115 protein-coding genes (2 of these 115 only partly in view) are annotated in these 113,621 nt (G+C 58.0%); 51 read left to right on the top strand and 64 right to left on the bottom strand.

Annotation, left to right across the window (positions count from 1 at the left end; all coding sequences use genetic code 11):
* The 4 genes in view from CGERO_RS04370 to CGERO_RS04355 are tightly spaced (at most 36 nt apart) and all read right to left on the bottom strand, a layout consistent with a single transcriptional unit that may run on beyond the window.
* On the bottom strand, nt 1-506 hold the beginning of the coding sequence (locus CGERO_RS04370; protein ID WP_123933650.1) for an AAA family ATPase. 2,089 nt of this gene lie to the left of the window's left edge; 506 of the gene's 2,595 nt are visible here — the first part of the coding sequence; its start codon is at nt 504-506; the stop codon falls past the left edge of the window.
* A 2-nt stretch (nt 507-508) separates the two neighbouring features.
* Nucleotides 509-1,639 carry a metallophosphoesterase family protein gene (locus tag CGERO_RS04365; protein WP_123933649.1) on the bottom strand — a complete coding sequence of 377 codons (1,131 nt, stop codon included), beginning with the start codon at nt 1,637-1,639 and terminating at the stop codon, nt 509-511.
* A 36-nt stretch (nt 1,640-1,675) separates the two neighbouring features.
* Nucleotides 1,676-2,461, bottom strand: a complete 786-nt coding sequence (locus CGERO_RS04360) for a hypothetical protein (RefSeq protein ID WP_123933648.1) — start codon at nt 2,459-2,461, stop codon at nt 1,676-1,678.
* The gene (locus tag CGERO_RS04355) at nt 2,445-5,540 is read right to left on the bottom strand and encodes a DEAD/DEAH box helicase (RefSeq protein WP_123933647.1); all 3,096 of its coding nucleotides are present in this window, start codon (nt 5,538-5,540) and stop codon (nt 2,445-2,447) included. The genes CGERO_RS04360 and CGERO_RS04355 overlap by 17 nt, the downstream gene beginning before the upstream one ends.
* Nucleotides 5,541-5,689: 149 nt before the next feature.
* On the opposite strand from CGERO_RS04355, the gene putP reads away from it, so the two are divergent.
* From putP to CGERO_RS04340, 3 genes are read left to right on the top strand one after another with little or no spacing between them, the layout of a single operon-like run.
* A complete protein-coding gene (gene putP, locus CGERO_RS04350; protein ID WP_123933646.1) occupies nt 5,690-7,267 on the top strand; it encodes a sodium/proline symporter PutP in 1,578 nt (525 codons plus the stop codon).
* Nucleotides 7,268-7,307: 40 nt separating this feature from the next.
* Entirely contained in the window at nt 7,308-7,916 is a 609-nt protein-coding gene (locus CGERO_RS04345) for an HNH endonuclease family protein (protein ID WP_123933645.1), read from the top strand.
* A 49-nt stretch (nt 7,917-7,965) separates the two neighbouring features.
* Entirely contained in the window at nt 7,966-8,433 is a 468-nt protein-coding gene (locus tag CGERO_RS04340) for a DUF2269 domain-containing protein (protein ID WP_123935932.1), read from the top strand.
* A 48-nt stretch (nt 8,434-8,481) separates the two neighbouring features.
* Here CGERO_RS04340 and CGERO_RS04335 read toward each other — a convergent pair whose 3' ends face one another.
* The 3 genes from CGERO_RS04335 to CGERO_RS04325 form a co-directional block, all read right to left on the bottom strand.
* Nucleotides 8,482-9,540 (bottom strand): HNH endonuclease signature motif containing protein, encoded by a 1,059-nt coding sequence (locus tag CGERO_RS04335; RefSeq protein WP_123933644.1) that lies wholly within the window; start codon nt 9,538-9,540, stop codon nt 8,482-8,484.
* 79 nt (nt 9,541-9,619) lie between these two features.
* Nucleotides 9,620-10,075: a hypothetical protein gene (locus CGERO_RS04330; RefSeq protein ID WP_123933643.1), complete on the bottom strand. Its 456-nt coding sequence runs from the start codon at nt 10,073-10,075 to the stop codon at nt 9,620-9,622.
* Nucleotides 10,076-10,186: 111 nt separating this feature from the next.
* Nucleotides 10,187-12,151, bottom strand: a complete 1,965-nt coding sequence (locus CGERO_RS04325; RefSeq protein ID WP_123933642.1) for a DEAD/DEAH box helicase — start codon at nt 12,149-12,151, stop codon at nt 10,187-10,189.
* Between the two features lie 204 nt (nt 12,152-12,355).
* On the opposite strand from CGERO_RS04325, the gene CGERO_RS10845 reads away from it, so the two are divergent.
* Nucleotides 12,356-12,502, top strand: a complete 147-nt coding sequence (locus CGERO_RS10845) for a hypothetical protein (RefSeq protein ID WP_342768149.1) — start codon at nt 12,356-12,358, stop codon at nt 12,500-12,502.
* Nucleotides 12,503-12,669: 167 nt separating this feature from the next.
* Nucleotides 12,670-12,939, top strand: coding sequence for a DedA family protein (locus tag CGERO_RS10840; RefSeq protein WP_342768148.1), 270 nt, complete (start codon nt 12,670-12,672; stop codon nt 12,937-12,939).
* Here CGERO_RS10840 and galK read toward each other — a convergent pair.
* From galK to CGERO_RS04295, 5 genes are read right to left on the bottom strand one after another with little or no spacing between them, the layout of a single operon-like run.
* Nucleotides 12,936-14,150, bottom strand: coding sequence for a galactokinase (galK, locus tag CGERO_RS04315; protein WP_377017756.1), 1,215 nt, complete (start codon nt 14,148-14,150; stop codon nt 12,936-12,938). The genes CGERO_RS10840 and galK overlap by 4 nt on opposite strands.
* Nucleotides 14,151-14,152: 2 nt before the next feature.
* Nucleotides 14,153-15,262: a galactose-1-phosphate uridylyltransferase gene (galT, locus tag CGERO_RS04310; protein WP_123933641.1), complete on the bottom strand. Its 1,110-nt coding sequence runs from the start codon at nt 15,260-15,262 to the stop codon at nt 14,153-14,155.
* Nucleotides 15,262-15,537 carry a hypothetical protein gene (locus tag CGERO_RS04305; protein ID WP_123933640.1) on the bottom strand — a complete coding sequence of 92 codons (276 nt, stop codon included), beginning with the start codon at nt 15,535-15,537 and terminating at the stop codon, nt 15,262-15,264. Before CGERO_RS04305 ends, galT begins: the two co-directional genes overlap by 1 nt.
* A gap of 13 nt (nt 15,538-15,550) precedes the next feature.
* Nucleotides 15,551-17,200, bottom strand: coding sequence for a sodium:solute symporter family protein (locus CGERO_RS04300; RefSeq protein WP_123933639.1), 1,650 nt, complete (start codon nt 17,198-17,200; stop codon nt 15,551-15,553).
* 58 nt (nt 17,201-17,258) lie between these two features.
* Nucleotides 17,259-18,158 (bottom strand): aldose epimerase family protein, encoded by a 900-nt coding sequence (locus CGERO_RS04295; protein WP_123933638.1) that lies wholly within the window; start codon nt 18,156-18,158, stop codon nt 17,259-17,261.
* A gap of 211 nt (nt 18,159-18,369) precedes the next feature.
* On the opposite strand from CGERO_RS04295, the gene CGERO_RS04290 reads away from it, so the two are divergent.
* Nucleotides 18,370-18,774 carry a (deoxy)nucleoside triphosphate pyrophosphohydrolase gene (locus tag CGERO_RS04290; RefSeq protein ID WP_123933637.1) on the top strand — a complete coding sequence of 135 codons (405 nt, stop codon included), beginning with the start codon at nt 18,370-18,372 and terminating at the stop codon, nt 18,772-18,774.
* Nucleotides 18,775-18,778: 4 nt separating this feature from the next.
* Nucleotides 18,779-21,649: a DUF3427 domain-containing protein gene (locus CGERO_RS04285; protein WP_245998885.1), complete on the top strand. Its 2,871-nt coding sequence runs from the start codon at nt 18,779-18,781 to the stop codon at nt 21,647-21,649.
* 19 nt (nt 21,650-21,668) lie between these two features.
* Here CGERO_RS04285 and CGERO_RS04280 read toward each other — a convergent pair whose 3' ends face one another.
* On the bottom strand, nt 21,669-22,859 hold the full coding sequence (locus tag CGERO_RS04280) for an MFS transporter (protein WP_123933636.1): 1,191 nt from the start codon (nt 22,857-22,859) through the stop codon (nt 21,669-21,671).
* A 107-nt stretch (nt 22,860-22,966) separates the two neighbouring features.
* Here CGERO_RS04280 and CGERO_RS04275 point away from each other — a divergent pair, with 107 nt between their 5' ends.
* Nucleotides 22,967-23,461, top strand: coding sequence for a hypothetical protein (locus CGERO_RS04275; protein ID WP_123933635.1), 495 nt, complete (start codon nt 22,967-22,969; stop codon nt 23,459-23,461).
* Nucleotides 23,462-23,476: 15 nt separating this feature from the next.
* Here the strand turns inward: CGERO_RS04275 and CGERO_RS04270 are convergent, their stop codons facing one another.
* From CGERO_RS04270 to CGERO_RS04260, 3 genes are all read right to left on the bottom strand, one after another.
* The gene (locus CGERO_RS04270; RefSeq protein ID WP_123933634.1) at nt 23,477-24,235 is read right to left on the bottom strand and encodes a hypothetical protein; all 759 of its coding nucleotides are present in this window, start codon (nt 24,233-24,235) and stop codon (nt 23,477-23,479) included.
* A gap of 95 nt (nt 24,236-24,330) precedes the next feature.
* The gene (locus CGERO_RS04265) at nt 24,331-25,104 is read right to left on the bottom strand and encodes a (2Fe-2S)-binding protein (RefSeq protein WP_123933633.1); all 774 of its coding nucleotides are present in this window, start codon (nt 25,102-25,104) and stop codon (nt 24,331-24,333) included.
* On the bottom strand, nt 25,101-26,744 hold the full coding sequence (locus CGERO_RS04260; RefSeq protein WP_123933632.1) for a carboxylesterase/lipase family protein: 1,644 nt from the start codon (nt 26,742-26,744) through the stop codon (nt 25,101-25,103). Before CGERO_RS04260 ends, CGERO_RS04265 begins: the two co-directional genes overlap by 4 nt.
* Here CGERO_RS04260 and CGERO_RS04255 point away from each other — a divergent pair.
* The 4 genes from CGERO_RS04255 to CGERO_RS04240 all read left to right on the top strand — a co-directional run bounded on the left by CGERO_RS04255 (nt 26,743) and on the right by CGERO_RS04240 (nt 36,240).
* Nucleotides 26,743-27,552, top strand: a complete 810-nt coding sequence (locus CGERO_RS04255) for a shikimate 5-dehydrogenase (RefSeq protein WP_123933631.1) — start codon at nt 26,743-26,745, stop codon at nt 27,550-27,552. The two genes, CGERO_RS04260 and CGERO_RS04255, sit on opposite strands and share 2 nt — an antisense overlap.
* Nucleotides 27,553-27,678: 126 nt before the next feature.
* Entirely contained in the window at nt 27,679-28,488 is an 810-nt protein-coding gene (locus CGERO_RS04250; RefSeq protein WP_123933630.1) for a hypothetical protein, read from the top strand.
* A 97-nt stretch (nt 28,489-28,585) separates the two neighbouring features.
* Nucleotides 28,586-32,353 carry an ABC transporter ATP-binding protein gene (locus tag CGERO_RS04245; RefSeq protein ID WP_377017768.1) on the top strand — a complete coding sequence of 1,256 codons (3,768 nt, stop codon included), beginning with the start codon at nt 28,586-28,588 and terminating at the stop codon, nt 32,351-32,353.
* Nucleotides 32,354-32,490: 137 nt separating this feature from the next.
* Nucleotides 32,491-36,240 carry a multifunctional oxoglutarate decarboxylase/oxoglutarate dehydrogenase thiamine pyrophosphate-binding subunit/dihydrolipoyllysine-residue succinyltransferase subunit gene (locus CGERO_RS04240; protein WP_425455489.1) on the top strand — a complete coding sequence of 1,250 codons (3,750 nt, stop codon included), beginning with the start codon at nt 32,491-32,493 and terminating at the stop codon, nt 36,238-36,240.
* Between the two features lie 52 nt (nt 36,241-36,292).
* Here CGERO_RS04240 and CGERO_RS04235 read toward each other — a convergent pair whose 3' ends face one another.
* Together CGERO_RS04235 and CGERO_RS04230 are read right to left on the bottom strand one after the other, a co-directional pair.
* Nucleotides 36,293-36,967 (bottom strand): hypothetical protein, encoded by a 675-nt coding sequence (locus tag CGERO_RS04235; protein ID WP_123933628.1) that lies wholly within the window; start codon nt 36,965-36,967, stop codon nt 36,293-36,295.
* A gap of 38 nt (nt 36,968-37,005) precedes the next feature.
* On the bottom strand, nt 37,006-37,497 hold the full coding sequence (locus tag CGERO_RS04230) for a YflT domain-containing protein (protein ID WP_123933627.1): 492 nt from the start codon (nt 37,495-37,497) through the stop codon (nt 37,006-37,008).
* Nucleotides 37,498-37,636: 139 nt separating this feature from the next.
* Here CGERO_RS04230 and CGERO_RS04225 point away from each other — a divergent pair, with 139 nt between their 5' ends.
* From CGERO_RS04225 to CGERO_RS04215, 3 genes are read left to right on the top strand one after another with little or no spacing between them, the layout of a single operon-like run.
* On the top strand, nt 37,637-38,926 hold the full coding sequence (locus CGERO_RS04225) for a magnesium transporter MgtE N-terminal domain-containing protein (protein WP_123933626.1): 1,290 nt from the start codon (nt 37,637-37,639) through the stop codon (nt 38,924-38,926).
* Nucleotides 38,927-38,929: 3 nt separating this feature from the next.
* Nucleotides 38,930-39,523, top strand: coding sequence for a DUF1003 domain-containing protein (locus CGERO_RS04220; RefSeq protein WP_123933625.1), 594 nt, complete (start codon nt 38,930-38,932; stop codon nt 39,521-39,523).
* A 21-nt stretch (nt 39,524-39,544) separates the two neighbouring features.
* The gene (locus CGERO_RS04215; RefSeq protein WP_123933624.1) at nt 39,545-40,678 is read left to right on the top strand and encodes an Mrp/NBP35 family ATP-binding protein; all 1,134 of its coding nucleotides are present in this window, start codon (nt 39,545-39,547) and stop codon (nt 40,676-40,678) included.
* Nucleotides 40,679-40,684: 6 nt separating this feature from the next.
* Here CGERO_RS04215 and CGERO_RS04210 read toward each other — a convergent pair whose 3' ends face one another.
* The 3 genes from CGERO_RS04210 to sigE are packed head-to-tail and all read right to left on the bottom strand — an operon-like array spanning nt 40,685 to nt 42,214.
* Nucleotides 40,685-41,122 carry a twin-arginine translocase TatA/TatE family subunit gene (locus tag CGERO_RS04210; RefSeq protein ID WP_123933623.1) on the bottom strand — a complete coding sequence of 146 codons (438 nt, stop codon included), beginning with the start codon at nt 41,120-41,122 and terminating at the stop codon, nt 40,685-40,687.
* Nucleotides 41,123-41,170: 48 nt separating this feature from the next.
* Nucleotides 41,171-41,536, bottom strand: a complete 366-nt coding sequence (locus tag CGERO_RS04205; protein WP_123933622.1) for an anti-sigma factor family protein — start codon at nt 41,534-41,536, stop codon at nt 41,171-41,173.
* 57 nt (nt 41,537-41,593) lie between these two features.
* Nucleotides 41,594-42,214: an RNA polymerase sigma factor SigE gene (sigE, locus tag CGERO_RS04200; RefSeq protein ID WP_245998884.1), complete on the bottom strand. Its 621-nt coding sequence runs from the start codon at nt 42,212-42,214 to the stop codon at nt 41,594-41,596.
* A gap of 181 nt (nt 42,215-42,395) precedes the next feature.
* On the opposite strand from sigE, the gene CGERO_RS04195 reads away from it, so the two are divergent.
* Nucleotides 42,396-43,019 (top strand): O-methyltransferase, encoded by a 624-nt coding sequence (locus CGERO_RS04195; protein WP_123935924.1) that lies wholly within the window; start codon nt 42,396-42,398, stop codon nt 43,017-43,019.
* Nucleotides 43,020-43,301: 282 nt separating this feature from the next.
* On the opposite strand, the gene CGERO_RS04190 is transcribed toward CGERO_RS04195, so the two are convergent.
* Nucleotides 43,302-43,580 (bottom strand): hypothetical protein, encoded by a 279-nt coding sequence (locus CGERO_RS04190; protein WP_123933620.1) that lies wholly within the window; start codon nt 43,578-43,580, stop codon nt 43,302-43,304.
* 1,081 nt (nt 43,581-44,661) lie between these two features.
* Nucleotides 44,662-45,879, bottom strand: a complete 1,218-nt coding sequence (gene glgC / locus CGERO_RS04185) for a glucose-1-phosphate adenylyltransferase (protein WP_377017776.1) — start codon at nt 45,877-45,879, stop codon at nt 44,662-44,664.
* 112 nt (nt 45,880-45,991) lie between these two features.
* Between glgC and glgA the strand changes: the two genes are divergently transcribed.
* From glgA to CGERO_RS04170, 3 genes are read left to right on the top strand one after another with little or no spacing between them, the layout of a single operon-like run.
* Nucleotides 45,992-47,164, top strand: a complete 1,173-nt coding sequence (gene glgA / locus CGERO_RS04180; RefSeq protein ID WP_123933618.1) for a glycogen synthase — start codon at nt 45,992-45,994, stop codon at nt 47,162-47,164.
* A gap of 40 nt (nt 47,165-47,204) precedes the next feature.
* A complete protein-coding gene (gene budA / locus CGERO_RS04175; protein WP_123933617.1) occupies nt 47,205-47,945 on the top strand; it encodes an acetolactate decarboxylase in 741 nt (246 codons plus the stop codon).
* A 12-nt stretch (nt 47,946-47,957) separates the two neighbouring features.
* Complete coding sequence (locus CGERO_RS04170) at nt 47,958-49,355, top strand: GH32 C-terminal domain-containing protein (RefSeq protein ID WP_123933616.1); 1,398 nt, start codon at nt 47,958-47,960, stop codon at nt 49,353-49,355.
* Between the two features lie 33 nt (nt 49,356-49,388).
* Here the strand turns inward: CGERO_RS04170 and CGERO_RS04165 are convergent, their stop codons facing one another.
* The 7 genes from CGERO_RS04165 to dapE are packed head-to-tail and all read right to left on the bottom strand — an operon-like array spanning nt 49,389 to nt 54,255.
* Nucleotides 49,389-50,258, bottom strand: a complete 870-nt coding sequence (locus CGERO_RS04165) for a methyltransferase domain-containing protein (RefSeq protein ID WP_123933615.1) — start codon at nt 50,256-50,258, stop codon at nt 49,389-49,391.
* Between the two features lie 11 nt (nt 50,259-50,269).
* Nucleotides 50,270-50,440, bottom strand: coding sequence for a DUF3117 domain-containing protein (locus CGERO_RS04160; RefSeq protein ID WP_123933614.1), 171 nt, complete (start codon nt 50,438-50,440; stop codon nt 50,270-50,272).
* A gap of 7 nt (nt 50,441-50,447) precedes the next feature.
* A complete protein-coding gene (locus CGERO_RS04155; protein WP_123933613.1) occupies nt 50,448-50,789 on the bottom strand; it encodes a hypothetical protein in 342 nt (113 codons plus the stop codon).
* 10 nt (nt 50,790-50,799) lie between these two features.
* Complete coding sequence (locus CGERO_RS04150; RefSeq protein ID WP_123933612.1) at nt 50,800-51,519, bottom strand: glucosyl-3-phosphoglycerate synthase; 720 nt, start codon at nt 51,517-51,519, stop codon at nt 50,800-50,802.
* Entirely contained in the window at nt 51,516-52,328 is an 813-nt protein-coding gene (folP, locus tag CGERO_RS04145; protein ID WP_123935922.1) for a dihydropteroate synthase, read from the bottom strand. Before folP ends, CGERO_RS04150 begins: the two co-directional genes overlap by 4 nt.
* Nucleotides 52,329-52,369: 41 nt before the next feature.
* Nucleotides 52,370-53,143, bottom strand: coding sequence for an LOG family protein (locus CGERO_RS04140; RefSeq protein WP_123933611.1), 774 nt, complete (start codon nt 53,141-53,143; stop codon nt 52,370-52,372).
* A gap of 26 nt (nt 53,144-53,169) precedes the next feature.
* On the bottom strand, nt 53,170-54,255 hold the full coding sequence (gene dapE / locus CGERO_RS04135; RefSeq protein ID WP_123933610.1) for a succinyl-diaminopimelate desuccinylase: 1,086 nt from the start codon (nt 54,253-54,255) through the stop codon (nt 53,170-53,172).
* An 81-nt stretch (nt 54,256-54,336) separates the two neighbouring features.
* Here dapE and CGERO_RS04130 point away from each other — a divergent pair, with 81 nt between their 5' ends.
* From CGERO_RS04130 to dapD, 3 genes are all read left to right on the top strand, one after another.
* The gene (locus CGERO_RS04130; RefSeq protein ID WP_123933609.1) at nt 54,337-55,251 is read left to right on the top strand and encodes a DapH/DapD/GlmU-related protein; all 915 of its coding nucleotides are present in this window, start codon (nt 54,337-54,339) and stop codon (nt 55,249-55,251) included.
* A 128-nt stretch (nt 55,252-55,379) separates the two neighbouring features.
* A complete protein-coding gene (locus CGERO_RS04125) occupies nt 55,380-56,744 on the top strand; it encodes an amino acid permease (RefSeq protein WP_123933608.1) in 1,365 nt (454 codons plus the stop codon).
* Between the two features lie 30 nt (nt 56,745-56,774).
* On the top strand, nt 56,775-57,752 hold the full coding sequence (dapD, locus tag CGERO_RS04120) for a 2,3,4,5-tetrahydropyridine-2,6-dicarboxylate N-succinyltransferase (RefSeq protein ID WP_123933607.1): 978 nt from the start codon (nt 56,775-56,777) through the stop codon (nt 57,750-57,752).
* Nucleotides 57,753-57,804: 52 nt separating this feature from the next.
* Here dapD and CGERO_RS04115 read toward each other — a convergent pair whose 3' ends face one another.
* The 7 genes from CGERO_RS04115 to typA all read right to left on the bottom strand — a co-directional run bounded on the left by CGERO_RS04115 (nt 57,805) and on the right by typA (nt 64,652).
* A complete protein-coding gene (locus CGERO_RS04115) occupies nt 57,805-58,359 on the bottom strand; it encodes a GtrA family protein (protein WP_123933606.1) in 555 nt (184 codons plus the stop codon).
* A 79-nt stretch (nt 58,360-58,438) separates the two neighbouring features.
* A complete protein-coding gene (gene dapC, locus CGERO_RS04110; protein WP_123933605.1) occupies nt 58,439-59,521 on the bottom strand; it encodes a succinyldiaminopimelate transaminase in 1,083 nt (360 codons plus the stop codon).
* 18 nt (nt 59,522-59,539) lie between these two features.
* Entirely contained in the window at nt 59,540-59,857 is a 318-nt protein-coding gene (fdxA, locus tag CGERO_RS04105) for a ferredoxin (protein WP_123933604.1), read from the bottom strand.
* A 57-nt stretch (nt 59,858-59,914) separates the two neighbouring features.
* Nucleotides 59,915-60,298 (bottom strand): hypothetical protein, encoded by a 384-nt coding sequence (locus CGERO_RS04100; RefSeq protein ID WP_123933603.1) that lies wholly within the window; start codon nt 60,296-60,298, stop codon nt 59,915-59,917.
* 4 nt (nt 60,299-60,302) lie between these two features.
* On the bottom strand, nt 60,303-61,181 hold the full coding sequence (gene mshB, locus CGERO_RS04095) for an N-acetyl-1-D-myo-inositol-2-amino-2-deoxy-alpha-D-glucopyranoside deacetylase (protein WP_123933602.1): 879 nt from the start codon (nt 61,179-61,181) through the stop codon (nt 60,303-60,305).
* Nucleotides 61,182-61,190: 9 nt separating this feature from the next.
* Nucleotides 61,191-62,714, bottom strand: coding sequence for an ABC transporter family substrate-binding protein (locus CGERO_RS04090; protein WP_123933601.1), 1,524 nt, complete (start codon nt 62,712-62,714; stop codon nt 61,191-61,193).
* A 27-nt stretch (nt 62,715-62,741) separates the two neighbouring features.
* Nucleotides 62,742-64,652: a translational GTPase TypA gene (gene typA / locus CGERO_RS04085; protein WP_206423928.1), complete on the bottom strand. Its 1,911-nt coding sequence runs from the start codon at nt 64,650-64,652 to the stop codon at nt 62,742-62,744.
* A 578-nt stretch (nt 64,653-65,230) separates the two neighbouring features.
* On the opposite strand from typA, the gene CGERO_RS04080 reads away from it, so the two are divergent.
* A complete protein-coding gene (locus CGERO_RS04080; protein WP_123933600.1) occupies nt 65,231-65,899 on the top strand; it encodes an Rv1157c family protein in 669 nt (222 codons plus the stop codon).
* On the top strand, nt 65,900-66,433 hold the full coding sequence (locus CGERO_RS04075) for a ribonuclease FAU-1 family protein (protein ID WP_123933599.1): 534 nt from the start codon (nt 65,900-65,902) through the stop codon (nt 66,431-66,433). It abuts the gene before it with no gap.
* A gap of 60 nt (nt 66,434-66,493) precedes the next feature.
* Here the strand turns inward: CGERO_RS04075 and CGERO_RS04070 are convergent, their stop codons facing one another.
* From CGERO_RS04070 to CGERO_RS04040, 7 genes are all read right to left on the bottom strand, one after another.
* Complete coding sequence (locus CGERO_RS04070; RefSeq protein ID WP_123933598.1) at nt 66,494-68,158, bottom strand: dipeptide ABC transporter ATP-binding protein; 1,665 nt, start codon at nt 68,156-68,158, stop codon at nt 66,494-66,496.
* Nucleotides 68,159-69,166, bottom strand: coding sequence for an ABC transporter permease (locus CGERO_RS04065; protein WP_123933597.1), 1,008 nt, complete (start codon nt 69,164-69,166; stop codon nt 68,159-68,161). It lies immediately after the preceding gene.
* Complete coding sequence (locus tag CGERO_RS04060; RefSeq protein ID WP_123933596.1) at nt 69,159-70,085, bottom strand: ABC transporter permease; 927 nt, start codon at nt 70,083-70,085, stop codon at nt 69,159-69,161. The genes CGERO_RS04065 and CGERO_RS04060 overlap by 8 nt, the downstream gene beginning before the upstream one ends.
* A gap of 95 nt (nt 70,086-70,180) precedes the next feature.
* The gene (locus CGERO_RS04055; RefSeq protein WP_123933595.1) at nt 70,181-71,755 is read right to left on the bottom strand and encodes a peptide ABC transporter substrate-binding protein; all 1,575 of its coding nucleotides are present in this window, start codon (nt 71,753-71,755) and stop codon (nt 70,181-70,183) included.
* A 118-nt stretch (nt 71,756-71,873) separates the two neighbouring features.
* Nucleotides 71,874-72,353 carry a nucleoside/nucleotide kinase family protein gene (locus CGERO_RS04050; RefSeq protein ID WP_123933594.1) on the bottom strand — a complete coding sequence of 160 codons (480 nt, stop codon included), beginning with the start codon at nt 72,351-72,353 and terminating at the stop codon, nt 71,874-71,876.
* Nucleotides 72,350-73,102: an energy-coupling factor transporter transmembrane component T family protein gene (locus CGERO_RS04045; protein WP_123933593.1), complete on the bottom strand. Its 753-nt coding sequence runs from the start codon at nt 73,100-73,102 to the stop codon at nt 72,350-72,352. Before CGERO_RS04045 ends, CGERO_RS04050 begins: the two co-directional genes overlap by 4 nt.
* On the bottom strand, nt 73,099-74,466 hold the full coding sequence (locus CGERO_RS04040) for an ABC transporter ATP-binding protein (RefSeq protein WP_123933592.1): 1,368 nt from the start codon (nt 74,464-74,466) through the stop codon (nt 73,099-73,101). Before CGERO_RS04040 ends, CGERO_RS04045 begins: the two co-directional genes overlap by 4 nt.
* Before the next feature lie 47 nt (nt 74,467-74,513).
* Here CGERO_RS04040 and CGERO_RS04035 point away from each other — a divergent pair, with 47 nt between their 5' ends.
* Nucleotides 74,514-75,605 carry a chloride channel protein gene (locus CGERO_RS04035; protein ID WP_164470265.1) on the top strand — a complete coding sequence of 364 codons (1,092 nt, stop codon included), beginning with the start codon at nt 74,514-74,516 and terminating at the stop codon, nt 75,603-75,605.
* Here CGERO_RS04035 and CGERO_RS04030 read toward each other — a convergent pair.
* Both CGERO_RS04030 and zupT read right to left on the bottom strand, forming a co-directional pair.
* Entirely contained in the window at nt 75,550-76,143 is a 594-nt protein-coding gene (locus CGERO_RS04030; protein ID WP_123933590.1) for an ECF transporter S component, read from the bottom strand. The genes CGERO_RS04035 and CGERO_RS04030 overlap by 56 nt on opposite strands.
* 157 nt (nt 76,144-76,300) lie before the next feature.
* Complete coding sequence (gene zupT, locus CGERO_RS04025; protein ID WP_123933589.1) at nt 76,301-77,089, bottom strand: zinc transporter ZupT; 789 nt, start codon at nt 77,087-77,089, stop codon at nt 76,301-76,303.
* 101 nt (nt 77,090-77,190) lie between these two features.
* Between zupT and CGERO_RS04020 the strand changes: the two genes are divergently transcribed.
* The 3 genes from CGERO_RS04020 (at nt 77,191) to CGERO_RS04010 (ending at nt 79,925) form a co-directional block, all read left to right on the top strand.
* Nucleotides 77,191-78,102 carry a DUF808 domain-containing protein gene (locus CGERO_RS04020; protein ID WP_123933588.1) on the top strand — a complete coding sequence of 304 codons (912 nt, stop codon included), beginning with the start codon at nt 77,191-77,193 and terminating at the stop codon, nt 78,100-78,102.
* Between the two features lie 10 nt (nt 78,103-78,112).
* Nucleotides 78,113-78,655, top strand: a complete 543-nt coding sequence (locus tag CGERO_RS04015) for a hypothetical protein (protein WP_123933587.1) — start codon at nt 78,113-78,115, stop codon at nt 78,653-78,655.
* A 400-nt stretch (nt 78,656-79,055) separates the two neighbouring features.
* Complete coding sequence (locus CGERO_RS04010) at nt 79,056-79,925, top strand: patatin-like phospholipase family protein (protein WP_123933586.1); 870 nt, start codon at nt 79,056-79,058, stop codon at nt 79,923-79,925.
* 16 nt (nt 79,926-79,941) lie between these two features.
* Here CGERO_RS04010 and CGERO_RS04005 read toward each other — a convergent pair whose 3' ends face one another.
* Complete coding sequence (locus CGERO_RS04005) at nt 79,942-80,463, bottom strand: type 1 glutamine amidotransferase domain-containing protein (protein ID WP_123935917.1); 522 nt, start codon at nt 80,461-80,463, stop codon at nt 79,942-79,944.
* A 101-nt stretch (nt 80,464-80,564) separates the two neighbouring features.
* A complete protein-coding gene (ychF, locus tag CGERO_RS04000; RefSeq protein WP_123933585.1) occupies nt 80,565-81,650 on the bottom strand; it encodes a redox-regulated ATPase YchF in 1,086 nt (361 codons plus the stop codon).
* 259 nt (nt 81,651-81,909) lie between these two features.
* On the opposite strand from ychF, the gene CGERO_RS03995 reads away from it, so the two are divergent.
* From CGERO_RS03995 to CGERO_RS03980, 4 genes are all read left to right on the top strand, one after another.
* Nucleotides 81,910-83,535 (top strand): sodium-dependent transporter, encoded by a 1,626-nt coding sequence (locus tag CGERO_RS03995; protein WP_123933584.1) that lies wholly within the window; start codon nt 81,910-81,912, stop codon nt 83,533-83,535.
* Between the two features lie 3 nt (nt 83,536-83,538).
* Nucleotides 83,539-83,706, top strand: a complete 168-nt coding sequence (gene metS / locus CGERO_RS03990; RefSeq protein WP_123933583.1) for a methionine/alanine import NSS transporter subunit MetS — start codon at nt 83,539-83,541, stop codon at nt 83,704-83,706.
* Between the two features lie 148 nt (nt 83,707-83,854).
* A complete protein-coding gene (locus CGERO_RS03985) occupies nt 83,855-85,264 on the top strand; it encodes an AI-2E family transporter (protein ID WP_377017802.1) in 1,410 nt (469 codons plus the stop codon).
* 43 nt (nt 85,265-85,307) lie between these two features.
* Nucleotides 85,308-86,456 (top strand): DUF6542 domain-containing protein, encoded by a 1,149-nt coding sequence (locus CGERO_RS03980; RefSeq protein WP_342768159.1) that lies wholly within the window; start codon nt 85,308-85,310, stop codon nt 86,454-86,456.
* Nucleotides 86,457-86,508: 52 nt separating this feature from the next.
* Here the strand turns inward: CGERO_RS03980 and CGERO_RS03975 are convergent, their stop codons facing one another.
* Nucleotides 86,509-87,474 carry a 4-hydroxy-3-methylbut-2-enyl diphosphate reductase gene (locus CGERO_RS03975; RefSeq protein ID WP_206423919.1) on the bottom strand — a complete coding sequence of 322 codons (966 nt, stop codon included), beginning with the start codon at nt 87,472-87,474 and terminating at the stop codon, nt 86,509-86,511.
* Nucleotides 87,475-87,548: 74 nt separating this feature from the next.
* On the opposite strand from CGERO_RS03975, the gene xseA reads away from it, so the two are divergent.
* Together xseA and CGERO_RS03965 are read left to right on the top strand one after the other, a co-directional pair.
* A complete protein-coding gene (gene xseA / locus CGERO_RS03970; protein ID WP_123935915.1) occupies nt 87,549-88,757 on the top strand; it encodes an exodeoxyribonuclease VII large subunit in 1,209 nt (402 codons plus the stop codon).
* A gap of 13 nt (nt 88,758-88,770) precedes the next feature.
* Entirely contained in the window at nt 88,771-89,031 is a 261-nt protein-coding gene (locus CGERO_RS03965; protein WP_123933579.1) for an exodeoxyribonuclease VII small subunit, read from the top strand.
* Here the strand turns inward: CGERO_RS03965 and CGERO_RS03960 are convergent.
* Nucleotides 89,028-89,597: a DUF4245 domain-containing protein gene (locus tag CGERO_RS03960; RefSeq protein WP_123933578.1), complete on the bottom strand. Its 570-nt coding sequence runs from the start codon at nt 89,595-89,597 to the stop codon at nt 89,028-89,030. The two genes, CGERO_RS03965 and CGERO_RS03960, sit on opposite strands and share 4 nt — an antisense overlap.
* A 211-nt stretch (nt 89,598-89,808) precedes the next feature.
* Between CGERO_RS03960 and glpX the strand changes: the two genes are divergently transcribed.
* The 3 genes from glpX (at nt 89,809) to CGERO_RS03945 (ending at nt 93,015) form a co-directional block, all read left to right on the top strand.
* Nucleotides 89,809-90,816: a class II fructose-bisphosphatase gene (gene glpX, locus CGERO_RS03955; protein ID WP_123933577.1), complete on the top strand. Its 1,008-nt coding sequence runs from the start codon at nt 89,809-89,811 to the stop codon at nt 90,814-90,816.
* Nucleotides 90,817-91,003: 187 nt separating this feature from the next.
* On the top strand, nt 91,004-92,407 hold the full coding sequence (locus tag CGERO_RS03950) for a class II fumarate hydratase (protein ID WP_123933576.1): 1,404 nt from the start codon (nt 91,004-91,006) through the stop codon (nt 92,405-92,407).
* 98 nt (nt 92,408-92,505) lie between these two features.
* A complete protein-coding gene (locus CGERO_RS03945; RefSeq protein ID WP_123933575.1) occupies nt 92,506-93,015 on the top strand; it encodes a GNAT family N-acetyltransferase in 510 nt (169 codons plus the stop codon).
* A 48-nt stretch (nt 93,016-93,063) separates the two neighbouring features.
* Here CGERO_RS03945 and CGERO_RS03940 read toward each other — a convergent pair whose 3' ends face one another.
* The 3 genes from CGERO_RS03940 to CGERO_RS03930 all read right to left on the bottom strand — a co-directional run bounded on the left by CGERO_RS03940 (nt 93,064) and on the right by CGERO_RS03930 (nt 95,058).
* Entirely contained in the window at nt 93,064-93,621 is a 558-nt protein-coding gene (locus tag CGERO_RS03940) for a GNAT family N-acetyltransferase (RefSeq protein ID WP_123933574.1), read from the bottom strand.
* Nucleotides 93,622-93,674: 53 nt separating this feature from the next.
* A complete protein-coding gene (locus tag CGERO_RS03935; protein WP_164470263.1) occupies nt 93,675-94,262 on the bottom strand; it encodes an LGFP repeat-containing protein in 588 nt (195 codons plus the stop codon).
* A gap of 130 nt (nt 94,263-94,392) precedes the next feature.
* A complete protein-coding gene (locus tag CGERO_RS03930) occupies nt 94,393-95,058 on the bottom strand; it encodes a LysR family transcriptional regulator substrate-binding protein (protein WP_123933572.1) in 666 nt (221 codons plus the stop codon).
* A gap of 62 nt (nt 95,059-95,120) precedes the next feature.
* Between CGERO_RS03930 and CGERO_RS03925 the strand changes: the two genes are divergently transcribed.
* Nucleotides 95,121-95,459 carry a DUF5997 family protein gene (locus CGERO_RS03925; protein WP_123935914.1) on the top strand — a complete coding sequence of 113 codons (339 nt, stop codon included), beginning with the start codon at nt 95,121-95,123 and terminating at the stop codon, nt 95,457-95,459.
* On the opposite strand, the gene CGERO_RS03920 is transcribed toward CGERO_RS03925, so the two are convergent.
* Together CGERO_RS03920 and CGERO_RS03915 are read right to left on the bottom strand one after the other, a co-directional pair.
* Nucleotides 95,456-95,806, bottom strand: coding sequence for a transcriptional regulator (locus CGERO_RS03920; RefSeq protein ID WP_123933571.1), 351 nt, complete (start codon nt 95,804-95,806; stop codon nt 95,456-95,458). The genes CGERO_RS03925 and CGERO_RS03920 overlap by 4 nt on opposite strands.
* On the bottom strand, nt 95,799-96,233 hold the full coding sequence (locus CGERO_RS03915) for a hypothetical protein (RefSeq protein ID WP_123933570.1): 435 nt from the start codon (nt 96,231-96,233) through the stop codon (nt 95,799-95,801). The genes CGERO_RS03920 and CGERO_RS03915 overlap by 8 nt, the downstream gene beginning before the upstream one ends.
* A gap of 162 nt (nt 96,234-96,395) precedes the next feature.
* Between CGERO_RS03915 and CGERO_RS03910 the strand changes: the two genes are divergently transcribed.
* Nucleotides 96,396-97,070 (top strand): TetR family transcriptional regulator, encoded by a 675-nt coding sequence (locus tag CGERO_RS03910; protein ID WP_123933569.1) that lies wholly within the window; start codon nt 96,396-96,398, stop codon nt 97,068-97,070.
* A gap of 19 nt (nt 97,071-97,089) precedes the next feature.
* Nucleotides 97,090-98,712, top strand: coding sequence for an MDR family MFS transporter (locus tag CGERO_RS03905; protein ID WP_245998882.1), 1,623 nt, complete (start codon nt 97,090-97,092; stop codon nt 98,710-98,712).
* A gap of 76 nt (nt 98,713-98,788) precedes the next feature.
* Here CGERO_RS03905 and glyA read toward each other — a convergent pair whose 3' ends face one another.
* The gene (gene glyA, locus CGERO_RS03900; RefSeq protein ID WP_123933568.1) at nt 98,789-100,078 is read right to left on the bottom strand and encodes a serine hydroxymethyltransferase; all 1,290 of its coding nucleotides are present in this window, start codon (nt 100,076-100,078) and stop codon (nt 98,789-98,791) included.
* 175 nt (nt 100,079-100,253) lie between these two features.
* On the opposite strand from glyA, the gene coaA reads away from it, so the two are divergent.
* Nucleotides 100,254-101,180: a type I pantothenate kinase gene (coaA, locus tag CGERO_RS03895; protein ID WP_123933567.1), complete on the top strand. Its 927-nt coding sequence runs from the start codon at nt 100,254-100,256 to the stop codon at nt 101,178-101,180.
* Here the strand turns inward: coaA and CGERO_RS03890 are convergent.
* The 4 genes from CGERO_RS03890 to mca form a co-directional block, all read right to left on the bottom strand.
* Nucleotides 101,177-101,668 (bottom strand): flavodoxin domain-containing protein, encoded by a 492-nt coding sequence (locus tag CGERO_RS03890; protein WP_245998881.1) that lies wholly within the window; start codon nt 101,666-101,668, stop codon nt 101,177-101,179. The genes coaA and CGERO_RS03890 overlap by 4 nt on opposite strands.
* A complete protein-coding gene (locus CGERO_RS03885) occupies nt 101,668-102,480 on the bottom strand; it encodes an isoprenyl transferase (RefSeq protein WP_123933566.1) in 813 nt (270 codons plus the stop codon). Before CGERO_RS03885 ends, CGERO_RS03890 begins: the two co-directional genes overlap by 1 nt.
* A complete protein-coding gene (locus tag CGERO_RS03880) occupies nt 102,480-102,752 on the bottom strand; it encodes a hypothetical protein (RefSeq protein ID WP_123933565.1) in 273 nt (90 codons plus the stop codon). The genes CGERO_RS03885 and CGERO_RS03880 overlap by 1 nt, the downstream gene beginning before the upstream one ends.
* A gap of 100 nt (nt 102,753-102,852) precedes the next feature.
* Entirely contained in the window at nt 102,853-103,719 is an 867-nt protein-coding gene (mca, locus tag CGERO_RS03875) for a mycothiol conjugate amidase Mca (protein ID WP_123933564.1), read from the bottom strand.
* 181 nt (nt 103,720-103,900) lie between these two features.
* On the opposite strand from mca, the gene CGERO_RS03870 reads away from it, so the two are divergent.
* From CGERO_RS03870 to CGERO_RS03860, 3 genes are all read left to right on the top strand, one after another.
* A complete protein-coding gene (locus tag CGERO_RS03870) occupies nt 103,901-104,338 on the top strand; it encodes a DUF4307 domain-containing protein (RefSeq protein ID WP_123933563.1) in 438 nt (145 codons plus the stop codon).
* A gap of 109 nt (nt 104,339-104,447) precedes the next feature.
* Nucleotides 104,448-104,969 carry a transcription elongation factor GreA gene (gene greA, locus CGERO_RS03865; protein WP_123933562.1) on the top strand — a complete coding sequence of 174 codons (522 nt, stop codon included), beginning with the start codon at nt 104,448-104,450 and terminating at the stop codon, nt 104,967-104,969.
* Nucleotides 104,970-104,990: 21 nt separating this feature from the next.
* Nucleotides 104,991-105,425, top strand: coding sequence for a hypothetical protein (locus CGERO_RS03860; RefSeq protein ID WP_123933561.1), 435 nt, complete (start codon nt 104,991-104,993; stop codon nt 105,423-105,425).
* Between the two features lie 59 nt (nt 105,426-105,484).
* Here CGERO_RS03860 and CGERO_RS03855 read toward each other — a convergent pair whose 3' ends face one another.
* From CGERO_RS03855 to CGERO_RS03840, 4 genes are all read right to left on the bottom strand, one after another.
* On the bottom strand, nt 105,485-106,327 hold the full coding sequence (locus tag CGERO_RS03855) for a Bax inhibitor-1/YccA family protein (RefSeq protein ID WP_123933560.1): 843 nt from the start codon (nt 106,325-106,327) through the stop codon (nt 105,485-105,487).
* 137 nt (nt 106,328-106,464) lie between these two features.
* Nucleotides 106,465-107,442: a helix-turn-helix domain-containing protein gene (locus CGERO_RS03850; RefSeq protein ID WP_123933559.1), complete on the bottom strand. Its 978-nt coding sequence runs from the start codon at nt 107,440-107,442 to the stop codon at nt 106,465-106,467.
* A gap of 547 nt (nt 107,443-107,989) precedes the next feature.
* Nucleotides 107,990-109,021: a tyrosine-type recombinase/integrase gene (locus CGERO_RS03845; RefSeq protein WP_164470262.1), complete on the bottom strand. Its 1,032-nt coding sequence runs from the start codon at nt 109,019-109,021 to the stop codon at nt 107,990-107,992.
* Nucleotides 109,022-109,127: 106 nt separating this feature from the next.
* Nucleotides 109,128-109,655, bottom strand: a complete 528-nt coding sequence (locus CGERO_RS03840; protein ID WP_123933557.1) for a helix-turn-helix domain-containing protein — start codon at nt 109,653-109,655, stop codon at nt 109,128-109,130.
* 137 nt (nt 109,656-109,792) lie between these two features.
* On the opposite strand from CGERO_RS03840, the gene CGERO_RS03835 reads away from it, so the two are divergent.
* From CGERO_RS03835 to CGERO_RS03810, 7 genes are all read left to right on the top strand, one after another.
* A complete protein-coding gene (locus CGERO_RS03835) occupies nt 109,793-109,993 on the top strand; it encodes a helix-turn-helix domain-containing protein (RefSeq protein WP_123933556.1) in 201 nt (66 codons plus the stop codon).
* Nucleotides 109,990-110,442 (top strand): hypothetical protein, encoded by a 453-nt coding sequence (locus tag CGERO_RS03830; RefSeq protein ID WP_123933555.1) that lies wholly within the window; start codon nt 109,990-109,992, stop codon nt 110,440-110,442. Before CGERO_RS03835 ends, CGERO_RS03830 begins: the two co-directional genes overlap by 4 nt.
* 102 nt (nt 110,443-110,544) lie before the next feature.
* A complete protein-coding gene (locus tag CGERO_RS03825; protein ID WP_123933554.1) occupies nt 110,545-110,850 on the top strand; it encodes a hypothetical protein in 306 nt (101 codons plus the stop codon).
* Nucleotides 110,851-110,913: 63 nt separating this feature from the next.
* Nucleotides 110,914-111,075 (top strand): hypothetical protein, encoded by a 162-nt coding sequence (locus tag CGERO_RS10665; RefSeq protein WP_164470261.1) that lies wholly within the window; start codon nt 110,914-110,916, stop codon nt 111,073-111,075.
* A 6-nt stretch (nt 111,076-111,081) separates the two neighbouring features.
* Nucleotides 111,082-112,296 (top strand): DUF3631 domain-containing protein, encoded by a 1,215-nt coding sequence (locus CGERO_RS03820; protein ID WP_123933553.1) that lies wholly within the window; start codon nt 111,082-111,084, stop codon nt 112,294-112,296.
* Between the two features lie 293 nt (nt 112,297-112,589).
* Complete coding sequence (locus CGERO_RS03815; RefSeq protein ID WP_206423918.1) at nt 112,590-112,934, top strand: hypothetical protein; 345 nt, start codon at nt 112,590-112,592, stop codon at nt 112,932-112,934.
* A gap of 110 nt (nt 112,935-113,044) precedes the next feature.
* Nucleotides 113,045-113,621: the 5' end (the start) of a terminase TerL endonuclease subunit gene (locus CGERO_RS03810; protein ID WP_123933552.1), read on the top strand. 896 nt of this gene lie beyond the right edge of the window; 577 of the gene's 1,473 nt are visible here — the first part of the coding sequence; the start codon lies at nt 113,045-113,047; its stop codon lies beyond the right edge, outside the window.

The raw sequence follows: 113,621 nt of genomic DNA, 5'->3' as shown, positions 1-113,621 counted from the left end.
TCGAGAGCCTCACTATCACCCTGCCCCAGGATGCTGTTGAGCGAAGGGATGCCCGCGGCCTCAAGCTCTGGGCTGAGTTCATTTTGCCGAACAAAAAGGGCATCGAGCAGATCTGCATCATGTGATTCGCCCGAAAGCAATTCTTTCAGCATCGAGTCCGCTTCCTCACCGGTCCACGCCCTCCCCGCCAAAGGTCCCGCAATGGCCTTGAGCTCATGTTTCTTGCCGCGTAGCCATACCTTATTCATGTGGAGGCGGTGTTTCCCCAAGGAAAATTCCATGGTGATCTGTGGCGATTCGTCATGCCCATTAGGTTTCAGTGCGCGCACGTGTTTGGTATTTGCTTTATGTGCGGCCTCGAGCCCTAAGCGGATCATCTCCATCACAGTGGACTTGCCGGCCTCATTTTCGCCTTCTATCACGACCGCGCCGACGTCGGAAAGCTCTGGAAGGCAAAATTCCGCAATCCTTCCGGCGTTCAGAATTTTCAGACTGTGGATAATCATCGCTACTTCCTTCCCAGGCGGAGCAGCAATTTGGCTGCATTGCGTGCAGTATCGTCCTCACGTTGGTGGAGTTCCTCGAGTGCTCGCACAGCAAACCCCGAAAGACCGAGGTTATTGACCTCTCCATCGTCGGGCACCACCTGCATATCCATAAACCGCTCATGCTCATAAAGAGCGGCGAAGACCTCTTCCAGGCGCGTCAGCTCGTCCTCTAAATATTGAGAGGTTTCCAAATTCACCACCCCTTGGAGGCTGTATCGGATCGCGGTGTTGCGTTTATCGGGATAGCGCTCCAGAGTTTCCACGAACGCTTTGGCATCTTCCAGGGAGTTCACCAGCGAGGTGTGTTCTTCAAAGGTCCATTGACCAACCTGATGCTCGGAAACAGAGACCGAGGCTTCCTCGGCACCCGTCTTCTCAATCGCCACCACCAGCGCATTGCCGGAATTATTTTCACCACCACCGGTTTGCAGGTTACGGAAATCCGTTGCTTCAGGCGAGCCAGAGAACCAAACCTTGCCACTGCTGCCAACGGGCTGTGCCGAGTGTGTATCGCCTAAAGCTAAAAAGTCGATCGCACCCTCGCAGATTCGTTGTTCAACCAAGGACAAAGAAATCTCATCAGGGCGGATGTCGTTGGAACGAGATTCCGCCTGCCCGTGGCCAACGGCAATCCGAATGGTGGCGCTTGGCTCCAACCCCTCAATCGCGGCAGCTACGAGGTCACTATCAGCACGCTTCACCTTGAGCGGGGCAGCTACCACTTCCACCCCCGGCACCACCTCAAATGGCGTGTTGTCCCGGGCAACGACGACGTTGTCCATCCCCTCAATTTCGCCGTACATAGAATCCGCAGTAAGCGGGTCGTGGTTGCCTGCCACAAAAACCGCGGGTATTTTGAGCCGCTTCAGCTCCTCTTTTACCCGCAAGATCGTCTGCATGGAAAGAGAGTTGGCATCGAAGAAGTCGCCAGCCACCACAATAAAATCGCAGCCGAACTGTAGAGCTAAATCGTGTACGCGACGAATGGCCTGAATTCGGTCATTGGCAAATCGCGGCTCCGCCTCAGCATCAAGCCACCATCTTCTCATACCGATTTGGAAGTCTGAAGTGTGAAGAAATGTTGTTTTCATACATTCATCTCTAACACAGCACCAACGAATCGAAGCTTAACGATCACACAAAAAATCGAACATATCTTCTATATCTGCCACACCACGGAGCTCTTCGACGGATGAATACGACACCAAACGCAATGCCTTGTGCAGAAGCTGCAGGTCCGAATCCTCTAAGGCTGAGCTCTGTCCGGGCTTTGGCAGTTCCGGTAGTCCGCCGCCGCTCCAGAAAAACTCCGCCTTATCCGCACGTTCCTCGGTACGAACCTTTGCCTGGGAAACCATAGCCTGCTCCAAGGCCACAATGTTCAGCCCTCGAAGCTCAAACGCCAGCGTCGGCGCCTCCATCAATCTTTGCGCTGCCACTAACGCAACTGCCACAGCATGCTTACAAGAATAGGAAGGATCGGGGCAGGAACAACGCAGCCGCAGATCCGATGCCTCATGGCACAGCAGCAGGTCAATCACGTCCTCCGGGAGGTCACCTTCACGGGCACGCTGAATGCCTGCCGGTTCTTGAACTAAAAGCTTGCTAATCTCAGATACTTCATCGGTGCTGCGATACGGCAACCCAATTGCAACTTCAAACGGCTCCAACTGTGAGCCGCTGACTTGACCGATAATCATGGCGTCGCGCAGCTCCACCTCAAGCACTTTGGCTTTGCGCACATACTCGCGGCCACGCTGGATCCTTGCATGATCAGTGAGTGCAAAAACGAAATTCTGCAGACGCCCGGGCACACCTAGGCTTGCTACCTGCTGACTTAGCGGATCCTCGACTTCCTGACTCCGCGCGCCAAAGTTGGCATAAATAACGTTATCCTTACGCACCCTCGCCATCTACTGCCCCCTTCCTGAGTCGCATGAGTTCCAGCAATTGCTCAGGTTCGAGTTCAGTGAGCCAACCTTCACCTGCTCCAACTACCGCATTGGCCAAGGCAATCTTGCCATTGATCACTTCATTGATGGATTCTTCCAATGTGCCCGTGGTCATCAGCTTGTACACGCGAACATCCCGACCCTGGCCGATTCTATAAGCGCGGTCGGTGGCCTGATTCTCCACCGCTGGGTTCCACCATCGATCCATGTGCACCACCACATTTGCTGCCGTGAGGTTCAGCCCCGTGCCACCAGCTTTCAAAGACAACACCATCACCGGCGGCCCCTGCTCGGATTGGAATTGCTTGACCATGCGATCACGTCCTGCTTTGGAAACCCCGCCGTGGAGGAAGGGAATGTCCAACCCAAAGAATTCCCGAACATAGGGAACAAGCATGTGACCGAAAGCGGTGTACTGGGTGAAGATCAGCACCTTTTCCCCATCGAGCTGCGCGTCGCTGAGGATCTCCATCAACTTGGCCACCTTGCCAGAACGGTGACGCCCTTTGTGCGTCATTGGCGAATGATCGCCAAGAAAATGTGCCGGGTGATTGCAGATCTGCTTGATCTTGGTAATCGCCATGAGCACTTTGCCCTTTTTCTCGATGTCCTTTAAGCCCGGCGCATTGTGCAATTGGTCCGCAACGCCATGGACGAAAGCCTCATACAATGCGGCCTGCTCGGGCGTGAGTTGCACCGGGATGATGTGTTCATTCTTTTCTGGAAGATCATCAATGATGCTGGGATCCGACTTCAATCTGCGAAGAATGAAGGGTGCGCTCAATCGTTTCAGGCGAGCAGATGCGGCTTCGTCATTATAGCGCTCGATCGCGCGAGCAAAGTTGTTCCGAAAAGACGAAGCGGTGCCCAACACACCACGATTGACAAAATCGAGGATTGAATGAAGCTCAGCCAGTTTGTTTTCAATCGGCGTACCCGTCAGAGCAAGGCGATGGGTCGAGGGAAGCGAACGTGCAGCCTTTGAAGCCTTGGTGTGCGCGTTCTTGATCGCCTGTGCCTCGTCAAGCACCACCCTCCACCAATGCACCCCGGCGAGATCTTCTGCGTCTCGCTGCAGCACGCCATAGCTGCTCACCACCAGATCGGCCGCAGCGACGGCCGCGAGCAGATCCTCGCCCTTGGGCCGCTTTGCGCCGTGCAGCACAAGCACCCGCAGGTGCGGCACAAACCTCGCAGCCTCCGCGGCCCAGTTCCCCACCACTGAAGTTGGCGCCACCACTAGCGTCGGCTCAGCTTGCCCATCGGCTCGTTCAATCGCCTCAAGTGCGAGCACTTGGAGGGTTTTGCCCAGCCCCATGTCGTCGGCAAGCACTGCGCCCACACCATTGTTTGCCATCCAGTGCAGCCAATCAACACCGCGACGTTGATATTCGCGCAGTTCAGCCCGCACTGTCGGCGGAATCGCCACCCGCTGCGGTGCTGGTGCGGCTTCCCCATCCAGCACACCGAGCAATTGTTGGTACCAAGGATCACCCTCGTATTCCACAAGCTCTTCATGCTCTTCGTCAAGGGCAAGCTCACGAAGATCACTGATGGTGGTGAGCGAAGATTCCGGATCATCCGCCAAGGCTGCAAGGTCCGCAGCTTCTGCCGCTAATGCTTCTGCGCGGGGATCATCGCGTAGAGCGGCCAGTTCCGCACGCATGCGAGCCTCGTCCGCCCTTTTTCGCAGGCGATGCTGCGATTGGCCTTCCAGTTGCTCTAGATACGCCTCCACCTGGCGCACTTGTGCGGGGTCCGCCACCACCCATTTGCCGTCGAGCAGCAATAACCCAGACTTGGAACGCACCAGGGAACGCATTTGTTCTTCGGTGAGCTCAGTTGAGCCGACAGAAACCTTCCAGTCATATTCGACGATTTGATCGAGCCCGAAACGGGAGATCAGCGGCCCACCGATTTCAACTTTTATGCGGGTGTGCTCTTTTTTAGCGCTCCACACCTTCGGCAGCATGATGGTGAAGCCCCCCTTGCTCAGCGCTTGCACCTCATTGCGAACAAAATGAGCCAATTCCTCGGTTGTGAGGACGCTATCCCAGTCCCCCAGGGCATCCTCGCTCCACACCGGTACGACTCCCGGTGGAAGATCGCGGCGATAATCGAGGATCGGGGCGATCTTGAGCAGTTTATTGTGGGATTCCCGCAGCGCCTCCACCATCGCTCGGTCACATTGGCGCAGCACAATCGGCTGCGGTGCCTCCACCCCGCTGCGCATCATGATCTTCACCGGCCACAGCAAATTGTTGACGTCGCGTTGCTCGCCGTCTTCTTCTTCCGGTTCTTCAATGAGCACCACCAAAGACAGATTGGCGGTGCTCACTGAATTGCGCCATTTACCTAGAGCCCCCAAGAGCTTCGGGTTCGCACGCTGCAAAGGCTCAGATCGTAGCAGCGCCCGGCTGAACGCATGCCAATCGTGTGGCCGCGGAGCCTCAGCCAAATCGGCCAACAGATGGTTTGCAATCCAGTGCGTCATGACCTCGGCAATGTCTTCGGCCACGGTTTCCCCGGCGTTGCGCACTAGCACTCCCGGTGCCGCTGCCAACATCTGCGCGATCCAACCGCGCTCGTTCAATCCACTGGAAAGCACCCATTGGGGCCACCAAAGCTGATCACGAAAAGCCATCCGGATGCTCACGCGCCCAGCCCGCACGAAGGTGAGCAGACCCTGGTACATGCGAATCAGCCACTGCAAATCAGGTGCCAGGGCTTGACGCTGGACGCTCGTGGCAGAGAGCGCGTTGATGGTACTCAACAGCTCGAAAATCCCAACCGCCTGCTCCGGATAGAAGGCCAAAGTGGGAAGCTTCGAAATATTGACCGTGCGCCCTTTGGGGGTGAGCAATGTGACGGGCTGAAAATGGGTCAATCGTTTGGACTCGAGTACCTGCCACACCACCGGCGGGAACGCCTCTCGGGGCACCGCGTCGCGCGTGAGGATCTTGTGGCCTTCGCTTTGTTCAATCCACAACATGAGACCCACGTCGTTCGACCACAGTCCGTGGAGGAGGTACTCAGGCATAGGTTCAGTTCTACCAGGTGGGTGACGATCACCCCCATTGGAGACCGAACAAATGAACCAACGGTGGCGCGTCGAAAAGCTGCAATGTTGCGCCGATCACTCAATACATGGAATTGTAATGGCGACCCCTACAACAAAAAGGAGGCGAGATGTCTGATACCACCTGGTTTATCATCGCCATCATCATCTACATGGGTGTGATGCTCGCAATCGGCTATTGGAGTTTCCAAAAGACCGATGAATACGACGACTACGTGCTCGCAGGTCGCGGTCTCAACCCCTTCGTGGCCGCACTCTCCGCGGGCGCTTCGGACATGTCCGGCTGGCTGCTCATGGGCCTACCCGGCGCACTATTTGTATCCGGCATGTCCCAACTGTGGATCGCCATCGGCCTGCTCGTGGGCTGCTGGGCCAACTGGAAATGGGTGGCTCCCCGCCTTCGCGCGTATTCCGAAATCGCGGGCGACTCCATCACGCTTCCCTCGTTCTTTGAGAATCGCCTATCCGACAAGTCGCGCGTACTTCGCATCGTGAGCTCACTGATCATCATTGTGTTCTTCACGTTCTACGTCTCCTCCGGCATGGTGTCCGGCGGGCGCTACTTCGAATCGACCTTCGGCTCTGGCTACCTCGACGGCATGCTGATCGTCGCCGGCATCACCGTGGCGTACACCTTCATCGGCGGCTTCCTCGCCGTGAGCTACACCGACGCCGTGCAGGGCACCATCATGTTCCTCTCCCTGGTGATCGTGCCCGTGATGGCGCTGCTCACCTTGGACGATCCCTCCAGCATCTGGACCTGGGCCACCAGCCACGACTACGGCCCCTACACCGGCGGCACCGGCAACCCTACATACTTCTCTATGTTCAGCGGAGTCACCGCAGCCACCATCATCGGCAACCTTGCATGGGGTTTGGGTTACTTCGGCCAGCCACACATTATTGTTCGCTTCATGGCGCTGCGCTCGCCTGCCGACGCCCGCCAGGGCCGTTTCATCGGCATGACCTGGATGTTGCTGTCCATCGTGGGGGCCACTTTCGTGGCAATCATCGGCACCGCATTCTTTGGCCAGAATCCCGACATCGCAGTGGTGGACCGCAATGCCTTCGAGACGATCTTCTTGGACATGGGTCGCGTGCTCTTCCACCCCTTGATCGCGGGCCTTATCCTCACCGCTGTCCTGGCGGCGATCATGTCCACTATTTCCTCGCAGCTTCTTGTTACCTCCACCTCGCTGATTGAGGATCTGTTCAAGATCTTTGCCAAGAATGAGCCTTCCCAGCGCGTCATGATTTACCTCTCGCGCACCGCAGTGGTTGCCGTGGCGATTGTTGCGGGGCTGCTCGCGATCAATCCTTCGGCTTCCATTCTGGAGCTCGTGGGGTTCGCTTGGGCGGGCTTCGGCTCCGCATTCGGTCCGCTCGTGCTGCTCATGTTGTACTGGCGCCGCCTCACCACTGGTGGAGCGATTGCCGGCATGACCACCGGTGCGGTGGTGTCCTTCGTGTGGGGCATGTCCTCTCTGGGCGATGCCCTTTACGAAATGGTGCCGGGCTTCATTTCTGGCCTGGTGGTCACCGTGGTTGTTTCGCTCATGACCAAGGAGCCGGCAGAAACGGTGATCCGCGAGTTCGATGAGGCGCAGCGCCTCTCCCGCGTTTCCGCCGCCAATCCTGATCTCGATATTGAGAAAGCCGCCAAGTTGCAGCAAGCAGGCAAGATCTAACGTCGGAACCTGACACGCGCGTCTTACGTCAAACATTGATGTGAGACGCGCTTTTTATATCCTCCTTGTAGCAACCATCGTCCTGAGCTTGCTGAGCCTGCCACCGCTGCAACGCCTTGATCCAGCGATCAAGACAATTCCGGAAGTGCCCGAACGCCACAAAGTGCCTGGTTACGAGCGCAGCAACTTCGGCGATGGTTGGGCCACCGCCCCCGGCAATGCCTGCGATACCCGGGTCACCATCCTGGAATCTTCGCTTTTCGACGTCCACCGCGAGCCATCCTGCCGCCTGAAATCCGGGTGGGGCGTGGACCCATATTCGGGCAATCGAATTGGTATTGGCACCGAGGAAGCAGAGACAATTGAACTGGATCACGTTTTTCCCTTGGCAGCAGCCTGGGATTTAGGGGCAGCACAATGGGATGAAATTGCGCGGATCAACTTTGCCAATGATCCGCTCAATCTCGTAATAGCCAGTAAGACGGAGAACCAAGCCAAATCGGACGCTCTGCCAGCAACATGGCTGCCCTCAAAGCGCACCAACCGATGTTGGTATGTGAATCGCCTCATTGCGGTGGCCGTGAAGTACTCTCTACCACTACCGCGTGGGGATGTGGCGGTGATGCGAAGACAGTGTCTTCTGCGTTAGGGTGCTAGGGCTAAGCATTTTTCGAAATTGCATGAATTGAAAGGTCATGATGAGCTCTATTCTCGTTATCCTGCACGTGCTCGCTGCCGTGCTATTCCTAGGTCCGGTGACCGTGGCTGTGTCCACGTTCGGCCCCCGTGCTCTCGCCGCGTCGCGTGGTGATCAGCACGCTTTGGGTTCGGTGAAGACCCTGCATCGCATCACCGAGCTTTACGGCATCTTCTCTCTGTTCGTGCCGATGATCGGCATCGCCTTGATGTTCACTGGAAATTACTGGTCCGAGGGCCGTTTCCACGCCTCGATCCTTCTTTCCATCATCGCTTGGGCCGTGCTGTTCTTCCTGATCCTGCCGCGCCAAAAGAACATGGCAGGTGCATTGGGTGTGCTCGATCAAGACGAGCTGGCCTCTAATGATTTCCAGGTGAAGAACTGGGAGAAGGAGAAGAGCCAGGTAGCCATGTTTGGTGGCATCTTCAGCGCTCTCTGGGTGATCGTGTTCATCCTGATGATGCTCTAATCAGCACCTCCCCCTTATCAGCCGGCCAGGTTCAACTTGGCCGGTTTTTTATCGCTCCAGCACCCCCTCCGGCAGGGTGACGCACGTTGAGCCATCGGGATACTGCCAGGTAACTTCCGCGGTTTCACCGATATAGGCCCGGATCTGCTTTGAGGTTTTCAAGTTGTGGTGACGCCGACACAGCAGTTGGGCATTTTCCACCGCCGTCTCCCCTCCCCGGTCAAACTCGTGTACGTGGTCGATATCGCAGAAATAGTGCGGGGTTGAACATCCTGGGAATCGGCAATGTCCATCTCGCGCCTGGATAAATGCGCGCATTTTCTCAGTGAAGCGGTACGCTTTGGTTGCTGGCGGCGGCTCCAAAGGGCGGGTGCGGCTTATATGATCGCGCAGCACTGTCGCTTCATCGCCGGTGAAAGCGTCACCGCGCGCCGTACGGATCACCCCTCCTTGGTCCTGATAAACATTCACCGTCACCTTAGTTCCCACCCCCATGAGCATGCAGAACACGGCATCGGCTTGGCTGATACCCATAATCTCGGCGTTTCTGATGATTACATCCCGCAGCATGCTCGCGGCTGCGTCGGAAAGCATGACACCGAGGTAGGTGTGATTCCGGCTGGAGACGTGTTCAACCAGCATGTCGGGGTTTCGCTTGGCTTTTGGCAACACGCCGAGCCGACGTCGGATGTAGGCCGCTATCTGACGCGCCGATGGCAGCGCCTGCTCAGGCTTTTTGGGTGTGAGGTACCGACAGAGGTATGCATCGATATCTCCCCAGTCTTCCTCAAGATCCAGGGTGTTGCCGATGGCAATGAGCCGCGCAAAGTCGAGGTGCCAGAGCGTCTCGAATAGGGCCTTCGTTTGCGGCAATTGATCCAAAACCCATAGGGCCACAAAACGGTTGTAAACATAGGTTTCACCGTGGCCAGTTCCAGGTGCGATCGTGGCGGCTACGATGAAGGCATCTTCGCGGTCATCGGGCTGCGGCAACAATGCCCGCCAGAGTTCATAATCATCACGGCGGCGATGCTCGAATATCTGGCAGATTGGATCGTCCGGGTTACTACTGCGGAAATACGGCTTTAGCTGCTGTTCTGCTTGCATACCCGCACACTAACAGCCCACCCCCGATCAAAGGTTCGAACGTAGATCAATGTTCGAACATTTTTCCTATTCGATGGTGCTAGTAGGACTTCACCAACACCCAAGGGGCATCTTCGGAAGCACGAGAAAACTCCAAGTGCCCTACGGGATTCAGATGCGCCTCCTGATACCCCGAGCACCAGTCCACCTCGCTACGCTTATAGGTGACCGACTCGAAACCGCCGTCATCGTCCAACATCACAGCGATGTTTTCGTCTTCAGCGGGCCCGTATTCGGGCGTATCCAAGCTCAACCCGAGGCGGTCCTCCACCAATTCCCTATCTTCCGCAGGACAAATGACGGCTACCGAAGTCCAATGATCCCCATAGGCCTCCGCAGCGCTGAGTTGCACCACTTGCGGAAAATCTTGCCCCTTCGCCCCATCACGCAATGCATCCATCAAGGGATCGTGAACGACAAGCCAGATGCTAAACACCGACAAGGTGACAAAGAATACCGTCAGGCCGGCAATTCCTAGCGTGGTTCGGCGCAGCACAAGAGGCTCCTTATCGTTGGGGACGCTTCCAAATGCTACGACCGAGCATGCCCGCGCACCAAAAATGACAAGAACCCCGAGACCAGAGGTCCCGGGGCGCATTCAAAGCATTTAGTCGCGCCAGCGGCCACGGTCACCGCGACCGCCACGGTCACGATCACCACGGAAACCACCACGGCCACCACGGTCACGATCACCACGGAATCCACCGCGGCCACCGCGATTATCGCGCGGAGGACGGCCGTTGTCGCGCTCAATGTTGATGAGCTGACCGGAAATGCGGGTATCACGCAGGTTGTCCAGCACGTCGCGAGACATGTTCTTTGGCAACTCAACCAAGGTGTGATCAGCGAAGATGCTGATGCGACCGAAGTCCTTATTGCTCAAGCCACCCTCGTTCGCGAGAGCACCGACGATGGCACCCGGGCGAACATGCTGACGCTTACCTACGGCCAAACGATAAAGTTGCATGTCCTGAGAGCGCTCAAAACGCGAGCCACGGTCACGATCACGGCGGTCCCCACGGTCACGGTCACGGCGGTCGCCACGATCACGATCAAAGTCACGATCGCGTCGATCGCGACGCTGCACCGGCTGCTCCTTCATCAGGAACTCGTCACCAGCTCGTGCCTGAGTGGCCAGAGCTGCAGCAATGTCCTCTAGGGGAACATCATGCTCTTCCGCATAGGCCTTAATCAGACTGCGGAATACAGCAACCTGATCGTTTTCCAAAGACTCAGTGATGGAATCGGCGAACTTAGCCTTGCGGGAATCATTGACCTCGTCGACGGTGGGCAGATCCATCTCAGTCAGAGGCGCATTAGTCGCGCGCTCAATGGAACGGAGCATACGACGCTCACGCGGGGTGACAAACAAAATGGCCTCGCCCGAACGTCCTGCACGGCCGGTGCGGCCAATGCGGTGCACGTAGCTTTCAGTGTCGTTCGGAATGTCGTAATTGAACACGTGCGTAATGCGTTCAACGTCAAGCCCGCGTGCTGCAACGTCGGTAGCCACCAGGATGTCCAGGCGGCCATCCTTGAGCTGATCGACGGTGCGCTCACGTTGCGCCTGCGCAATGTCGCCATTGATGGCAGCGGCGGAGAACCCCCGGGCGCGTAGCTTCTCGGCCAACTCCTCGGTTTCATGCTTGGTGCGCACGAACATGATCATCGCCTCGAACTCCGTAACTTCGAGGATGCGTGTGAGCGCGTCGAGCTTGTTGCGATGGGCAACAGACAAGTAGCGCTGCGTGATGTTGGTGTTGGTGCGAGTTTCGCTCTTCACCTGCACTTCGCGCGGATCGTTCATGTACTGCTTGCTCAGGCGACGAATACCGTTGGGCATCGTGGCGGAAAACAGCGCAACCTGCTTTTCCTCGGGAGTGTCGGCGAGGATGCGCTCAACGTCTTCCTGGAAGCCCATGTTGAGCATCTCGTCGGCTTCATCCAGCACCAGGTACTTGAGCTCGGAGATATCGAGCGAGCCCTTTTCCAAGTGGTCAATCACGCGACCCGGTGTACCCACGATGATTTGGGCACCACGGCGAAGTCCCGAAAGCTGAATGCCATACGCCTGGCCACCGTAGATCGGGAGCACATGAATGTCGCCGAGGTGATCGGCAAAGCTCTGGAAGGAGTCTGCAACCTGCAGCGCCAACTCGCGGGTGGGCGCAAGCACCAGAGCTTGGGGGTGACGCTTCTTTGCGTCGATACGCGAAAGGATCGGTAAGGCAAAGGCGGCAGTTTTGCCGGTACCCGTTTGCGCTAGACCCATCACGTCGTTGCCTTCCATCAGCAACGGAATGGTTTGTTCTTGGATGGCTGAGGGAACCTCAAAGCCAACTTTTTGTACGGCCTTCAGTACGGCCTTGGGCAAGCCCAGGTTTGCGAACCCGGGTTGCTCGTTCTCTTCACTGTCCGTCTGTACGGAGTCGTTGGTCTCAGAAGTATTCGCGACCCTAGAGGTGTCCTCATCATGACTGATGGCACCCATCTGCGATTGATCCTGAGATTCCGACACAATATTCTGTTCCGGCACGTTCTCGCCGCCGGTGGCGTTATCGGTAATGCTCATTGCCAGTCCACGCTACGCTACGAGCTGCACAATTGCAGAAAAGGAGACGTAACGCTCCCCCACCCTCAGGTGAGACGAGCACCACACCAATTCCCACGACTGAGGTAGAGCTACTTGTAGAAAGCCTGTTAGGCAGCCTTTTACTGTTTAGGATCGTAGTGTTGCGCCCATGAACTTCTGCACACCTTCTCGGACCCTGCGGCATTGCTGCATGGCTTCGGCGGTTGGGTACTGTTCGGCTTGGGCTTGAGCCTCTTTATTGAATCTGGCGTGCTCTTCCCCTTCTTGCCAGGCGACACCCTCTTAGTCGCTGCGGCCATTCTGCGCGGCGATCTCGGCATTAGCGTGTAGCAAATCCCCATCGTTGGTACGATCCGCGCGTTTTCTGGGCGACCGGGTCTGTTCCTACCCCAACCACCGCTTCGGACGAGGCCTATTCAAGCCGGACGTGCGCGTTTTCAAGACAAAACTTCTGGAAGAGTCCGTGGCGTTGATTTTGGGACGTTTCGTTCCCCATTGTGCACACTTATGTACCGCTCTCGGCGGGCATCGCTGCCATGCCGTATCGCAGGTTCATCACCATGAATGTCATCGGCGCGGTGAGCTGGGTGGTGCCGGTGACGTTCGTTGGTGTGGCATTGGGTAACATCCCCCGCATCGCGCACTCCATCGACTTGATCATGATTCTGATTTTTTTCATCTCCGTGCTCCCCATCATCATTCCGGCGCTGATGAAGCGCCGGAAGAATCCGGTGAAGATCCGCGTTGCCGAGGATCAGCAGGCCTAAGCTATTCGACGAGCCCCCGCCCCCGGAGTTGCCACCATGAAAGTGGGCTCCGGGAATTCCTTTTCTTCGGCGGCCTTAGTAATGGCTTCGGCCACCTGCTCCACTTCCTCTTCGGCTACCAGAGTGATGACGCTGCCGCCGAAGCCGCCGCCCGTCATTCGTGAGCCCCGCTCACCCACCGCCTGGAACACGGACTCCAGTTCTGGGGTGACCACCTCGTATTGATCACGCAAGGACTCATGAGAGTCCCGCATGAGCTTCGCAAACAGCACCAAATCGTCGGCTTGCAATGCTTGGGCAGCCCTGGCGGTGCGGTCAGTCTCCTCCACCACATGCTTCACGCGCTTGCAGGTGACCTCAACATCCTTGCCCTCGGTTTTCGCCCACGCGGCGGCACGCGCCACGGCGTTGTCTACCTCGCGCAAGGTGTTGGCATCGCACGCCGCGGTGACCTCATCGATCACACCGCGCCTGGAGGCGTATTGGCCGTCGTTGAGCGCGTGTGGCGCATTCGTATCTGCGATCAGCAACGCCAAACCATGGCCGGATAGATCAAAAGGCACGAGCTCGGTGTTACCCGATTGGAAGTCGATCACCAACGCCTTGCCTTCCTCGCCATAGAGCGAAGCGCGCTGATCAAGACCCCCGGTTGAAGCGCCGACCACCTCATTTTCTGCCCGAATGCAGGCGTCCACTAGTGCGGAGCGCTCGGCATCTGTTGCCTTTCGGCCCGAGGCGAGTTCAAGCGCCCCAAGAGCAGCAGAGCACTCCAAGGCAGCGGAGCTCGACAAACCCGAGCCCACTGGCACATCGGAGACAATCGCCATGTCCAGCCCCTCAGCGCAGTGAATCACTCCTGCCTCGATCGCCGCCCATACAGCACCCACCACATAGCCTGCCCAGCTGTTCGGATTGCCGGGTCCAACCTCGTTGATGGGAATGTCCACGCGGGCGGCTTCCGTCTCGCCCGGCGCGAGGGAGACCACGCGGTAGTTGGGGGCGCCGGAGCGTCGAATAGCTACTGCGGTATTGGCCTTGAGAGCGAAGGGGATTGAGATGCCGCCAGCGTAATCCACATGGTCACCGATCACGTTCACGCGCCCCGGAGCAGCCCACACTCCCTCGGGATCCTCACCGAAGTGGGAACGGAACAGTTGCGTCGCGGCCTTCACCATTGCTGCATCGTCACGGGTTTGAATCCAACGTGGCACGATCACCACACCTCCTGGAATTTCTTGGCAATCGCCTCCGGCGTGGTGTCATTGATCCACACCCCTTGGGCAGATTCTGAACCGGCGAGGAACTTCATGCGGCCGGGGCTGCGCATCAGCGAGAACATCTGCAGATGCAACCTGCCGTAGGTGCGAAGTTCCGGATCCACCGGCGCTTGGGTCCAGCCAGCGATATACGGCGTCTTCTCCACTCCCTCGAAGAACTGGTCAAATGCCGTGTAGAGGCGCTTAAGCAGGCCCGCGAGTTCCTCGCGCTCTTCTTCCTGCAATTCGGTGAAGTCGGGAACGTGGCGCTTTGGCATCACCATGACCTCCACCGGCCACTTCGCTGTGGCAGGAACGAAGGTGAGGAAGTGCTCTCCATCCTCAATCACGCGGGTTCCAGCCTGACGTTCGGCTGCGAGGATCGCATCGAAGAGATTATCTCCCTGCGCAAGGGCGTGCGCCTTCGCTTGCTCCACCACCTGCTTCAGCCGGGGGCTCAAGAATGGATAGGAGTAGATCTGCCCATGCGGGTGCTGCAGCGTCACGCCGATTTCTTCTCCCCGATTTTCAAAGGGGAACACCTGCTGCACCCCGGGGATCTGAGAAAGCGCGGCGGTGCGGTGCGCCCACGCCTCGATTACGGTGCGGATGCGCGTGACATCCAGGTCCTTGAAGGACTGCTGCACGTCCTCGGTAAAGCACACCACCTCACAGCGCGCCAGGGCAGGCTCCCGGGGAAAGAGCTCCGAACCGTCCACATGGTGATCCCAGCCGGCTGTGTCCATGTGCTGGGTAAAGGACGGGAAGCGGTTCTCAAACACCACCACGTCGTAGCTGGGCGATGGGATTTCCGTCGGCAGCTCGCCTGGTTTGGTGGGCGCCAGCGGGTTTTCGTTTGCCGGGGGCATGAAGGTTCTATTCATGCGGTGAGAGGCATAGGCCACCCAGGCACCGGTGAGCGGATCGCGGCGGATTTCTGAAGCGGTATTGGCTTCGGGTAGGTCGCGAGTATCCTCCAGCACACGGTCGCCATGTTCGCGATCGTCGAAGTAGATGATCTCGCGGCCGTCGGCAAGCGTGCCTTCGGTGATCGCGACCTGGACCATTAGTGACCTCCAGGTAGAGCGGACTCGTCGATCTTGGTTTCATCCACCACGATCGGCTTCATCTTGGCCCACAGCATGAAGAACGCACCCACAGCCAGCATGGCAATGCCTGCATAGAGATTGTCGGAGCTGTTCTTCAGCGCTCCAGTGTCGGGGTTCGTGCCGGGATCGAGTACGAAGCTGCAAATCACCAGCACAATGCCGTAGATGCCAATGAGCAGCCCAATGAAGTTGCGGATGTCGAAGGCACCCGCAGCGTGTTTCTTATTAGCCATGATTGGATTCCTTTTAAGCGAAGATGATGTTCAAGGCGATGACGAGCACCATGCACAACACGCCAAGGGGGACGGTACGGCGGTACCAGGGAAGGGCGGCCTCGGAGGCGTCGACAAGCGACTCTTTCGGCGTAACCGAACGGACAAAACCAACCAGCTCGCTATCGGGCTTGGGCTTGGTCAGCATGGACACCACGATGGAAACGATGATGTCGGTGGCGAAGGCGATGGAGGCGGCGACGAATGCGGTACCCTGGCCTGGCAAATTCACCATCGGATTCTCGCCGAGGGAAAGCACCCAGAAACTAATGGCCGCAACCGTACCGGACACCAGGCCAACCCAACCGGCGGAAGGCGTCATGCGCTTCCAGAACATACCCAAGATGAAGGTGGCAAACAGCGGCGCGTTGAAGAAGCCGAACAGCGTTTGCAGGTAATCCATCACATTGCCGAAGTTCTTCGCCAGCAGCGCGGTGAACACGGCGATGACGGTGGCGCAGACGGTGGCCAGACGGCCGAACTTGAGGTAGTAATCGTCTTCGCGATCCTTGACCACATAGGTCTGCCAGATGTCGTAGCTCATCACCGTGTTGAATGCGGAAATGTTCGCCGCCATACCAGCCATGAAGGAAGCCAAAAGGCCAGCGATTGCCACCCCGAGCAGGCCGTTGGGCAGCAGGTCGCGCATGAGCAGCAGGACCGCGTCATTCGGTCGAGCTTCCGGGTTCGGCCCCATCAGCTCAGCCACGAGAACCGAGGCGATCATGCCCGGCAGCACCACCAGGAAGGGGATGAACATCTTCGGGAATGCGCCAATGATTGGTGTCTTGCGCGCCGCGGAGAGAGATTCGGAGGCCATGGCGCGCTGCACCTCCACGAAGTTCGTGGTCCAGTAACCGAAGGACAGCACAAAGCCAAGGCCGAAGGTAATGCCGATGACGGAGAGCACTGGAGAATCAAAACCGGAAATTTCCATGCCCGGCCAGGTGTGGAAGTGCGTGGAATCCGCCACCTGCTGCTTGAGACCAGACCAACCGCCCACGCGATTCAGACCGATCAGCGTCAGCGGCAGCAGCGCTGCGATGATGACGAAGAACTGCAGCACCTCGTTGTAGATCGCCGCAGACAGGCCGCCCAACGTGATGTAGGACAGCACGATCACGGCGGCCACAATCAGCGTCACCCACAGCGGCCAACCCAGCAGCGCATTGACAATCTTGGCCAGCAAGAACAGGTTCACGCCCGCGATGAGCAACTGCGCCAGCGCGAAGGAGATGGCGTTCACCAAATGCGCGCCCGGGCCGAAGCGGCGCAGCATGAACTCGGGCACGGAACGAACCTTCGAGCCATAGTAAAAGGGCATCATGACAATGCCCAGGAACACCATCGCCGGCACCGCACCGATCCAGAAGTAGTGCATGGTTTGGAAGCCATACTGCACACCATTGGCGGACATGCCGATAATTTCCACCGCACCCAGGTTGGCGGAAATAAACGCCAGCCCAGTCACCCAAGCGGGCAATCCACGGCCGGACAGGAAGAAGTCAATCGACGACGACACACGCGCCTTCGCAGCCCAACCAATGCCGAGCACAAACACGAAGTACAGCGCAACCAATATGTAGTCGACCCAAGAGGCATCAAGCCTTAATGCGGTATCCATTTGGTCACCTTTACTCTGGAGTGATTTGAGGGATATGAAGTTATTGGCCCAAGAGGGTTCAGGCCACGCCTATAGTGATCCGATATTCCACCGAATCGCCTTTTCTTAGCTTTTCGACGTCCACGTCATCACGCAACGCGTTCGGCGGAGCAGACATGGGCTCAACCGCCAGCGCCCTCCCCCTTCCCGGATACGTCACGCCGAGGGACTCATCCGGAGTGAAAATCTGTGCCCACTGCATGTTGTCCGAGCACACCATTCGAACCGCGCCAATGTCGCTTTCCAATACTGCCTCCAACCCCCGGCCAGCCTTAAAGCAATCGTCCATCACCACGCCAGCAAGCGAGGTGCCCTCACTGAGATTGGCGCTGAGGGTCGTCGCCTCCAATGAGCCATTGGGGAGGTTTCTTTGCGGATCCAGCGGCAATTGCTTTTCGACGTTCACCCGCAGCATCGATCGATCCGTCTCCGCACCCATCGCGCTGAGGTAGGTGTGCCAACCGATGGCAAATGGAGCTGCTTCAGCTTCCGTTTGAGCGGTGACCGTGGTGCTGAGTTCAATAGGGCTGAGATGATAATCCACGCTCAGGCGGATGGGCCACGGCCACCCCTGGGTGGGTTCTATGCGGTAGCTAAGGACAGCGGAATCCTCGTGACGTTCCACCACATCCCACACCTGGTCATGAACGAAGCCGTGGATGGCATTATTGCGCTCTGGTTCTGTAATCGCGAGTTGATGCTCTTCCCCACCAAAGTTGAACGTGCCATCTTCTGTCCGGTTTGGCCAGGGGGCAAGCCACAGCCCTGCAGCAAGCGGTGGATCGTCGAGCGATTCATAAGATTCCACCAGCGGCGCACTCTGGTAGGTGAGCGACTTGAGCCCGGCGCCTCGCGTATTGATCACCGCAGCCATATCGCCACTGGTGAGCACAATGCTCTGCGGTTGCTTCTTCACCATCGCCTCTGCCTTTCCGTTTGTGGCTTGGGCGGAAGTTCGGCGGACGAGCAGCCAGGTTATGATCCGCAACTCGGACGTCGGACGACCAGACAATCACCATGGTAGCGGCGGCGATACATTGCCCGCAAGGAAATGAGGGGCAGAAAAATAATGCAACCAATAGCTGCTAAACTTTGGCTCTGATTTCCCCCATAAACAAAGGTTGAAAACGTTGAAGAAGCGTATCGAAGTCACAGGTGCAGTGTTTCTCAGAGACAATCTAATTTTGGCCGCTCAACGCGGGGGCGGGAAAGCCTTGGACGGTTTTTGGGAATTCCCTGGCGGTAAAATTGAGCCCGGAGAGAGCCCCGAGCAAGCACTCGCTCGAGAGTTACGCGAAGAGCTCCAAGTGGACGCCACAATCGGCGAATTCCTGACCACTACTGAGCACGAATACGACTTTGGCATCGTGGTGCTCTCTACCTATTTCTGCGAACTTAACGGCACTGAGCCGGTTCTTAGCGAGCACAAAGAGGTCCGGTGGGTTCGCCCAAAAGATCTTGAGAACCTGCAGTGGGCCCCCGCCGACATTCCCGCAGTTCGTCTTATTCGGCACCGCTTTGCCGATCAGGGCTGACTCCTTGAAGTCCTTGCAGCACACGCTTGCCGACGACCTTGTGTTCGGTTTCCTCGACCGAACACAACCAAGCGAGCAGATCTTTCATCCGAAGCTCATTGCAAACGTTGATGAAAATGTCATGCTCACCGCGATTAAGCAGGAGCTGCATCGCTGCACTGACTTTACTTTCTCAGTTGCCTTCATTACGCCCGCGGCCTTGGCATTGTTGAAAGAGTCGCTCCTTCAATTCCAAGGCCGCGGGCGAATTATCACCTCACGCTATCTTGACTTCAATCAGCCCGACGTATTCCGGGAACTCCTGCTGCTGAACAATGTTGAAGTCTTCATCCACGACGATCGCGATGCAGGCTTCCACGCCAAGGGATACGTTTTCGATGCTCCGGATGGCATCACAGCAATCGTCGGAAGCTCAAATCTGACGGACAAAGCTCTGCTAAAAAATCACGAGTGGAATCTCCGATTCTCCGCCTTTCCGGGCGGCGATATAGCCCTTCAGCTTAGGCAAGCCCTGGATCAACAGGTTCAGCGCAGTCAGCCGCTCACACCGGATTGGATTCGCGACTATGAAAACGACCGAAAACAACCCGTATTCCGCGGGTTAACCCGAGACCAAAGGCCCACTCAGAAGCGGATCCTCCCAAACGCCATGCAAAGCGAGGCCTTGGACGCGATCGATGAAATGCAGTCTGCAGGTGCGCGCCGAGCACTAGTCATCTCGGCAACCGGAACAGGAAAGACAATTCTTGCAGCTTTGGCGGTGCGAGCGTCTGCCCCGAAACGCCTGCTATTCATCGCCCACCGGGAGCAGATTCTTGATAAAGCTCGTGAGGAGTTTATTCGAGTACTCGACGAGAAACGTGAGCAGTTTGGTCTCTTCGTTGGCAGGCACAAGCATTTTGATTGCAAGTACGTGTTTGCATCAATTCAGTCGTTAAGTTCAAAGGGCATCCTGGAGGCCATAGGTCCTCGCGACTTCGATTATGTCATCATCGACGAAGTCCATCGCTCAGGTGCGGGAACTTATCGCCGGGTGATTGACCACCTCAAACCGGATTTTCTTCTAGGTCTCACAGCAACTCCGGAACGCGCAGATCAATTCAACGTCTTCGAGCTCTTCGACCACAACGTTCCTTATGAAATTCGTCTGCAAAAAGCCCTGGAAGCCGATATGTTGGTCCCCTTCCACTATTACGGAGTCACCGACTACAGCTTGGATGGGGCCGAGATAAACGAGAAAACCGAGCTTCACAGGTTAGTCGCTGAAGAACGTGTCCGGTATGTGGTGGAAATGCTCCGAAAATACGGCCATCCCAACGGCGTTTGCGGTCTGATGTTTTGCAGCCGAAGAAAGGAAGCCGAAGAACTGTCCAAGCTGTTTAATCAGCAAGAACTGCACGGTCGGCCACTACGGACGGTACCACTTAGCGGCGAACACTCGGTCGAGCATCGTAACGAGACGATCCGCAAGCTCGAAGCTGGAGAGCTCGACTACATTCTCACAGTCGATATTTTGAATGAAGGCGTTGATATCCCCGCTGTAAATCAGATCGTCATGCTTCGTCCGACGCAATCTGCCATCGTTTTTACACAGCAACTCGGCCGCGGGCTAAGAAAAGCGAAGAATAAGGACCACCTTCGTGTCATTGACTTCATCGCCAATTACAAAAACAACTACATGATCCCGGTAGCGCTGTTCGGCGATAATAGCCGCAGCAAGGACCGATTGCGCAAGGCCTTAGTTTCCCGAAAAGGCAATAACGCGATTGCCGGATTATCAAGTGTGAACTTTGACCGTATCGCTGAGGAGCGCATCCTCAACGCCATCGATAAGGCGCCTTTGAATCATCTTTCCGAGATGAAGAAAGAAATTTTAGCGCTTCAGGCACGCCTCAATCGTGTACCTAAGTTATTTGACTTTGCCGTCTATGATTCAGTCGAACCATTAATCTTGGCAACCAAAGTGCCAAGTGTGAAGAACTACTGGGATCTACTGGTTCGCGTAGGTCTGAGGAAAGATTGCCCAACAAAGCAGCAACGACATTACCTCAATTTTCTATCCAAAGAGATCCTCCCGGGAAAACGTCCACACGAACTGGTGCTCCTGAAGTACCTCTTGGATCATCATCAAATCAGCACAGTCGAATTTTCCACGTTGCTCAGCAATGAAGGTTTCGATGCCGACGAAGCAACTATAGAGAGTGCTCTGCGGGTTCTGGACTATAGCTTTTATGTCAAGACGCTGTTCGGCGAATCGCCTCTGATCGAACGCGATGCGGGAATGAATCACCTCAGTGCCGATTTCCAAAAAGCGTTGGAGGATCCGACTTTTGAGGCTAATGTGCGAGACGTCATTCGCACGGGTCTATTCACCTCAGCTGAGGTCTACGGTCACGCCGATTCGTTAGTCCTCAACAACAAATACACCAGGCGTGAGGTCACACGTCTTTTGCGGTATCCCAAAGACAAGAGCGAGACAATCTTCGGCTACGCAGCGAACGAAGACACCCAGACCATCCCCATCTTTGTGACGTATCGAAAGGATCACAGGTTCAGCGAGGAAACCTCCTACGAGGATGCTTTCGAGTCCGAGGATCTACTCAGGTGGTACACAAGGCGCAACCGCCGACTGGATTCGCCCGAGGTGCAGCGACTTTTATCTGGCGAGTATCGCATGCCGCTTTTTGCCCAGCGCAGCAAGGACGAAGGTGACGTGTTTTACTACCTCGGTGATGTCCTTCCCACCGATCGCAAGCAGGAGCGCATGGAAACATCCAAAGGCAAAGTCGATATCGTGCAGATTGATCTCAAATTGCAGGATCCAGTGAGCCCCGAACTGTACCGATACTTCACAGCAGACGGCGAGTTAACGTAGAGCGTCGAGAAGTGCTCGATTATCGCAGCGTTTCACGCCCGAATATCCAAGCCACGAACGCAGCGGCCGATACCGCTCCACATAGGGCGAATGCTATCTGGAAGCCGAGATGTTGAGCTACTAAGCCAACGAGGATTGGTGCCAGGATAGCTCCGAAGTCTTGTGCCATTTGGAAGTTCGCGAGCACTTTGCCGCCGGATTTTTCGGTGCCGACGACGTCGGCAAGCACGGCCTGCTGGGCAGGGTTGAGGAAACCCGCACCGGCACCCGCGGCCGCACTCGTCCCGAGCAGGATCGGCACCGCATGGCTCAAGCCAAGCGCTGCAGTAAACACACCATTGATCAACAAGCCAGTCATGAGCACCGGCTTCCTGCCGATTGAGTCAGCTAAACGGCCAGAAAACTGCAAAGCGAAAGCATTACCTGCCGCAAACGCCGTCAGCGCGAAACCGGCCACCGCCGAACCGTTGCTGAAGGTAGCTGCGGTAAACAGTGGTAATACTGCTACCCTGGCGCCGAAGTTCGACCAGCCGTTGGCGAAGCCGCTCGTAAGCGTGGCCCGGTAAGCGTGATCCTGGAATGCCTCCGCGAAGCGCATACTGGGCAGCTTCTCCGCGCCTTTTTGGACGGCACCGATATTTTTCGGCATCCGCCACCACACCACCATCGCGGCCAGGAGAACAGTCGCTCCATAGATGAGGAATGGAATTCTCATCCCCAATGAGGCAAGGGCACCGCCGATCACAGGGCCCAAAATGTTGCCAAACAAGAACCCCGAGGCATAAGCCGAAGAAGAACGCCCGCGGATTTCTGGCGGGGAAAGCTTGATGATCAGCCCCATCGCAGACACGGTGAACATGGTGGAGCCGAAGCCCGCTATCGCCCGAAGAACAAGGATTTGCCAATATGCTTGGCTGAAAGCAACGAGTCCCGTTGCGATTGCCACCGTAAACAGCCCTGAAAGGTAGATTTTTCGGGCACCGATGGCGTCGATAAGCGAACCCGAAACTGGGGCAAAAATGAGGCGGGTAGAAGCGAAAATTGAGACCACTGCCCCGGCGAGCGCCATACCGACACCGAAACTGGCGGCGAACTGCGGGATGATCGGCGCAATGATGCCAAATCCGATCGCGATAATGAACGCTGCACTCACCAAAATCCAGATTTCGTGAGGGATTTTCGGGCGCGGGGAGGAGGCTTGGCGAATCACTCGATTCAGGATAGTCCCGAGCGTGGGTGTGGCAAGATTTAGAAATTAGAACAAATGTTCTCTTCCCTCCTTCCGTAGCTCGGAGGTCGGTTTCTAAGGTTGGGCGCATGTTCAACACAGCTAGGAAACCACAGCCCATTGCCCACCCCGATCTTCCTGCTCTCCTGCGGTCAAAGCAGCCACAAACACTTGCCAAGATCACGAGTGTGCTGCGCCATCCACGATCCTTGGCGCGCCCCAACCCCACCTGGCGCCCGCCAACTCTCAGCATTCCGTTTCCCTCGGGTGACGGGCTAGATCAAGTGAACCTCACCATCACACGGCGGCGGGTGGGGCCAAACGCGCAGGCGCGCATCAAGGGCTTTGGCGAGCAACGCCGTCCCGCGTACGTCATTTCGCTTCGCTTTAGTCACCCTGAAGCCACCGTTGCCCCGCCGGAGGTGGCAGAGGCGTGGATTCGAGCACTTATGGGCGTCGATGTTGATTGCGTCCACGTCCTCGAAGACGAATACGCGCCAACCTTCCTGTGGATGGTTGACGCGCAATATCAGCCGTTACACTCCCCCGCCTCACTCTTTGCCAACTTCGCCCAAGCGGCGTAGGGAAACGGGCTGGAGTTATTCTTCCTCGTCGTCCTCGCCGAAGATGTCGTAGACGTCCGGCTCGTCATCCTCGAAGTCGTCGAGTGGCATGAGCTGGGATTCCCAGTCTTCGGCGTGGTCAGCAGCCAAGGAAAGGACATCGAACAGCCGGTCTGGATCACTGAAGCTACCCAGTTCCAGCACTTCTTCTGTCATAGCTCCGATCTCTGCGGCGGCCTCATAGAAAATGCGTTCACGCTCGGCGTCGCTGAGCTCCTCGGGATCATCAACCTCGTCCCAGAGCTCATCCACAACTTCACCCACGCGCTCCTCAAACTCGCTGCCCAAGGTAGCGAAGGTGACGGCAGCCACCGGCTGCGCATCTTGCACCGTGACCTCGACGATGAGCTGCGAAGAATCAGCAACGTCGGCGATCACCACGCTCGGATCCAGCGGATCCTGAAGGAAGGTAAGATCCGCGATGCGCTCATCGGTAGATTCCAAAAGGTCGCGCAGGATCGTCACCACCTGATCGGTGGCCACATGTTCCGCGACGGTGCGAACTGCGTCCTCAACCGAAAACACCACGGACACCAATGCGGCCTCAAAGTCCACATCCAGCTCCGGCGCGGCAGCCGCAGCGATATACACGTTAGCCGCTGGCATGATCGGGTCGATCTCCACGAACTGAATTTCCACGTCCGAGGTGATCGGCACGAACATCACATCATCATTGACTCGTGATTCGATCCCTTCCGCATCCAGCGCAGAAGCAATGTCCTCAAAGAAACTCATGTCTTACCCTTCTAGCAGGAGAAACGATTGCCGCAGCTCGTGTGAGCAGACGACCTGCGCCTAAGCCTAGCCGGGTCTACAACAAATTGCGCCCGCTAGAACCCACGAATCGCAGAAATCTGAGCGGCAATACGCTGCTGCCGATCCTGGCGCGGGCATGAGGTGCACACATCGGCGGCGGGCGAATGGAAAATCATGCAACAAGAGCTACGATGCGGCAGCAAATACTCCGGCTCCTCAGCCTCCAAGTGCTGCGGATCCACCGCGACGAGCCCGGAATCCTCAATCGCCTCCACTCGCATTGGCGCTAAGCAATCCCCTGCGACTTCCGCAATGCCCTCGTGCAATGCTTCGGCAACGCGATAGCCCTTCGCTGTTTCGAAGTCCTCATTGCCAGCAGCGATTGCGGGTTGAATCACGCCATCTGCAATCAATGCCCACAAGGGGGCAGGGCGAATAGCGAAGTGCTCGCACAAGCCCTCCACCACCGGGCTGAGGCTCCTGGCAAGTTCCTCACCAGCCTGCCGGTGGGAATCCGCACCGCTTCCTGGCAAGAACCCAAACCAAAAGTTTCCCTCCCGGCGAAACAGGGTGCCATTGTGGAAGTTCAAGCTCGGGATCTCCTCACCCTGCACCATAAGCATCACCGAGGGGGTGAGCACATCTCCAAGCAGGGTATAAAGCCACAATTGCGCGGCATGGCGCTGGTGCTCTAGCTGAAAAATGTCCTGGCATTCCGCGACGGCGCCCTCGATGGTGTCGCGGCTCGCGAGCTCTGCAGCGCTCAGCGTATTGGTGTTCGGCGTCAGACTCGGCCGAAAACGCTCGTGCTGCGCAATGAGACGATCAAAAGCGTGCTGCAAACTCACTGGCTCATCCTTTTCGCTGGGGGCAGGGCTAGTTGGTCTTGGGCATCGTTTGGCGAAAGTCCTAAGGCTTGCATAATTTCGGGACGGCCAATGCCCCACTCTGTCATGTCGTACTGCTCCCACACTCGGCGAAACGCAGCGCGCGGATCGTAAGAAACATGCAGTTCCCTATCAAAAATCAGCGTGGCTCGCCCCGGATTGAGATCATCGGGCAGCCGATATCGCGGCCACTCACGCCCCGGGTTGCCATAGTGAATGAATTGCGACCACAACTTCTGCATCGTGGTACTCAACTGCTCCAAATGGGTTCGGCCACCGATGTGCAATTTTGCCGTTTTCGCCGCCTTGAGGTCACCAAACAGTGGGGTGAGCTCCATCGAATGCCAGGCACCCAGGCCAAGCCAGCGCATCGTCGGCGGCGTGAAATCGAAGCGGTACATCCAGGTATTCGCGGCCATTGCGTGTGCTCCCGCTGCGTGAATTGCGGGTGCCCAAAAGATGGCGTCTGAGAGCAGCTCGGCAAAATCCGATCGCTTCTGTGCATGGTGATACATGTGCAGCACGGCCTCCGTGCCGTCGGGGTCGAAGGCGCGGAGCATTCTATCGGCGGCCCGCTTGCGCGCTGCGGAGCGCAGATAAAAGGCTTTAGTAAAGGAAGTCTCGTCACCGTTAGTGCCAATGAGCAGCGGAACTTTGTGTTGTCCACCGCTCTCGAACACCTCCAGCGGATGCTCGAAAAGGACTCGGTGATCCACCGTTGGGCCATAGCAGGTATTCATCTGGATCAGTTCGCCCGTGCGCCACAACATCTTCTGCCCGGCGCGGATCAGCGAATCAGCGTCCAGTTCCCTTAAATCCTCAACCGTTGCTTCAGGCAGATCGATGCGACGGGTGAGTTCGCCAGCCCAAAACTTCGCCTGCATTGAAGAGTGGATGGCGGCCAAAGGTGGTGATTGCGCGATTGCCTTATGAAACAGCCCGCGCGCAGCCGGCGTGCACATGAGCGTAAGCACGGCAGCCCCACCGGCGGACTCGCCCATAATCGTGATGTTGTCGGGATCCCCACCAAATTGAGCGATGTTGCTGCGTATCCACTTCAACGCCAGCAGTTGGTCCAGGATGGCGGGATTGGCTTCGCAATCCTCCCCCAAAGAACGCAGATCCAAGTATCCCAACACGCCGAGGCGGAAATTGATGGATACGTAGACCACGTCCATTGCGTGCGCCAAAGAATGTCCACGCAAAATCTGCTCGTGGGATGAGCCATAGATAAAGGAACCGCCGTGAAAGTACACCACCACCGGCAGTTGCTCCCCCGTGGCGGGGCGCACCACGTCCAAGTTCAGGCAGTCTTCGGTCCCGCGAATTTTTTCACCCGGTCCCATGGAGGGCTGTGCTGCCATCGGGCCGTATTCACTGCAATCTCGGACACCTTCCCAGCGCTCTATCGGGTGCGGGGCACGGAACCTTCGAGGCCCTGCAGTATCCGCCCCATAGGGGATGCCGCGCCAGGTGTGGATGGGGGCACCGCTGGTTTCGTCGAAAAGCTCAATGCCACAAACCAACCCGGAGGTTGTGTCGATGGTGAGCCCTGCGGATTGGCTCGGCGGTGCACCCATGTGTTCTAGAGTAGGGCACATGGTGAACATCGTCGACCGTGAAACTGTCCTGTGTATCTCGCTTGCAGCGCGCCCCTCGAATCATGGGGTGCGCTTCCACAACTGGCTATTTGATCACTACGGCCTCAACTACCTGTACAAAGCCGTGGTTCCCGTGGATATCACCGCGGCCATTGCCGGTGTACGCGGCCTTGATATCCGTGGTGCGGCGGTTTCAATGCCATACAAGCAGGACGTGATCCGGCTTATCGACGCCCTCGATCCCTCCGCCGAGCGTATCGACGCGGTAAACACGATCGTCAACGACGACGGTCTGCTCACCGGCTATAACACTGACTACATTGCTGTGGCCTCTCTACTTCGCTCGCATGACGTCGCACCGGAATTTCATGTGGCGGTGCACGGTTCCGGCGGCATGGCGAACGCCGTGGTGGCGGCCCTGGCTGACCACGGCATGCGCGGAACAGTGGTTGCCCGCAACGAAACCACAGGTAGCGCGTTGGCGCAGCGCTTCGGTTGGGATTATGCCGCGCAGGTACCTGAGGGTGCGCAGATGCTCGTCAATGTCACTCCGCTTGGCATGTTCGGTGATCACCAAGATGTTCAGGCATTCAGCGACGAAGCGATTGCTCGCGCCGAAGTCATCTTCGATGTGGTGGCGTACCCCGTGGAGACTCCCCTGATCAAGGCCGCGCGCGCTGCCGGAAAGCCGATCATTCACGGCGGCGAAGTGGTAGCGCTGCAGGCAGCTGAGCAATTCAAGCTCTACACCGGGGTTGATCCGAGCCCCGAGGCGGTGGAGCAAGCCGAAGCCTATTCACAAAATTAGTCCGCTTTTGTAACAGTTTTGCTACTCTTTGGCGTCTTTCCGCATTCCGATTGCAGCGCACGGCATACATTCATCTATATTTATGGCTCTGTACACAAACCGTGACGAATAACCATAAGGACGACAATGGGATTTTTGAAGAAAGCCGCCACCAAAGTTGGCGATACCTTCCTCTTTAACAAGAAGGACAGTGAAGACGCCAAGGACGCCGACCTGGACACCTTGGCGGAAAACAGCGGCGCCACTGGCAAGCTCTTGCTGCGCACCTTAGACAAGGCCGCCAAGATGCAGTCCTCCGCCATCGTGAATTATGTCGAGTGGCTTCGTTCCAAGAACCCAGACGCTTCTCCACAGCAGATCCAAGAAAAGATGGACAAGCACTTCAAAATGCTCGTCACCGGGACGGGCGCTGGTGCGGGTGGCGCTGCGGCGGTTCCCGGTATCGGATTTATCACCGGCGCAGCGGCCATTACCGCTGAATCACTGGCATTTTTGGATGCTGCAGCTTTCTACACCATGGCTTCCGGCTACCTGCGTGGAGGCGACGTGAAAGATCCCGAACGACGCAAGTCGCTCATCCTCATTGCGATCACAGGCTCCGAGGGCTCCGCGCTTGTCGACGTCTCCATGGGCGCCAACAGCTCTGTTGCGGCACTCTCTCGCATGTCTGCCCGAAACGTCTCGCAAGTCAATAATCGACTCACCAAGATGGCGCTCAAGCAGGTAACGAAGCGCCTCAAGTACTCCTGGCTTGGCAAGATCATGCCACTGGGCATTGGCGTAGTGATTGGTACCGCCGCCAACCGCAAAGTCGCCAACCGCGTTATCGAGAACACGCACAGCTCCCTGGGCGCATTGCCGGAACGCTTCGACACCCCCGCCCCGGAGGAAGGCTCCATCGAGGAACCAAAGGTCAGCGTCTCAGACAACTCATAGCTTCACCTCTTTCATGCCCTACCCCTGCTCACGGGTGGGGCATTTTTGCACCTCAATTAGGATATAAATCGATGCACACACAACCTTTGGAAGATTCATGAAGCCCTCCACCGCACGCAGCGGCAAGCAGCGCGCACGCATGCTGTGGCAGGAACTCAAAAAACAGCCCAAAACCTTGGGCTTCGCCATCATTGCAACGGTCTTGGTCACGGCCTTCGACGTCACCATCCCCCTCATCACCGGCTCCGCCGTGGACGCCGCCACCGGCGCGGTGGACGCCGATGTACGCAGGGTGGTGTGTTTCCTGGTCTTCGTGGCGCTCGGGCGCTACTGCTTCCAGTTCAGTCGCCGCTTCATCGCGGGGCTGCTCTCCAATACCTTCCAGCATCAGCTACGAGTCAGCATCTTAGACACCCTCCAAAGGCTTGACGGCGCACGCCAAGACGAACTGCGTACAGGGCAGGTGGTGTCACGCTCCATCTCGGATCTCAACTTAGTGCAAGCGATGGTGGCGATGCTTCCTTTGGTCGCCGGCCACATGCTCAAGGTGCTCGTCATCCTCGGCATCATCGCTTGGATTTCGCCGCTGCTGCTGCTCATCGCGCTCGCTGTGATCCCGGTCCTGGTGTGGCTCTCACTTCGCTCTAGGCGCACGCTCTTTGCGGCCACATGGTCCGCGCAGCAGGAGGTGGCAAACCTCGCCACGCACATTGAAGAAACCGTCACGGGGATTCGTGTGGTCAAAGCCTTCGCACAGGAGCAGCGCGAACTGGAAAAACTCGAAAGCATTTCCACCCGTGTGTACAGCCAGCAGTTGCGCGCTGCCAAACTCACCGCTCGCTTCAAGCCTTTGGTGCAACAGCTTCCCAGCGTGGCGCTCGTGATCGGCATTGGTGTGGGCGGATTCCTGGCGATGCGCGGATCCATCACCATCGGCACCTTTTTGGCTTTCTCCGCCTACCTCACCTCATTGACTGCAGTGGTGTCGATGCTGGCGGGCATGATGGTGCAGATTCAACTCGGATTCAGCTCACTCGATCGCGTCTTCGATATCCTCGCGCTCAAGCCCAAGTACCCGGATCCTCAACATCCCAAGCCGCTCCCTCGAGGCCCTTTGGGTATCCGCGTACACGCGGTGGATTTTTCCCTGGGAGACAACGCCATTCTCCGCGACTTCTCCTTGGACGTACCAGCGGGGCACACCCGGGTGATTGTTGGGCCAGCCGGTTCTGGAAAATCCATCGCGGTGCAATTGCTCAGCGCTTTCTACAGCCCGGACCACGGAAGCATCGAGCTCGTTGGCGATGAGCGCGCGCGCTTTGATGAGTTGAGGCGGGCAGACATTCGTAGTGCGGTGACGTGCGTGTTCGACGAGCCGTTTCTGTATTCAGCAAGCGTGCGCCACAACATCACCATGGGACGCGAAGTTTCAGAAGCCCAGCTACGCAGAGCCGTACGCATTGCGCAGGCAGAAGACTTCATCACCGCGCTTCCCAATGGCTTTGATCAAGTGATCGGTGAGCGAGGCCTCACGCTTTCGGGCGGGCAGCGCCAACGCATCGCCATCGCGCGCGCTTTGTTGGAGCAGCCCCGAATTCTCATCCTGGACGACGCCACCTCGGCCATCGACGCATCCACCGAACGCGCAATCTTCAACGCCCTAGGCGCCGAACTTCAAGACGTCACCATCATCGCCATCGCCCATCGGCACTCCACCTTGACACTTGCGGATGAAGTGACGCTCATGGACGAGGGCAAGGTTGTAGCGACAGGCCCCGAAACAGAGATGCGGCGTAATGCGCAGTTTGCACACCTGATGGATGTGGCGTGCCAAGCCCCGGTGAGCGAGGAGAATCCCCTTCCGTTCGATCACGGTGAGGAGCCGAGCCATGAGCAATTGTGGCCCGAGGTTCAACAGCGCGACGCACGCTTGCAGATTTCGAGGGCAGCCACCCGCGCGGCGTCCCAACAGGCCGGCGCCAATCCCGCAGCGGCAGGCGGAAGAGGTGGTCGCGGTCATGGCAGCGCAATGGCCTCGATGCCAGCCACTCCTGAGTTGCTCGCTCGTGTGGACGCTTTGCCGCCTGCCCGTGACCTGCCAGCGCATCCGGGCGCTTCACTCTACCAACCGATGCAGAAAGTCAGCGTACACAGCCTATTCGCTTCAGTGCGCTGGTTAGTTCTGTTTGTGATCGGACTGTATGTGGTGGGCGTGGCCGCAGGTTTGGCCATCCCGACCTTGGTACGCACCGCAATTGATCAAGGTGTACGCACCGGCAACGGCGGGGTGCTCTGGGAAGTGACGTTCATCGGCCTGGCCGTGGTGCTCATTGCTTGGCTTGCCGACGTCGCCACCACCATCTTGACCGCGAAAACCGGCGAACGCCTGCTCTTTGAGTTGCGAATCCGCTCCTACGCCCACCTGCAACGCCTGTCCATGAACTACTTCGAAACCACGATGTCGGGCACGATCATGACCCGCATGACCACCGACATCGAGGCGCTGAACGCCTTTTTGCAAAGTGGTCTCGCGGCCTCCGTCGTCGCGTTGAGCACCATCGTGGGCATCTTGGTTCTGCTCGGCATCACGAGCCCAACCCTTGCAATGATCGCGCTGCTTGGCGTTCCGATCATCGCGGTGGCCACGGTGGTCTTTCGCCGGATCTCCTCGCGGCTCTACACGCTCGCACGTGAGCAAATCAGCCAAGTCAATGCCACCTTCCAGGAATCCATGGCCGGGCTTCGCACCGCGCAGCTTCACCGCATTGAGCAGCAGACTCTGGATAACTTTTCCGGCCAGGCAGATGCTTATCGACGCACCCGCATCAAAACCCAGATGGCCGTCGCACTGTATTTCCCCGGCATCAATGCCTTAAGTGAGATCGCTCAAGCCGCCGTGCTCTTTGTTGGCGCTGGCATGGTCGCCAACGGCAATCTTCCAGCGGGTGTACTCGTCGCCTTCCTCCTGTACTTGGATCGGCTCTATCAGCCCATCCAACACCTTTCGCAGGTGTTCGACGCCTACCAACAAGCCCAGGTGGGCCTGCGGCGCATCTCTGCACTGCTTGCTACGCCGATCAAGGTGCCGGACAATGGCATGCTCGATGCGGATGGTGCCCACACCCAACCACTGCGTTTGAGGGACGTCAGTTTCCGCTACTCGGAGGACGGCCCGGTGGTCAGCGAGCATCTGAACCTCGAGATCGCTCCGGGCAGCACCCTCGCTGTTGTCGGCCCAACTGGCGCAGGAAAATCCACGCTCGTGAAACTCATCGAGCGCTTTTACGATCCCTCTGCGGGTGCCGTGTGCGCGGGCGAAACGGATATTCGCCAATTTCAGTTGCAGCCGTGGCGCCAAGGTATTGGTTTCGTACCACAAGAGGCGCATTTGTTTGCCAGCACCATCGGAGAAAATATCGCCTATGGCAAGCCGGGAGCCAGCGAAGCAGAAATCAGTGATGCGGCTCGGCGAGTAGGGGCGTTGAGTGCGATCGCGGCGATTCCGGGAGGTTTCCGCGCCAGCGTGGGTGAACGTGGCCGCGGACTTTCATCAGGGCAGCGACAACTCATCGCTCTTGCGCGTGCTGAAATGTGCAAGCCCAACATGCTGCTGCTCGATGAGGCCACTGCAACACTCGACCCAGCATCTGAGGCCACGATCTTGTGCGCCGCCGAGCGCGTGACGCAGCAGCGAACGTCGGTGATCGTCGCCCACAGGCTCGCTACCGCGCAAAAGGCGGATCGAATCATCGTGATGCAAGATGGCACCATCGTCGAGGACGGGAATCACGAAGAGCTCCTATCTTTTGGGGGTATTTACGCGGGCATGTGGGGTGACCAAACCCAAGTCAAGAGCACCGGATAGACAGCATATTTCTCCCCTAGGTTGCCCCCATTGCCTTGGAATCAAAAACTTTTCAATCCCCGACACCAAAAACCGCTAGCCTGTAGTAAGCAAAGTGCTATTACAGTGTGATTAGAAGTTAGAAAACTCACAAAGAAATGAGGCGAGCATCTGCCGTGAGCAGCGCTAGTACGTTCGGCCAGAACCAATGGTTGGTAGACGACATGTACCAGCAGTTCCAAAAGGATCCCAACTCCGTCGATGCGGAGTGGCGCAAGCTTTTTGAAACTCAAGGTGCCCCCAAGTCCGCCACCGCCAAGGCCACCACCCCGGCCCAGGCCGCCGCGACCACAGCCCCTGAGATCCACAAAAAGGCCAACCTCACCGAGCCACAGCAGTTGGAAGAGGTCGCACAAAACGCAGATCTCAATACCCGCGCTCAAAAAGAGCAGGAGCGTCGCTCCTCCGAGAAGGCTGCCAAGCGCAAGGCTTCTCCACTGGATCGCGCAGGCGAACTCCCCGAGGCTGGTTCCACCGCACTCAAGGGCGTGTTCAAGGCCATTGCCAAGAACATGGACGAATCCCTCGAGATTCCTACCGCGACCTCCGTACGCGACATGCCGGTGAAGTTGATGTTCGAAAATCGTGCGATCATCAACGAACACCTGCAGCGCACCCACGGTGGCAAAGTCTCCTTCACCCACATCATCGGCTACGCCATGGTGAAGGCCGTCATGGCTCACCCCGTGATGAACTCCTACTACGAGGTTGCGGACGGCAAGCCCACCGTCAACAACCCCGAGCACATCAACCTCGGCCTCGCCATCGACCTCGTTCAAAAGGACGGCTCGCGCGCCCTGGTTGTCGCTGCGATTAAACAGTGCGAGACCCTGTCGTTTACAGAGTTCGTCGAAAAGTATGAAGATATCGTGGCGCGCTCCCGCAAGGGCAAGCTCACCATGGACGACTTCTCCGGTGTGACCATCTCGCTCACCAACCCCGGCGGCATCGGTACCCGCCACTCCGTGCCACGCCTGACCAAGGGGCAGGGCGCAATCATCGGTGTGGGCTCGATGGACTACCCCGCCGAATTCGCCGGTGCTTCCACCGACCGCCTGGCACAACTGGGCGTTGGCAAGCTGGTAACCATCACCTCCACCTACGACCACCGCATTATCCAGGGCGCCGAATCTGGAGAGTTCCTGCGCACGATGAGCCAACTGTTCATCGATGACGCTTTCTGGGATGAAGTCTTTGAATCCCTCGAGATTCCCTACTCCCCCATGCGCTGGGCTCAGGACGTGCCCAACACCGGCATCGATAAGAACACCCGTGTCATGCAGCTCATCGAGGCCTACCGTTCTCGTGGCCACCTGATTGCGGACACCAACCCACTGAAGTGGCAGCAGCCTGGCATGCCGGTGCCGGATCACGGCGACCTCGAAATCGGCACACACGGCCTAACCTTGTGGGATCTGGACCGTACCTTCAACGTCGGCGGGTTCGGCGGCAAGGAAACCATGACGCTGCGCGAGGTGCTTTCTCGCCTGCGTGCCGCCTACACCCTCAAGGTGGGCTCCGAGTACATGCACATCCTCGACCGCGACGAGCGCACCTGGCTGCAGGATCGCCTCGAAGCCGGCATGCCGAAGCCCACCCAGGCTGAGCAAAAGTACATTCTGCAACAGCTCAATGCCGCCGAAGCCTTCGAAAACTTCCTGCAAACCAAGTACGTGGGCCAGAAGCGCTTCTCGCTTGAAGGTGCCGAGTCGCTGATCCCGCTGATGGATTCAGCCATCGACACTGCCGCAGGCCAAGGCCTGGACGAAGTGGTCATCGGCATGCCTCACCGTGGACGACTCAACGTACTGTTCAACATCGTTGGGAAGCCTTTGGCCACCATCTTCACCGAGTTCGAAGGCCACATTGAGGCCAAGGCCGCCGGTGGCTCCGGTGACGTGAAATACCACCTCGGCGCAGAAGGCACTCACCTGCAGATGTTCGGCGACGGTGAGATCAAGGTATCGCTCACCGCGAACCCTTCACACCTCGAAGCCGTGAACCCTGTGATGGAAGGCATCGCCCGCGCTAAGCAGGATATTTTGGACAAGGGCGAAAACGGCTTCACCGTCATGCCACTGCTGCTGCACGGCGATGCTGCCTTCGCTGGACTTGGCATCGTGCCGGAGACCATCAACTTGGCACAGCTTCGCGGCTACACCGTTGGTGGCACCGTCCACATCGTGGTGAACAACCAGATCGGCTTCACCACCACCCCCGACTCCGGTCGCTCGAGCCACTACGCCACTGACTTTGCCAAGACCTTCGGTTGCCCAGTCTTCCACGTCAATGGCGACGATCCGGAGGCCGTGGTGTGGGTTGGCCGTTTGGCCACTGAATACCGTCGCCGCTTCGGCAAGGACGTGTTCATCGACCTGATCTCCTATCGTCGTCGTGGCCACAACGAGGCCGACGATCCCTCGATGACGCAGCCGATCATGTACGAGCAGATCGACGGCCGCAAGACCGTCCGTGAGCAGTACAACAACGATCTCCTCGGCCGTGGTGAGCTGAGCAAGGAAGATGCTGAGCGCGTGGCACAGGACTTCCACGATCAGATGGAGTCCGTGTTCAACGAGGTCAAGGAAGCAGAAAAGAAGGCCTTCGAGACGCAATCCGGGATCACCTCCTCCCAGGAGCTGCCACACGGTCTGGAAACCAACATCACCCGCGAAGAGCTGGTGGAAATCGGCCAGGCGTACGCGAATGCGCCCGAGGACTTCAGCTTCCACCCGCGCGTGGCTCCTGTAGCCAAGAAGCGCCTTGAAGCCGTTAAGGAAGGTGGCATCGACTGGGGTTGGGGCGAACTCATCGCCTTCTCATCCCTGGCTAACTCCGGCAAGCTCGTGCGTTTGGCTGGTGAGGATTCCCGCCGAGGCACCTTCACCCAGCGCCACGCTGTTGTCTACGATCCCGAGTCCGGCGATGAGTTTAACGGCCTCAACGAGCTGGCTCAGTCCAAGGGCGAAGGCAAATTCCTCGTCTACAACTCCGCACTCACAGAGTACGCGGGTATGGGCTTCGAGTACGGCTACTCCGTGGGCAACCCAGATGCCGTGGTTGCGTGGGAGGCTCAGTTCGGTGACTTCGCCAACGGCGCGCAGACCATCATCGACGAATACGTCTCCTCCGGCGAGGCCAAGTGGGGTCAGACGTCCTCCGTGATCTTGCTGCTGCCCCACGGCTACGAAGGACAGGGCCCGGACCACTCCTCCGCACGTATCGAGCGCTACCTGCAACTGTGCGCCGAGGGCACAATGACCGTGGCTCAGCCAACCACCCCGGCAAACTACTTCCACCTGCTGCGCCGTCACGCGCTGGGCAACCTGAAGCGCCCGCTGGTGGTGTTTACGCCGAAGTCCATGTTGCGCATGAAGGCCGCTACATCTTCGGTTGAGGACTTCACCAAGGTGACGAAGTTCCAGTCCGTGATCAACGATCCTCGCTTCGTGGATCGCGATGGCAATGTCACCGGCGACGTGGACAAGGTGAAGAAGATTATGCTCGTGTCCGGCAAGCTCTACTATGAGCTGGCCAAGCGCGCGCAGAAGGATAAGCGCGACGATGTCGCCATCGTGCGCATCGAAATGCTCCACCCGATCCCCTTCAACCGCCTGAAGGAAGCATTCGACACCTACCCGAATGCCGAGGAGATCCGCTTCTGCCAGGACGAACCCGCCAACCAGGGTCCGTGGCCGTTCCTCAACGAGCACCTGCGTGAGCTGATCCCGAACATGCTGCCCATGAAGCGCATCTCGCGCCGCGCCCAGGCCTCTACGGCCACCGGCTTGTCGAAGGTGCACCAGCTTGAACAGCAGCAGCTTCTCGACGAAGCATTCGCCGACTAATACCGGCATGGGAAAGCGGGTCGCACCTGAGGCGACCCGCTTTTTCGATTGCCTAGTGCAGCCCGACTTCGTCGAGATAAGCGGCAACGACAGCGCCGAGTTCTTGAGACTTCGTCTGGTCACGCAGTTCTTGGAGCTTTTCATTGCTGATCGAGCCGCTCACCCAATTCAGCCCCACCCGTTGCTGTCGGTTCAGCACATCAGCTTTGTAGATTGGCACGATGCTCAGAGGCAACTCGGTATCGGAATTCTTGCAGCTGGAAGCACGCGAGGGATCTGCGGCATCCACGTCTCCCGGTAGCGTGCCCACCATTGCCTCGTAGGTGGCATCGCTCCAGTCCTGTTGAATCGCCGGCGACCACTCTTGCTGTTTCTGCTTCTGCAACTCGGTGCTCAATTCACCGGCTTTGTTCGGATCTTGCAGCGCCAGCACCGCCCCGGTGCAGCTCACGGTGAGGTCAATTTGCCCCTGTGCTACAAAATCAACTGGCTGCCCGGCATCGGTTTGGGCGAGTTCCTTAAGGTCTCGAAATTCCGTCATTCGCCCCTTGCGATGCAGCGCCTGCGCATAAAGCTCCGCCAGCAACTCCGAGGTAACATCGCCACGCTCCACCCCAATCACCACGTCCTTCACGGCGGCCCGCTGCAGCGGTGGATTCGGTTCCTGGGAGGCGCACGCCCCCAAACCTAGAGCTAACACCACGGCGAGGGGAAGGACTACGCGCACGACTACACTCCGATCAGATCAGGCAACGCCTAGCTAGCTTAGTGCTTCTGGGTCAGGTACGCGGCAATAATGTCGCGCGCTTCATGTGCTTTATTCGGGCTGCACAGTACGTCGTAGCGACCAGCCACGATTTGGGTGGAGCTAGCAAAGTCCCGTTTTCCCCGACTGGCGGCGTACGGCACGGCGGCGAACACGAGTCCAAAAATCACGCCCATGAAAATGCCTGTGGTGACGGCTGAAAGCCAATCGGTGCCAAAGAGCCCCAACATCATGCCGAAAAAGAGACCTAACCAAGCCCCGGACGCGGCACCGCTCGCCAGCACTCTGCCCCAGGTAAGCCGGCCGATCACCTTCTCTACTTGCATGAGATCAACGCCAACGATGGTCAGTTCTTCCACGGCAAAGCTACGGTCTGACAACATGTCTACCGCCTCCTGCGCCTGCGCGTAGGAATCAAAAGAACCAACTGGCCAACCTTCCGGACGTTGCATTCCTGTTTGCATGCGGGGACGAGACTGAGGCGTGGTCATGTGCGTGTACTCCGCTCCTTCAAAGCAATGATCGATCTTCTACCAATGCAACGCCTCAACGCCCCGTCTAGTTCCGCTGCTTCAGTTGGTCGCGGGGGCGTCGAAAAGCACGCAACGAAACCACGTACACTAAACACTCATGAGTGAAGTGACGCGCGTATATGCCGGACGCCTTGCCGGAATGGTGGTTCGCGGGCCAGACACGGACGTCATTGGACGTGTGCGCGATGTGATCGTGAATATCCGCCCAATTCCTCAACCCTCCCGAGTGATGGGCGTGGTGGTGGAGATGGTGAATAAGCGGCGCATCTTTCTACCTATGTTGCGTATCGCCGCGATCGAGCCACAGGAAATCACTTTGGTCTCTGGTTCGGTGTCGCTGCGGGCGTTCAAGGCGAGAACTGGTGAAATGTCAGTGTTCGGCGATATTTTCGGCTCCAAGGTGCATGTCGACGACCCAGAGCTCGAACAACTCCACGGCAAAGCCGTTGAGGTCGCAGACGTTGAACTGGAACGCAATCGATCGCGCGATTGGGTGATCGCCCGCATTGCCGGCATCACCAATCGGCCGAAATTTGGTCGCCGCCCAGAGCTGCACACCATTCCTTGGAACTACGTGCACGGCATCGCCCCATTCGCCAATGCAGATGAACACGCCGCTGCCGAACTCATCGCAGACTTCAAGGAGATGCGCCCCGCCGACGTCGCGACCGCCATCTACGACCTACCTGAGCGACAGCGCCTCAGCGTCGCAGGCGAGCTCGACGATGAACTTCTCGCCGACGTGCTCCAGGAACTCTCCGAAGAACGCCAGGCCGAGTTGCTGGAAACCTTGGACATCGAGCGCGCCGCAGACGTGCTGGAAGAGATGGACCCGGACGACGCCGCCGACCTCTTGGGAGAGCTTCCCGATGATAAAGCCGACGTACTGCTGGAATTGATGGATCCAGAAGAATCAGCGCCAGTGCGTCGATTGATGAGCTTCAGCCCTGACACCGTGGGCGCACTGATGACCCCGGAACCGCTGATTCTGCCCCCGCAGACCACCGTCGCCGAGGCTCTCGCGCATGCTCGAAACCCCGATCTGCCGTCTTCCCTTGCCAGCATGGTCTTCGTAGTCCGTCCGCCCACGGCGACGCCAACTGGCAGATACTTGGGCTGTGTGCACCTCCAAAAGCTGCTTCGCGAACCCCCGAGCGAATTGATCTCCGGCATCCTCGATCCGGATCTGCCTCCGCTGTACGCTGATGATTCGCAAGAGACAGCGGCGCGCTACTTCGCCACCTATAACCTTGTGTGCGGACCCGTAATTGACCAAGACCAGCACCTTTTGGGTGCGGTTGCCGTGGATGACCTGATTGACCACCTCTTGCCAGACAATTGGCGCGACGCCGGCATCCGCCCGGAAACCAGTACGAAGGAGGGCTAGGCCATGGCCGACTACAATCGCTCGGAACTCGACACTCCCTACCTGAAGCAGCGTCGAAATCCCTTCAAGCTTGACGACGACGCCGTCGGCGCCTATGCGGAAAAGGTCGCCCGTTTCTTCGGTACCGGCAGCTATTTGATGTGGCAGACGCTATTTGTGCTCGTGTGGATCGTGCTGAACCTCGGGGTCTTCGCCTTTCAGTGGGATCCTTATCCATTCATCCTGCTCAATTTGGCGTTTTCGACGCAGGCCGCGTACGCGGCTCCCCTCATCCTGCTCGCACAGAACCGCCAGGAGGACCGCGACCGCATCTCGCTGAACGAGGATCGTCGCCGCGCCTTTGAAACGAAGGCTGACACCGAGTTCACCACGCGCGAGCTCGCGGGTCTTCGCCTTGCCATCGGTGAGCTCGTGACCCGCGATTACCTGCGCCACGAGCTAGAAGATATTGAGAACCTGCTCGAGCGCCTTGAGGCCAAGCTTGACGACGAAGCCGCGGCCCGCATCGCCCTCATGCACAGCATTAACGAGACTGGCCACGACGATCTGAACGATCCGATTCAAGGTGACCTCGCTGATGATCAAAAAGCTGACTAACAATTGAGAAAAGAAGAGCACATGAGCACTGTGAACGAAGCCGATATCCGCGCCGCCCTCGCGCGCGTCGAGGATCCAGAGATTGGCAAACCACTCACCGAACTCGGCATGGTGAAGTCCATCGATATTCAGGGCAACGACGTGCACGCGGTGATTTATTTGACCATCGCGGGCTGCCCCATGAAATCTACCCTCGTGAATGATTCCCGCGAGGCTATCAGTGCCGTAGACGGCGTGGAGCACGTAGAGGTGACCACCGACGTGATGAGCGACGAGCAACGCAAGCAGCTTCGCCAACAACTTCGCGGGGGCGCCGAGGAGCCAGTGATTCCCTTTGCTCAACCTGACTCCACCACCCGCGTTTTTGCCGTGGCCTCCGGCAAAGGCGGCGTAGGCAAATCCTCTATGACCGTGAACCTGGCGGCGGCGTTGGCTAAGCAGGGTCTATCGGTGGGTGTCTTGGACGCCGATATTTATGGGCATTCCGTACCCGGCATGCTCGGCTCCGAGGATCGCCCCCACGCCGTGGACGACATGATCATGCCGCCACAGGCGCACGGTATTAAGCTCATCTCCATCGCACACTTCGTCGAAGGCAATGCGCCGGTGGTTTGGCGAGGCCCGATGCTGCACCGCGCGATCCAGCAGTTCTTAGGTGACGTATTCTGGGGCGATCTCGATATTTTGCTGCTCGACCTCCCACCCGGAACCGGCGACATTGCCATATCAGTGGCACAGCTTGTGCCCAATGCCGAATTGTTAGTCGTTACTACCCCCCAAGCGGCGGCCGCCGAAGTTGCCGAGCGCGCTGGGTCCATCAGCATGCAAACCAACCAAAAAGTCGCCGGCGTGATCGAAAACATGTCCGCCATGGTGATGCCCGATGGCTCCCTGATGGAGGTCTTTGGCTCCGGCGGTGGCGAGCTTCTGAGCGAACGACTCCAAAGGCTCACCGGCGCTACTATCCCGCTGCTAGGCAGCGTGCCCTTGGATCCTGCGCTGCGTGAAGGCGGCGACGCAGGTACCCCCATTGTGGTCTCGCATCCAGAAAGCCCCACAGCTCAGGCGATCACCAAGATCGCCGAGCAGTTGGCGCTAAGGAAAAACTCCCTGGCCGGCAAGCCGCTCAACCTGGGAGTTACACGTAAGAACTAGACAGCGCTAGGTAATATCGTCCCAGCTAAACGTTGCCTTCTGTGGGGCCGGCGTTTGCGGCTGGGGCGTTTGCTGTTGCTGCGGCTGTGTCTGCTCAGGCCGTTGTTCCCGGTAGGCCTCACCGACGGTGGGTTCGGACATAATCTTCTTGGGGTCAAAGGAGTCCATGAAAGACTCGTCTTCGTCGAAAAGCACCTTAGCAATCGCGCCCTTTGGTCCCATCGTGCGCAGTTTGGCAATCTCGCCGATCGGTTGCTTGAACTCTTTGAATTCCTCACCGAACTCCCCGTTGAGCTCTGCCTTAGCGTTATTGATCGCCTTCCGAGCGGCATAGATAGCCGCCTTGAAGTCCTCGATCACGCCAGGGAGACGCTCGGGGCCAATGATTATCAGGCCGAGAACAAGCAGGAAGAAAATCTCGGTCCAGCCAATGCTAGAAAACACAGCATCTACTGTACTTCGCCCCGTGTCTCTTCGTCTGCATGGGGGAGCCTAGCCCTCTTCACGCAAATGACGAAAACGCCTGCTGGCTTGCTCAATGGATGAACGAAGAGAAAAACGCTCCATCACGGTATCTTCCACTCCCGGCCCATCCGGGCAGCTTTTGGCAATGGACTGCAGACGATGGAGCAAAGGCTCGGGTGCGGAAACGTCCTCGCAAGCACGCAAACGGGCGGAAGCGAGGCGCTGACGATTCACCTCATCCCGGCATTCCTCACAATGCACGAGATGAATATGCACGCGATGCTTGGCAGTGGAGCTAAGTTCATCATCGACGAAAGCGGCTACTGCCTCGGGATTTGGGTGATCGATGGAGGAAAAACGCCTCTTGCGTTTAGGTGTACCCGCGTCATGCATGCAACTCACCTCCGTTAGCGGATCGGCTATCACTGCCCATGGTAGCCACGCGGGGGCCTATAGTGCAGGAATCAGCAGTTGAGCATCCTCGCTTTGCTGTGCGGCCTGTTCAAGGTGTGCCCTCAACTGTGATCGACCACGGTGGATTCGCGAACGCACCGTGCCCATCTTCACCCCGAGAGTCGCCGCGATTTCCTCATAGCTGAGCCCCACGACGTCGCAAAGCACAACAGCGACACGGAAATCGGGGCTGAGCTCATCCAAAGCACCCTGGAGAACCGGATCCAAATTGCTCACCGCGAAAGCTTGCTCTGGAGTCATCTCGGTGCCGGGGACGCGCTCATAATCCTCAGGCAGCGCTTCCATGCGGATTTTCGCGCGGTGACGAACCATATCCAAGAACAGGTTCGTGGTGATGCGATGCAACCACCCCTCAAAAGTGCCCGGTTGGTAGTTCTTGAGTGAACGAAACACACGCATGAAGGTCTCTTGGGTGAGATCCTCCGCATCTTGTTGATTACCCGAGAGGCGAAATGCGAGACGATATACGTCGTCTGCATGTTCTGCCACCAGCTCCGACCACGAAGGCATCTCAGCCTCGCCAGCATCAAACGCGGCGGTGCCAGAAAGCTCTCGATCCTCGGAAATGGGCTCGGTGTGGTTCCGGTGTGCTCGCATAGATGAGATCATTCCGGATCGAGGTAAAGAAAACCAACCAAGAAGCTGAAATTTTCCTGATAGTTGCGAAAAGTTGCAAACATGTGACTCTTTCTCAACATTTCAGTCTCTCAGACTACTGCTCGGCAATGCCTCCCCCATTTCAGTGGCTACCTTCCCTACACTCAAAGGCGTGAACGACATGCTTCGTGAGTACATTGAATCCGTCAGCGGACAGGACCAGGCCCTCCATCTCGCCGGCAACGAGGCCCAAGAAGTTGGACTCGCGGTGCCCGACACCATAACCGGCGGAGTGCTCGCCACACTAGCGTGCACTACCCAAGCCCAGGCCATGGTGGCCATCACCCCAGCGGCCGACGTGGTGGGGCTCCATTTACTGAAAGGCGCCGGCGAGCAGGCTGTACTTACGTGTATCGACCCCGAACCTGAACACCAACAACGGGCACGAAGCACCTTCCGAGCGGCAGGGTTTCCTGCACATCGCGTTCGATACCTGCCTTCGCGCCCGCTAGAAGTGCTGGGCCGCTTAGCAAAGAACACCTACCAGGTGATTTATGCCGAGGTCTCCCCCATCGACCTCAAAGCGCTCATTGACACTGCGCTGCCCCTGCTTTCCGAGGGCGGATGCTTGGTGCTTGCCGATGCACTACTGGATGGAACGCTGAACGACGAAACTCGCACGGACCGAGAAACAGCCTCTGCGAGAGAAGCCGAGGCCTATATCAGCGAACTCGAAGGCGTCGTCCTCGCTCGTCTGCCTTTGGGCGCTGGCATGGTGATCCTGAGCAAGCACTCAGGCTCTTAACAAGAGCACTGAGGCTCACTCACGCACGTCTCAATACAGATCCGTCAGCAAAAGCTGATGCGCGGTTGACGAGCCATTCGCGACTGGACGATCGTAGATGAACATCGATCCATACATGCTTGTGGCGGGTGCAAATCCGGTTAGGGTTCACAGCCCCGACAGCGCCGCTGAAATATCGCTGGTGGTACCGATGCCACTTGCCCAAGCCTAGCTATCATCCGGGATCTTGATATACCACTAATTCGCTAGGACTTCCGGGCCAGAGGTTTTCACCCCTCACGGTCACATTCGGGATAGCGCTGTCCAGCCCGGTCGCCGCATTGATGTTCTGCTGGAACTTTGCCACGAATTCGACGATGGAATGCTGCACGGCTGGCAGTCCAATTTTTCGTGCAGCGTGTTCCAAATATGCGCCATTCGAGCATTGTGGCGGTTATTCACCTCGATGCATAGTGACAGCGCATCGAGCTCTTCGGCACTGAGTTGGTACGTTTCCAATTGCTCATCGATGCCCTTTGCGACCTTTTCCTGCTCGAAGTGCTGAACGATCTTTTGCAGCACACCACCGCTCTTGCCGTAAGTCGTGCCCAGAATCTCAGAGATGTCTTGGAGATGCCTTGCGCACCGGGTTGCGAGAGGTACGCAGTGGTTGCCTCTACTTTCCGGATGCGATTATTTTCAGCGTTGGTGACAGCAGCGATCTGTGATCCGCTCATGCGGCTCAAAGGTGTGCCCTGCTCAGGCAGTTGATCATAAACGCCCTCGTAATTCATGATGATGCCTACGCTGCGATCCGCCTCAACATTCTTCAGCTGATCTTCCCTGGTATAAGACCGCGGAGTTTGACTTCCCACGACCGCAGATCAGTACAGGGCTTGGTTCGGATAACGAACCCTGCATTTCGTAGCGTGGGTGACTCGAAAACGCACATCGGCGCCTTCATGCGTGTAATCCACGATGACTCATACTGTGCTGGTTGAGGGGGCTTCAGGTACTTCGGATTCACTCGTTGGTGCTTCCGTCTCGGGAATACCGGGATCAGTAGTGGGAGCAACCGGGCCTGTGGGCCGCGAAGATGCACCAGCGCCATGAGGGATTCCCATGCTGGAGTCGAACCAAACTCCAAGCAAGCCCCAGAAATCGTTTTGAGCACTGGATTAGAGGAACTCCCCATCCAAGAGCCTACCCAGATCCGAACCGGATGCTCTACCTGCTGAGGAGTCGATGATTGCCCGGTGAGCTGCTCATCCTGACGTTGAAAAGGAGCGTCCGTGGTGGCCGGTGGCAGCGGTGATTCGATCGGCGCAGGTGAGCCCGATTCATTGTTTTTGCGTCTGCGACCTACCGGAGGGTTCGCCACGTAGGTGCGCCCTCGGGTTGTAGGCGCTCACACTCAGCATCGAGGCGATGCTCTATGTTCTCACAGCAGTTTCGAGGCTACGCTTCTGCGCTTGTGGACCATGTGTCACTTCGGGAATACGAGGGGCAAGGAGAGATACCGTGCAGTCTTTGTTGACACTTCTATGATCTATCCATTCCGGGGATTCCGTTAGCGCTTCTCCCGGCACGCTGAACTCGTCCACGCAAAAGTCCCCGGCAATCACCTGTTCAAGATGAATACCGGGGACGTTGCTTGTTAGCGTTATACCACTTCGTTCTTTCCGACAACGACCACACCGCCGGGGCTGACCGCGAAGCGCTGTGCGTCACGCTCGGGCTCCACGCCGATGAGGGTGCCGTCGGAGATCACCACGTTCTTGTCCAAGATCGCGTGGCGAACCACAGCGCCCTTCCCGATGCGAACGCCGGGCATCAGCACGGAGCCTTCAACCGTTGCGCCTTCTTCAACCACAACGTCAGTGGAAAGCACCGAGTTGCGCACCGTGGCGGCAGAAATGATGGAACCTTGGCCCACCATCGAGCTTTGTGCAATGCCGCCTTGGATGAACTTTGCCGGTGGCAGCTCGCCGGTATCGGTGGAACGGATCGGCCACTGCTGGTTGTAGAGGTTGAAGATTGGGTGCACCGAGATTAGATCCATATGTGCCTCATAGAAGGCGTCGATGGTGCCCACGTCACGCCAGTAGGCGCGGTCGCGATCGGTGGATCCGGGGACGACATTCTTATTGAAGTCGTACACGTTCGCCTCGCCCTTGGAGACGAAATACGGAATGATGTCTCCGCCCATGTCGTGGGTGGAATCCGGATTATTTTCGTCTTCCTTCAGCGCGCTCACCAACGCGTCCGCAGTGAACACATAGTTGCCCATGGAGGCGTAGGTCATCTCCGGATCGTCCGGTGTACCGGGGGGATCAGAGGGCTTTTCCAAGAACTCAGTGATGTTGCCGTTTTCATCCGCCTGGATGCAGCCGAACGCAGAGGCCTCAGAGCGTGGGACTCGGATACCTGCCACAGTGACCGACTTCCCTGAGGCAATATGATCGTCCACCATCTGCTTGGGGTCCATGCGGTAGACGTGATCGGCGCCGAAGACGATGACGTAGTCGGGCTTTTCGTCATAGATGAGGTTCAGGGACTGCAAAATAGCGTCAGCGGAACCCTGATACCAACGCTTGCCCAGGCGCTGCTGCGCCGGTACGGAAGCAATGTATTGGCTGGTAGGGCCGTTAAACTGCCAGGATTGCGAGATATGGCGATCCAGAGAGTGCGACTTGTACTGGGTCAGCACACAGATCTTCATGTATCCGGCATTGACCATGTTCGACAACACGAAGTCGATGAGGCGGTACACGCCGCCGAAGGGCACGGCAGGCTTCGCGCGGTCTTCGGTCAATGGGAAGAGGCGCTTGCCTTCGCCGCCGGCAAGCACGATTGCAAGAACATTTGGTTGGGTCTTCACGATGCCCAATGTAGGCGCAAAAAGTAATTTCCGCTAAAGAATAGATAAATTGCGACTTAAACCATACTGATCGTTCCCCACGATCGGCATAACACGTTTAGGCTTGGCAACTATGAAGGTTGCAATGCTCACCAAGGAATACCCACCGGAGATCTATGGCGGCGCAGGCGTGCACGTCACCGAGCTCACCCGCTACATGCGCAAGCTTGTCGACGTCGACGTGCACTGCATGGGAGCTCCCCGCGATGAAGACAACGTCTACGTCTACGGCGTAGACGATGCGCTCAAGGACGCTAACCCCGCGGTGAAGACGCTCTCCACCGGGCTGCGCATGGCCGAGGGGTTGGGCGATGCTCAGGTGGCTCACTCCCACACTTGGTACGCGGGTCTCGGTGGGCACGTTGGAGGGCTCCTCCACGGCATTCCCCACGTTGCAACCGCCCACTCCCTTGAGCCGGATCGTCCGTGGAAGCGCGAGCAACTCGGTGGCGGCTATGACATTTCTTCCTGGTCTGAAAAGAACACGATGGAATACGCCGATGCCGTCATCGCCGTGTCGGAAAAGATGAAAGAAGCCGTGTTGCGGGCGTATCCCCGCATCGATGCGGATCGAGTCAAAGTGGTGCTCAACGGCATTGATACCCAACTTTGGCAGCCACGCCCAACCTTCGACGACGCTGAGCAATCGGTACTGCGTGAACTTGGCATCCGCGAGGATCAGCCAATCGTCAGCTTCGTTGGCCGCATTACTCGCCAAAAGGGCGTGGAGCACCTGGTCAAGGCAGCTCGCCACTTTGATGAGGGCGTGCAGTTGGTGCTGTGCGCAGGCGCCCCGGATACTCCCGAAATTGCAGCTCGCACCACCAAATTGGTCAATGATTTGCAAGCGGAGCGCGAAGGCGTTGTGTGGGTGCAAGAGATGCTGCCGAAGGAGAAGATCCAAGAGATTCTGACTGCTTCCGACGCCTTCGTATGCCCCTCAATCTACGAACCTTTGGGCATCGTCAACCTCGAAGCGATGGCGTGTTCCACCGCTGTGGTCGCCTCAGACGTGGGTGGCATTCCCGAGGTTGTCGCGGACGGTGAAACCGGTGCATTGGTGCACTACGACGAAAACGACACCGAGGCCTTTGAACGCGATATTGCCCAGGCTGTCAACACCATGGTCGCCGACCGCAAACGCGCTGAGGCCTTCGGTGTTGCGGGTCGCGATCGTGCCGTCGAAAAGTTCTCTTGGGCAACCATCGCTGAGCAAACCATCGAAGTGTACAAGTCCGTGATGTAGCCTCTGCGAGAATCCGCTGGCGCGACTATCCTCGGGCGGCATGAGTGACAATCATCCGCTCAGGATCACGCGCCACACCATTTTTCAGAGCTCGTTGATGTCCGCGTTGCTCGACGGCATCTACGACGGTGAGCTGAGCATCGGCGAGCTCCTTGGCCACGGCAATTTCGGCATCGGCACCTTCAATGCCCTCGATGGCGAAATGATCATCCTCGACGGCGTGTGCTATCAACTGCGCGGCGACGGCACGGCGGAAGTGGCATCGCTGGAGCAGCTCAGCCCCTTCGCCATCGCCACAAACTTCGTACCGCGCTTGAAACTTGAGGCCCCAGATAATCTGAAGCGCAGCGAGCTTAGCCAGTTCATCACCTCGCATCTTCCCAGCGAAAACTTCATGTATGCCGTTCGTATCCGCGGCCACTTCCATGACGTGCGAGTGCGAACCGTCAGCAAACAAAGCAAGCCCTATCGCCCAATGACTGAGGCGACGCTGGAAGATGAAGAACTCCTCTTCCAGGACATCAGCGGCATCATCGGTGGCTTCCGCACTCCCGTGTACGAAAAGGGCATCGGCGTGCCCGGTTGCCACGTGCACTTCGTCGACGACGCCAAATCCAAAGGTGGGCACGTACTGGACTTCACCTTGGCTCAGGCCACCATCGAAGTGTGCCCCGGCACCGACTTGGAGCTGCGCTTGCCACTGACCCAGGAATTTTCCGACGCCAGCTTGGCTCCCGACGACCTTGATCAGCAAATCCACGACACCGAAGTGAAATCTTAGAGGCTCCCCATCATGGCTTATCGTCCCGAACTGCACGTCACACCGGAAATCGGCATCCTCGATGCTCCCGCAGGAGCGCTTTTCGACGGCCAACGTTGGCATATTTTCGCCCAATTCACCCCCACAGCCACAAGCGGGGCTCGGTGGGCTCATCAGGTGGCCGAGCAAACCCCATTCAGTTGGGAAATCTGTGACGACGTTATCGCTCCCCGTGATGAGGAACTCAAAGTGCGCGCTGGCTCCGTGGTACAAACCGGAAGCGAGGCGCTGCTGTACTACACATCCGTCACACCACACGGCGATGAGATCCACCTGGCGAGCATTCCGAACCTCGCAGCCACCACTGAATTCGTATCCGATGAAGGCTCGGCGATCGACAGCAACGTCCAATTCCGCGGTGCGGTAGTCGATGACAACCACGGCTTCAGCAACTTCCGCTCCCCGAGCGTGCGGGCCTCTTATCGCGGCGGCGATCAGCACACGGGCTGGCTCATGCTCGCTGTGAGCGGCAGCATGGATTACCCCGAATTAGTACTGCTTGATTCCACCGATGGCGTGGAATGGCATACCCGCGGTGTGCTGGATCTCCAGGGTAACACCGGGCTCGAGGGCGAGCGGCTCGTCGCTCCACGATTGATCCGGCTAAAAGATCACGTCGATGGCGAAGTGTACGACGTGCTGATCATCACCATTGAACGCGAGGGCATGGACGTATCCGGATACCTCGTAGGGCACCTCGAGCACACCACTTTCCAGGCTCTTGAGCCCTTTAGAAGAATTGACGCAGGTCACGACTTCACCCGTCCAAGAATTACCTCCGTCCCCTCGATCGTGGGCGAGGCTATGGCTGATCAGTACGATTCCACCACTCTTTTCGGGTTCATGAACGGCCGGGGGCGCTTCGATGAGCCGGAAAAGCACCGCACCTTCATTTTCGACGGTTGGGCCAACTGCCTGGCGCTACCACGAACCGCCACACTGCAATCACGCCAGCTTTACCAGACCCCGCCCAAGGGGCTGCTCGAGGCCGTGGAATTGTCGGATCGCGCCGCGTTGTGGACTGGCGTTCTGGACGTGCCCAGCGGTGAATCCGTACAAGTAGATTTGGTGGATTCCACAGGCAAGATCGCTGCAAGCATCACCCATAGAGGCAACTCGCTTGAGCTCGACCGCTCCATGAATCCCGTGCACGAGGGAGATGCCAGCGCCGAAGCAGTGCTTCACGAAGACGACACCGACGCCATCACCATCGTGGTAGATGGGCCCACCGTAGAAGTGTTCGCCGATGGTGGGCAGGTGGCAATGGCCTCGCGTGTGTACTTTGAGGGCACATGCAGCGAATTCCGCGTGCAGTGCTCTGAGCGCGCTGAAATTCAACGCATTGATGAACTTCGCCCGAAGTTTGCATAAAAAAAGGGGATGCTCAGCGCGTCCCCTTTTTTGTTAGTCAATCTTGCACAATCTGGTAATCATTGCGCGAGCACTCACTTCCATCGACTCCGGCAGACCAGCAATGCGCTCAGCCAACACATCAGGATGGATATGACGGGCCGAAGGGCTCATACCAATCTGCGTGGCAATGGACTCTTGATTGAGTCGCATCTGGAAGGCCACCGGCTGCGAAGGACCCACCGGCTCAAGATGCCCAGACGCCTGCTGGATCATCCGATCCACCTTGCCGCGCTCAACATCAATGATGCCGAGGGGCTCGCGCAATTCCGCCAAATGTCCGGCATCGGCGGTAAGTACCACGACTTCGCCTCGAGGCTTGAGCACACGGGCGAATTCAGCAGCGTTGCGGGGGGCAAACACGACGGCGATGGCATCGAGGGACGCATCGGCGATCGGGAGCCTATTCCAAGCATCCGCTACGACCGCACCGACGCGAGGGTGACACTTTGCTAAGAGTTTCGCGGCCGGCACCGACACGTCCAACCCCACGCCACGCGCTCCGTGAATCGAATCCAAGATGTGCGAGAGATAGTAACCCGTACCAGCGCCGACTTCGCAGACTGCGGGATCGACATCGTCCGGCACTTCGGCGTCGTCTATCACATGCTGCACCGACTCGGTCACTGCCTCAACGAAGGGGGCGAAGTGACCGTTCGACAGGAAGGTTTCGCGCGCCTTGATCATCTCAGTGCTATCGCCGGAATAGCGAAGCCCGGATCCACCAGCAAGAGTGACATATCCCTGGCGGGCAACATCGTAACTATGCCCGGAAGCTGAAACCACCCTCGATGCGTCGTCGACAAGCTCTAATGCACTGCCGTCGATGGGATCGGCGAGGACGTCAATTACGTGCGAAAGCACACACTCTCCTTTTAAGACTCAGAGACAGCAGTCAGCAGCGAACCTAGCTCCGCTGCTTCTTCCTTATTTAATTCGATTACCAGGCGTCCGCCACCATCGGTGGGAATGCGCATGACGATCTTACGGCTCTCGATCACAGCCTCCATAGGGCCATTGCCGGTACGAGGTTTCATCGCTGCCATGGGTAGTTCACCGTTCTTTCTTGCTTGAAGGGGATTCGCTGGCCGCGCGTTGCAGCCGAGCAGCTCTTTCTAGTGTAACCTCACCCGACTGCTCATCGTTGCGCAGCCGGGCAAGAAGTTCCATCAGCACCGCATCTACCTGCACCGGATCGTAGCCGTGAGCAACCCGAGTGAATCGAATCTGCTCCCACTCGCCACGCTCAAGCAACATCGCGTTTCGCTGCGCCACAGCATCGTGCCGAGCCGCATGAGGATCCTGTTTGTTCAAGGGCATGAGCAACCAGCCAAGCAACATGCCGACAAGCACCAGGGCTACGGCACCAACGAGCCAGGGAAGAACTGCAAACATATCCAACAGCCTAACCCTTCAACGCGGGACGCTGCGTCACCTCAATGCCCCTCTGCCCGGCGCGCTGAAGGATCGTTGCCGCCACCTCCTGCGCCATAGATGAAAGTTCGTGCAGTGGTCGATTGCGGTGGGTTCGCACCCCTGCTTCAACTTCAAGCAACGCCCGGGGGCCATAACGACGTGCCACGTCAATGAGTAGACCCACTTCCACGCCGTAGCCTGCAACGAATGGGACCTGCTCGGCTGTGCTGCGGCGAATTGCGTACTCTCCGCCGAGAGGCTGCCGGATGTGTGCAAGCTCGGGAAACAGTAATTGCAGTAGTGGGCGTGCCGTCAGATGCGTCACGCGGCCACCTTCCGAACCATCAGTCATTGGCCGTTCATACGCGGCTTTCACCAAGTGGATGCTTGGATCTTCGAAGGGGGCGGCGAGCAATTCGACGATGTCCGGGTTGATTCTTTGCAGGTCTGCATCCAAAAACACAACAACCTCACCCTGTGCGGCATGGACCCCACGCCAGAGAGATTCACCTTTGCCAGGCAGTGGAGGCGTCGTCATAATATCGCGCCAGTTCAGCACAGTAGCTCCGGCATCGCTAGCGACCTGGGCGGTGGCGTCGCGGGAGTCGGCGTCGATCACCAACACTTCATCGGCATGACGGCGCGCCACTTGCACCACGTGCGCCACGGTGGCTTCTTCATTGAGAGCCGGTATGACCACCGAAATCATGCAAGCCCCCTGGTGACAGCCCGCGGGGAGCACGTTCCCTGAATCGCGGCGGTCATCCGAATGGTGTCTAGGGTGGCGGCTACTTCATGTGCTCGGAAAACTGCTACCCCTCTTGCCGCAGAAAAGCTCGTGCACGCCAAGGTTCCCGGCACGCGCTCCCCCACTGGACGATCAAGGGTCTCTCCAACGAAGTCTTTATTGGACAACGCCATGAGCACCGGCCAGCCGGTGACGACGAGCTCATCGATGCGCCGAAGCAACTCCAGGCCGTGGTAGGTATTTTTGCCAAAGTCGTGAGTTGGATCGATAAGCACTTGATCCTCAGGTACCCCGCATTCAACAGCGCGCTGAGCAAGCGCGGTGGTCTCTCGGATCACATCGGAAACGACATCGTCGAAATGAACGCGATACGGCCGCGTTCTGGGCTGGACGCCACCGGTGTGGGAACAGACGTAACCAACCTTGTGCGCGCCCGCTACCTCCACCAGCTCGGGATCATGCCCGGCCCAAGTGTCGTTGACCAGATTCGCTCCGGCATTGATTGCTTCTTCGGCGACAGCGGCGCGCCAGGTATCCACGGAAATGTGGAGATGCGGATAGCGCTGACGCACTTCGGCAATGAGCGGCACCACACGATCAATTTCTTCACTCGGCCCCACATGCGTTCCGGGACCAGCTTTCACGCCCCCGATATCGATGATGCCTGCACCCTGATCCACCACGGCTTCAACGCGGGCAAGGGCGGCATCGAAAAGCTCTGTGGCGCCCTGATCATAAAAAGAGTCCGGGGTGCGATTCACAATCGCCATCACCGCAGCAAGCCCGTCGGGGCCAAGGTAGAAACTGCGCACTACTGCTCCGTGTCGCCCTGAGCAAACAGTGGCATTTGAGCATGAACCCGCTGAATATGATCCACCGCCTCTTCGATGGAGTCAGTGAGCAAGAACAGATCCATGTCACCTTCTGAGATCATGCCCTCCTGCACCAATGTATCTTTGAGCCACTGCACCACACCAGACCAAAACTCGGTGCCCAAAAGCACAATCGGGTAGTTGGTGACTTTGCCGGTCTGGGTCATGCAGAGCACCTCGAAGAGTTCATCCAAGGTGCCCAAACCACCCGGCAAGCACACGAAGGCCTGCGAGTACTTCAAAAACATGGTCTTGCGGGCGAAGAAATAGCGGAAGTTCAACCCCATATCCACATACTCATTGATGCCCTGCTCATGAGGCAGTTCAATGCCCAAGCCGATCGAACGTCCACCTGCTTCCATCGCGCCTTTGTTGGCGGCCTCCATCAAACCGGGACCACCCCCGGTAATGACGGCGTAACCGGCATCGGCGATTGCTGCACCGAGCTGCTCACCCAATTGGTAGTAGGGCTCCTCCGGCTTAGTGCGCGCGGAACCAAAGACGGTTACCGCCGGGGGAAGCTCCGCCAGCGCGTCGAAACCGGAAACGAACTCGCTTTGGATTCGCAATACACGCCAGGGATCAGCATGCAGCCAGTCATGATCCGCGCCAAGTTCAAGTAGGCGCTGATCGTATGTGCCTGCGCCTTTTGCAGCGTGCTTGTCTCGCACCAGCATGGGGCCGAGCAGCGTACGGTTTTGGGGTCGATTCATGGTGTTTCCTTCTCAGAGCGTGAGGCCTAGGCCGAGGCTGGGTTGGTCAAATACTGCAATAGCTGCTCGCTGACTGTGGTGATCATATGCACTGGGCACTGCTCATCCTTCTTATGGGCAAAGGAAGGATCACCCGGGCCAAAATTCACCGCCGGAACGCCGAGTTCCGCGAAACGCGCAACGTCGGTCCAACCATACTTCGCACGGAAATTACCTCCCGTGGCGCGCAGCAGTGCTTGAGCCGCTGGCTGATCCAGACCGGGACGTGCGCCGGGCACCGCGTCGCTGACCTCGTAGTCCACACCCTCAGGCAGGTCGAGGACGCCAAGCATGTGAGCCATGGCTTCGTCGAGAGTGCGGTCCGGGGCGAAGCGGAAATTCACGTACATCCACGCCTCGTCCGGGATGGTGTTGGTGGCCACCCCAGATTCACAATGCACGATATTCAAACCCTCGTGGTACATACAGCCATCCACTTCCACCTCGCGGGCGGAATACTCGGCGATACGCGCGATCACCGGTGAGAGTTTGTGCATTGCGTTATCTCCGAGCCATGACCTGGCCGAATGCGCGCGCACACCATGTGCTCGAACCTTCAGGCGCACCGATCCTTGGCAGCCGGCTTCAATCATGGCCCCGGAAGGCTCGCCGAGCAGCGCCAGATCCCCCTCCAGCCACTCGGGATGGGACCGTTGAAGTTTCGCTAATCCGTTGTAGGTGGCAGCGACTTCTTCTGCTTCATAACAGATCAGCGTGAGGTCGTGCTGCAAGTTCTCCGCATTCGCCAGCGTTGCAAAAGCGTGGAGGTAGCACGCCATTCCCGACTTCATGTCCACGCTGCCGCAGCCGTGCAGGGTGCCGTCGATAAGCTGGGAGGGCACGTTCTCGGCAATCGGCACAGTATCGATATGCCCGGCCAGAATGACGCGTGAGCCTAAGCCACGATGCGTGCGCGCCATCACGGTGTGGTGCATCCGAAACACCTCGACACCATCGATGCCCTTCAGCGCCTGCTCGATCTGATCAGCGATAGCTGCTTCGTGATGCGAGGGGCTTTCAATGTCCACCAATGCCGCGGTGAGAGCAATGGGATCCTGTGCAAGTTCCAGCATGCCCACCACTGTAGCCAGCACACCACCAGCACTGCACCCTGGGCACAACGCTCGAAGCACAAGCGTTACCATAGAATCATTATGAGCACTTTTGGCGCGCAAGCAGTAGGCATCGCCAACATCGCGATGGACGGCACCGTTTTGGATACCTGGTATCCCTCACCTTTGCTCAGTAACCACTTTGACCTTCCAACCGGCACCATCCGTCTAGCTGCTCACGAACTGACGCAAAAAATGCTCAGCCTGGTGCGCATCGACGAAGACCGCATGGTGGAGCAAGTGGCCGTTCGAACCACCATCCAAGACCTCAGCGCCCCTCCAGTGGATGCCCACGACATGTACCTGCGCCTACATCTGCTCTCCCACAGAATGGTGCGACCGCATGAGATCAATATCGAGGGCGGCCTCGATCTGCTTTCCACGGTGGTGTGGACCAACAAGGGTCCCTGCCTGGCCCAGAATTTTGAAGATGTGCGCATGGCACTGCGTTCGCGAGGACTCATTCACGTCTACGGCATTGACAAGCTCCCGCGGATGGTGGACTACGTCGTGCCCAGCGACATCCAAATCACTGAGGCCGAGCGCGTACGCCTCGGTGCCTACCTCGCACCGGGCACCGAAGTATTGCGCGAAGGCTACGTCTCTTATAACTCCGGCACCCTGGGCGCAGGCCGCATCGAAGGGCGCCTCTACCCCGGCGCGGTGATTGATGAAGGCTTCAACCTCGGCATCTCTTCCTCGATCGTGTCCGACAAAGACAGAAGCCTGGTTCGCATAGGCAAGCACTGCCACATTGGAGTGGGCTCAGCCATCGTGGGCATCGATCTTGGCGATAACGTGCGTATCGGCTCCAATTTGATTCTTGAACCATCCACCATGGTGCACCACTTCGAAAACGAAAATCTGGTGCCGGCCTCGGCAATAGCAGGGATCTCGAACGTGGAGATCACTCACGTTGCAGACCAAGTCGAGCCAGTGGTTCGGCCACTTCGCTAGGTGGAAGAGCAGCGCACATACCGAAGCCGCTGCGCAACACTACCCTTTTGGGGGCACTGCGCCCGATTTCTCTCATGAAAAGCTCAGGCAAATTCCTTGTGTGAGCCGAATATCTTATTGTTTTTGCTATGTCCCAAACAACAAATGACACAGCGCTCGGTGCGGGCCTGAAAACTCGACACCTCACCATGATGGGTCTCGGCTCTGCCATCGGCGCCGGTTTGTTCCTCGGAACTGGCGTGGGCATTGCGGCGGCAGGCCCTGCGGTGCTCATCGCCTATATCATCGCCGGCGCCATCGTCGTGTTCGTCATGCAAATGCTCGGCGAAATGGCCTCGGCGCGTCCCGCCTCCGGCTCCTTTTCCATCTACGGCGAACAAGCCTTCGGCCACTGGGCTGGTTTCTCCCTCGGCTGGCTGTACTGGTTCATGCTCACCATGGTCATGGGCGCAGAAATGACCGGTGCAGCAGCCATCATGAGCTCCTGGTTTGGCGTTTCGCCATGGATCCCAGCCCTGATCAGCGTGGTCTTTTTCGCCGTCGTAAACCTCGCCAATGTGCGCGGCTTCGGCGAATTCGAATTCTGGTTCGCTTTCATCAAGGTCGCCGTCATCATCTTCTTCCTCATCGTTGGTGTGCTGCTGATCTTCGGCCTATTGCCGGGCCACACCTTTGTTGGCACCGAGAACTTCCTCGACCACGGCTTCATGCCCAATGGCATCGGCGGCGTTGCCGCTGGTTTACTCGCCGTGGCTTTCGCATTCGGCGGCATCGAGATCGTCACCATCGCCGCTGCAGAGTCTGAGGATCCCAAGACGGCCATCGGCGTGGCTGTGCGCTCCGTGATCTGGCGCATCTCACTGTTCTACCTCGGCTCAGTCCTGGTGATCACTTTCCTCATGCCGTATGACCAGCTCGGTGGTGCCAAGTCCGCCGCAGAATCGCCCTTCACCCAAATCCTGGCGATGGCGAACATTCCCGGCGTCGTGGGATTCATGGAGGCAGTGATCGTGTTAGCACTGCTTTCGGCGTTCAATGCGCAAATTTATGGCACTTCCCGCCTCGTGCATTCTCTGGCTGAACGCGGCGACGCCCCCAAGGTTTTCGCTGCCACCAATAAGCAGGGCGTTCCGACTTCTTCCGTGATCTTGTCGATGGTGTTCGCATTCCTCTCCGTTGGTCTTCAGTACTGGAATCCCCCGGGCCTGCTGGCCTTCCTGCTCAACGCCGTGGGCGGCTGCTTGATCGTCATTTGGGTTCTCATCGCGTTCTCGTATCTGAAGCTGCACCCGATTATGAAGCGCAACGGGGAGCTGACCTCGGTACGCATGTGGGGCTACCCCTGGCTCACGTGGGTCACGCTGGCAGCCATCGCTGGCCTGGTCATGCTCATGCTTTTCGACGACTCCTCCCGCGGCCAGATCACTTCCGTGCTCGTGATCTTCGGCGCCCTCGTAGGATTGTCCTTCTTGGTTAAAGGCAAGCGAAGCTAGGAAACGTCAAGAAAGGTACACTGCAACACCATGACTTCTGCACATGCCATTGGACTTGCAACGATCACCCAAGACGGCGAGATTTTGGACGCTTGGTTCCCGTATCCGGAGCTCAGCGGACAGCCAGCCGAAGCCGGCACCGAGTTGATCGAAGGCAGCGAGGTTCCCGAGGACTTCCGCGCGCTTTCGGTCACCGACGGCGACCGCAAAGTTGAGCGCAAGGTTATTCGCACAACGCTTTCAAGCCTCGAGGACGCCCCTAAGGACACCTTCGACGCCTACCTGCGTCTGCACTTGCTCTCCCACCGCCTAGTCAAGCCTCACGGACTAAACTTGGACGGCATCTTTGGCTTGTTGAACAACGTTGTGTGGACCAACTTCGGCCCCTGCTCACCGAAGCACTTTGAGGTCACCCGGGCTCGCCTGCAGCGCCGCGGCCCGGTCACGGTGTTTTGCATGGACAAGTTCCCCCGCATGATCGATTACGTCATCCCCTCCGGCGTGCGCATCGGCGATGCCGACCGCGTGCGCCTGGGCGCCCACTTGGCAGAGGGTACGACCGTGATGCACGAAGGCTTCGTCAACTTCAACGCTGGCACCCTGGGCAGCTCCATGGTGGAAGGCCGAATCTCCGCCGGTGTGGTGGTTGGTGATGGCTCGGACATCGGCGGCGGCGCCTCGATCATGGGCACGCTGTCCGGCGGCGGCAAGCACGTCATCTCCATCGGCGAGCGCTGCCTGTTAGGTGCCAACGCCGGTTGCGGGATTCCGCTTGGCGACGACTGCGTGATCGAAGCCGGCCTCTATGTCACCTCCGGATCCAAGCTCGTCGCTCGCGGTGCCGTTGCCGAGGCGCTCGGCGTATCCGACGGCGACACCATCAAAGCCGTTGATCTCTCTGGCGCCAACAACATCCTCTACCGCCGCAACTCCGTCAGCGGCGCTATCGAGGCGGTGCCGTGGAAGTCTCAGGCAGTTGAGCTCAACTCCGAGCTGCACAAAAACTAGCACGTAAGCAAAATGCCCGCTCCGTATGGAGCGGGCATTTTCGTCGAAAAGCTTAGACGTGGCTGATGGGCTCCTGGTCCACCACGATGCGGGTAGGGCGGAATGCCCACAGGCGGTTGATGAGGAAGTTGATCGGCATGGATACGAGGATGGCGATCGCATTAGCCCAGTAGACCTTGGTGTGGAAACCGTCCGAATTATCGAAAATTCGATCAGAAAGCGCGATGGGCGACTCTGGGTTCATCAGCAATGTTGAGATGACCAAGCTCACCATGAACGCCACAAGGCCGGTGGTGAGGAAGGCGAAGAATCCCTTCCACCATTTTGGGCTCACCGTTGCCTTGAAGGTCCACATTCGGTTGAGTTGATAATTCCAAGTGTTGGCCACCAGGAACGCCACCGTTTGAAATACGTGATACCAGCGAATGTGGAAAGCCGTACCGAAGAGATTATAGAAAGGATCTTCTGGGGTGATGTCCGCGCTGAACAGCATGAGCTTGTTCATCAGCACCACGACAGCCATGTTCACCAGCACGCCAGAGCCACCCACGATGCCAAATCTCAAGAATTGGACAATCGTGGTGCCTATTGTGGACGATCGCGCCACGCTCGCACCTCGCTGAATATTGATTGCAGTAGCTAACCTGAGTCATCTTACGCCCAAGTTGCTGCGAGGTTAAGTGCCGCTAGGCCAAACGCGCGGCCACCTGCTCGATTTGCTCCATCGGTGCGGTCAAAGCAACGCGGACGAAGCGCTGCCCCTCAGGTCCATAGAACTCACCTGGAGCCACGAGCACGCCACGTTCCGCGAACCACTGCACGGTGTCCCAGCAATCCTCGTCACGAGTGATCCAAAGATACAGACCCGCCTGAGAGTGCTCAATACGGAAACTCGCATCGCTCAGCGCACGATAGAGCACCGCGCGACGCTTGGCGTAGCGAAGTTGTTGCAGCTCTTCTTGGGCATCATCATTGAGCGCTGCCACGGTTGCCGCCTGAATTGGCCCGGGCATCATCAGGCCAGTGTGCTTCCGCACCTCAGTGAGCTCGGCGAGCAATGCTTCATCACCGGCGAAGAAGCCCGAGCGGTAGGCGGCGAGGTTGGAGGTTTTTGACAGCGAGTGGATCGCCAGCAGGTTGCTGAAGTCACCATCGCATACATCCGGATGGAGGATGGACAGCGCTTCGCCTTCCCAACACAAGCCCAGGTAGCACTCGTCGGAGGCGATGATCACATTGTGCTCACGCCCCCACGCCACCCAAGCACGCAATTCTTCCAGTGTGCTCACTGCCCCTGTGGGATTCGATGGCGAGTTGATAAACACAAGATCAATGCCGCTTGCGTCTTCAGGCGGTGTGCTCGCGCGCAACGGGGTTGCGCCAGCTACCAGCGCCGCCACCTCGTATGTTGGGTACGCGACCTCTGGGATCAATACGGTGCCACGAATGCCAAGCAGCATGGGCAGCAAGGCGATGGCTTCTTTCGTGCCGATGACCGGAAGGACCCCTGGTGCGCCTTGTACCTGGTATCGGCGTTGCAAAGACGCGGTGATAGCCTCTCGCAATTCGGGGGTGCCGATAGTTTGGGGATAGCCCCCGGGCGCAGCGGCCTCAGCCAGTGCGAGTTGAATGCCGGGCGCCACCTCGTCGATGGGCGAGCCTACCGAGAGATTAATCATGCCATCTGGGTGCTCAGCGGCACGCTGCTTTGCAGGCTCCAGCAAGTTCCATGGGAAATCCGGCAGCGTGGCTGACAAGGGTGTGCGCACGGGGCAATCCTTTACTGTTTAAGCCTGCGGAGGAAGCTTTTCCACCAGTGGCGCGTCGAAATCTTGCGGGCCGAGCTTGGCAGCGCCGCCTGGCGAGCCGAGATCGTCAAAGAATGCGGCGTTCGCGTCGTTGTAGTCGATCCACTCGTCCGGTACGTCGTCTTCATAGAAAATGGCCTCAACGGGGCAAGCAGGTTCGCAAGCACCGCAGTCGACGCACTCATCGGGGTGAATGTAGAGGGAGCGCTTTCCTTCGTAGATGCAGTCCACGGGGCATTCCTCAACGCAGGAACGATCCATGACATCAACACAGGGTTGAGCAATTGTGTACGTCATTGAAGCTGTATTCTCCAGTTTCCAAGCAAATGGTTTGGTGCAATCCGCCCTATTATGTCACTTCGCCTCGCGCAATGCCCACACGCCTCCAGCAACACCAGCGATGAGAAGCGCAATAGAGCGAAAGCTATTGAGCAGAAGCTGGTCGCCGCCCACCCCGGACCACACCATAAACAGTGCGTAGCCTGCACACCACACCCACAGCGGTGCCAACTGGAAGGGCACGAAGCGCGTCCACAGCCCGGAGGTCTTGACCAGCACGCAGTTGAACAGCAGCGCAACCACGATGGTGTACGGAAATGGTACTGGCCCAATCCACGTACCCAAGTAGAACACTTCTAAAAACACCGAGATGAAGCTTGCGATGCAGAGCCACAGCACACCCAAGACGGCCTCTGCCCTGCTAAAACCCTGATGCACATAAGGTTGGCGTTCCTCCATGCGCTCAGAGTCCCGCCATCGGGTCGTTGGACTCAGGACGCGAACCGGCCCCGAGCTGATAACTTTCGGTGCGCAACAGGGGCTGCGCGATGAGATTCGAAAGCGCAAAAATTGCAGGCACCAAATCCGGATCTTCGATGCGGGTCCTTCTCGCCTCCGGGTTGGTTTCCGAAACGCTGCCGTCTGCGATCCACAGTTGGGTGGCGTGAGCTTTCATCGCTTCGAGCTTGGCTGCGTAGCTGGCGTCGTCCAGATGCAGACGAAGATCCGTCTCTGCAACGCAGGCGATCTCCCCAGACAGCGCTAATCGCCAACCAGACGGCGGCTGCTTGATGGTGGCGAGGCCCGCTTCGAGGTCCTCCCTGGAGGTCACCGCCCACAAGATTCTCGGAATCGCTACACGTTTGGCCGCCTCATGCGTGATGTGGTGTGCGCGAACGTGGTCGGGATGCCCGTAACCACCGTCGGGGCCATAGGTGACCACGAGGTCTGGGCAAAGCGCCTCAAACCTTTGTGCAAGCTGCTGGACTGATGCCTCGCCAGAGGATATGAAGGCCCGCGGGTGTTCATTGGCAGGATCCCCGATCATCCCAGAATCGCGCCAATGGCCGGCGCCGCCGAGGAACTCCCCGTGCACACCGAGGATGTTTAGGGAGCGGCGCAGTTCTGCGATGCGGAAACCACCGAGCTGGTCGGCTTGATCGGCCACGAGCTGTGCATACGGCTCACCGATAACCTCGCCTTGCTCACCTAACGTACAAGTGATCACGTGGACGTCGGCACCGCGCTGTGCCAGATGCGCCAGCAGCCCGCCAGTCCAAATCGCCTCGTCGTCTGGGTGTGCGTGAACAGCAACAACCGTCTTTCCCAGCAGGTCTCGCATGAAAGCCCCCTAATTGTTTTGCAAGCTCCAGTCGGCAAGAGAGGACAACCCCACCGGCCAGCGCTGGAGATCAGGATTCGGCCCCACAATACCCTTGCCCAAGGCCTGTAAACGAACGTCGCGGAGCAGTACGGTGTTGAGGAACTGCTCAGATTCCAGCGCTTGGGTTTGCGTTTCGAGCGCCTCGCTGGGCACTTGGCCCGCAATGAGCGCCTCAATGGTGTCATTCACCGATGGATCGCAGTAGGTGCTGATATTCGCGGCAACGACGTCTCCGTCGCAGTGATACATGTCGCGCGGCTTCGCGGGAGTCCACGCCACAATCGCATCAATATCGCCATCGGAAACGGTGCGCTGAAGCAGATCGGTGCTATCAGAAGTAATGACTCGGGCATCAACACCAGCGTTGTCCAGAATGTCGGCGATGGCGCGGGTGGCGGCAAGCGCCGTGGAGTCGGATGGGTCCACGCCTAGACGAATCGGCCTACCAAGCGCCAATAGTCCCGTCGGATCAGCTTCCAGAATGCGGGAAGCGGGAACATCAAGTTCACTCGAACGCCCCGTAGCTAAACGCGCGATCATCTCGGGATCGATCATGGAGGCCAGAGATTTGCGTGCAGTGACGTCTAAAGAAGGAGTTGCGCTGAGCTGCAGGCGTCGATCCAAAACATTGGTGCGAACCTGCGCGTGCGGAATCAAACCGAAGGTATCCTTGGCAACCTCCGTGGGCGTCATATCCACAAAACTCAACTGCCCGGAACGCAGCAACTCCGTAGCCTGAGACAAGCTGCGCACTTCAACAAATTGCACAGTTTCGACCTGCGCTGGCTTCGTGCCCCAGTAGCGGTCATTGCGGTGCAACGTAATTACGCCGCGGCCACGATCCACGCTACTCAACGACAAACGCCAGCCGGATGCAGGAATATCGTCGTTGAGTGCAGTGGCAAAATCGGAGGCAGGGCCCAGCACATGGCTCGGCAAAAGATTCTGGAACATGGACTGCCAATCCCCGATGGGCTGTTCAAAGTCCACGTACACCGTGCGGCCACCATTGGCAGACCGCACATTGCTAATGGCTCGGTACCGAGCAGCATCGAGTGCCCCCGGGGTTTCAGCGATGCCATTACGTAGGTACTCGAAATCCGCAACGGTGATGGGCGTGCCGTCAGACCACTGCGCCTCGGGGTTGATGTCATAACGAATGCTCAGCGCGACACCCTTCGGCGGGCTTACCGGACGCGCGGCCTCAAGCAAATCACCGTTGAGCTTGCCTGCTTCAAATGCGCTGGGGAGCACCAGTTGTGCCAGGGTGTTGACGAACTCGTTGGCGTCGAAAAGCAAGTGTGGATTGAGCCCCGCGGTGAGCGGATCAATGCCGACCGACAGCCGAGATTCTTGCTTCTCCCGCTGCTGAGTGGTGCTAGCGACGTTGCTCGGGCGGACATTTTCTACCGGTGCAGGACCGGGCTTCGCCGCACATGAAACAAGCACCGTTGCCAAGGCGATGATGGCGAAACGGTGCTTGGTTGACATGAGGCTACATTTTAGCAGCCTGCGCGATTATTTATTGCGAGCCTTCTCGCGGGAGCGAGCACGGGCACGCTCGGTGGCGTTGAGGATCACCTTGCGCACGCGCAGCGTATCAGGGGTCACCTCCACGCACTCGTCCTGGCCACAGAACTCCATGGCCTCGTCCAGCGAGAGCGAGCGCGCTTTCGCCAGCGTCACAGTAGCGTCTGCCGTGGCGGAACGCATGTTGGTGAGCTTCTTTTCGCGCGTGATGTTGATATCCATATCCTCATCGCGGTTATTGGCGCCCACGACCATACCTTCATACGCTTCGGTGCCCGGCTCCACGAAGAAGGAACCACGGTCTGCCAACTGCTGGAGAGCATAGGCGGTGATCTGTCCGGAACGGTCAGCCACCAGGGAGCCAGTAGCGCGGTCCTTGATTTCGCCAGCCCAAGGCTCGAATCCCTCGGAGTAGTGGTTGGCGATGCCGGTGCCGCGAGTCTCCGTCATGAAGGTGGTGCGGAAGCCAATGAGACCGCGGGCTGGAACCTTGAATTCCATCCGCACCCAATCATCGGAAACGTTGTCCATGGCAACCATCTGCCCCTTGCGTGCAGCCATGAGCTGAGTGACGGCTCCCTGGTATTCACCAGGTACGTCAATGACCATGTGCTCGAAGGGCTCGTGCAGTTTGCCATCGATTTCCTGGGTCACCACCTGGGGCTTACCCACGGTAAGTTCGAAGCCTTCGCGGCGCATCGTTTCAACCAGCACAGAAAGTGCCATTTCGCCACGGCCTTGCACTTCCCAGGCGTCGGGACGCTCAGTGGGAAGCACGCGAAGGGAAACGTTACCGATCAGTTCCTGATCCAGGCGAGCCTTGACCATGCGGGCAGTGAGTTTATCGCCACCGCCTCGGCCGGCGAGGGGCGAGGTGTTCACGCCGATGGTCATGGAGATCGCTGGCTCGTCCACGGTGATGCGTGGCAGCGGGTTGGGATGCTCGGGATCAGCGAGGGTATCGCCAATCATGATGTTGTCGATACCGGAGATGGCCGCAATGTCGCCGGCCACCACCTCGTCGGCGGGCACGCGGGTGACACCGACCGTGCGCAGCAGTTCGGCGATCTTTGCGGTCTTGGTGTGCTGGTTACCTTCTTCGTCATAGTGAATCCAGGCAACCTGCTGCCCCTTCTTCACGCTGCCGGAGTGCACGCGGATCAAACCGATGCGCCCCAGGAATGAAGAGGAGTCCAAGTTGGTGACGTGCGCCTGTAGCGGGCCTTCGATGTCTGCCGTGGGCTCGGGCATGACGTCATAGATGACGTCGAACAAGGCCTGCAGATCCTCGGCATCGGGAATATTGCCGTTGCCGGGGTTTTCGGTGGAGGCTTTGCCTTCACGCCCGGAGGCGTACAGCACGGGGAGGTCGAGAAGGTTTTCTGCAGCCTCAGCGGCTTCGGGATCATCAATAGCGCTGGCGAGTTCCAGCAGCAGATCGTGTGCTTCTTCAACGACTTCATCGATGCGAGCGTCAGGGCGGTCGGTCTTGTTCACCAAGATGATCACGGGCATCTTGGCTGCCAGCGCCTTGCCCAGCACGAAACGGGTCTGCGGCAGCGGACCTTCCGAGGCGTCGATCAGGAGCACCACGCCGTCAACCATGGACAGTGCGCGTTCCACTTCGCCACCGAAGTCGGCGTGGCCTGGGGTGTCAATGACGTTGATGACGAGGTCGTTGCCATCTTTACCCGCGCCCTGGCGGCGGATCGCGGTGTTCTTGGCGAGGATGGTGATGCCCTTTTCCTTTTCCAGGTCACCGGAATCCATCACTCGGTCAACTACTTCTGCGTGGGCGTCGAATGCGCCGGACTGACGCAGCATGGCGTCGACAAGCGTGGTTTTGCCATGGTCAACGTGCGCGACGATGGCAACATTTCGGAATTCTGGACGGGTCAAGGACATCTCCTGGGGGTTCAACTGCTGCACCCGGTGAATCTTGGGCGCAGACGTACAGCGTTTCAACAGTACTGCACACCGGGGCGAGGCGCACCTTTTCAGCGACCAGCCCGCTTTCCAACTTGTATTAGACCCTAGCCTTGAAGCATCCGCCCCGTTCCTACTGCACGTTGTAGGACAGTGATAGATGGGCCGGGTGTGACTGCCGAATAGTCCCGAGTCGCATGAAGTCCACGCACCGACATTTTCCAGGTGAAAAGCGCCTAATTCGTTGGCCCGGCGTAGGTTCCCTGCTACACTCTTCCTTTGTAACAATTTGATAACAAGCCTGGATTCGTGTCCACAGCTCCCCTGCGGAGAGCCTGCCATTCCAGGGGAGTCCACTCGAAAATCACAACACTGTAACTATGCACCTCAGCGTTCAGGACAGGACACCCCGCCTTGACATGCAAAAACGCATAACTATTGTTACTTGAGTACGCTTGTGTGACGCATGAGTTGGAGACACGCCGAGAATATCGGCAAAATTTTCCAAACACCCCTCCCGTTCACACCCAACGCTTTCAGAAAGGCACGACGTGACCCTTCTCCCCCGCAAGGCCCTCGCCGCCACAGCCGTCGCCCTCAGCCTCGGCCTGGGTTGCGCACCCGCCGCTAGCGCAGCGCCTCTGTTCCCAGTTGATCAATTGGGTTTGCCAGTCGATAGCCTTGGTCGCCCAAATCAGGAAATTCTCGACGCGGCGAAAGACTTCGCTCAGAAGTTGCCTGAGCAGCAGCGTGAGCAGCTCCTCGCAGCCATCCGCTTCTATGAGGGGCCCAGCAAGTCCACCACCCTGCTGCCGGACAACGCCCCAGTCTTCACTCAGTTCTTCTGGCCAGTAGTCGCAGGCAAGTGCATCGACGGCAAGTTCGATTCCACCGGTACTGCCATTGCCGTTGCAGGCCCCGCCCCGATCCCCGCACCTAAGCCTGGAGTTGGTGAAGCAACGTTCGTGTTCACCGCCCTTGGCACCCGCCCGCTTGCTGGCGAGCAGAACATGAATGTGCACTGGTTCAACATTGACACCCTCAAGGGTGGTACTACCAAGCTCGGCGATCACGGGATCAACCCCCAAGGCCCCTCCACCGTCTCCGGCAAGGCTGAGACCGGTCGCGGTCGCGTTGTCGCCCTGCTCGAGGGCTCCGTCGGCACCCAGGACGGTCCTTGCAACTACTTCCCCACCACAGCCGCTTTTGTGGTGATGTAAATGGTGGATTTGCACCCGGTGAAGCAAGAGGTGTTCGACACCGCGCGCTTTATCAACACCGATCCCAAAGGATTTCTGCGCGAAGTGGACACCTTTAAGGAAACGGATTTTGGCCTTTACATGGCCAGGGGTGCAGATCACCCGCGTTTTGGCTACCTCGAATCCTGGCTGCTGCCAGAGGTTGGTCTGCGCGCCAACATCTTCCATTTCCGCGATGGTGTGGACGAGAAGATGGACTTTTACTTCGATATCGCCGACATTTCTCAGCAGGACGGGGTGTGGCAAACCCGCGACCTCTACGTGGATCTGGTGAGCATCTGCGGCGAGCCGGTGAAAGTCATGGACATCGATGAACTCGCCGCGGCGACCAGCGAGGGACTCATTAGTGCTGAGGATGCCGAGCGTGCCATTGACGCGACGCTCATGGCCGTCGAAGGCATCACGCGCCACAGCGATGATCCGATGGCGTGGCTCGCCTCCATGGGCATCTGCCTGGAGTGGGCAGAGCACGTTGATCTCACACCCGCGTCTTAAGCTTTTCGACGAAACAAAGGGGGCTAGTGCGAACTAGCCCCCTTTGCTCATGCCCCTGTGTTAGAGCAAGCCCAAACCAGGCACGGAATTGATCAGGTCTCGCGTGTATTCCTGCTGTGCGTTAGTGAAAAGCTCGTCGGTGGTACCACGTTCCACCAAGCGTCCCTTTTCCATAACGACCACTTCATCGGCGGTTTGACGCACCACCGCCAGATCGTGGGTGATGAAGAGATAGCTCAGCTTCAGCTCATCTTGAAGCTCGGTAAGCAATTGCAAGATCTGGTGTTGCACCAGCACGTCGAGGGCCGAGACGGCCTCGTCGAGCACCACAACTTCTGGCTCTAACGCCAGCGCGCGAGCCACGGCAATTCTTTGACGCTGACCACCAGATAGTTCATTCGGGTAACGTCGCATTGCCGATCGCGGCATGGCTACCATGTCTAGCAACTCGGCGACTCGGGCTTCTCGTTGCTTTCGGTTGCCAACCTTGTGCACCAGCAGTGGTTCCTCGATGCAGCGGTAGATCGAGAACATTGGGTCGAGGGATCCATAGGGATTCTGGAACACCACCTGCAGCTTTCGCCGCATGTCGAAAGTTTCCTTGTCGTTGAGGGTGGTGATGTCTTTGCCCTTGTAGAGCACTCGGCCACTGGTTGGCTCCAGCAGTTTGAGCACCATATTCGCGACGGTCGACTTGCCCGAACCGGACTCCCCCACTATGGCGAGCGTGGTGCCTTCACGCAAGCCGAAGGTAACGTCGTCAACGGCGCGCAATTCCTTCTTTGCGCCCTTGGCACCACGGACGTCAAACACCTTGGTCAAGTTTTCCACGCGGATCACGTCATCCGTGGTGATGTCATGTTCAGCAACCAAGAGCCCGTCGGCGGCGCGGCCCTGCGCCTTGGCGGATTGAATCCTCGAAGACGCCAAAGACGGCGCCGCATCGACGAGTCGTTGAGTGTAAGGGTGCTGCGGATCGCGCAAGATTTCCAGGGAAGGACCCGACTCCACGATGCGCCCACGGTGCATCACCACGAGGTGTTCGGCTCGTTCAGCAGCCAAGCCCAAATCGTGAGTAATGAAGAGCACTGCGGTGCCGAGTTCTTGGGTGAGTGTGCCCAGATGATCCAAAATGCGCTTCTGAACCGTGACGTCCAGGGCGGAAGTGGGTTCGTCGGCGATCAACAATTTAGGACGTGCTGCAAGACCCATGCCGATGAGAGCTCGCTGGCGCATGCCGCCGGAAAATTCGTGCGGATATTGCTTCGCGCGTCGTTGGGCGTCGGGAAGCCCAGCCTCCTCGAGTAGTTCAGTCACGCGCTGATCCATCTCAGAGGCACTCACCACATTGTTGGCCCGAAGAGCTTCCTTGATTTGCGTGCCGATTTTCCACACGGGGTTCAAGTTGCTCATCGGATCCTGGGGCACCAGGCCGATCATCGAGCCACGATACTCCTGCATCTGCTTATCATTAAGCGCCGTAATGTCGGTGCCGTTGAACTTAATGCTGCCTTTGGTTACCTTGCCGGTGCCGGGCAGCAGTCCGATGATGGACATGGCAGTCGTGGACTTGCCGGAGCCAGACTCACCAACAATAGCGACCGACTGGCCGGGATAAATCTTAAGATTCGCTCCGCGAACCGCCTCGACGGTGCCGGTGGAAGATTCAAATGCGATGTGCAGATCTTCTAGTTCCAGCAAGGGGGTGTGCTGATCGTTCGTCATTTAGCGCTTCCTCGCCTTCGGGTCGAGGGCGTCGCGAACCACGTCGCCCATCATGATGAAGCTGAGCACCGTCGCGCCCAGTGCCATGGCCGGATAGAACAGCACCATCGGCTGCGTCCTCAGCGAAGCCTGAGCACGAGCGATATCGCCACCCCAGGACACGATCGTCGGCGGCAAGCCAATGCCCAGGAAGGACAAGGTTGCTTCCGCCACGATGAAAGAACCCAGCGCCACGGTGGCGTACACGATGATTGGCGCTGCCGCGTTGGGCAAGATGTGCTTGCGCAAGATGTACCACTTGCTGGCGCCAACCGCTTTCGCTGCAGTCACGAATTCCTCATTCTTGGTGGCCATCACGGTGCCACGGGTAATTCTGGCGATGGAAGTCCATCCGAAAATGCTGAGCACAACCACCACGGTTAGGATCGTGCGCTGCTCTTTGAACACTTGCATAACAACAATCGCAGCAAGCACCAGCGGAACGGCGAAGAAAATGTCGGTAATGCGCGAGAGAATCGCGTCAAGCACCCCACCGAAGTAGCCAGCCAACGAGCCGATCGCGGTGCCCAGAATCACCACAAACAAGGTGGTGAGCACGCCAACGGACACCGAGGCGCGCGCGCCATAAATGGTGCGGGCAAAGATGTCACAGCCTTGGCGATCAAAACCGAAAGGGTGCCCCTCAGACGGCGGACGTAACGATTTTGATAGTTCGCAGAAGGCTGGATCGGTGGAGGTAAACAAGCCAGGAACAACTGCCAACAGCAGCGCCAGTGCAATCAGCACCGCCGATACCCAAAACATTGGGCGCTTGCGAAGGTGCTTCCAGGCTTCGCCCCATACGGATGTGGGTGCGGAGTCATCGCGAACCGCGTCGACGGCCCCGAGACCACTTTCGTCCTCGGCGGCGACGAAGCGTTCCTGACCGGGGCGTGTGGGAGAGACCTGCTGCGCGTTGGGCACCAGCGGTTCATTGGATTCATTGATGCTTGGGTGTTCTTTATGCATAGCGGATCCTCGGGTCGAGCAGGGCGTAGAGCAAATCAACCAGGAGGTTGGCGATGATATAGACAATCACGAGCACCGTGGTAAATGACACCACAGTGGTCGGTTCGCCTTTCAAGATGGCTTGATAGATCGTGCCGCCAACGCCATTGATGCCGAAGATGCCTTCGGTGACGATCGCACCACCCATGAGCGCACCAAGGTCGGTGCCTAGGAAGGTGACAACGGGAATCAGGGAGTTACGCAGCACGTGGCGGCGCGTCACGTCTCCTCCGCTTAGCCCCTTGGCGCGCGCTGTGCGCACGTAGTCGGCGCGCAGATTGTCGGACACTGATTGGCGCGTCAGACGAATGACGTAGGCACAGGACAAGGATCCGAGCACCACCGCGGGCATGATTAGGGATTCAAAACTGACATTTGCTCCCACAGTCACAGGCAGTAATCCCCATTTCACGCCCACGAAGAATTGCAGGAGGAAGCCGACGACGAAGCTCGGCACGGCGATGACCAGCAAGGAGAGGACGAGCACAGTGGAGTCAAAGATGCCACCGCGGCGCATTCCGGCCCACACGCCGAAGGCGATGCCGAGAACCATCTCAAATCCGAGCGCCATGAGCGCAAGTTTGATTGTGACGGGGAATGCGTGAGCCATCGCCTCGGAAACCGGGCGACCGGAGAACGTGGTGCCGAAATCGAGGGTGAAAATTCCTTTGATGTACAGCAGGTATTGAACAATGAAGGGCTTATCAAGGTTGTACTCTGCGGTGAGCCTCGCACGGGCGGCCTCGGAGAGTCCGCGGTCGCCGCCGAGTGCCTCGATCGGGTCACCTGGCATGAGAAACACCATGGCGTAGAGCAGCAAGGTTGCACCGAAGAACACAGGGATCATCTGCAAAATTCGGCGCCCAATGTAGCGCAGCATGGGTGGAAGACTTTCTACTTATTGTTGCTGAAGACGTGATCACCACGGCCCCGCGATCGTCGAAAAGCGATGCGGGGCTGGGGCATTGCGGGCGACTACTTCTTGGTCACCTCAGAGTAACGAGGCAGGGAGTTCCAGCCGAAGGTTACGTTGTCCACCTGATCGGATGAGCCACCGGTGATGTTGGAGTACCACAGCGGGATTGCGGGAAGATCGCGGAAGAGAATTTCTTCAGCCGACTGGTATTCCTTGATGCCGTCCTCAACGCTCTTCTGCTCGGCAGCCTTCTTCAGCTTGGCGTCGAATTCGGGGTTGGAGTAATCGCCGTCGTTCGAGCTTGCGTTCGTCGCATACAGCGGGGTGAGGAAGTTGCCGATGGATGGGTAGTCTGCCTGCCATCCTGAGCGGAATGCGCCCTTGATGGTGCGCTTGGTTACCTCATCGCGCAGAGACTTGAAGTCCGGGTAGGGGTTGCCGGAGGCGTTCAAGCCCAGGTTGTTGCGCAACTGGTTTGCCACTGCATCGACCCACGCCTGGTGTCCGCCGTCGGCGTTGTAGGAGATGGTGAACTCTCCGTCGTACTTGGAGATCGCGTCGGCTTTCGCCCAGAGTTCCTTAGCCTTGGATGGATCAAAGCGGAGCACGTCGGCGTTCTTCAGGTCCTCGGAGAATCCCTCGATCACGGGTGAGGTGAAGTCCTTCGCCGGGGTGCGGGTGTCTTGGAAGATCGTCTTGGTGATTTCCTCACGATCGATAGCCAGGGAAATAGCTTCTCGACGCAACTGACCCTCTTCACCGCTGAAATGCTCAAGCTTTTGCGGGATGGTGAAGGACTGGAATACTGCCGCGGGCTGGTTCACGGCACGGTCACCGAGCTCATCACGGAAGGTGGAGAATGCAGAATCTGGCACGGCATCGAGCACGTCCAGATTGCCGGCGAGCAAGTCAGCGTAGGCGGCATCTTGAGAGCTGTAGAAGACAAACTTCACGCCGTCATTTTGAGCCTTGCGCTCACCCTGGTATTTGTCGTTCGGTACGACGGTGGCGGATTCCTGGTGGCTCCAGTTCTCCAACTTGTACGGGCCGGAGCCGATGGGGTTTTCACCGGCTTCGTCGAGGTTTTCCAGCGACTTCGAAGGCATCACGAAGTACGCGGTGTACCCCAGGCGCGATGGGAAGTCGGACTCGGGTTGGGTGAGTTCCACAGTGAAGGTGCGATCATCAACCACCTTCAGGCCTTCCATCTCCTTTGCACCCTCGCTGTAGCCCTTCACGGGCTCAAAGAAAAAGGCGTTCATCATGCTGTTGGCAACAGCGGCATTCCAAGTATCCACATAGTCCTGTGCGGTAATCGGCGTGCCGTCGGAGAACTCAAGACCTTCCTTTAGCTTGATCTTGTAAGTCTTGTCACCCTCGAGATCAATCGATTCGGCCTGATCATTGTGTGCCTGGCCATCTGCGTCGTAGTACACCAAACCGGAGTAGATGAGGTCGACGATTCTGCCGCCACCGGTTTCATTAGTATTCGCTGGAATCAGCGGATTCTGGGGCTCAGAGCCCCAAGCAGACACATAATTGGCGCCATCGCCAGAGCCATCGGAGGAACATGCCGCCATGGTCATCGCGACTGCAGCACCTGTGGCAAGAGCCACCGCCTTCTTCAACTTCATCTTCGACTCCTTCTGAGACTTCGGGCCGAACGAGCCACTCAAGTGGCAACGTTCGTCGCTGTAACGCCAAAGCCTAGCAGTGCGACTCGACACACAGAAAGAAATAGTGGTAGCCACGTCACATTGGAACGTTCGTGGGCTCCCCCTCCCACCACATAACGTCCGGGGTTGGCATCGACGCGAAATGTTCCGCCTCCTGCTCCGCCCACTGTTGCCAGTGCAGTGCATAATCGGGATCGCGACTCAATGCGCGGGTTTTTCTCCAGCTTGGGGCACCATCCAGCACGATACTGAACACCTCGCCTGCCTGTCGCGCTGTCGCGAGATTGGCTTGGCTGAGCGCCCCGACGCCTTCGATGATGAGCGGACCCGGCGCCAGGTTGCTCACTACCCCCGGACGGCCGTGTTGCCAATCCCAATGGCGCACTCGCCGTTTTGGAATTACCTCTTCAGCCACCAGGGCGCTGCCTTGTGCCAGCCCACCCCACCCCGGGTAGAGATCGTCGAGGTGCACGAGTTGCCAACCCAGGATCGACTGGAGGCGGTGTGCGAACGTGGTTTTTCCTGCGCCCGATGGGCCGTCGATCAACACAATCATGCGCCGAAGAGCCTCAAATCTCCGCTGAGATGCGCCACCAGCAACGAGCCCAGGCCGACGCACAAACACGTCAGCATGAGCAGCACGTCGCGGCCATGGAGTTTGGATTCGCGAGCCCACGTTCGTGGGCGATCACTGCCGAATCCGCGGGCTTCCATGGCAGTTGCTAGTTTTGCCCCGCGCCGTAGCGTCAGCACCAGCAGCCCGAAGGTGAGCGAGAATGCTTTGCGCAGGGGTGACTGCTCCCCCAAGCCTCGCGCTCTTCGTGCGCGCTGTAAAGCGTCCCAATCCCGCCGCGCCAAGCCGATCATCCGTCCCGCGGCGACCGCGCTCACGACAAAACGTTCTGGAAGTTTGAGGATCTGCGCGAGACCGTCGCCAAGCGAGGTGGCGTCGATGTTGTTGAACAGCACGATGGCTGGGAGCCCGAGGGCGAACACGCGCACCATTACGGCGAGGGCTAGGGACACGGAGTTTTCAGTAACGTGAGCGAAACCGAAGGCGAAGTACTCTCGCCCCTCGGGCGCGCCGTAAAGGAGCATGGAGAGACCGGCAAGCGGCGCCGCAAGTAGCAGAGGCACACTGCGTTTGAGTATCACTCCTAGTCGCGGCCCGAGCACCACCGCTAATACCAGGGTGCACAGCACCGCAACGGAGGAAGAAACCACATCCACACTGAGCAGCAGCGGTGTGGCGAGCAGCAGCAGCGCCAAGACTCGGGCGACAGGGTTGAATTCAGCGTGAATCACAACGTCACCTCGCAATCCCCGAGCGCGCGTTGGAAAAGCGGATCATGGGTGATGGAGCACACGGTGGTTCCGTGCTCGGTGAGCTCTCGCAACAATGTCACCAGCGCGATGAAGGTGTTTCGGTCCTGGCCAAAGGTCGGCTCATCCAACATCACCACCTTCGGTGAATGAATCAACACTGTTGCCACGGAGAGCCTTCGCTTTTGCCCACCCGAAAGCGTGAAAGGATTTGCCTGGGCAAGTTTAGCCAGCCCCAGCACCTCTAGCACCTCGTCCGCGCGACGCTGTGCCCTTTCCCCCTCAAGCCCAACGAGTATTTCCTCGCGCACACTTTTGGCAACAAACTGGTGTTCGGGATCTTGAAACACATACCCGATGCGTCGGGCGAGGTCCTTGGACTTCCACGCGTGCGGTTTTGCGCTCTTTCCAGCCGACAACGCAGCGCTGGCTCGAACCTCGCCACCGAGCGCTGGAAGCAGACCCGCCAGCGTGAGCATGAAGGTGGTTTTACCCGTGCCATTGGCACCGCTAATGACAGTGGAGTATCCCTCATGCAGATCAAAGTGATCGATGCGGTGCAAAGGAGTATCCCAACCGACACTGAGATCCCTCGCCTCTAGAATCGCCGGGGCGTGTGTGGGACATTGCAGTGCCGGCGGCAATTCGGGATCCACACCGGGCACCCAGACGCCGGCGTCCGCCAGTCGTCGCCCTTGGCTTTCCAGCACCTGCTGCGGGCTGCCTTGCGCTAGCACCCCATCCTCGCCAATGACCACCACATGATCGACGTGATCAATCCAGGTGCTCACCCGGTGTTCCACCACGATCACGGTGGTGTCGAGCTGATCCACGGTCGCCACTACTTCCTGCACGCCCTCGAGATCCAGGTTCGCGGTTGGTTCATCCAACAGCACGATGTCTGCCCCCATCGCGAGCACGCCCGCCAAGGCGAGGCGCTGTTTTTGACCACCGGAGAGCGCGTGGGTTGGGTGATCCAGGGCGAGGTCGAGTCCAACGCGGTGAAGCGCCTTAGGCACTCTGCGCCAGATCTCTTCGCGTTCGATCCCCATGTTTTCGCACCCGAACGCCACATCATCGCCGACTTTGGCAGCAATCACCTGCGAGTCCGGGTCCTGCAGCACCATGCCTGGCACGCCATTGACCACGAGTTCGCCACTGTGTTCTCCTTCATCTTCACCGAGCAAACCGGCCATGGCGTGCAGCAGGGTGGACTTGCCGGATCCCGATGCGCCAAGCAGCAGCAGTTTTTGGCCATGCTCGATTTCGAAGGTGATGTTGCGCAGGGCGAAATCGCGCCGGCTGGCGTGACGATAAGAAAAATCCTTTACGCTGATGTGAGCCATCGAGCGCCACCCTTTCCTCGAAGTGCAGTTATGGGATGCTGATATCTATGAAGCCTCTTGCCATCGTCAGCTCGCTTGTCACCGTTGGGGTGGCTGCTGGACTGATCGGCGCGGGGATGACCATGCTGGTGCACCTGATCGAACACAGCACCACCTGGTATTTCAGTATGTTCCTCGCAGTACTGGGCGCGAGTATGTGGTGGTGGCTGCGCGGACGAAATCACAGCCTGTTGCATGTGCTTGTCGACGCCACCGCGCAGCTCATCGTCGTAGGGGCCGGGGCCTCCCTGGGCCGCGAACAAGCCCCGCGCCAAGTGGCGTCCGCCATCGCACAGCGGGTGTGGATTCCCGAAACATACAAGCGCCACCTCAGCATCGCGGCCGCCGGTGCTGGCCTTGCCGCTGTGTACAACATTCCGATTGCCGGAGCGCTCTATGCCATCGAGGTACTGGGAAGGAAATGCCACCCCACCCTTGTGATCTTCGCAGCCCTTGCCAGCGGTATCGCCACGGTGACAGCGTGGCCACTGATTGGCAATCACGCTTTTTATTCCATCCCTGACGCTGCGATGAACACAACGACGTTGCTGTTGCTGTTGCCAACAATGCTGCTTGGCGGCGGTTTGGGCTGGGTGTTCTCCGGGCTTGCACAGCGCCAGATTCACCGGCGTGTATCGGGCACGTGGCTGATGCTGAGCGTCCCCTCGGCAGTGGTCGTGGTGCTGCTGGTAGCCGAGGTATTGCCTGCGGTGACGGGCAATGGGCAGCTGGTGCTGGACTTGGCGTTTCACAGCAACTTGCACAGCGTAGAGGCCGCGGCACTGCTGCTGGCAAAATTGGCACTGACTTGCCTGTGCTTGCGCGCAGGTGCGCGAGGCGGTGTGCTCACGCCTTCGCTCGCGGTGGGCGGCGCAGCCGGAGCGATGCTCGCAGCTTTTGTGGGGGCCGATGCCGTTGCGCTGGCGTTGTTCGGCGGCGCCGCTGCGTTGGCGGTCACGCAGCGCGCGCCGCTGTTCGCGGCAATGATGGCCATCGAATTGACGCATCCGGATCCCTGGGTGGTCGCGTCGATGCTTGGTTTCGCTATACCAGCTTCCGCGCTTCTCGCCCGGCGCCAAAGCGGTCAAGCACGCCGGTAGATGCCAGCGCCTTGACGAGGTAGTGGCCCAGTACGCCCGCGAGTATCGCACCTGAGACGATCAGCATGCTCAGGTAAGTGATATTGAACATGGCCGACTTTGCGTAATTTGCGGAGAGGAAAAACTCCAGCACGAATGCCCCAACGCCGGCGCCTGCGCCGGATAGCGCTGCGATGAGCAGACCGAAGCGTCGATAAGCAAAAAGGAAGAAGATCAGCTCGGCGCCTAGCCCCTGGGCGATGCCCGAATACACCGTCTCAATTCCCCACTGGTTACCAAAGGCCGCAGATACAGAAGCAGCCAACACTTCCACGTAGATCGCGGCAAAGGGCTTACGGATCACGAGGCCGCCCAGCACACCCCCGAGCAGCCATGTGCCTGCGGCAATGCCACCAAGACCGGGCGTGACTGCGTTGGCGGCGGCGTACCAAGCACCACCGATGCCATTCCACACCCAGAAAATCAGGCCGACGGCGATGCCAAGGATGCTGGCGATCACGATGTCGATGACGCGCCACTTGCGATTGATCGTTGCCATGAAGAGCTCCCTCCGCCGGCATTACCCGGATCAGGTTGAACGGTTGGCATCACACCGAAAAATCCCGCGATGAATCTCAGCTCGGCAGGTGGAGTTTTCCTGGCGCCGGGCTCCCGTGAAGATTGACTTATACGTTTGGCGATCCTACCGCACGGGGTCAGATGAAGAGCAAGAGGCTCATTGCCATCACCGCCATTCCTGCGATCAATCCATAGATGGCGCTGTGGTGTTTGCCCGTTGCGACGGCGGTTGGAAGGAGCTCATCAAGGCTGATAAACACCATGATGCCGGCGATGGATGCAAACGCCACCCCCAGCGCGCCTGGCCCGATGAGCGGAAGGAGCAAGAGGTAGCCGATCACTGCGCCGAGGGGTTCAGCAAGCCCGGAAATCAGCCCCCACCAGAAGCCCTTGGCTTTGGAGCCGGTGGCTTCGCGAATGGGCACGGCGACGGCGATGCCCTCCGGAATGTTGTGAATGGCGATCGCCACCGCCACCGGAAGTGCCACTTTGAGGTCATCCAGGCCAGCTAAGAAGGTAGCGAACCCTTCTGGAAAATTGTGGATCGCGATGGCAAGCGCTGTGAGCATGCCCATCTGCATCATCTTGCTGCGCCGCGCCGATTCGAGATTCCCGGGTTCGTGGGGGTTCACCGGCTCCGGCACGAGTCTGTCGATGACTGCAATGATGGCAATACCCGCGAAGAAAGCAGCCACCGCAGTCCACGATCCGGCCCGCTCCCCCATGGATTCGGTGAGTTTTTCAAAGGCCTCCGGCAGAATCTCCACGAAGGACACGTAGAGCATGACGCCTGCCGAAAACCCCAACGTGGTGGCTAAGAAGCCTTCGGTGGGGCGTTTACGCGCCACAGCGATACCTGCTCCGACGCCTGTGGACAGGCCCGCGAAGAGGGTAAGCGCGAACGCTTGGAGCACTGAAACGTCCAAGAGTGCAGTAACCTTTCTTATCGATGGGATTGAGGTTCGACGGCCGACCCTCATCAGGAAATCAAGTTAACAATAATATATTTCATTAAGGGTTGATGTTCATGGCCGGTGGCCTTTTTGCATTGCTTGACGACGTAGCGCTCATCGCCAGAACCGCTGCCTCCAGCCTGGATGACGTGGCCGCCGCAGCAGCGAAGACCTCCGCCAAAGCCGCCGGCGTTGTCGTAGACGATGCTGCAGTCACACCGCGCTTCGTTGAAGGGGTCACCCCGGCACGGGAACTGCCAATCATTTGGCGAATCACCAAGGGCTCGTTGATCAACAAGATCGTCATCATCTTGCCGATCATTCTTACTCTCAACGCGCTCGCCCCCTGGGCGCTGACTCCCCTGCTAATGGTCGGCGGCACCTACCTATGCTTCGAGGGCGCCGAGAAAGTGCTCGAACTCTTCCACAGCGAAGAACACGAGGCGCAAGAAGAAGCCGGGGTGAAAGACGAAGACGCGCTCGTTCGCGGTGCGGTGACCACGGATCTCATCCTATCCGCCGAGATCATGGTGATCTCGCTCAATGAGGTGGCAGACCAAAGCTTTTGGATGGAACTCGGCGTGCTGCTTATGGTAGCGCTCGCCATCACCGCCCTGGTGTACGGCGCCGTCGCCATTTTGGTCAAGGTGGATGACTTGGGCCTGCGTTTCCAAGCGAAGGAATCCGCCAGCGCACAGAAATTCGGCAGCATGTTGGTGAAAGCGATGCCAAAGATCCTCGCCACCATCTCCATCATCGGCATGTTTGCGATGCTCTGGGTCGGCGGCCACATTCTCCTCACGGGCACCGATACTCTTGGATGGCACACTCCGCACGACATCGTGCATTATCTCACCCACGCAGTTGAGCATCTAGGAGGCTTTGTGGAGTGGATTGTTGAGACGATTTGCTCGCTCATCTTCGGCCTCATCGTTGGATTCATCGTGGTGGGTATTCTGCACCTGCTGCCGCTGAAGAAGCACTAGGCGCATTGCAATGGAGGCACCAACCACTTCCGCGCAAACGGCGAGCGCTTGGCAGCGCGTGTGCTTTTGGCTGACCATGGGCTCCCCCATCCTGATCCCTGGCAGCGTGGTGTTAGGCCGCATCGCCTCCGGCCTGGTGGGATGGATATTCATGGCCTACGTGTTCGTAGCGATCCTCCATATCCTGCCATTACTCGCGCTCGCCGCGCTGGCGGTACTTTTCCCCGCACAACGAGACCCCAAGGCATTAAGCAAGAGGGCGAGTGCCGCATTCATCGGCATGTGGGGATCGACCTTGCTCCTCACCTTTGGCATGGGCGATTACGGGGATACTCAGGATTCAGCCGTCTACGGACTGTTCCCCGACAATCAACTCGGGCAGCTCATGCCCTACTGCTGTTTTGGGTTGATGATTGCCTGCTTTGCACTACAAATTTGGTTTACCCTCTGCGACCGCGCACCCAAAACCGATGCGCCACCCCACCCCATCAACTCGTGGGATCAGTTGAGCCAGCAGCCTGAGAATGCTGAGCATCTTTCGGGAGAAAAATAGTTCGCTCGCGATAAAAGAGCGCATACGATTATTGCAGGGAATATCCCAACAGGAAGTGAACAAATACGCCCCTCGTTTAAGGGGCTCACCACAGCCGTAGCGATAAGCTCATGCGTCGGCATTGCAGCACCTCAGCGACATCAATGGCGATGCCAAGCCAGAGTTGCTGGTGAAAGCACACGCCAGAGAAATTGCTCAACCATGGCGTCACTTCTTCCGGCGACGGACGCTATCGCATGATGCATCCACCGACACTCCGGGTGTTGTGGCGCTTTCTGGTAGCTTGGGCACGATCTCCCCGCTTTGTGATAGCACAAACTATCACTTACATTGGAGAGCACCTTGCGACCACGTGAAGAGTGTGTACGTGGGACGTCGAAAAGCAGACAAAGGAGCACGGATGCTAGCCAAGGATGTAGCACTGGTGATCGAAGGCGGCGGAATGCGCAACGCCTACACCGCCGGGTGCATTGACCAATTGTTGGCCCACGACGTGCACTTCGGCTGGGTCGGCGGAGTCAGCGCAGGAGCCAGCCACACCGTGAACTTCCTCTCCCACGACCGGCAGCGCTCACGACTGTCTTTCGTGGAACTTGCCAGCGACCCAAAATCCGGTGGAATGAAGTCCATGCTGCGGGGCAAAGGCTACTTCAACGTGGAATACATCTACGAAACCGCGGGCGCACCCGACGGCGACATCCCCTTCGATTGGGCAACCTTCACCCAAGACCCCACACCGATGTGTATCGCCGCGACCCGCGCCGACACCGGAGAAAACGTGTTTTGGGGACGCGAAGACTTCCGTGACCTCAACGACCTCATGCGCAAGACACGCGCCTCCTCGACCCTGCCCGGCCTCATGCCCGTGCCCGAAATCGACGGGGTGGAATACGTCGACGGAGCCCTAGGCGAAACGGGCGGACTGTTGATCCAAGCAGCGATCGACGCCGGCTTTGATAAATTCCTCGTCCTGCGCTCAAAGCCACGCGGCTATGTGCGGCCCGAACTATCCCGCCCCGCACTGGCGCGCAAGCTACTGCGCAAGCGCCCCGCCGTTGCTGAGGCGATGATCAGGCGCCCCGCCCGCTACAACGCGGAAGCGAAAAAGATCGATGAGCTCGAAGCGAGCGGGCAAGCACTAGTGTTCTACCCCGATAACTTGAGCATCGAAAACACCGAGCGCAACCGCGAAAAACTCGAAAACGCCTGGAACTGCGGCGTGGCGCAGACCAAGCGGGAGTGGAACTCCTGGATGGAGTTCTTGAACTAGGTAGCTTGAGGCGCGGTTAGGCGAAGATTTCCAGCAGCTTCGCGTTGAAAGCAGGCAGATCATCGGGGGTGCGCGAGCTCACCAGGCCAGCATCCTCCACCACCTCTTCATCAACCCAGGTAGCGCCAGCATTGCGCAGATCCGTTTGAAGCGAAGGGTAGGAAGTCAGCGTGCGCCCCTTAAGCACATCGGCATCGGTGAGAATCCACGCCGCATGACAGATGGCACCGAGCGGCTTGCCCGCCCCTACGTGCTGTTTCACCAGCGCCACCGCGTGCTCATCCATGCGAATGTGATCAGCATTGCCCGTACCACCAGGCAAAATGATGCCGTCGAACTCTTGCGTAGCAGCCTCGGCGGTACTCAGATTCACGTCCACCTTGGTGCCATTCTTGCCCTCGATTGGCGAGGTCTTCGTGGACACCACCTTCACCGTGGCACCCGCCTGCTTCACAGCCTCCAGCGGTGAAGTCAGCTCCGAATCCTCAAAGCCATCAGTTGCAATCACGGCGATGGTCTTGTTGCTCAGGTCAGTCATCATTTCTCCTGTTCTCAGGGCATCTTGCTTTTCGACGCCCACGGGACGCCCCAGGATAATGATGGAGATGGAAGTAGGCTAGGTGCTACTTCTGAGCTGAATTAGACGTTGAACCTAAACTCCACCACGTCACCATCGGCCATGACATAGTCCTTACCTTCTTGGCGGACCTTGCCCTTGGCCTTTGCTTCGGCCATGGAACCGGCGGCATCCAAATCCTCGAAGGACACGACCTCGGCCTTAATAAAGCCCTTTTCAAAGTCGGTGTGAATCACACCAGCGGCCTTGGGGGCGGTATCACCCTTGTGGATGGTCCAGGCGCGGGATTCCTTGGGGCCTGCGGTGAGGTAGGTCTGCAGGCCGAGCGTGGCAAAGCCGGCCTTGGCCAAAGAGTGAAGGCCTGGCTCGTCTTGGCCGACGCTTTCGAGCAGCTCCATCTTCTCTTCGTCGTCCAGCTCGAGCAGCTCGGTTTCGGTCTTGGCGTCCAGGAAAACACAGTCGGCCGGTGCTACTAGTTCGCGCAGTTTTTGCTTGCGCGCGTCGTCGGTGAGCACCTCTTCGTCGGAGTTGAACACGTAGAGGAAGGGCTTGGCCGTCATCAGGTGCAGCTCGCGCAGCAGGGCAAGATCAATTTCGCCGGCCTTGGATGCGGAGAACAGCGTGCGGTCGTCTTCGAGCACGGCCTGCGCCTTCTTGACCTCTTCCACGGTGGCGGCGAGGTCCTTGTTCTTGCGGGCGTCCTTTTCCAGGCGCGGCAGGGCTTTCTCCACGGTCTGCAGATCAGCGAGGATCAACTCGGTGTTGATTACCGAAATGTCGGATCTGGGATCCACCTTGCCATCCACGTGGATCACGTTATCGTCGGCGAAGGCGCGCACCACCTGGCAAATGGCGTCGGCCTCACGAATATTCGCGAGGAAGGCATTGCCCATACCCTCACCCTCGGACGCGCCCTTCACAATGCCCGCGATGTCCACGAACGACACGGTGGCGGGCAGGATGCGCTCGGAGCCGAAGATCTCGGCGAGGCGATCAAGGCGCGCATCAGGCAGCTCAACCAAGCCGACGTTGGGCTCAATCGTGGCAAAGGGGTAGTTTGCCGCGAGCACATCGTTGCGGGTCAGTGCGTTAAAGAGGGTGGATTTGCCCACGTTGGGCAGGCCGACGATTCCAAGTGTAAGACTCACGGTTGGGTATCCTATCAGCCCAACTTCCTTACCCGGCGCCAATACCTAGGAGGCAATCACAACGATTGTCCCACATAGTGATACAATCCATACCGCAAATGCGGCCAACCCACCGCACACTTGAGCACTGCACCACAGGTCCACCATCACCGTTTCGTGCAATTGCATCCCTTACCTTTGCTTTGTCGCGCCTTTATCCCCTCATTCGCGACGTCGGGTAGCACCTCTTTTTCGCACCTTTTCCTCGAAAGGTTCTCTCATGTCTCAAAACCAGCAACGTGAAACGTTCTCCTCACGTTGGGTGTTTATCCTCGCCGCCATCGGTTCTGCGGTGGGCCTGGGTAACATTTGGCGCTTTCCTTACGTGGCCTATGACAACGGCGGTGGCGCATTCCTCGTGCCGTATCTGATCGCCCTGCTCACCGCCGGCATCCCACTGCTCTTCCTCGATTACGCCCTCGGCCACCGCTACCGCGGTTCCGCTCCCCTGGTGTACCGCCGCATTAAGCGTTGGGCTGAGCCAGTGGGCTGGTTCCAGGTAGGCGTGAGCTTCTTCATCACCATCTACTACGCGGCAATTATCGCTTGGGCTGCCTTATACACCGTGAAAAGCGCGAACCTTGCGTGGGGCGATGATCCCGCAACGTATTTTGGGGAATCCTTCCTGAAGGCAGATAACTCGGCCAGCTTCTCATTTGATTTCGTTCCTGCCATTTCTCTCACCCTCGCGATTGTGTGGATCGCCGCCGTCATCGTGCTGGCGATGGGCGTGGACGCCGGCATTGGTCGAGTATCCAAACTCTTCATGCCGCTGCTCACCGTTTTATTCCTCATTGTCGTGGTGCGCTCGGTTTTCCTCGACGGCGCCGCCAAGGGCCTCGATGCCTTCTTCTCCCCCAACTGGGATGCGCTGAGGAACCCCACAGTGTGGATCTCGGCTTATGGCCAGATCTTCTTCTCCCTTTCGGTGTGCTTCGGCATCATGCTCACCTACGCTTCCTACCTCAAGCCTCGCACGAATCTTTCAGGCACCGGCCTGGTCACCGCTTTTGCGAATTCCTCCTTTGAGGTGCTCGCTGGTATCGGCGTCTTTGCCGCACTTGGCTTCATGGCCACGCAACAAGGCGTTGAGGTTGATGAGGTAGCCACCTCCGGCATCGGTCTCGCCTTCGTAGCCTTCCCCGCCATCATCAACCAGATGCCCATGGGCGCCCTCTTCGGAGTGCTCTTCTTCGGCTCATTGACCATCGCAGGTTTCACCTCCTTGTTCTCCCTTTTCGAGGTCGTAGTGTCTGCCATCAAGGACAAGCTGAGCCTGCCGCGCAAAACCACCGCCATTGGCCTGGGCATCATCATGGCGGGTATCTCGCTGCTGATGTTCTCCACTACCTCCGGCCTGATGCACCTGGACATCGTGGATAAGTTCACCAATAACGTGGGCATCGTCGCCATCGCGTTGATCGCGATTGTGGTCCTGGACTGGGTGCTGCGTCGCATCGACGAATTCTCCCTGCACCTGAACATGGTGTCCTCTTTCCACGTTGGCACCATGTGGCGCATCTGCGTTGTAAACCTCACCTCCCTCGTCTTGGGCTTTACCTTGATCCAGGAACTTCTCAAGCTTCTCGACGAACCCTACGGCGGCTACGACCCCACGCAAGTGGCTTGGTTTGGCTGGGGAGTGATCGCGTTCATCACTGTGTTCTCATTAGTGATGAGCCTCGTCAGTTGGCCTTCCTCCACCCCGGTGGACGGACCTCCCGGCTCCGATTTCGGTGTGGATCCTGACCACGCCCTCACCCCGGAAATGCCTACGAAATATGATCCATCGCGCCGCCGCGTTGCAGGCTTTGCCATCGAACAGTACAGCCGAAAGGAGCGCTAGCTCATGTCTTCAGCAGCAATCATCATGATGGTGTTGTTCATGGTCGTCATCTGGGGCGGCTTCGCCGTTTCCTTGCTCACGTTGAACCGCCACCCGGATGAAACATCGGGGATTCTTGGCGAACACGACTTCGCCACCGACGAAGTCCTTATCGCTCAGGAAGTCCGCTAATCCATCCACGCTTTCCAGCTACCGATTTGCCCCGTCACCCTGCTTGGTGTGGCGGGCTTTCGCCGTTTTGCAGCAAAACCAGACAGCGTGGCTCGGACATCCCGATGCAAAACGTGCACAAACGTCCCGCATAGTGCACGATATATGCGTGCAAAACAATAGTGAACATGGCGAATACGAAGCGCCCCAGGACATTGATCAGCATCGGCAAACCGTCGATCGCTCGGAAGTGATCGGCGATGGCGTCCGCGTGTTCGCGCTTTGGTGCGTTCGCATTCTCATTATTGCCGTCACCTTCTATGCAGGCTGGCATGTGCTCAAACCCTTGTGGGGTGGTGTGCTGCCAATCATTTTGGCCATCATCGTATGCACGGTGCTGTGGCCACCAACGCATTGGATGCGTCAGCGTGGTTTGCCTGCTGGTCTTGCGGCGGCAGTGTCATTGCTGACCAGTTTCGGCGTGATCGGTGGCCTGATCTACCTGATGGCACCAAGCATCGCCAGCCAGTCCCAGACCTTGTATTTCCAAGCCTTCGAAGGCATCCAACAGGTGCAGTTGTGGCTCCAAGGTCCGCCCTTCAACCTGGATCCCCAGGAGCTTGCTAACCAGGTCAACAAGATCGCCCAATGGTTTGAAGAACAAAGCGGCGCCATCGCCAGCGAAATCTTCTCCGGCATTAACATGGCCACCTCGGTCATTGCCACCCTCGCTATCGTTTTCGTCCTCACGTTCTTCTTCCTCAAAGACGGCGACCGTTTCCTCCCCTGGGTTCGTTCGGTCGCCGGACGTCGCGCTGGCTGGCACCTCACGGAGCTGTTGAGCCGCGCATGGAACACCCTGGGTGGCTTCATTCGCGCGCAGGCACTCGTTTCCCTCATCGACGCAGTCTTTATCGGCGGCGGCCTCGTCATTCTCGGTGTCCCAATGGCGTTGGCGCTCGCAGTCCTGACGTTCCTCGGCGGCTTTGTCCCCATCATCGGTGCCTTCGTCTCTGGCTTCGTTGCGGTACTGGTTGCGCTGGTCACCTTGGGCGTAAATAAAGCGATCATCACCCTGCTCATCGTGCTTGCCGTCCAACAGTTGGAGGGCAACGTCCTTTCGCCGCTGCTGCAATCCAAGGCAATGAACCTCCACCCGGTGATTGTGTTGATCTCGGTGACGGTTGGTGGTGGCCTCTTCGGCATCGTTGGTGCCTTCTTGGCGGTGCCATTCGCCGCGACCATTGCTGTAATTCTGCGCTACCTCCAAGACATGATTGCGCTACGCAGTGGTGAAAAAACGATCGACGATATCGAATTCGCTACCTCCCACGGGACCAAGGGCGCTCGAATGAGCGAAATTGATGGGGAGCGGCGGCGAGCTGAAAAGGCAGCCCGATACGCCAGTGAAGAAGCGTCGACCCGCAAGAATACAGCAGGTGCAAAAGGCGTCTTGAGCCAAGTATTTTCTAAGAGGCGCACTGATCGCGACGTCTTCGCCGACGCTATGGAAGCCGAGCAAGAGGTGCAAAGAGATCACGAGGGATCCGGAAACGACACGAACTCCTCGGGCTCCTAGGTTTTAAAAGTCCGACTCGGTAACATAACTGCACGTGTCGCACATGCCAGAGCCAAGCCATGCCCATGAGGTGAAAAAGCAGAAGTCCTTGCAAGGGCTCCCCCTGCATACCTCCATGGGCATTTTCTGCGCATCGCTGATCAGCGGCGCTCTGATTTCCATTTGGCTTGGCGGACTGGGCTGGCCATTTTTTGGGTTGTTTATTCTCGCTGCCCTGGTGCTCGTTATTGTGACTGAAACTCGCGGGTTGGCGATGCTGGTTGCCAGCATGCCAATCCTGTTCGCCATCGCGCTTCTAAGCTCCGCGTGGTTCCTTGTACGAGATGGAGCCGCCGACGGCGCTCCGGTGAGCAAGACACAGATCATCACTGCGGTGTACCCGCTTGCTCAGCACTTTCCAATTCTGATCGCCGTGACGCTTGCGGCGGCCATCATTGCTTTTCTCAGAGTGAAATTCCTCAGTGGAAGCACTCAAAAGCACGCAAATGAGCGGTTGAGCGCCCAACGTCAACGCGAACGCGAAGCGGATCGACGCAATCGCCGTGCTGCAAGTAGGGCCCGGAAACAGAGTAAAGAATCGCAGGTCACTGTTGATGAGCTGCTGCAGAAAAGTCGCGGGCACAACAAACCCGCAGCAACCAAACCATCCGGCCCCAGGCCTCGTCCCCAGCGTCGGGAGTACGAACGCTCCCGAGAACGCGCCGGTTATCCAGACCCGGGTGCCCTGCGCATTAGGCCAGAGGATTCCAAGCGAGTGGTGGGCAAAACGCCCCAGGGACGATTCCAACACGAAGTTGAACATGGTCCTCGCCGCCCCAGTGGCGCACGCCCGGATCTTCGAGAAGCAGCATCCCGCCAGTATTCCCAGCGGCCGCGACCAGAACAGCGACGGGCTCAACGCTTCGAGGAACGCTTCGATCCCCGCGCATCACGCGACATCCGTCGTGAGCCCCAGCGCCCCGGGCGCCCCACTCGCCCCCATCCCGATGCCCGCCAGGGCCGGATGGAAGGCCCACGCGAGCCCCGCCGTCAGGGGGAGTCTATGGAGCGTAGAGGAAGTCGAGAAGCATTCGAGCGGGAGGCGTATCAATCACCGGTCAGGCGCGTTCGCGAACCACAACGTGGTGGGCGTCCTCAACGAGCCAACCAACCTCGCCCTACGCGCCAGGGCGACGAGCGATTCCGCCGCTAAGAACCGGCAAACAAAAATGAGGCCAGCAACGAAGCGGCCTCATTTCTTCTTTTTAGGATCGCGGCGCGCGTAGATCCCTTGGCAACGCGAAGGTAATTTTCTCCGCTGCCGTGGTGACTTCCTTAACGTCACTGTAGCCACGCTCGTCGAGCCACTGGAGCACATCGCGGACCAGGATCTCAGGCACGGACGCACCAGAGGTGACACCAACGGTGCTCACGCCTTCGAGCCATGCTTCATCAATCTGCGAGGCGTAATCCACCAGATACGAGGCGCCGGCGCCGGCCTGCAGCGCCACTTCCACCAAGCGCTTGGAGTTAGAGGAGTTTTGCGAGCCCACCACGATCACAAGATCAGATTCCCCGGCGATGGCCTTCACGGCGACCTGCCGGTTCTGGGTGGCGTAGCAGATGTCATCACTCGGTGGATCCTGCAGATGTGAGAAGCGCTGGTGGAGCTTTTTCACAATCTCCATCGTCTCGTCCACCGAAAGGGTGGTTTGGGACAGCCACACGAGCTTTTCATCGTCCAACCACTCAGGCAACGCTTCGACGCCTTCAACGCCATCGACAAGATGAGTGACCTCAGGAGCCTCCCCCGCGGTGCCCTCCACTTCCTCATGCCCTTCGTGCCCGACGAGCAGGATGTGGTAGCCGTCGCGCGCGAAACGCTTGACCTCATTGTGCACCTTGGTCACGAGCGGGCAGGTTGCGTCGAGGGTTTTGAGTTGCAGCTTTTCAGCCGACTCGTGCACTGCGGGGCTCACTCCGTGGGCCGAGAACACCAGGTTTGCGCCTTCTGGGACCTCATCGGTTTCATTGACGAAGATCGCACCGCGTTCGGCGAGGGTATCCACCACATAGCGGTTATGCACGATTTCCTTGCGCACGTACACCGGGGCACCATACTTCTCAAGTGCTTTTTCTACGGTTTCGACTGCACGGTCTACGCCCGCACAGTAGCCACGGGGAGCGGCGACGAGGACTCGCTTGTGTTGATTCGTCTCGTGAGAGGTCATGGCAACAAGCATAAATGTTCTAAGCTGGCTTGCGCGAGAAAGGATCGAGGGTGGAGCAAAGCCAAGAAAAAACCATGTCGGTGCACCAGCTCAATCAAGCCGTCAAGGGCTGGATTGAAAAACTCGGCACGATCTGGGTAGAGGGTCAATTACTGCAGGTCAAGTCCTCACCCAATTGGGCATTCGCCTACGCAACGTTGCGCGATCCTTCAAAAGAGGACTCCGTGCGCTTAACGTTTCGTCCACAGATCCTCCAGGCCCTCCCGGCACTGCCTAAAGATGGCGACCGCGTCCGTGTGTGGGCCAAACCATCCTTTTATGCCAAAAACGGCGACTTCCAACTCTGGGTCACCAAGATTCAGCCCGTCGGCATCGGCGAGTTACTCGCTCAGATTGAGCAACGCCGCGCCAGCCTGGCGCAGGAAGGGCTTTTCGACGTCCAACGCAAAAAAGCTTTGCCGTTTCTGCCAGGCAGAATTGGTTTGATTACCTCGCGCGGCTCCGACGGCGAACGCGATGTTCTTTCAATCTCGCGCGAGCGTTGGCCCGAGGTGCAGTTTGAAGTCCGCAATACCCTCGTGCAGGGCGCAGGCGCAGTTCCTGCAATCATCGCCGCCTTGGAAGAGCTCGACGCCATGCCAGAAGTAGATGTCATCATCATCGCCCGTGGCGGTGGTGCCCTTGAGACGCTGCTTCCCTTTTCCGAGGAGGCGCTGGTGCGCGCGGTATCCGCCGCACGCACACCCGTGGTTTCAGCTATCGGCCACGACCGTGACCGGCCGATCCTCGATGATGTTGCGGACCTTCGCGCCGCAACCCCAACTGACGCCGCAAAGCGCGTGGTACCAGACGTGCTTGCTGAACGCGCCCTCGTGTCCGACTTGCGCGCCCGCGCTGCCGCTGCGTTGCGCGGTTGGGTGCGAAGGGAGGCACGAACCATCGAGGCCTTGCGCTCTCGCCCCGTCCTCGCTCAGCCCCTACGGGCAATTGCTCAGCGTGGCGAGCAGGTTGAGCAGTTACGCGCAAGGATGCGAAGAGAAGTCAGATATGTGCTGCAGCACGAAGATCAAACGGTTCGAGGCTTGCGTGGTCAATTACAAGTTCTCGGCCCCGCGGCAACGCTGGGACGCGGCTATGCCATCGTGCAGGTGGTGCCCCGCGATGGTAGCGAAGCGGAAGTGGTGACAAGCTATGAGATGTCGCCACCCGGCAGCCAATTGCGTATCCGCGTTGCGGATGGCTCGATTGTTGCAGCAGCGATGCAGAACGCCCCAGCGAATTAGAAGGATGCTAGAGATGAGTGACGACGTAATCGGACGCGGTACCGGCGAAAACGCCTTTGATCCGGTAGAGGATCTTTCCTATGAACAAGCGCGCAATGAGCTGCAGGAGGTGGTACAGATCCTTGAGCAAGGCTCGATGGGTCTCGATGAATCCCTGAAGTACTGGGAACGCGGTGAAGCGTTGGCGAAACGCTGCGAAGAGCACCTCGCCGGTGCTGCCCAGCGGGTGGAGCAAGCGCTTGAACAGGCTGCTCGCATCCCAGAGAGTGATTAGCCCTGCTTCACCGGATCCTGTTGAGCAGTTTCAACGATGATTTTGTCGAAGTCCTCCTGAGGCGCCGCGCCCGAAACGACTAAACGCTCGTCTTTCAGATCAGCAACGTAGAGGGGTCGGACGTCGCGTTCTTCAGAGGTGTAGGTGTGAATTTCAACCCCATGGACGCTGCGGGTATCGCTGAGTTCCCGTGGTGATTCATCAAAGCCGCGAACCGCATCTTGCTCGGACAACCCAGTTTGCACCATTTGCACATAGGATTCGTCGTTGACCACCCACCCCACGCTCGGCGCCGCTTCCCCACCGATGGCGGTGCGACGAGCTGAGTTTGGAACCCACCCATCGAAATGCGGTGGGATCCTTAATGCATAATCCATCGCACCCGATTCAATCTGCAGGAATGTATCAGCGTCCACCTCGCGCACGGGCCCGTTTTCAGGTGTCCCCTTATTAAAGCTGCACATACCGGTAAAACCGACAGCGAGCACCATCACCACAATGATGGCGCCAAGGGAAAGCACCATGTCTTTCCCGCCTTGATAAATACGAGGTTTCTCTTCAGCCACGCTAACGAGTATGGCACGCCGCACCCCTGCGAATCACATTGGTGGTGACGGCGTGGAACGTCGAAAAGCAAACACTATTACCCCCGCAAAAATATCCGATTTCAACCCCCAAATGGGTGGAAAGTGGGCACATGGGGGTAGCAGGTGGTGGAACAATAAGGGGGTAATACTTCGCAAATCGCGCATCGCATGTCGAGGAGGCAGCGTTTTCATGAATCAACACTCCGAAATTCCAGATCGCAACCTAGCGCTTGAGCTGGTCCGCGTCACCGAAGCTGCAGCCTTGGCTTCCGGCCGCTGGGTTGGTCGCGGCATGAAGAACGAGGGCGACGGCGCCGCCGTGGACGCGATGCGCAAGCTGATCAATTCCGTGGAAATGAACGGTGTTGTTGTCATTGGCGAGGGCGAAAAAGACGAAGCCCCAATGCTCTTCAACGGCGAACGAGTAGGCACCGGCAAAGGTGCTGAGGTGGACATCGCCGTGGATCCCGTTGACGGCACCACCTTGATGGCAGAAGGCCGCCCGAACGCCATCTCCGTCCTCGCTGCCGCTGAACGCGGCTCCATGTATGACCCATCGGCAGTGTTCTACATGAAGAAGATCGCGGTCGGCCCCGAGGCAGCGGGTTCCATCGATATCGAGGCACCGGTGGCGCACAACATCAAGGCCGTGGCCAAAGCGAAGGGCATCCCCGTGGGCGATACCACCGTTGTGGTGCTCGACCGCCCGCGTCACGAGGATCTGATCCGCGAGATCCGCGAAGCTGGCGCAAAGGTGCGTTTGATTCGCGACGGCGACGTGGCCGGCGCAGTGGCCGCAGCACAGGCATCCAACTCCGTGGACGTGATGATGGGCATCGGCGGCACCCCCGAAGGCATCATCGCTGCATGCGCCATGAAGTGCATGGGTGGCGAGATTCAGGGCATCTTGCACCCCACCTCCGACGAGGAAGCTGCGAAAGCTCGCGAAGCCGGCCACGAGCTCGGACGCGTACTGGGAACCCACGATCTAGTCTCAAGCGATAACTGCTTCTTCGTTGCAACGGGCGTAACCAACGGAGATATGCTGCGTGGCGTTTCCTACCGCGCCAACGGCGCCACCACCCGCTCTCTGGTGATGCGCTCGAAGTCCGGCACGATCCGCTTCATTGAATCCACTCACCAGCTTTCTAAGCTGCAGGAATACTCCGTAGTGGACTACTCTCGCGTCCGCGACTAATTACAAAAGGCCCTGTGTTAACGAGCGCGGGGCCTTCTGTGTGCGTTCTCACAGCAGCCTTGGTTGCTTGATCGCCAGCACAACACACCCAGTTTTGGGCATACTGGAAACACGTGGTGCGTTCGCATCTTGGTGCGAAGCCGTGCCCATCACACAATCAACGATCAACGTGAAGGTGAAACACTCTATGGCTGAACAGCAATACCGCATCGAACACGACACCATGGGCGAAGTGAAGGTGCCTGTTGACGCCCTGTGGCGTGCACAAACGCAGCGCGCCGTGGAGAACTTCCCAATCTCCGGCCGCGGCTTGGAATCCGCCCAGATCCGTGCCATGGGTCTGCTGAAGGCAGCGTGTGCACAGGTCAATAAGGATCGTGGGTTGCTCGACGCAGAGCAGGCCGACGCCATTATCGCGGCTGCTAAGGAAATTGCCGACGGCAAGCACGACGCTGAGTTCCCCATCGACGTGTTCCAAACAGGTTCCGGTACTTCTTCCAACATGAACACCAACGAGGTCATCGCCTCCATCGCCGCGAAAAATGGCGTTGAGGTTCACCCCAATGACCACGTAAACATGGGACAGTCCTCCAACGACACCTTCCCCACCGCCACTCACGTCGCAGCTACCGAGGCTGCCGTCAAGGACCTTATCCCCGGTCTGAAGGTGCTGCAGGAGTCCTTGGCAAAGAAGGCCAAAGAGTGGGAGACCGTGGTGAAGTCCGGTCGCACCCACCTCATGGACGCCGTGCCCGTCACCCTCGGCCAGGAGTTCTCCGGCTACGCTCGCCAGATTCAGGCGGGCATTGAACGAGTCGAGGCCACACTCCCCCGCCTGGGTGAGCTCCCCATCGGCGGCACCGCCGTTGGTACCGGCCTGAACACCCCCGCAGACTTCGGCGAGAAGGTCACCGCCGAGCTGAAGAAGCTCACCGGCGTAGAAGAACTACGCGAATGCGTCAACCACTTCGAGGCTCAGGCGAACCGCGACGGTCTGGTTGAGTTCTCCGGTGCAATGCGCACCATTGCTGTGTCGCTGACCAAGATCGCCAACGACATCCGCTGGATGGGCTCCGGCCCACTCACCGGCCTCGGCGAGATCCACCTTCCCGATTTGCAGCCGGGTTCTTCCATCATGCCCGGCAAGGTCAATCCTGTGCTGTGCGAAACCGCAACGCAGGTTGCCGCTCAGGTGGTTGGCAACGACGCCGCAGTCGCCTTCGGTGGCGCCCAGGGCGCTTTCGAGCTCAACGTGTTCATCCCGATGATGGCCCGAAACGTGCTCGAGTCCTCTCGCCTGCTGGCTAATACCGCCCGCGTGTTCGCAGAGCGCCTCGTCGATGGCATCGAGCCTAATGAGGAGCGCATGAAGACGCTGGCTGAGTCTTCGCCCTCCATCGTGACCCCGCTGAACTCCGCTATCGGTTACGAGAACGCAGCGAAGGTTGCCAAGACCGCTCTGAAGGAAGGCAAGACCATCCGCCAGACCGTCATTGACATGGGCTTCGTCGACGGCGATAAGCTCACCGAGGACGAGCTGGACAAGCGCCTCGACGTGCTGGCAATGGCCAACACGGATCGCGATAAATAAGCCCCCTGTTCGAGGCATCCCCCGCGAGGCAGCGCCTCGCGGGGGATCGCTTTATCCTGAGGTGCTGTCTCGCCCTCACCTTCAACAAGGAAGTCTCCATGCAGGTAGAAACACTTGAAATTCCCGGCGCCACCTTGATGCCATGGTCAAACCTTGCGCAGAGCGAAAACCTCGATGACATCGCCGTTGATCTACAGCGTTCTTGCATGGATCCCGCCACCCAGGAATTCACCACTGTGCCCAAAAATTACACCTTGAACATGGCCTTTGAGTTTTTGCGTGGAGATGCTCTGCGATGGGCAATCATGGCAAATGACCGTTACTGCGGAAACATTGAGGTCCGCGAGGATCCCAGGGGCTATTCGGTGGGGTACAACCTTGCACCGTGGGCGCGCGGGAAAGGTCTCATGCGCGCGGCGTTGGAAGCAGCGGCGCAGTGGGCGTGGAACCAAGGCATTGCTTGCCTCATCATTGAAATAGCTCCCGCCAACGTGGCATCGCAGAAAGTTGCCGAGGCCGTGGGAGCCAAGTTGGTGGAAAAAGGCGAGTTGCTCACCTACGAATATTGCCCTGCCCGAGGTGCCACTCCTGCGGCTGGGGGTGCCTGAAAGCACAAAAGCACCCGGACTGGGTCCGAGTGCTCGTGCGCGCTGCGTTTAATCATGCAGCGCAGCCGCTGTTTCATCGTCGATTTCCGGCTTCGGCAATAGCTTTTCCCAAATGTCGGTGTCGCGCCACTGACCTTTATATTCCCCGTAGGTCATTTTTGCTAGGTGGCGTAGCGTGCCCACTTTTTCAAAACCGCGTGATTCGTGCAGCTTCGCGGAGCCAACGTTTTCGGGAAAGATCCACGAATGAATGGCCCACTTGTTGAGTTTGATGCACACTTCGATGAGTTGATCCACCAAGGCACCTGCGACACCACGGCCGCGGGCATCGGGATGAATATAAATGGAATCTTCCACCACTCCGTGAAAGACGCTTCGGGTTGAAATCGGGGCTGCGGCAACCCAGCCGATCACCTTTTCGTCGTTGTCTGCTTCCACAGCAACGTAGAGGGATTCGGGAATCTTGGCCTTGGAAAATCGCTCCCAGCTCGGGGCTTCTACCTCGTAGGAGGCGTTTCCGGTTTCCAGGCCTAAGAGATAGATTTGCTGCACCTGGCCGAAATCGGCCCGGCGCAGCGGACGAATGACGAAGTCCTTATCTGGCATGGCAACGATTCTTTATCAGCCACGCCTTGTTTGCAAACTTCGTCGATTCGAATCTAGTTCTTGACGGTCTCAGCGCTGAAAACGCCAGCCTCGTCCGCGGTCCAGTTGATGGTGCCGTGCTCGAAGTCCTGGGTCCAGCCCTTGTCGATGGTCTGCTCAGCGGACTTTGGTGCGCCCAACTCGGAGTCAAGGCCGCCCATGCCAACCCAGGTCTCACCGATCTTGCCAACCACGGGCACTACTTCGCTGCCGTTCCAGGCAAGCATCTGACCATCTTCAAGGATTGCCAGGTAGGTGCCATTGGGGCCTTCCTTAACTTCCTGCAGCTTGCCCATCTCAGCTTCGTTTTCTGCGATGGCGTCCTTCAGCTCGGCGGGAACCTTTGCAGTCTCGCCGGCAGCGGTCTGAACTTCCTGAAGGTCGGCGTCGTCCTGGACAGCGTCCTTGGCGTCGGAAGCAACCTCAGAAGCCTTGTCGGTGGCGTCGGTTGCTGCCTCGGACACCTTGTCCTTAGCCTCACCAGCAGCGGAGGAAACAACGTTTCCGGCATCCTTGGCAGCTTCTTCTGCATCGGAGCAAGCAACGGCGCCGAAGCCGAGGGCGACAGTGGTTGCGATAGCGAGAGTACGCTTCATCTTCATAAGTTCAGGCATCCTTTCAAGATACTTTTGATTACCGACAACAATAATGCTGTACCCCTTTGGCACTTATCAAGCCATTAGGACAAAAGCATAAAAATCGTTATTCCTTCGTAACCTTGCTTGATTTCGCTTATCGACGTCTCCCGCGCCCGCGCTGCTGACGATTTCGCTGAGACTTTTTGTTCGGTACACGGTCACTGTTCCTCTTTACCGTCCGCGGCTTTTTGGTTTTCTGTTGCCGAGACGAGTTCATCGTGCGTCCCTTCGCAATGCCCACAAAGTCTTGAATATCGTCGGCATCGCGCTCTTTCCTCCACAACAAGGCAATGGTGGTGGCATCTCCCGGATTCCCCAGGAGCCCGCGATGCTCAACCTTCTTTCCGCACAGCACTTTGAGCATCGGGCGCGGCGCGAAAACCACACCGACGTTCGCTGCCACCACTTGCAGCCCATCGCGGATCTCTTGCACATGCTCTGGCCCTTGATAGGTAGCCATCACCGTTTCATCCACTAATTCCTCGGCGGGTATCTCTTCCATGAGCGTGAGCGTGTGATCTTTCGGTAACGCGACGCCGGGCGCTTCCTCATAGAGGCGCACAAGGTGATATTCCTCGAGGGCTCGCTCAACGCGCGCGTCCGGCAAGCGCACCAGCGCGAGGTCCACGGTGGCGTCGAAAAGCTCTTGCACCGGATCATCACTGCCGTGCGCCTGCAGCCCTCCGTGGAGGGTGCGATCTTGGAAGCGCTGGAACCACTTGTCTGGCTCCGTGCCAGTGACAAAACTCAAGCTAAGCATGAACTAATGCTAGCGTTGATGGCGTGAATGAAGCATCTGCACGTAAACCATCCGGCAAAGCAATGAAGCCGCAAACTGCGGCGAAGAAGTTGGGCATCTATCTGCCTGCCGCTCCTGAAGAATTTCAGCAGTCTGCACTCACCCACGATGAGTTCAACGAGTTGCAGCACACCCCACCGGAGTGGTTGCAGGAACTACGCCGAACCGGCCCGCATCCGCGACCGGTGGTGGCGCAAAAGCTTGGCATCACCATTGCAGCGCTCAAGCGCAACGATATGGACAAGGCGCTGACCACTGAGGAGATTAAGGCACTGCTGGAAGATCAACCCGAGTGGCTTCGGAAGGCCCGCACAGCACTAGCGCAGCAGCGCGAAGAGCAATCTGAAGGCTCTGAGGGCTAACGCTCTTCACTCACCGCCCGCACAGCATTCGGCTGCGGGTTTTCTTTTTCCACAAGACGTTGCAGGGCGTCCATGTGCCGGAGGTACGCCTGGAGGCCGGCTTCAGTGAGCTGCAGCCAAAGTACGTCCTTGGCGCGGGTTGATCCGATTTCGCGAAACTTTGTTACGTAACCAGCCTGCTCAAGGTGACGTAGATGCTTCGACAATGCGCTTGCGGAAAGCTCGGTTGCTTTTGACAAGCGGGAAAATCGCATCTCATTTCTTCCCTCAAAAGCCGAAGCCCCATACAGCGTGGCGCAGATGGCTAGGCGTGGTAACGGGTGAACGATGGGGTCAAGGCTAGTCATGGCGTGCTAACGCTTTCTCACGTTCTTGCTCGATTCGCCAAAACACCAGCGCGGTGAGCGCACACGTTGCGAGACACGCCAGCACCTGAATTTCTAAGGACTGGGCGGCAATCGTCTCACGCAACGAGTTGCTCAGCATGGAGAATGCCAGCATCCACACCACCATGAGTGCCACGGCCGAGAGTGGCATAGGAGCTTGCGCGTCTACTGGCTGTCGCGTTGCCACACGCACACCGTTGCGATATGAGCTCACGCCAGCGATTCCAAGCATGAGCACAACAAGCGTCATGATGATCCAGAGCGGCCAGCGTTGCAAGAGCAAAAAGAAGATGAGGCCGGTCATTCCTCCGATCATGGCGGGTACCCAGTAGATGCTCTTTCCAGATTGAGCCTGTTCAAGCCGTTTGGCATAGGTGAAGTCGTCCATGGGATGCCTCCTCAAAACTCTTAGAGTTTCCGTACTGGCAACACTACCCGCAGAGTTTCCATCGCGGCAAGTATGCTACAGAACACTCCCACTTGCCAACGCAGCAAAATTCACATCGTGCAACTTTGCACCCTGTGCAATATTGGGCATAGAATCGCAGACATGTCCACAGAATCCCACACGGATCCCACGGGTTCCCACAGCGATCCCACACTTTCCCACCGGGAAGCCAAACGCATCCGAACCCACCGAGCGATCGAAGCTGCCGCCACGCAGCAAGTGCTCGAGCGCGGATTCCACGAGGTCACCGTGGACGAAATTTGTGCGCCGGTGGGCATCTCCCGGCGTACCTTTTTTAATTACTTCAATTCAAAAGAAGAGGCAGTGCTCGGCACCGGACACCGCGAACTCAGCGAAGAAGAAGTGCAGGCGTTCTGCTCCCAGCAACACGCAAACCTGCCCGCATCCACCCTGAGTCTGCTGGTATCCCTCATTCTGGACCCCAATCGTGACTCACTCTTCGATGCCGCAACGGAAGCCCGCAGAAAAAGCATCTGTGAACAGGAACCGGCGTTCATTCGCCACCAAATCGCCCGCTTTCATGGAGCCCGCGAAGCCGTGACAGAGGCGGTGAGCGAATACTTCGCCCACTTTCCGCAGGCCAGAAGGACGCAGGAGTCAGCCGAGGACGAGGCCAGGGCACTAACCGGGGTGGTGTTTTCCGCGGTGATGTCGGCCATGCAGTCCGCCAAACACTCCGGCAATCTCACACCCGCACATTTGCGAGCCACAAGCTCCAGAATGCTGCAAGCCACCATTGACCTACTCCAGGCATAAACGAAACAAAAGGAACACAATGACGAACAACGTCAAAGAGCGAAAGCGCCAAAAGCGCGAATCCTCGATGACCCCTGAGCAACGCAAACGTGCCTGGTGGGTCCTTTCTTCACTCATGGTTGCGATGCTGCTCGCCAGCCTCGACCAGATGATCTTCTCCACCGCTCTGCCCACCATCGTTGGCGAGCTCGGCGGTGTAGACCACATGATGTGGGTAATTACCGCCTACATGCTCGGTGAGACCATCATGCTCCCGATCTACGGCAAGCTTGGCGATATCGTCGGCCGCAAGCCACTGTTCATCGGCGCCCTCACCATCTTCCTTCTCGGTTCAATGATCGGTGGCGTCGCCCACACCATGGCGCTCCTCATTCTCGGCCGCGCAGTGCAAGGCATCGGCGCCGGTGGTCTGATGATCCTCTCGCAGGCCATCATCGCCGACGTCGTCCCCGCCCGCGAACGTGGCCGTTTCATGGGCGTCATGGGTGGCATCTTCGGCCTCTCGGCGGTGCTCGGACCACTACTCGGCGGTTGGTTTACCGAAGGCATCGGCTGGCGTTGGGCCTTCTGGATGAACATCCCCCTGGGCATCGTCGCCATCGGCATCGCCATGTGGCGCCTGCGCATCCCCAAGGCGGAAAAGAAGGCGCTGCAGTGGGATTACGCTGGCACCATCCTCATGATCATCTCCACCGTCTCACTGATTCTGTTCACCACCTGGGGCGGCACCACCTACGAATGGTCTGATCCGCTGATTATCGGTCTGATCGCGAGCACGGTCATTGGTGCGTCCCTGTTGGTCGTCGTCGAAAAGCGCGCAAAAAATCCCCTCATCCCCCTGGATTTCTTCGCCAATCGCAACTTCACCGTCACCACCCTCGCCGGGCTGGTTATCGGCATCACCATGTTCGGCGTCCTGGGCTACCTGCCCACCTACTTGCAGATGGTTTCGGGGATCTCCGCGACCGAGGCCGGCTACATGATGATCCCGATGATGGTCGGCATGATGGGTTGCTCCATTTGGTCAGGTCAGCGCATCACCAAAACGGGCTCCTACCGCCACTTCCCCATGATCGGCATGGCCATCGTGTTCGCTTCACTGTTCATGTTCCACGCCATCAAGGTCGATTCTTCGCTGTGGTACATCGGGCTCTGCCTATTTACCCTCGGCGTTGGTCTTGGCCTGGGTATGCAGGTGTTGGTACTCGTTGTCCAAAACACTCTGCCTATGGACGTGGTCGGGTCTGCTACTGCCGTGAACAACTTCGTGCGCCAAATCGGCGCCTCCATCGGATCAGCGCTGGTAGGTGGTCTCTTCGTGGGCAACCTCAAGCCATTGCTCACCGAGCGCCTTCCGGCCGCAACCCAGCAGCTCCCACCCGAGCAGGCGCGAGCTGTGGCCGGCCAGGGCATTGACGCGAACAGCGTGACCCCTACCCTGGTTGATCAACTCCCCGGCCCGCTGCACGAGGCCTTCATCACCTCCTACCACGACGCCCTTATGCCCGTGTTCATCGTGCTCATGCCGTTGGTGGTCATCGCCTTCCTACTGGTGTCAGCCATCAAGCACGAGCCTTTGCGTGAGACCACGCGCATGATGGAAGCCGACAACTCAGCGGACCCTAACGTCGCCGAAGCCTAGCTTTTCGACGCCCAACGCCCCTTAGCTCCAACGTTTGAGAGCTAAGGGGCGTTTTCTACACTGAGCTTCCGAATGCTTAGAGCAGTCCCCAGTTCTCCAGATCCTCATAGAGCGGGTACTGCTGTGCAAGAGTCTCAACGCGCTGACGCAGGGAGTTCACGTCGGCTGCCTTACCGTTCTTCAATGCCTCGGCAAGAATCTCCGCAACCTCGCTGAACGCTGCGGCCTCAAAGCCACGGGTGGCAAGCGCCGGAGTACCGATGCGCAAGCCGGAGGTAACCATCGGCGGGCGAGGATCAAACGGCACCGCGTTGCGGTTGACGGTGATGCCAACCTCATGCAGCAGATCCTCGGCCTCCTGGCCATTCATCTCGGAATTGCGCAGATCTACCAAAACCAGGTGCACGTCGGTGCCGCCGGTGAGCACATCCACGCCTGCTTCCTTGCAGTCGGAAGCAGTGAGGCGCTCTGCAATAATGCGCGCCCCCTCCAGTGTGCGTTCCTGACGCTGCTTGAATTCCTCGCTAGCGGCTACCTTCATGGCCACGGCCTTCGCCGCGATCGCGTGCATGAGCGGCCCGCCCTGCTGTCCGGGGAACACCGCCGAATTGAGCTTCTTCGCGTACTCCTGCTTGGCCAAAATCATGCCAGAGCGGGGACCACCGAGGGTCTTGTGCACGGTGGTGGAAACAACATCGGCGTGGGGCACCGGCGTGGGGTGCAACCCTGCGGCTACCAGCCCTGCGAAGTGCGCCATGTCCACCCACAGTTTGGCGCCAACTTCATCGGCGATGGAGCGGAAGGCCTCGAAATCTTGCTGGCGCGGGTATGCAGACCACCCGGCGATGAGAACCTGCGGCTTTTCTCGCAATGCCTGCTCACGAACCTTGTCCATGTCCACGCGGAAGGTTTCTGGGTCTACCTCGTAGGCAGCTACCTCGTAGAGCTTTCCGGAGAAGTTCAGGTGCATGCCGTGGGTGAGGTGTCCGCCGTGAGCCAGGGACAGGCCCATGATTTTATCGCCGGGATTTGCCAGCGCCATCAAAACGGCGGCATTTGCCTGCGCGCCGGCATGTGGCTGCACATTAGCGAATTCCGCGCCGAAGAGTTCCTTGGCTCGGTTGCGGGCGAGATCTTCCACCACGTCCGCGTATTCGCAGCCACCGTAGTAGCGACGCCCGGGGTAACCCTCGGCATATTTGTTGGTAAACACCGAACCTTGCGCCTGCAAAACGGCCCGGGGCACGAAGTTTTCCGAAGCGATCATCTCCAAGGTGCCACGCTGACGGCCTAACTCGTCGTTGATGGCCTGAGCCACCTCAGGATCGAGTTCGCTCAGCGGCATATTGCGGATGTCTTGTGCCATGGTGAAGCCACATCACCTTTCCTTAGGGGGTCATTCCTCGACGCATCTCACATTCCCACTGCGGTTACGTCGTGGCTAGTCTAACGCACACCCAAAGCGCCCATCCCCCGTTTTTGCCCCTGCCAGCGCTTCACCCGATTCGGTTGACTCCCACCCCGCGGGGCACAATGGAGGCATGGCCCGCCTCAAAGACGCAAGCCCATACCTTGATTTCGACCGCACCTCATGGCACGAGCTCAGAAAATCGATGCCGCAGGTGCTCACCGAAGACGAAGTAGTGGCGCTGAGCGGTATCGGTGAAAACATCGACCTCGATGAAGTCACAGAGGTGTACTTGCCACTCAGCCGTCTGATCCATTTGCTTGTCGACGCCCGCCAGTCCCTCACCAGATCCGTGGAGACCTTCGTTGGTGCTCCGGCGCCCCACGTGCCCTTTGTCATTGGAATCGCTGGATCAGTTGCGGTGGGCAAATCCACTACCGCCAGGCTCCTGCAAGTGTTGCTGCAACGCTGGGAATCGCATCCCCGGGTGGACCTGGTCACCACCGACGGCTTTTTATATCCGACGGCCACGCTGCGTGAACGCAGCATGCTCAACCGTAAGGGTTATCCAGAAAGTTACGATCGCCGTGCACTACTGCGCTTTGTTACCGACGTAAAATCCGGCAAACCCAATGTGCAGGCACCGGTCTACTCCCACACCGCCTACGACATCGTCCCGGATACGTTCATCAACGTAGACCGCCCCGACATCCTCATCATCGAAGGATTAAACGTTCTCCAAACTGGCCCCACGCTCACCGTGAGTGATCTTTTCGATTTCTCCCTCTACGTGGATGCACACACCGAAGACATTGAGCGCTGGTACATCGAACGATTCCTCACGTTGCGTGGCTCGGCGTTCCGCGAGCCTGGCGCCCACTTCTCTCACTATGCGGACTTTGATGACGAGCGAGCTGTGGCTGAGGCCCGAAAGATTTGGCAAACGATTAACTTGCCCAACCTGGTGGAAAATATTCAACCCACGAGAGTTCGCGCGTCACTCGTGCTTTCTAAAGGATCGGATCACACAGTACAGCGTGTAAGGATGCGCAAACTTTAACACTCTTGAGCCCACGCCACTATGGGTTCCAGCGCCGCCATGTCACGACAGTCAATATCCTTTCCGTAGCCTTCGAGGATCGCCATTTCGGCATCACTTTTTCGAGGCTTCGGGCGCAGCAATGCCACCAAAGACCGCATGACGGCGCGGTGTTTGGGCTGCAGCTCCGAATAGAACAGGCGGCCCGGCAGGTAAAAGCGCGCCACGTCAGCCCCCAGGTGCGAGGCCAGTTGGTCTTTGCGTTGGGCGTCGGCAAGCGGGGTCATACCCACCGCCACCACCGCAAGGGGATGATCTTGAAGATTGTGCTCGCGGATGTAATGCAGCGCGGGAATCACCGGACCGTGCACGTAAGACATCACGATGACGGGCTCCCCTTCGGCTACCGGGTGTGAAAAGTCGAGAGCCTCAACCCCTAACTGCTGCGCCAGTGCCAGCGCATAGGTGCGGGTTGAACCGTAGATGCTTTGATAGCGAATGTGCACCATTACTTGCCAAACCGTCGGCTGCGTTTTGAGTACTCACGCAAGGCGCGCAGGAAGTCCAGGCGACGAAACGCGGGCCAATAAGTGTCGGTGAACCAGATCTCCGAATACGCCGCCTGCCACAGCAGGAATCCGGACAGGCGCTGTTCACCCGAAGTTCGGATCACGAGGTCGGGATCAGGCTGTCCCGACGTGTAGAGGTGTTTGGAAATTGAGTCCACGCTCACCACCCGCGCCAATTCATCCGCAGGTACACCGCTTTTCGCGGCATCATCGATGAGTTCACGTACGGCGTCGACAATTTCCTGACGGCCCCCGTAGCCAACCGCCACATTGACAGCGATACCCGAGTGCCCTGAGGTGAGGTCCTCAGCGTGACGTAGCCGCTTCGCTACCGAATCCGGAAGCAAGTCGAGGTGACCAACCACTCGGACGCGGCAGTTGGTGTCTTCGTCTGCAAGCTCGTTAACAACTTCCGCGATGATGTCAAAAAGCAGTTCGAGCTCGTCCGACTCGCGTCCCAGATTCTCTGTGGACAAAAGATAGACGGTGACCAGCTCTACATCGGTGGTTTGACACCAGCGCACCAATTCACCAATTTTGCGAGCCCCAACACGATGACCGTGGCTAATGTCTGCAAAACCAGCCTGCCGCGCCCATCGACGATTACCATCGCACATCACCGCGACGTGCTTAGGCTGGGCTAGCCCCGCGACTTCCCTGCGCAAACGCCGCTCGTACACGGGATAGAGCACAGCATCAGCGGCGCTTCGGGCGCGCTGCTGCAGTGTCTGAATCAGTTCTGCGCCTCGCATCACAACCAGTGCTTCTTCCGGCGGTCAAGCACCCCCGCTTCCGCCATTGCCTCGTCCACTGCTTTTTCGTCGAACACATCAAGGCCATGCGCTTCTGCGAACATGCGGCGCCGATTCAACCTGGAGTAGCGACGGTGGAAGGCATAACCGAGATACAGCACCACCACGAGCAGGGCAACGAGCACGAGCCACCCCACCGGTGAGGCCTTACCAAATTCCGAGCCCACCGGCCCCGGGCCTTGTTGGGCCAAAATCAGCAAATTGGTGGTCATAGCGTGTGCTCCTTGCAAAGTTTCATAGTGCGAACGTGTCTATTCTAGCGTCTCGTACAACCCCCTCCGGGGTCACGATCCGAGCGTGTGAGCATTCAGATTAGGCTTCGATACCCGCAAAAAGGTCATCCTCTGGAATTGAGGTGGTTACCCGAGTCGCGGCCAATTCAAATTCTTCAGTGGGCCAGAGTCGCTGCTGCACATCGACTGGCGTGGCAAAGAACGTCCCGGCTGGGTCGATTTGTGTGGCGTGGGCGCGCAAGGCTTCGTCTCGTTGATCGAAATATTCGGCAACATGCACTTGCGTGGTCACTCGAGCCATGACGTCGGCTTTGTTTGCCTTCCAACGCTCCAATATGTCGGTGTAGGGGCTCGGTCGGCCTTGTTCCAGCAGCAGGTTGTGAAACATTTCCATGCGCTGCCGGATAAAACCGTGTGTGTAGTAGAGCTTCAGCGGCTTCCATGCTGGGCCCAACTCAGGGCGGTACTGCTCATCACCCGCGCGCTCCCACGCCAACATGGAAACCTCGTGGACCTTCAGGTGGTCAGGATGGGGATAGCCACCGTTCTCGTCATAGGTGATGATGACGTGGGGCCGAAACTCGCGGATTACTGCAACGACTTTCGCCACAATTTCATCGGTGTCCGCCAGCGCGAAACTTCCCTCCGGTAGAGGCGGCAAGGGATCACCCTCCGGCAGGCCGGAATCGACATAACCAAGCCACGCATGCTTCGCGCCGATAGCGGCGATCGCACGAGCCATTTCTTCTTTTCTAATGGCGCTAATGTTTTCTAATACACCTGGCTTGTTCATGGCGGGATTGAGAATGTCTCCGCGCTCCCCGCCCGTGCACGTGAGCACCATGACCTCGTTGCCTTCTGCAGCGTATTTGGCCATGGTTGCGGCGCCCTTACTGGACTCATCGTCTGGGTGGGCGTGGATTGCCAAGAGTCTATGTTTTGCCACGGATCTTCCTCACGGGTTGGTGCTCAGGATGCCGGAGCGTCCGACAGCCTTCGGGCTGCTTGCACGCTACTCGATGCTGCCAATAACGTTGAACCATCCTAGCGCGAGCATCATTGGCTATTATGTACTAGTCCCTTAGAGAGATTTACTCAAGCAAAAGTTGCAAGGAGTGCTGTTGAACATGGCCCGTAAACGATATGCCTCCGGCGCCGATACTAGCCAGCAATCCACGTTGAGCGGCAAATTGCTTGCCATTTTGATCCTCGTGATGGTGTTCGCAGTGGCTATCGCTGCGTTCAGGCTTGTGAAGCAACAACAGGCCATGACGATTACCGGCAAGACCGCTGAAGTCACCCAGCTCAACGACGAGCAATTCAAGCTTTCTTTCGACGTCACGCGAGACGACACGGATACCGACTCGTACTGCATCGTCAAGGCACTCAACTACGACATGGCAGAAGTTGGACGTCGAGAAGTCGTTATTCCCGCTGGCGGCCAGCGAACCCAGCGCTTTGAGACGGTGATTTCCACTCGCGAGCCCGGCGTTTCGGCCGACGTGTACGGTTGCGCCACCACGCTGCCTTTCTACTTGGAAGCACCGGATGCGCCCAGCAACTAATCTTCAATGCTAAAATATCTGAGAATCTTGCCAATGAAGCCCCGCAGCGTCGGGGCTTCACCATTGGTAGCGCGAATGAACACCAAAGTGACGCATCGAGGTAACGAACATGGCTGAGAACCAAAAGCAGTACATCACCCCTGAAACGAAGGCAAAGCTTGAAGAAGAGCTGAACGCCCTCATCGCCCACCGCCCCGTGGTCGCAGCAGAAATTAACGAGCGCCGCGAAGAAGGCGACCTCAAGGAGAACGCGGGCTACGATGCCGCTCGCGAAATGCAGGATCAGGAAGAAGCTCGCATCAAGCAGATTTCCGAGATCCTGGCAAATTCCACCACCGAACGCGCCGGCATCGTCGATGGCGTGGCCTACGTTGGTTCCGTGGTGCACGTCTACTACAACGAGGATCCCTCCGATAAGGAAACCTTCCTCATCGGTACCCGCGCTGCAGCGAGCGACAACAAGGATCTCGAGACCTACTCCGAGCAGTCTCCTCTTGGCGCGGCGATCATCGGCGCCAAAGAGGGAGAAACCCGCGAATACACCGCGCCGAACGGCCGCACCATCAAAGTGACTGTGGAATCCGCCGCTCCTTACGACTCCACTAAGGCTGCGACCCCCCGCAACACCTAAGACACCTGTGGTTTTCCTGCCATGAAACTTCATCGACAACCGGCCGCCATCGCTCTCGTGGCGGCCGTTGCCGTGGGTAGCGCACTAAGCGGTTGCCAGGCTTCCCGAGCGAAAACGGCAACTCCCGCTGCAAGTAGCGCCTCGTCATCGACGAAGGCGTCGACAAGCGCCCCGTATCCCAAAAAGGCGATTCCAGGTTGGAAAAACTGCATCGAAGACCCAGCGATGAAGCCGAATACCGTCATGCTGGACTGCATCCACGAAGCCACCTACGTTAAAAAGGTGAAGTGGAAGAGCTGGTCTTCTGAACGCGCGGTGGGAACCGGTACCTACTCCACATCCGACTGCGGAGATAAACGGTGTTCAAAACCGAAAACCTGGACGGTGACCCTGGTGCTGAGCGACCCAGTGATGACCCCCGAAGGCCCAGCGTTTTCTAACGCAGTGACATACTAACGCGCTGAACATGAAGAAAGCCGCCACATCATTCCAGTGGCGGCTTTTTGCACTACTGCTTAGCTGCGGTTGAAGTAGCTGAGTAGACGCAGGATTTCGGTGTAGAGCCACACCAACGTCACGGCAAGACCGAGAGCCACGCCCCAGGCGTACTGGGAGGGAGCGCCCTGGCGGATGAGGCGATCTGCAAGGTCAAAGTCGCTCAGGAAGCTCAGCGATGCGAGGACGATGCACACCAGCGAGAACACGATGGCGATTGGGCCGCCGTCGTACAGCAGGTTGGTTCCGGTGAACATGCCAATGAGCAAGCTACCCAGGCTCATCACCAGTACGCCGACGATGCCGCCGAGCAGCAGGCGCTGAAACTTCGGAGTCACTTTCACAGCACCCGACTTGTACACCCAGAGCATGCCAGCGAAAACGCCCACGGTACCGAGAATCGCCTGACCAATCATCACGGTGGCGTTGGCTCCACTGAACTGGACGCCGGTGAGTAGTCCGGAAATGCCACCAACGAACAGACCCTCAAACGCCGCGTAGGTCAAGGTGACTGCCTTTGACCCGAACTTCTTGCCGAAGGTACTCACCATCACGGTGATTAAGCCACCGATCATGCCGACGAAGGTCAAGATCTGGGCCAGACCGGGCTGGGTGAGCAAGAGGTAGAAGTTCAAGACTGCACCGGCAATGATGACACCGAGCGTGATGGCAGTTTTAGTCACCACATCATCGACGGTCATGGGGCGATCCGCCACTTCAGCGGCGGGGTATCCACCGTGCTGGAGGCCGCCTTGCTGATAAGCGCCCTGATAAGGATTTGCCTGCATCCCTGACGCGTACGCGGCCTGCTGGCCACGCTGCGGTTGAGTAAGCGAGGTCAACACTGGGTTGCTGCTACGCATAAGAAAGAATGATCCTTTCAAAAGGTGTTCAAGAATTGTGTGGAAGAAATGATCTTCTCTATCACTTCTAACGCATCACAAATCATTTTAGTTCCCAGATGTGCAGCATCTGCTCAAGGAAGCAAGCTCAAAGAAAGCTACTGCGGTACTTCCTCTGAAAACTGCTCTTCACGGACCTCAGGCAAGGCGATCTGAAATAGGGGTTCAGCGACGGCCCGCTGCGCTAGCGTCGCAATGAGCTCGAGTGACATGCAGCCATCTGCGTGCGCGAGTGGAATTGGAAGGGCAATCGATCCTGCGGCCACGTCCAACCGAGTATCGGTACCAGCAGGAATCGTGACGGTGTCACCCTTGGTAACAAAACGGCAGTAGCCCGGAGTGGTGACCGTCGCTGAGCCTTCGTACATCCACATCACCACGTCGGTTTGAGAACGCGCGAAAATCGTACTCTTCGGCACCGGGGGCGGGGTGAGGTTGTGCGTAGCCGCTTGCGCGACATACGCCACTGGTGTGCAGCCAGTATGCCGCTGGAACGCCCGGTTCAGCGAGGAAGTTGCCTGGAAACCAACACGACGGGCGATTTCCTGCACCGGGATCCGATGTTCGAGGAGTCCGATCGCTGCCTGCACCCTGCACGCTGCTCGCCACTCGCTAAATACCAGTCCGGTGCCCTGGAGGAAATGGCGCTGAAGCGTTCTGGCGCTGATGTGCTGCTCTTGGGCGAACTTTTCCAAAGATTTTTGGGATGCTGGATGCTTCCGGAGGTACTCAGCCACCGTCTTTGCCTTTGGATCCTGCGGGAGGCGTGGTGCGCTGAACTTCGGGCGTACCAGATTTGCAATCGACTGAGAAAGCTCGTGGTGTACCAGTTGTTGACGAGAGAACTCGTAGACCATGGCGTCATTCCAAGATTTGCCCAAGCGAATGCGACGAGCCTGGAAGATTTCGTGCTGAGTCTTCAACGGCAACAGGGTGGCTTCACCCTCGATGACGCATCCCTGGGTTGCGAGGACCAAGTCTCCGGCACGCACTGGAACCAAACTGTCGGGCGAAATCAGCGTGGCATGGCCTTCCACGCACCAGTGCAACGTGTTGCTTCGTTCTGAGGCAATCATGGCGCTCACCTTTCTCTCAAACACTTACAAGTGAAAGGTTAGCCTAAGTTTAGTGCTGAAGGAAGATTGGGCGACTATCAGCTTCGATGACGCGGAGACGCTGATTCCGGTACCCGGTTGTGACGCTGAGCCGAAAAACCCGAAAAGGATTGGTGCGCACGCTCCGGCACATAGGTCCAAGCGCCCGCCTTATATGGATCCGCCGGCTGGAGATGGTACACAGCCTGTGAGGTAGTCATAAACACTCCTTGGGTGAAAGATGCTCGTGCGTGATGTCGAATGCACACCACCCTAGGAAAACATGCTGATGAAGCACTCTGTGCAAGCTGATAAGAAGCTGCCAGTTTGCTGCGCCTTCGCTAGCGAACCCCGAAATGGAAAGCGAATGGAGAAAAGAGATAGTGCCCCCAGTGGGACTCGAACCCACACTTGATCGGCGTTAATTCTCGGTGTTTACCAATATTCAGCAGTATTCAAAAATTTGCTCAAAATAGCCCATGAACAGCGCTTAAGGTGCTCAAAAGTGTCCATGAACCACCTTTAACGCTCAGTGTTTTTCCGTGCCTTTTTCGTGCCCGCGTAGCACTCGTTCCATCTCGCTGAGCGCCTGAGCAATCTGCACACGCTTCTCTGATCGAGCAATGTAAGTGGAATCCGACATTTCCCTATGCGAGTGACCTAGGGCGGCTTGGGTTGAGTCGATCCCGGAATGTTCGTACATGGTGGAGGCGAAGGTTTTCCTGATCTTGTGAATCCCAACGCCTCCAAATTCTTCCCCACGCCATTTCCGAAAGAGTCGGTTGAAGTTTGAATGCCACATGTAGTTTCCAGCTTCTGAGGGGAACACCATCTCGAAGTGCTCTTGCAGGTGGCGGCGACGCTGAAGTGTTTCTACCCCAAAGGGTGCAAGCTCCAGCGTGCGAATTGACTTCGGTGTCTTTGGGGCATCTTGACGCCGATTCCCTAGTTCAGAGTCGTAGACGATAGTGCCTCGTATGCGAAGCACTGGCGGGGTTGCATCCAAGTCCACGTCTTCCCACCTGAGCCCAAGTACTTCTCCTACCCTAAGTCCGGTAACGAAGCAGAGATCAACTACATCGATAAGTAGGTCGTTGCCTGAGCGCTTGAGATTTGTGCGTAGTCGCTGAATCTCATCTGGGCTGAGCGCCTTAACCTCTTTTGACTCCTCCTTGATTGGGCGTACTGAAAGCATGGGGTTACCGGAAGCGAGCCCCATACGATGCGCCATAGCGAATGATTGCTTGAGGACACTCTTGCAATTGCCCACCGCGCCTCGGGGGATACTATGCAGAAGCGCGTCAAGATCATAGGGGGCAATGGACTTGATGCGTCGGTTCCCGATCGCCGGAACAATGTGCTTGTTGATCGCGGTTCGGTATCGATCCCGCGTTTGAGGCTTCACCTCGCACTCATTCTCGAGCCAATATGCAAGCACGTCACTAACTTTGGACGTCCCGCTGAGCTTGTTGCTGAGCGCGCCGTTGTAGTTGAGGCGATCTTTGCAGCGAGTTTGAAGCTTTTGGAGTGCCTTAGCTTTCGACGTGTCGGTTGCCTTCACCTGAACTGTGGTTCCATCCCAAAGTGCAAGGCGGCAACGAGCACGCCACTTCCCGCCGGGGGTTTTCTCGTAGGAAACACTTCCGGTATTCCCCGGCTCTAGCGGATCACGGCCTCGAGACATTGCGATTGATACGACTTGAGCCGTTGAGTTCATTAATTTGGAACATGGATTCGACCCATCCCAAACGGTTTATGGATTCGTCCGCTTCCTCAAAGATGTAACCAAATTTTTCAAATATTTCCTTCGTTGACGGATCGGATACTTGACCAGACAACTCTCGGATTAATTCTATGGATTTGAATGCACTTGACCATTCGTAATCAATGTCTTTCAAGCTGGCAATTAAATTTCGCTTGGCCTCGTTGTATCTAGCCAAATTTACTTGATATTCACTATCCCCAATTGGCTCCAGCAGGAAACCTTCCAGCGGCACTTCAAAGATATCTGCAAAAGCTATAGCTTCTTCGATCTTTACTGCTTGCTCGCCGTTTTCAATCCGACTTAACGAAGTTTGCGGGAGGCTAACACCTCGGTACCCCAACTCCTCAACTAGTTGCCTTCTTGACATCCCTGACAAGCCGCGCAATGTTTTCACATTCACGTTTGCCCAGTTTTTCGGCAAAGAGCCCATGAGCTGCACCTTTCTTCAAATTCACTCAAATCGCTTGACTCAATTGCGGTTAATTGATACTTTTTAGGTAACTCAAAAGCGGAAAGCATTCATCCGTTTCTGAGAGTTCTTGTTCATCCTAATTCAGGGGACTCATCATGACTGAAAATCTGCCACCTATGGCACCGCTACTCGAGGCGGCAAGCCTCATGAATATGGCAAGGTCTACGGCGTACCGCCTTGCGCGCGAGGGGAAGCTTCCTTTTCCAGTGAAGCGAGTTGGTGGACGCTATTACGTACCGCGAGCACAGATGCTTCAATCGCTCGAGCTCACTTCAGGGGCGGTGGATGCGGAATGAGCCACAACACTGCAGATGTTCTTCGCTTTCTCTATAACTTCGCAGACCCGGCAGGCAGGAGCGCCGACCTAGGCGCTTGCATCGACAACCTCAAAGCAATCAACGGCGAATCTCTCTACCGCGCCCTACCTGCCAAAACTCGCAGGACTCTCGACAGCGGTTCGTACTTCAAGTCCGTCGGAGATGTGCTTGATGAAGTGCTCGACTTGTTCGACCTCAAAGAAGTCATCACCTACCTCGAAGAGCTTGAAGACCTTCTCGAGCGCTTCGATAACGCAATGCAGCTCGAACTCAGCTCTAACGGCGGTAGCCCCAATGACACCAGCTACAGCAACGGAATCCCGATCTGGCTAGGCGGCGAAGAGGTAGCAGACGAAGACTACATTCCCACAGTCACAATCCTCATGCACTACACCGGCACTACTCCACCAAAGTTCGAAGGAGCCTAACCACGTGGCGGAAATCTACGACGTGATTGAGCGCCTGGATCAAATCTTCTGGGAGCTTCGAGAAATCAACAACCACCTCAACCCCCAAGAAAGGTGACACTCATGCCAAGCAAAAAGAAAACCGCCTCGACTGCGGCAACAGTCAAGACGGCACCCACCAAAAAGCAGGACAGCAACCCCAAGTCTAACAGGCAGAAGCCAAGAAAGCGTCCCGTACACATTCCGATCAATGATCGGCTCGACGACGGACTTGCACTGCCAGAAATCGTGACACTCTGCGGTATCCGCTTCCCAAGAAAACGCGCCGTAGGGATCGCCACAGTCAAGCAACAGCCCGCAGAGTACTACCCCTGCGAGAAGTGCTACTACCTCAAGAGCATTGAGGATTCCTTCCAGATTCGTCACTAGACAAAACGATGCCCCCTCCCTGCTGTGGTGGTGGGGAGAGGGGACATCAGAAAGGTAAAAGTCATGTTATCACAAATTCTCCCTCTCGAGGGGGAACCACTGAGAGCATTTCGCGAAGCTCAAAGATGCTTTCAGCGCCGCCTCGAGGCAACCTACCGCCTCGCGCCCTACCAGCACCGCAATGATCGTGGCTTCGACATTTACCGCATGTGCGAGGGGGTGTAACAAGAGGTGACACAGCAGATCGCCCTCGAAGGCAAGCAAGCCGCGCGTAAGACCCTCGAGCTCACGGAAAACATTGCGCAAAAGTACGCCCACAAGGACAACGTGCTCGAAGAAGTCCGAGACTGGCTAGGGCGCTTCATTAAGACCGCCTCGGAGGGTGATCTGCACATCCTCACTCTCTGGATCGCACACACCTACCTTTTACCTTCACTTGGGCAAAGTCCCCGCCTACTCATCGAATCCCCGGTTCCAGGCTCAGGCAAAAGCACAGTCCTAGACCACATCAACCGCCTCGGCAATGCAGCCATGCAAGCCGCCGTGATCTCTTCCCCTGCCTTGATCGCAAGAACCCTGTCGGTTGCCCCTCGCACCATTCTCATTGATGAAGCCGAAAAGTCGCTCACCATGAACACAGATGTGGGCAAGGAAGTGTTCGCTGTGATCAACGCGGGGTACCGCGAAGGTGCCACCCGTCCTGTGCTTACGCCGCTGAAAGATGGCGGTTGGGAAACCGAAGAACACCCACTCTTCGCTGCTGTTGCAATGGCCGGTAACTCCCCAAAACTCCCAGAAGATACCCGGCAACGATGCATTCGAATACTTCTACTCCCCGACCGCGAAGGCACTGTGGAGACTTCCCGGTGGCGCGTCATTGAAGACGATGCCCTCGCACTAGGCGCAAAGGTCGCTGAATGGGCACTGAGCGTGCAGGACGCAGTGGCCAAAGATATTCCGGACTTGCCAAAAGGCCTGACCGGGCGAAGCGCGGAAGTGTGGGAGCCCATGCTTGTGGTAGCCCGCGCGGCGGGCGGGAAGTGGGAAGAACGTTGCCTGAAGCTCATTGCAGAGCACCTCGAGGACATTCAGACGGACGCGGAAGCGGGACTGGAAAACCTTCCCAGGCACGTCATGCTTCTCAAAGATATTCGTGATGCATGGCCTGAAGGTTGTGGGTTCTGGCCAACTACCGACCTGCTCGCAGGGATCAAACGCACCTCCCCAACACAGTGGACTTCCGAACACAAATACGGCGACCTCACACCCCACGGTCTATCCAGAGTATTAACCAAACAATTTAATATTCGTCCAGAACGCCCCGGAATCGGCGACCGGAGACGCGGGTACTATCGCCACTCCTTTGAATCCGCCTGGGCATCCACCCTTCGACCCACACACCCTTTAGAAGTGGACGAACCGGCCGAAGTGGACGGATCTACCTAAAACTACCGAAGCCGTCCACTTCGTCCACTTCGTCCACTTTCTAAGACATGCCCCCCCTCTAACCGACCTCAAGGCAAGGAGCAATACCCATGCTAATCCCAGAGCAAGAAACAACCGCAAAAGTTCATGCGCATAAATCACGCAAGACGAATAATCCATACGTTTGCCTCTACCTAGGCAACACGCGCCATCTACTCACCATTGCCGAAACTTTTGCCCTCGCGAACCAACTCGTAGACACAGCCGAAAAACTGGCACACAACTAGGCACACCACCTAGAGAAAGGATCGACCATGACAAACACCTATTGCATCATCTGCGGCACCCCAAGCAACAAAACACGATGCCCAGAGCACACCGCACACTCAGCCAAACCATCACCAAATAAGCGCGGCTACAACTCCCGTTGGCGCAGGCTCTCGGAACGTGCCCGCCGCCTCCAACCCTTCTGTTCAGATTGCGGCGCAACTGCCGATCTTCAGGCCGATCACAGCCCACAAGCTTGGCAACGACAAGCCCAAGGCAAAGCGATCCGCCTCCAAGACATTGACGTTGTATGCGGCTCATGCAACCGCAAACGAGGCGCAGCAAGAGGAACCCATGCGCGGGAAGAAAAAATCAGCCACGCGCGCCCCTAGAGCACCTGGGGGCTATCCCCCAAAGCCAACGCGAGCGCCCCCGATGGCTAAACACGAGAGAGAATTATTTTGAGATACACTATCCCACATAGTGAGATTGGAGGTTGGTAATGGGAGCTGGTCCCAAAAAGGCGGCTGAGCTTTCGCCATTGCCGTGGAAGCCTCGAAGTAAGGGCGCTGATCAACTTCGTCTGTTCTGCAGTCGCTATCTACGGGTTCCTCGAGGCAAGGGGGCGGGTAGTCCGTTGCTGTTGCGTGATTGGCAGGTGGAGATGTGTCGCACGTTGCTGGATGATCCTGAGACTTCGCTTGCTTGTTGGGTGATTCCGCGTGGCAATGGCAAGAGTGGCTTAGCCGCCGCTATCGGGTTGCACCACATTTTCATGTCGGGGATTGAGGGTGCTCGTTGCGCGATTGTGGCTCAGGATGAGCGGCGGGCAACGGCCATGTTGAAGACAGCGGCGCGCATGGTGGAACTCAACGAAGAGCTAGCGAAGCGCTGCAAGGTCTACATTGATCGGATTGAGATACCGGCGACGGATTCCAAGCTGCTAGCCCTTCCCGCTGAAGCGCAACGAATTGAGGGCGAAGACCTCACTTTGGGCATCGTTGATGAGATTGGTTTTGTTCGCAAGGACAGTTTCGAGGCCACGATCTTTTCCGCCGGTAAGCGTGAAGGCTCCAAAG

Origin of the sequence: Corynebacterium gerontici (assembly GCF_003813985.1) — a bacterium.
GTDB classification, from domain to species: domain Bacteria; phylum Actinomycetota; class Actinomycetes; order Mycobacteriales; family Mycobacteriaceae; genus Corynebacterium; species Corynebacterium gerontici.
This window is presented reverse-complemented; position numbering and strand designations above follow the sequence as displayed.

What these genes read in the sequence shown, in the direction of transcription:
- CGERO_RS10665 (WP_164470261.1), top strand. Translation starts at nt 110,914, where the DNA reads ATGTTATCACAAATTCTCCCTCTCGAGGGGGAACCACTGAGAGCATTT.
- CGERO_RS04020 (WP_123933588.1), top strand. Translation starts at nt 77,191, where the DNA reads ATGGCCGGTGGCCTTTTTGCATTGCTTGACGACGTAGCGCTCATCGCC.
- CGERO_RS04040 (WP_123933592.1), bottom strand. Translation starts at nt 74,466, where the DNA reads ATGGCTCACATCAGCGTAAAGGATTTTTCTTATCGTCACGCCAGCCGG.
- coaA (WP_123933567.1), top strand. Translation starts at nt 100,254, where the DNA reads ATGGCCCGCCTCAAAGACGCAAGCCCATACCTTGATTTCGACCGCACC.
- CGERO_RS04060 (WP_123933596.1), bottom strand. Translation starts at nt 70,085, where the DNA reads ATGCTGCGCTACATTGGGCGCCGAATTTTGCAGATGATCCCTGTGTTC.
- CGERO_RS04245 (WP_377017768.1), top strand. Translation starts at nt 28,586, where the DNA reads ATGAAGCCCTCCACCGCACGCAGCGGCAAGCAGCGCGCACGCATGCTG.
- CGERO_RS04005 (WP_123935917.1), bottom strand. Translation starts at nt 80,463, where the DNA reads ATGACTGACCTGAGCAACAAGACCATCGCCGTGATTGCAACTGATGGC.
- galT (WP_123933641.1), bottom strand. Translation starts at nt 15,262, where the DNA reads ATGGTCCAGGTCGCGATCACCGAAGGCACGCTTGCCGACGGCCGCGAG.
- CGERO_RS03815 (WP_206423918.1), top strand. Translation starts at nt 112,590, where the DNA reads ATGACAAACACCTATTGCATCATCTGCGGCACCCCAAGCAACAAAACA.
- CGERO_RS03940 (WP_123933574.1), bottom strand. Translation starts at nt 93,621, where the DNA reads ATGCCAGATAAGGACTTCGTCATTCGTCCGCTGCGCCGGGCCGATTTC.
- budA (WP_123933617.1), top strand. Translation starts at nt 47,205, where the DNA reads ATGAGTGACAATCATCCGCTCAGGATCACGCGCCACACCATTTTTCAG.
- CGERO_RS04070 (WP_123933598.1), bottom strand. Translation starts at nt 68,158, where the DNA reads ATGACGAACGATCAGCACACCCCCTTGCTGGAACTAGAAGATCTGCAC.
- greA (WP_123933562.1), top strand. Translation starts at nt 104,448, where the DNA reads ATGGCTGAGAACCAAAAGCAGTACATCACCCCTGAAACGAAGGCAAAG.
- CGERO_RS04260 (WP_123933632.1), bottom strand. Translation starts at nt 26,744, where the DNA reads ATGTGCCCTACTCTAGAACACATGGGTGCACCGCCGAGCCAATCCGCA.
- CGERO_RS04250 (WP_123933630.1), top strand. Translation starts at nt 27,679, where the DNA reads ATGGGATTTTTGAAGAAAGCCGCCACCAAAGTTGGCGATACCTTCCTC.
- CGERO_RS03920 (WP_123933571.1), bottom strand. Translation starts at nt 95,806, where the DNA reads ATGACTAGCCTTGACCCCATCGTTCACCCGTTACCACGCCTAGCCATC.
- CGERO_RS04225 (WP_123933626.1), top strand. Translation starts at nt 37,637, where the DNA reads ATGAGTGAAGTGACGCGCGTATATGCCGGACGCCTTGCCGGAATGGTG.
- CGERO_RS04305 (WP_123933640.1), bottom strand. Translation starts at nt 15,537, where the DNA reads ATGGCTAATAAGAAACACGCTGCGGGTGCCTTCGACATCCGCAACTTC.
- CGERO_RS04335 (WP_123933644.1), bottom strand. Translation starts at nt 9,540, where the DNA reads ATGCAAGCAGAACAGCAGCTAAAGCCGTATTTCCGCAGTAGTAACCCG.
- CGERO_RS03825 (WP_123933554.1), top strand. Translation starts at nt 110,545, where the DNA reads ATGCCAAGCAAAAAGAAAACCGCCTCGACTGCGGCAACAGTCAAGACG.
- CGERO_RS03835 (WP_123933556.1), top strand. Translation starts at nt 109,793, where the DNA reads ATGACTGAAAATCTGCCACCTATGGCACCGCTACTCGAGGCGGCAAGC.
- putP (WP_123933646.1), top strand. Translation starts at nt 5,690, where the DNA reads ATGTCTGATACCACCTGGTTTATCATCGCCATCATCATCTACATGGGT.
- CGERO_RS04100 (WP_123933603.1), bottom strand. Translation starts at nt 60,298, where the DNA reads ATGGAGGAACGCCAACCTTATGTGCATCAGGGTTTTAGCAGGGCAGAG.
- glyA (WP_123933568.1), bottom strand. Translation starts at nt 100,078, where the DNA reads ATGGCACAAGACATCCGCAATATGCCGCTGAGCGAACTCGATCCTGAG.
- CGERO_RS04205 (WP_123933622.1), bottom strand. Translation starts at nt 41,536, where the DNA reads ATGCATGACGCGGGTACACCTAAACGCAAGAGGCGTTTTTCCTCCATC.
- dapD (WP_123933607.1), top strand. Translation starts at nt 56,775, where the DNA reads ATGACTTCTGCACATGCCATTGGACTTGCAACGATCACCCAAGACGGC.
- CGERO_RS03870 (WP_123933563.1), top strand. Translation starts at nt 103,901, where the DNA reads ATGGCCCGTAAACGATATGCCTCCGGCGCCGATACTAGCCAGCAATCC.
- CGERO_RS04010 (WP_123933586.1), top strand. Translation starts at nt 79,056, where the DNA reads ATGCTAGCCAAGGATGTAGCACTGGTGATCGAAGGCGGCGGAATGCGC.
- CGERO_RS03915 (WP_123933570.1), bottom strand. Translation starts at nt 96,233, where the DNA reads ATGGACGACTTCACCTATGCCAAACGGCTTGAACAGGCTCAATCTGGA.
- CGERO_RS04215 (WP_123933624.1), top strand. Translation starts at nt 39,545, where the DNA reads ATGAGCACTGTGAACGAAGCCGATATCCGCGCCGCCCTCGCGCGCGTC.
- CGERO_RS03975 (WP_206423919.1), bottom strand. Translation starts at nt 87,474, where the DNA reads ATGACCTCTCACGAGACGAATCAACACAAGCGAGTCCTCGTCGCCGCT.
- CGERO_RS04365 (WP_123933649.1), bottom strand. Translation starts at nt 1,639, where the DNA reads ATGAAAACAACATTTCTTCACACTTCAGACTTCCAAATCGGTATGAGA.
- CGERO_RS03910 (WP_123933569.1), top strand. Translation starts at nt 96,396, where the DNA reads ATGTCCACAGAATCCCACACGGATCCCACGGGTTCCCACAGCGATCCC.
- CGERO_RS03930 (WP_123933572.1), bottom strand. Translation starts at nt 95,058, where the DNA reads ATGCTTAGCTTGAGTTTTGTCACTGGCACGGAGCCAGACAAGTGGTTC.
- CGERO_RS04090 (WP_123933601.1), bottom strand. Translation starts at nt 62,714, where the DNA reads ATGTCAACCAAGCACCGTTTCGCCATCATCGCCTTGGCAACGGTGCTT.
- CGERO_RS04230 (WP_123933627.1), bottom strand. Translation starts at nt 37,497, where the DNA reads ATGACCACGCCTCAGTCTCGTCCCCGCATGCAAACAGGAATGCAACGT.
- CGERO_RS04360 (WP_123933648.1), bottom strand. Translation starts at nt 2,461, where the DNA reads ATGGCGAGGGTGCGTAAGGATAACGTTATTTATGCCAACTTTGGCGCG.
- CGERO_RS03830 (WP_123933555.1), top strand. Translation starts at nt 109,990, where the DNA reads ATGAGCCACAACACTGCAGATGTTCTTCGCTTTCTCTATAACTTCGCA.
- folP (WP_123935922.1), bottom strand. Translation starts at nt 52,328, where the DNA reads ATGGCGATTGTGAATCGCACCCCGGACTCTTTTTATGATCAGGGCGCC.
- CGERO_RS04195 (WP_123935924.1), top strand. Translation starts at nt 42,396, where the DNA reads ATGCTTCGTGAGTACATTGAATCCGTCAGCGGACAGGACCAGGCCCTC.
- CGERO_RS03905 (WP_245998882.1), top strand. Translation starts at nt 97,090, where the DNA reads ATGACGAACAACGTCAAAGAGCGAAAGCGCCAAAAGCGCGAATCCTCG.
- glpX (WP_123933577.1), top strand. Translation starts at nt 89,809, where the DNA reads ATGAATCAACACTCCGAAATTCCAGATCGCAACCTAGCGCTTGAGCTG.
- CGERO_RS04325 (WP_123933642.1), bottom strand. Translation starts at nt 12,151, where the DNA reads ATGAGCATTACCGATAACGCCACCGGCGGCGAGAACGTGCCGGAACAG.
- sigE (WP_245998884.1), bottom strand. Translation starts at nt 42,214, where the DNA reads ATGCGAGCACACCGGAACCACACCGAGCCCATTTCCGAGGATCGAGAG.
- CGERO_RS04015 (WP_123933587.1), top strand. Translation starts at nt 78,113, where the DNA reads ATGGAGGCACCAACCACTTCCGCGCAAACGGCGAGCGCTTGGCAGCGC.
- dapE (WP_123933610.1), bottom strand. Translation starts at nt 54,255, where the DNA reads ATGCTGGAACTTGCACAGGATCCCATTGCTCTCACCGCGGCATTGGTG.
- CGERO_RS04270 (WP_123933634.1), bottom strand. Translation starts at nt 24,235, where the DNA reads ATGAGTTTCTTTGAGGACATTGCTTCTGCGCTGGATGCGGAAGGGATC.
- CGERO_RS04130 (WP_123933609.1), top strand. Translation starts at nt 54,337, where the DNA reads ATGAGCACTTTTGGCGCGCAAGCAGTAGGCATCGCCAACATCGCGATG.
- CGERO_RS03980 (WP_342768159.1), top strand. Translation starts at nt 85,308, where the DNA reads ATGCCAGAGCCAAGCCATGCCCATGAGGTGAAAAAGCAGAAGTCCTTG.
- CGERO_RS03855 (WP_123933560.1), bottom strand. Translation starts at nt 106,327, where the DNA reads ATGCGTAGCAGCAACCCAGTGTTGACCTCGCTTACTCAACCGCAGCGT.
- CGERO_RS04055 (WP_123933595.1), bottom strand. Translation starts at nt 71,755, where the DNA reads ATGAAGTTGAAGAAGGCGGTGGCTCTTGCCACAGGTGCTGCAGTCGCG.
- CGERO_RS03925 (WP_123935914.1), top strand. Translation starts at nt 95,121, where the DNA reads ATGAAGCCGCAAACTGCGGCGAAGAAGTTGGGCATCTATCTGCCTGCC.
- CGERO_RS04035 (WP_164470265.1), top strand. Translation starts at nt 74,514, where the DNA reads ATGAAGCCTCTTGCCATCGTCAGCTCGCTTGTCACCGTTGGGGTGGCT.
- CGERO_RS04300 (WP_123933639.1), bottom strand. Translation starts at nt 17,200, where the DNA reads ATGGATACCGCATTAAGGCTTGATGCCTCTTGGGTCGACTACATATTG.
- CGERO_RS04160 (WP_123933614.1), bottom strand. Translation starts at nt 50,440, where the DNA reads ATGGCAGCGATGAAACCTCGTACCGGCAATGGCCCTATGGAGGCTGTG.
- CGERO_RS04155 (WP_123933613.1), bottom strand. Translation starts at nt 50,789, where the DNA reads ATGTTTGCAGTTCTTCCCTGGCTCGTTGGTGCCGTAGCCCTGGTGCTT.
- CGERO_RS03885 (WP_123933566.1), bottom strand. Translation starts at nt 102,480, where the DNA reads ATGCGAGGCGCAGAACTGATTCAGACACTGCAGCAGCGCGCCCGAAGC.
- CGERO_RS04150 (WP_123933612.1), bottom strand. Translation starts at nt 51,519, where the DNA reads ATGATTTCGGTGGTCATACCGGCTCTCAATGAAGAAGCCACCGTGGCG.
- CGERO_RS04255 (WP_123933631.1), top strand. Translation starts at nt 26,743, where the DNA reads ATGGTGAACATCGTCGACCGTGAAACTGTCCTGTGTATCTCGCTTGCA.
- CGERO_RS04170 (WP_123933616.1), top strand. Translation starts at nt 47,958, where the DNA reads ATGGCTTATCGTCCCGAACTGCACGTCACACCGGAAATCGGCATCCTC.
- CGERO_RS04030 (WP_123933590.1), bottom strand. Translation starts at nt 76,143, where the DNA reads ATGGCAACGATCAATCGCAAGTGGCGCGTCATCGACATCGTGATCGCC.
- CGERO_RS03945 (WP_123933575.1), top strand. Translation starts at nt 92,506, where the DNA reads ATGCAGGTAGAAACACTTGAAATTCCCGGCGCCACCTTGATGCCATGG.
- CGERO_RS03840 (WP_123933557.1), bottom strand. Translation starts at nt 109,655, where the DNA reads ATGGGCTCTTTGCCGAAAAACTGGGCAAACGTGAATGTGAAAACATTG.
- CGERO_RS04340 (WP_123935932.1), top strand. Translation starts at nt 7,966, where the DNA reads ATGAGCTCTATTCTCGTTATCCTGCACGTGCTCGCTGCCGTGCTATTC.
- CGERO_RS03890 (WP_245998881.1), bottom strand. Translation starts at nt 101,668, where the DNA reads ATGGTGCACATTCGCTATCAAAGCATCTACGGTTCAACCCGCACCTAT.
- mshB (WP_123933602.1), bottom strand. Translation starts at nt 61,181, where the DNA reads ATGCGAGACCTGCTGGGAAAGACGGTTGTTGCTGTTCACGCACACCCA.
- CGERO_RS03950 (WP_123933576.1), top strand. Translation starts at nt 91,004, where the DNA reads ATGGCTGAACAGCAATACCGCATCGAACACGACACCATGGGCGAAGTG.
- CGERO_RS04075 (WP_123933599.1), top strand. Translation starts at nt 65,900, where the DNA reads ATGGTGGATTTGCACCCGGTGAAGCAAGAGGTGTTCGACACCGCGCGC.
- CGERO_RS04355 (WP_123933647.1), bottom strand. Translation starts at nt 5,540, where the DNA reads ATGCCTGAGTACCTCCTCCACGGACTGTGGTCGAACGACGTGGGTCTC.
- CGERO_RS04065 (WP_123933597.1), bottom strand. Translation starts at nt 69,166, where the DNA reads ATGCATAAAGAACACCCAAGCATCAATGAATCCAATGAACCGCTGGTG.
- xseA (WP_123935915.1), top strand. Translation starts at nt 87,549, where the DNA reads ATGTCGGTGCACCAGCTCAATCAAGCCGTCAAGGGCTGGATTGAAAAA.
- CGERO_RS03880 (WP_123933565.1), bottom strand. Translation starts at nt 102,752, where the DNA reads ATGACCACCAATTTGCTGATTTTGGCCCAACAAGGCCCGGGGCCGGTG.
- CGERO_RS04140 (WP_123933611.1), bottom strand. Translation starts at nt 53,143, where the DNA reads ATGAATCGACCCCAAAACCGTACGCTGCTCGGCCCCATGCTGGTGCGA.
- fdxA (WP_123933604.1), bottom strand. Translation starts at nt 59,857, where the DNA reads ATGACGTACACAATTGCTCAACCCTGTGTTGATGTCATGGATCGTTCC.
- CGERO_RS04050 (WP_123933594.1), bottom strand. Translation starts at nt 72,353, where the DNA reads ATGATTGTGTTGATCGACGGCCCATCGGGCGCAGGAAAAACCACGTTC.
- CGERO_RS04275 (WP_123933635.1), top strand. Translation starts at nt 22,967, where the DNA reads ATGTTCAACACAGCTAGGAAACCACAGCCCATTGCCCACCCCGATCTT.
- CGERO_RS04240 (WP_425455489.1), top strand. Translation starts at nt 32,491, where the DNA reads ATGAGGCGAGCATCTGCCGTGAGCAGCGCTAGTACGTTCGGCCAGAAC.
- CGERO_RS03860 (WP_123933561.1), top strand. Translation starts at nt 104,991, where the DNA reads ATGAAACTTCATCGACAACCGGCCGCCATCGCTCTCGTGGCGGCCGTT.
- CGERO_RS03995 (WP_123933584.1), top strand. Translation starts at nt 81,910, where the DNA reads ATGTCTCAAAACCAGCAACGTGAAACGTTCTCCTCACGTTGGGTGTTT.
- CGERO_RS04295 (WP_123933638.1), bottom strand. Translation starts at nt 18,158, where the DNA reads ATGGTGAAGAAGCAACCGCAGAGCATTGTGCTCACCAGTGGCGATATG.
- CGERO_RS03935 (WP_164470263.1), bottom strand. Translation starts at nt 94,262, where the DNA reads ATGAAGATGAAGCGTACTCTCGCTATCGCAACCACTGTCGCCCTCGGC.
- CGERO_RS03850 (WP_123933559.1), bottom strand. Translation starts at nt 107,442, where the DNA reads ATGATTGCCTCAGAACGAAGCAACACGTTGCACTGGTGCGTGGAAGGC.
- metS (WP_123933583.1), top strand. Translation starts at nt 83,539, where the DNA reads ATGTCTTCAGCAGCAATCATCATGATGGTGTTGTTCATGGTCGTCATC.
- glgA (WP_123933618.1), top strand. Translation starts at nt 45,992, where the DNA reads ATGAAGGTTGCAATGCTCACCAAGGAATACCCACCGGAGATCTATGGC.
- CGERO_RS03965 (WP_123933579.1), top strand. Translation starts at nt 88,771, where the DNA reads ATGAGTGACGACGTAATCGGACGCGGTACCGGCGAAAACGCCTTTGAT.
- CGERO_RS04125 (WP_123933608.1), top strand. Translation starts at nt 55,380, where the DNA reads ATGTCCCAAACAACAAATGACACAGCGCTCGGTGCGGGCCTGAAAACT.
- CGERO_RS04220 (WP_123933625.1), top strand. Translation starts at nt 38,930, where the DNA reads ATGGCCGACTACAATCGCTCGGAACTCGACACTCCCTACCTGAAGCAG.